The organism is Aureimonas fodinaquatilis, from assembly GCF_008369445.1.
GTDB lineage: Bacteria > Pseudomonadota > Alphaproteobacteria > Rhizobiales > Rhizobiaceae > Aureimonas > Aureimonas fodinaquatilis.
The window spans coordinates 856,570-966,437 of sequence record NZ_VTWH01000002.1 but is presented as its reverse complement, the minus strand read 5'-3'; the positions used below and the strand labels follow the sequence as shown (position 1 = coordinate 966,437).

122 protein-coding genes and 2 tRNA genes (1 of these 124 running past the window's edge) are annotated in these 109,868 nt (G+C 55.9%); 64 read left to right on the top strand and 60 right to left on the bottom strand.

Annotation, left to right across the window (positions count from 1 at the left end; genetic code table 11):
* Positions 1-244, bottom strand: partial view of a LysR substrate-binding domain-containing protein gene (locus tag FPY71_RS10755; protein WP_149300245.1) — the start only. The gene continues 755 nt to the left of window position 1, outside the view; 244 of the gene's 999 nt are visible here — the first part of the coding sequence; its start codon is at positions 242-244; its stop codon lies off the left edge, out of view.
* A 276-nt stretch (positions 245-520) separates the two neighbouring features.
* On the opposite strand from FPY71_RS10755, the gene FPY71_RS10750 reads away from it, so the two are divergent.
* Genes FPY71_RS10750 through FPY71_RS10740 form a run of 3 tightly spaced genes read left to right on the top strand, consistent with a single transcriptional unit; the run spans position 521 to position 3,165 of the window.
* The gene (locus tag FPY71_RS10750; RefSeq protein ID WP_188052303.1) at positions 521-1,465 is read left to right on the top strand and encodes an ABC transporter substrate-binding protein; all 945 of its coding nucleotides are present in this window, start codon (positions 521-523) and stop codon (positions 1,463-1,465) included.
* Positions 1,466-1,473: 8 nt separating this feature from the next.
* Positions 1,474-2,343, top strand: coding sequence for an amino acid ABC transporter permease (locus FPY71_RS10745; RefSeq protein ID WP_149300243.1), 870 nt, complete (start codon positions 1,474-1,476; stop codon positions 2,341-2,343).
* 51 nt (positions 2,344-2,394) lie between these two features.
* Entirely contained in the window at positions 2,395-3,165 is a 771-nt protein-coding gene (locus FPY71_RS10740; protein ID WP_149300242.1) for an amino acid ABC transporter ATP-binding protein, read from the top strand.
* Between the two features lie 5 nt (positions 3,166-3,170).
* Here FPY71_RS10740 and FPY71_RS10735 read toward each other — a convergent pair whose 3' ends face one another.
* Positions 3,171-4,052 (bottom strand): LysR family transcriptional regulator ArgP, encoded by an 882-nt coding sequence (locus FPY71_RS10735; protein WP_149300241.1) that lies wholly within the window; start codon positions 4,050-4,052, stop codon positions 3,171-3,173.
* 86 nt (positions 4,053-4,138) lie between these two features.
* On the opposite strand from FPY71_RS10735, the gene FPY71_RS10730 reads away from it, so the two are divergent.
* Positions 4,139-4,750: a LysE/ArgO family amino acid transporter gene (locus FPY71_RS10730; protein ID WP_149300240.1), complete on the top strand. Its 612-nt coding sequence runs from the start codon at positions 4,139-4,141 to the stop codon at positions 4,748-4,750.
* Here the strand turns inward: FPY71_RS10730 and FPY71_RS10725 are convergent.
* Entirely contained in the window at positions 4,734-5,720 is a 987-nt protein-coding gene (locus FPY71_RS10725; protein WP_149300239.1) for an NAD(P)H-dependent flavin oxidoreductase, read from the bottom strand. The two genes, FPY71_RS10730 and FPY71_RS10725, sit on opposite strands and share 17 nt — an antisense overlap.
* Positions 5,721-5,905: 185 nt before the next feature.
* On the opposite strand from FPY71_RS10725, the gene FPY71_RS18505 reads away from it, so the two are divergent.
* The 4 genes from FPY71_RS18505 (at position 5,906) to FPY71_RS10705 (ending at position 8,962) form a co-directional block, all read left to right on the top strand.
* Entirely contained in the window at positions 5,906-6,910 is a 1,005-nt protein-coding gene (locus FPY71_RS18505; protein WP_188052302.1) for a hypothetical protein, read from the top strand.
* Positions 6,911-6,952: 42 nt separating this feature from the next.
* Positions 6,953-7,780 carry a putative quorum-sensing-regulated virulence factor gene (locus tag FPY71_RS10715; protein WP_149300238.1) on the top strand — a complete coding sequence of 276 codons (828 nt, stop codon included), beginning with the start codon at positions 6,953-6,955 and terminating at the stop codon, positions 7,778-7,780.
* Between the two features lie 67 nt (positions 7,781-7,847).
* A complete protein-coding gene (locus tag FPY71_RS10710) occupies positions 7,848-8,117 on the top strand; it encodes a DUF6460 domain-containing protein (RefSeq protein ID WP_149300237.1) in 270 nt (89 codons plus the stop codon).
* The gene (locus FPY71_RS10705; RefSeq protein WP_149300236.1) at positions 8,117-8,962 is read left to right on the top strand and encodes a DMT family transporter; all 846 of its coding nucleotides are present in this window, start codon (positions 8,117-8,119) and stop codon (positions 8,960-8,962) included. Before FPY71_RS10710 ends, FPY71_RS10705 begins: the two co-directional genes overlap by 1 nt.
* Before the next feature lie 93 nt (positions 8,963-9,055).
* On the opposite strand, the gene FPY71_RS10700 is transcribed toward FPY71_RS10705, so the two are convergent.
* Both FPY71_RS10700 and FPY71_RS10695 read right to left on the bottom strand, forming a co-directional pair.
* Complete coding sequence (locus tag FPY71_RS10700) at positions 9,056-10,159, bottom strand: quinone-dependent dihydroorotate dehydrogenase (RefSeq protein ID WP_149300235.1); 1,104 nt, start codon at positions 10,157-10,159, stop codon at positions 9,056-9,058.
* Positions 10,156-10,509 carry a DUF952 domain-containing protein gene (locus FPY71_RS10695; protein ID WP_149300234.1) on the bottom strand — a complete coding sequence of 118 codons (354 nt, stop codon included), beginning with the start codon at positions 10,507-10,509 and terminating at the stop codon, positions 10,156-10,158. Before FPY71_RS10695 ends, FPY71_RS10700 begins: the two co-directional genes overlap by 4 nt.
* 206 nt (positions 10,510-10,715) lie before the next feature.
* Between FPY71_RS10695 and mscL the strand changes: the two genes are divergently transcribed.
* From mscL to FPY71_RS10680, 3 genes are all read left to right on the top strand, one after another.
* Entirely contained in the window at positions 10,716-11,186 is a 471-nt protein-coding gene (gene mscL / locus FPY71_RS10690; RefSeq protein ID WP_149300233.1) for a large conductance mechanosensitive channel protein MscL, read from the top strand.
* An 83-nt stretch (positions 11,187-11,269) separates the two neighbouring features.
* Positions 11,270-12,439: a pyridoxal phosphate-dependent aminotransferase gene (locus FPY71_RS10685; protein ID WP_149300232.1), complete on the top strand. Its 1,170-nt coding sequence runs from the start codon at positions 11,270-11,272 to the stop codon at positions 12,437-12,439.
* A complete protein-coding gene (locus tag FPY71_RS10680) occupies positions 12,436-13,587 on the top strand; it encodes an AbrB family transcriptional regulator (protein WP_246160347.1) in 1,152 nt (383 codons plus the stop codon). The genes FPY71_RS10685 and FPY71_RS10680 overlap by 4 nt, the downstream gene beginning before the upstream one ends.
* 111 nt (positions 13,588-13,698) lie before the next feature.
* On the opposite strand, the gene hemA is transcribed toward FPY71_RS10680, so the two are convergent.
* The 3 genes from hemA to FPY71_RS10665 all read right to left on the bottom strand — a co-directional run bounded on the left by hemA (position 13,699) and on the right by FPY71_RS10665 (position 16,227).
* A complete protein-coding gene (gene hemA, locus FPY71_RS10675) occupies positions 13,699-14,979 on the bottom strand; it encodes a 5-aminolevulinate synthase (protein ID WP_149300230.1) in 1,281 nt (426 codons plus the stop codon).
* A gap of 113 nt (positions 14,980-15,092) precedes the next feature.
* A complete protein-coding gene (locus tag FPY71_RS10670) occupies positions 15,093-15,281 on the bottom strand; it encodes a hypothetical protein (protein ID WP_149300229.1) in 189 nt (62 codons plus the stop codon).
* Positions 15,268-16,227, bottom strand: a complete 960-nt coding sequence (locus FPY71_RS10665) for an NAD-dependent epimerase/dehydratase family protein (RefSeq protein ID WP_149300228.1) — start codon at positions 16,225-16,227, stop codon at positions 15,268-15,270. Before FPY71_RS10665 ends, FPY71_RS10670 begins: the two co-directional genes overlap by 14 nt.
* Before the next feature lie 85 nt (positions 16,228-16,312).
* Here FPY71_RS10665 and FPY71_RS10660 point away from each other — a divergent pair, with 85 nt between their 5' ends.
* Positions 16,313-16,864 (top strand): sugar transferase, encoded by a 552-nt coding sequence (locus FPY71_RS10660; protein ID WP_149300227.1) that lies wholly within the window; start codon positions 16,313-16,315, stop codon positions 16,862-16,864.
* A 57-nt stretch (positions 16,865-16,921) separates the two neighbouring features.
* On the top strand, positions 16,922-18,244 hold the full coding sequence (locus FPY71_RS10655) for an NAD(P)H-dependent oxidoreductase (RefSeq protein WP_149300226.1): 1,323 nt from the start codon (positions 16,922-16,924) through the stop codon (positions 18,242-18,244).
* Between the two features lie 9 nt (positions 18,245-18,253).
* On the opposite strand, the gene FPY71_RS10650 is transcribed toward FPY71_RS10655, so the two are convergent.
* Genes FPY71_RS10650 through FPY71_RS10640 form a run of 3 tightly spaced genes read right to left on the bottom strand, consistent with a single transcriptional unit; the run spans position 18,254 to position 21,474 of the window.
* A complete protein-coding gene (locus FPY71_RS10650; protein ID WP_149300225.1) occupies positions 18,254-19,054 on the bottom strand; it encodes an ABC transporter permease in 801 nt (266 codons plus the stop codon).
* On the bottom strand, positions 19,051-19,986 hold the full coding sequence (locus FPY71_RS10645) for an ABC transporter permease (protein WP_149300224.1): 936 nt from the start codon (positions 19,984-19,986) through the stop codon (positions 19,051-19,053). The genes FPY71_RS10650 and FPY71_RS10645 overlap by 4 nt, the downstream gene beginning before the upstream one ends.
* Positions 19,987-21,474 (bottom strand): ABC transporter substrate-binding protein, encoded by a 1,488-nt coding sequence (locus FPY71_RS10640; RefSeq protein WP_149300223.1) that lies wholly within the window; start codon positions 21,472-21,474, stop codon positions 19,987-19,989.
* A gap of 183 nt (positions 21,475-21,657) precedes the next feature.
* Here FPY71_RS10640 and FPY71_RS10635 point away from each other — a divergent pair, with 183 nt between their 5' ends.
* Positions 21,658-22,746 (top strand): siderophore-interacting protein, encoded by a 1,089-nt coding sequence (locus FPY71_RS10635; protein ID WP_149300222.1) that lies wholly within the window; start codon positions 21,658-21,660, stop codon positions 22,744-22,746.
* On the opposite strand, the gene FPY71_RS10630 is transcribed toward FPY71_RS10635, so the two are convergent.
* The 6 genes from FPY71_RS10630 to FPY71_RS10600 all read right to left on the bottom strand — a co-directional run bounded on the left by FPY71_RS10630 (position 22,743) and on the right by FPY71_RS10600 (position 29,442).
* On the bottom strand, positions 22,743-23,084 hold the full coding sequence (locus FPY71_RS10630; protein ID WP_149300221.1) for a DUF779 domain-containing protein: 342 nt from the start codon (positions 23,082-23,084) through the stop codon (positions 22,743-22,745). The two genes, FPY71_RS10635 and FPY71_RS10630, sit on opposite strands and share 4 nt — an antisense overlap.
* A 72-nt stretch (positions 23,085-23,156) precedes the next feature.
* The gene (gene adh, locus FPY71_RS10625; RefSeq protein ID WP_149300220.1) at positions 23,157-24,674 is read right to left on the bottom strand and encodes an aldehyde dehydrogenase; all 1,518 of its coding nucleotides are present in this window, start codon (positions 24,672-24,674) and stop codon (positions 23,157-23,159) included.
* Positions 24,675-24,912: 238 nt separating this feature from the next.
* Positions 24,913-25,869: a GAF domain-containing protein gene (locus FPY71_RS10620; RefSeq protein WP_149300219.1), complete on the bottom strand. Its 957-nt coding sequence runs from the start codon at positions 25,867-25,869 to the stop codon at positions 24,913-24,915.
* Between the two features lie 989 nt (positions 25,870-26,858).
* On the bottom strand, positions 26,859-27,458 hold the full coding sequence (locus tag FPY71_RS10610) for an inorganic diphosphatase (protein ID WP_149300217.1): 600 nt from the start codon (positions 27,456-27,458) through the stop codon (positions 26,859-26,861).
* Positions 27,459-27,549: 91 nt separating this feature from the next.
* Positions 27,550-28,305, bottom strand: a complete 756-nt coding sequence (locus FPY71_RS10605) for an SDR family NAD(P)-dependent oxidoreductase (protein ID WP_149300216.1) — start codon at positions 28,303-28,305, stop codon at positions 27,550-27,552.
* Between the two features lie 48 nt (positions 28,306-28,353).
* Complete coding sequence (locus tag FPY71_RS10600; RefSeq protein ID WP_149300215.1) at positions 28,354-29,442, bottom strand: ABC transporter substrate-binding protein; 1,089 nt, start codon at positions 29,440-29,442, stop codon at positions 28,354-28,356.
* 340 nt (positions 29,443-29,782) lie between these two features.
* On the opposite strand from FPY71_RS10600, the gene FPY71_RS10595 reads away from it, so the two are divergent.
* The 11 genes from FPY71_RS10595 to FPY71_RS10545 all read left to right on the top strand — a co-directional run bounded on the left by FPY71_RS10595 (position 29,783) and on the right by FPY71_RS10545 (position 40,633).
* Positions 29,783-30,640, top strand: coding sequence for an ABC transporter ATP-binding protein (locus FPY71_RS10595; protein WP_149300214.1), 858 nt, complete (start codon positions 29,783-29,785; stop codon positions 30,638-30,640).
* A 12-nt stretch (positions 30,641-30,652) separates the two neighbouring features.
* On the top strand, positions 30,653-31,477 hold the full coding sequence (locus tag FPY71_RS10590) for an ABC transporter permease (protein WP_149300213.1): 825 nt from the start codon (positions 30,653-30,655) through the stop codon (positions 31,475-31,477).
* 1 nt (position 31,478) lies between these two features.
* Complete coding sequence (locus tag FPY71_RS10585) at positions 31,479-32,222, top strand: GntR family transcriptional regulator (RefSeq protein WP_149300212.1); 744 nt, start codon at positions 31,479-31,481, stop codon at positions 32,220-32,222.
* Positions 32,223-32,378: 156 nt separating this feature from the next.
* On the top strand, positions 32,379-33,983 hold the full coding sequence (locus FPY71_RS10580) for an FAD-dependent oxidoreductase (protein ID WP_149300211.1): 1,605 nt from the start codon (positions 32,379-32,381) through the stop codon (positions 33,981-33,983).
* Positions 33,980-34,366 carry a 4Fe-4S dicluster domain-containing protein gene (locus FPY71_RS10575; RefSeq protein ID WP_149300210.1) on the top strand — a complete coding sequence of 129 codons (387 nt, stop codon included), beginning with the start codon at positions 33,980-33,982 and terminating at the stop codon, positions 34,364-34,366. The genes FPY71_RS10580 and FPY71_RS10575 overlap by 4 nt, the downstream gene beginning before the upstream one ends.
* Positions 34,367-34,432: 66 nt before the next feature.
* The gene (locus tag FPY71_RS10570) at positions 34,433-35,425 is read left to right on the top strand and encodes an ABC transporter substrate-binding protein (RefSeq protein ID WP_149300209.1); all 993 of its coding nucleotides are present in this window, start codon (positions 34,433-34,435) and stop codon (positions 35,423-35,425) included.
* Between the two features lie 4 nt (positions 35,426-35,429).
* Positions 35,430-36,962 (top strand): FAD-dependent oxidoreductase, encoded by a 1,533-nt coding sequence (locus FPY71_RS10565; protein WP_149300208.1) that lies wholly within the window; start codon positions 35,430-35,432, stop codon positions 36,960-36,962.
* Positions 36,963-36,988: 26 nt separating this feature from the next.
* On the top strand, positions 36,989-37,903 hold the full coding sequence (locus FPY71_RS10560; protein WP_210246275.1) for an ABC transporter ATP-binding protein: 915 nt from the start codon (positions 36,989-36,991) through the stop codon (positions 37,901-37,903).
* A complete protein-coding gene (locus FPY71_RS10555) occupies positions 37,900-38,712 on the top strand; it encodes an ABC transporter permease (RefSeq protein WP_149300207.1) in 813 nt (270 codons plus the stop codon). The genes FPY71_RS10560 and FPY71_RS10555 overlap by 4 nt, the downstream gene beginning before the upstream one ends.
* Positions 38,709-40,298 (top strand): FAD-dependent oxidoreductase, encoded by a 1,590-nt coding sequence (locus tag FPY71_RS10550; protein WP_149300206.1) that lies wholly within the window; start codon positions 38,709-38,711, stop codon positions 40,296-40,298. The genes FPY71_RS10555 and FPY71_RS10550 overlap by 4 nt, the downstream gene beginning before the upstream one ends.
* Positions 40,295-40,633, top strand: coding sequence for a 4Fe-4S dicluster domain-containing protein (locus tag FPY71_RS10545; protein WP_149300205.1), 339 nt, complete (start codon positions 40,295-40,297; stop codon positions 40,631-40,633). The genes FPY71_RS10550 and FPY71_RS10545 overlap by 4 nt, the downstream gene beginning before the upstream one ends.
* A 107-nt stretch (positions 40,634-40,740) precedes the next feature.
* Here the strand turns inward: FPY71_RS10545 and FPY71_RS10540 are convergent, their stop codons facing one another.
* Positions 40,741-42,147, bottom strand: a complete 1,407-nt coding sequence (locus FPY71_RS10540; protein ID WP_149300579.1) for a DUF1254 domain-containing protein — start codon at positions 42,145-42,147, stop codon at positions 40,741-40,743.
* A 225-nt stretch (positions 42,148-42,372) separates the two neighbouring features.
* On the opposite strand from FPY71_RS10540, the gene FPY71_RS10535 reads away from it, so the two are divergent.
* Positions 42,373-42,732, top strand: coding sequence for a PRC-barrel domain-containing protein (locus FPY71_RS10535; protein ID WP_149300204.1), 360 nt, complete (start codon positions 42,373-42,375; stop codon positions 42,730-42,732).
* Positions 42,733-42,783: 51 nt separating this feature from the next.
* Here FPY71_RS10535 and FPY71_RS10530 read toward each other — a convergent pair whose 3' ends face one another.
* On the bottom strand, positions 42,784-43,248 hold the full coding sequence (locus tag FPY71_RS10530; protein ID WP_149300203.1) for an AAC(3)-I family aminoglycoside N-acetyltransferase: 465 nt from the start codon (positions 43,246-43,248) through the stop codon (positions 42,784-42,786).
* A 203-nt stretch (positions 43,249-43,451) separates the two neighbouring features.
* On the opposite strand from FPY71_RS10530, the gene FPY71_RS10525 reads away from it, so the two are divergent.
* A complete protein-coding gene (locus FPY71_RS10525) occupies positions 43,452-44,837 on the top strand; it encodes a sensor domain-containing diguanylate cyclase (protein WP_188052301.1) in 1,386 nt (461 codons plus the stop codon).
* A 3-nt stretch (positions 44,838-44,840) separates the two neighbouring features.
* On the opposite strand, the gene FPY71_RS10520 is transcribed toward FPY71_RS10525, so the two are convergent.
* From FPY71_RS10520 to FPY71_RS10450, 15 genes are all read right to left on the bottom strand, one after another.
* Complete coding sequence (locus FPY71_RS10520; RefSeq protein WP_149300201.1) at positions 44,841-46,208, bottom strand: MFS transporter; 1,368 nt, start codon at positions 46,206-46,208, stop codon at positions 44,841-44,843.
* The gene (locus tag FPY71_RS10515) at positions 46,201-46,971 is read right to left on the bottom strand and encodes an ABC transporter ATP-binding protein (protein WP_149300200.1); all 771 of its coding nucleotides are present in this window, start codon (positions 46,969-46,971) and stop codon (positions 46,201-46,203) included. Before FPY71_RS10515 ends, FPY71_RS10520 begins: the two co-directional genes overlap by 8 nt.
* Positions 46,968-47,792: an ABC transporter permease gene (locus FPY71_RS10510; RefSeq protein ID WP_188052300.1), complete on the bottom strand. Its 825-nt coding sequence runs from the start codon at positions 47,790-47,792 to the stop codon at positions 46,968-46,970. The genes FPY71_RS10515 and FPY71_RS10510 overlap by 4 nt, the downstream gene beginning before the upstream one ends.
* Positions 47,785-48,588 carry an ABC transporter permease gene (locus FPY71_RS10505; protein ID WP_149300198.1) on the bottom strand — a complete coding sequence of 268 codons (804 nt, stop codon included), beginning with the start codon at positions 48,586-48,588 and terminating at the stop codon, positions 47,785-47,787. Before FPY71_RS10505 ends, FPY71_RS10510 begins: the two co-directional genes overlap by 8 nt.
* 4 nt (positions 48,589-48,592) lie before the next feature.
* On the bottom strand, positions 48,593-49,396 hold the full coding sequence (locus FPY71_RS10500) for a sulfurtransferase (protein ID WP_149300197.1): 804 nt from the start codon (positions 49,394-49,396) through the stop codon (positions 48,593-48,595).
* Positions 49,397-49,414: 18 nt separating this feature from the next.
* Entirely contained in the window at positions 49,415-50,491 is a 1,077-nt protein-coding gene (locus FPY71_RS10495) for an ABC transporter substrate-binding protein (protein ID WP_149300196.1), read from the bottom strand.
* Between the two features lie 30 nt (positions 50,492-50,521).
* Positions 50,522-51,823 carry an FAD-dependent oxidoreductase gene (locus tag FPY71_RS10490; protein WP_149300195.1) on the bottom strand — a complete coding sequence of 434 codons (1,302 nt, stop codon included), beginning with the start codon at positions 51,821-51,823 and terminating at the stop codon, positions 50,522-50,524.
* 38 nt (positions 51,824-51,861) lie between these two features.
* Positions 51,862-52,935 carry an LLM class flavin-dependent oxidoreductase gene (locus FPY71_RS10485; RefSeq protein WP_149300194.1) on the bottom strand — a complete coding sequence of 358 codons (1,074 nt, stop codon included), beginning with the start codon at positions 52,933-52,935 and terminating at the stop codon, positions 51,862-51,864.
* 235 nt (positions 52,936-53,170) lie between these two features.
* Positions 53,171-54,427: a porin gene (locus tag FPY71_RS10480; RefSeq protein ID WP_149300193.1), complete on the bottom strand. Its 1,257-nt coding sequence runs from the start codon at positions 54,425-54,427 to the stop codon at positions 53,171-53,173.
* 536 nt (positions 54,428-54,963) lie between these two features.
* A complete protein-coding gene (locus FPY71_RS10475; RefSeq protein ID WP_149300192.1) occupies positions 54,964-55,608 on the bottom strand; it encodes a polysaccharide deacetylase family protein in 645 nt (214 codons plus the stop codon).
* Positions 55,605-56,390 carry an ABC transporter permease gene (locus FPY71_RS10470; protein WP_149300191.1) on the bottom strand — a complete coding sequence of 262 codons (786 nt, stop codon included), beginning with the start codon at positions 56,388-56,390 and terminating at the stop codon, positions 55,605-55,607. Before FPY71_RS10470 ends, FPY71_RS10475 begins: the two co-directional genes overlap by 4 nt.
* 1 nt (position 56,391) lies before the next feature.
* Positions 56,392-57,165 (bottom strand): ABC transporter ATP-binding protein, encoded by a 774-nt coding sequence (locus FPY71_RS10465; protein ID WP_149300190.1) that lies wholly within the window; start codon positions 57,163-57,165, stop codon positions 56,392-56,394.
* A gap of 2 nt (positions 57,166-57,167) precedes the next feature.
* On the bottom strand, positions 57,168-57,923 hold the full coding sequence (locus tag FPY71_RS10460; RefSeq protein ID WP_149300578.1) for an ABC transporter permease: 756 nt from the start codon (positions 57,921-57,923) through the stop codon (positions 57,168-57,170).
* A gap of 14 nt (positions 57,924-57,937) precedes the next feature.
* Positions 57,938-58,906, bottom strand: a complete 969-nt coding sequence (locus FPY71_RS10455) for an ABC transporter substrate-binding protein (protein WP_246160324.1) — start codon at positions 58,904-58,906, stop codon at positions 57,938-57,940.
* 30 nt (positions 58,907-58,936) lie between these two features.
* Positions 58,937-59,569: an isochorismatase family protein gene (locus FPY71_RS10450; RefSeq protein WP_149300189.1), complete on the bottom strand. Its 633-nt coding sequence runs from the start codon at positions 59,567-59,569 to the stop codon at positions 58,937-58,939.
* 102 nt (positions 59,570-59,671) lie between these two features.
* On the opposite strand from FPY71_RS10450, the gene FPY71_RS10445 reads away from it, so the two are divergent.
* On the top strand, positions 59,672-60,589 hold the full coding sequence (locus FPY71_RS10445; RefSeq protein WP_188052299.1) for a LysR family transcriptional regulator: 918 nt from the start codon (positions 59,672-59,674) through the stop codon (positions 60,587-60,589).
* Between the two features lie 30 nt (positions 60,590-60,619).
* On the opposite strand, the gene FPY71_RS10440 is transcribed toward FPY71_RS10445, so the two are convergent.
* Both FPY71_RS10440 and FPY71_RS10435 read right to left on the bottom strand, forming a co-directional pair.
* Positions 60,620-61,300 (bottom strand): thermonuclease family protein, encoded by a 681-nt coding sequence (locus FPY71_RS10440; protein WP_149300187.1) that lies wholly within the window; start codon positions 61,298-61,300, stop codon positions 60,620-60,622.
* Between the two features lie 254 nt (positions 61,301-61,554).
* Complete coding sequence (locus tag FPY71_RS10435) at positions 61,555-63,108, bottom strand: TerC family protein (RefSeq protein WP_149300186.1); 1,554 nt, start codon at positions 63,106-63,108, stop codon at positions 61,555-61,557.
* A 411-nt stretch (positions 63,109-63,519) separates the two neighbouring features.
* Between FPY71_RS10435 and modA the strand changes: the two genes are divergently transcribed.
* From modA to FPY71_RS10410, 5 genes are all read left to right on the top strand, one after another.
* Positions 63,520-64,260, top strand: coding sequence for a molybdate ABC transporter substrate-binding protein (gene modA, locus FPY71_RS10430; protein ID WP_149300185.1), 741 nt, complete (start codon positions 63,520-63,522; stop codon positions 64,258-64,260).
* Positions 64,261-64,342: 82 nt separating this feature from the next.
* Positions 64,343-64,978 carry a molybdate ABC transporter permease subunit gene (gene modB, locus FPY71_RS10425; RefSeq protein WP_246160317.1) on the top strand — a complete coding sequence of 212 codons (636 nt, stop codon included), beginning with the start codon at positions 64,343-64,345 and terminating at the stop codon, positions 64,976-64,978.
* Positions 64,978-66,057, top strand: a complete 1,080-nt coding sequence (modC, locus tag FPY71_RS10420) for a molybdenum ABC transporter ATP-binding protein (protein ID WP_149300184.1) — start codon at positions 64,978-64,980, stop codon at positions 66,055-66,057. Before modB ends, modC begins: the two co-directional genes overlap by 1 nt.
* Positions 66,058-66,109: 52 nt before the next feature.
* A complete protein-coding gene (locus FPY71_RS10415; protein WP_149300183.1) occupies positions 66,110-66,442 on the top strand; it encodes a winged helix-turn-helix domain-containing protein in 333 nt (110 codons plus the stop codon).
* 347 nt (positions 66,443-66,789) lie between these two features.
* Complete coding sequence (locus FPY71_RS10410) at positions 66,790-66,999, top strand: cold-shock protein (protein WP_149300182.1); 210 nt, start codon at positions 66,790-66,792, stop codon at positions 66,997-66,999.
* A gap of 234 nt (positions 67,000-67,233) precedes the next feature.
* Here FPY71_RS10410 and FPY71_RS18500 read toward each other — a convergent pair whose 3' ends face one another.
* Complete coding sequence (locus FPY71_RS18500; RefSeq protein WP_188052298.1) at positions 67,234-67,707, bottom strand: hypothetical protein; 474 nt, start codon at positions 67,705-67,707, stop codon at positions 67,234-67,236.
* A gap of 648 nt (positions 67,708-68,355) precedes the next feature.
* Positions 68,356-68,574 carry a hypothetical protein gene (locus FPY71_RS10400; RefSeq protein WP_149300180.1) on the bottom strand — a complete coding sequence of 73 codons (219 nt, stop codon included), beginning with the start codon at positions 68,572-68,574 and terminating at the stop codon, positions 68,356-68,358.
* Between the two features lie 545 nt (positions 68,575-69,119).
* Here FPY71_RS10400 and rpsU point away from each other — a divergent pair.
* The 3 genes from rpsU (at position 69,120) to FPY71_RS10385 (ending at position 72,174) form a co-directional block, all read left to right on the top strand.
* The gene (rpsU, locus tag FPY71_RS10395; protein ID WP_149300179.1) at positions 69,120-69,377 is read left to right on the top strand and encodes a 30S ribosomal protein S21; all 258 of its coding nucleotides are present in this window, start codon (positions 69,120-69,122) and stop codon (positions 69,375-69,377) included.
* A gap of 343 nt (positions 69,378-69,720) precedes the next feature.
* Complete coding sequence (locus FPY71_RS10390) at positions 69,721-70,509, top strand: outer membrane protein (protein WP_149300178.1); 789 nt, start codon at positions 69,721-69,723, stop codon at positions 70,507-70,509.
* 615 nt (positions 70,510-71,124) lie between these two features.
* Entirely contained in the window at positions 71,125-72,174 is a 1,050-nt protein-coding gene (locus FPY71_RS10385; RefSeq protein ID WP_149300177.1) for a Kelch repeat-containing protein, read from the top strand.
* A gap of 497 nt (positions 72,175-72,671) precedes the next feature.
* Here the strand turns inward: FPY71_RS10385 and FPY71_RS10380 are convergent.
* Together FPY71_RS10380 and cpdR are read right to left on the bottom strand one after the other, a co-directional pair.
* Positions 72,672-72,746: transfer RNA gene (locus FPY71_RS10380), tRNA-Val, on the bottom strand.
* Positions 72,747-72,829: 83 nt separating this feature from the next.
* A complete protein-coding gene (gene cpdR, locus FPY71_RS10375) occupies positions 72,830-73,195 on the bottom strand; it encodes a cell cycle two-component system response regulator CpdR (RefSeq protein WP_149300176.1) in 366 nt (121 codons plus the stop codon).
* A gap of 368 nt (positions 73,196-73,563) precedes the next feature.
* On the opposite strand from cpdR, the gene FPY71_RS10370 reads away from it, so the two are divergent.
* Positions 73,564-74,463: an N-formylglutamate amidohydrolase gene (locus FPY71_RS10370; protein ID WP_425457880.1), complete on the top strand. Its 900-nt coding sequence runs from the start codon at positions 73,564-73,566 to the stop codon at positions 74,461-74,463.
* A gap of 39 nt (positions 74,464-74,502) precedes the next feature.
* Complete coding sequence (hisN, locus tag FPY71_RS10365; protein WP_149300175.1) at positions 74,503-75,279, top strand: histidinol-phosphatase; 777 nt, start codon at positions 74,503-74,505, stop codon at positions 75,277-75,279.
* A 14-nt stretch (positions 75,280-75,293) separates the two neighbouring features.
* Here hisN and FPY71_RS10360 read toward each other — a convergent pair whose 3' ends face one another.
* A complete protein-coding gene (locus tag FPY71_RS10360; protein ID WP_149300174.1) occupies positions 75,294-76,304 on the bottom strand; it encodes an alpha/beta fold hydrolase in 1,011 nt (336 codons plus the stop codon).
* 425 nt (positions 76,305-76,729) lie between these two features.
* On the opposite strand from FPY71_RS10360, the gene FPY71_RS10355 reads away from it, so the two are divergent.
* The 8 genes from FPY71_RS10355 to FPY71_RS10320 all read left to right on the top strand — a co-directional run bounded on the left by FPY71_RS10355 (position 76,730) and on the right by FPY71_RS10320 (position 84,534).
* Positions 76,730-77,191 (top strand): Hsp20 family protein, encoded by a 462-nt coding sequence (locus FPY71_RS10355; RefSeq protein ID WP_149300173.1) that lies wholly within the window; start codon positions 76,730-76,732, stop codon positions 77,189-77,191.
* A 135-nt stretch (positions 77,192-77,326) separates the two neighbouring features.
* Positions 77,327-78,394, top strand: a complete 1,068-nt coding sequence (locus FPY71_RS10350; RefSeq protein ID WP_149300172.1) for an NAD-dependent epimerase/dehydratase family protein — start codon at positions 77,327-77,329, stop codon at positions 78,392-78,394.
* A gap of 548 nt (positions 78,395-78,942) precedes the next feature.
* Positions 78,943-80,331 carry a Do family serine endopeptidase gene (locus FPY71_RS10345; RefSeq protein ID WP_149300574.1) on the top strand — a complete coding sequence of 463 codons (1,389 nt, stop codon included), beginning with the start codon at positions 78,943-78,945 and terminating at the stop codon, positions 80,329-80,331.
* A gap of 26 nt (positions 80,332-80,357) precedes the next feature.
* Positions 80,358-81,698 (top strand): replication-associated recombination protein A, encoded by a 1,341-nt coding sequence (locus FPY71_RS10340; RefSeq protein WP_149300171.1) that lies wholly within the window; start codon positions 80,358-80,360, stop codon positions 81,696-81,698.
* Positions 81,699-81,701: 3 nt separating this feature from the next.
* Positions 81,702-82,079 (top strand): fluoride efflux transporter CrcB, encoded by a 378-nt coding sequence (gene crcB / locus FPY71_RS10335; protein ID WP_149300170.1) that lies wholly within the window; start codon positions 81,702-81,704, stop codon positions 82,077-82,079.
* Positions 82,080-82,127: 48 nt separating this feature from the next.
* Complete coding sequence (locus tag FPY71_RS10330; protein ID WP_149300169.1) at positions 82,128-83,114, top strand: RluA family pseudouridine synthase; 987 nt, start codon at positions 82,128-82,130, stop codon at positions 83,112-83,114.
* On the top strand, positions 83,114-83,806 hold the full coding sequence (locus tag FPY71_RS10325) for an HAD-IA family hydrolase (RefSeq protein ID WP_149300168.1): 693 nt from the start codon (positions 83,114-83,116) through the stop codon (positions 83,804-83,806). The genes FPY71_RS10330 and FPY71_RS10325 overlap by 1 nt, the downstream gene beginning before the upstream one ends.
* Positions 83,803-84,534 (top strand): ATP12 family chaperone protein, encoded by a 732-nt coding sequence (locus FPY71_RS10320; protein WP_149300167.1) that lies wholly within the window; start codon positions 83,803-83,805, stop codon positions 84,532-84,534. The genes FPY71_RS10325 and FPY71_RS10320 overlap by 4 nt, the downstream gene beginning before the upstream one ends.
* Positions 84,535-84,544: 10 nt before the next feature.
* On the opposite strand, the gene FPY71_RS10315 is transcribed toward FPY71_RS10320, so the two are convergent.
* The 4 genes from FPY71_RS10315 to lipB are packed head-to-tail and all read right to left on the bottom strand — an operon-like array spanning position 84,545 to position 87,325.
* On the bottom strand, positions 84,545-85,327 hold the full coding sequence (locus tag FPY71_RS10315) for a molybdopterin-binding protein (RefSeq protein WP_149300166.1): 783 nt from the start codon (positions 85,325-85,327) through the stop codon (positions 84,545-84,547).
* Positions 85,324-86,130: a cytochrome b/b6 domain-containing protein gene (locus tag FPY71_RS10310; RefSeq protein WP_149300165.1), complete on the bottom strand. Its 807-nt coding sequence runs from the start codon at positions 86,128-86,130 to the stop codon at positions 85,324-85,326. The genes FPY71_RS10315 and FPY71_RS10310 overlap by 4 nt, the downstream gene beginning before the upstream one ends.
* A 5-nt stretch (positions 86,131-86,135) precedes the next feature.
* Complete coding sequence (locus FPY71_RS10305; protein ID WP_149300164.1) at positions 86,136-86,579, bottom strand: YaiI/YqxD family protein; 444 nt, start codon at positions 86,577-86,579, stop codon at positions 86,136-86,138.
* On the bottom strand, positions 86,576-87,325 hold the full coding sequence (gene lipB, locus FPY71_RS10300; protein WP_149300163.1) for a lipoyl(octanoyl) transferase LipB: 750 nt from the start codon (positions 87,323-87,325) through the stop codon (positions 86,576-86,578). Before lipB ends, FPY71_RS10305 begins: the two co-directional genes overlap by 4 nt.
* 165 nt (positions 87,326-87,490) lie before the next feature.
* Here lipB and FPY71_RS10295 point away from each other — a divergent pair.
* Positions 87,491-87,575 (top strand) — tRNA-Leu (locus tag FPY71_RS10295).
* Positions 87,576-87,663: 88 nt separating this feature from the next.
* Here FPY71_RS10295 and FPY71_RS10290 read toward each other — a convergent pair.
* From FPY71_RS10290 to FPY71_RS18495, 12 genes are all read right to left on the bottom strand, one after another.
* Positions 87,664-88,662, bottom strand: coding sequence for a tyrosine-type recombinase/integrase (locus FPY71_RS10290; protein ID WP_246160308.1), 999 nt, complete (start codon positions 88,660-88,662; stop codon positions 87,664-87,666).
* A gap of 34 nt (positions 88,663-88,696) precedes the next feature.
* Positions 88,697-88,882, bottom strand: a complete 186-nt coding sequence (locus FPY71_RS10285; RefSeq protein ID WP_149300161.1) for a hypothetical protein — start codon at positions 88,880-88,882, stop codon at positions 88,697-88,699.
* 73 nt (positions 88,883-88,955) lie between these two features.
* Positions 88,956-89,642 (bottom strand): hypothetical protein, encoded by a 687-nt coding sequence (locus FPY71_RS10280; RefSeq protein WP_149300160.1) that lies wholly within the window; start codon positions 89,640-89,642, stop codon positions 88,956-88,958.
* The gene (locus FPY71_RS10275; RefSeq protein WP_149300159.1) at positions 89,639-90,250 is read right to left on the bottom strand and encodes a hypothetical protein; all 612 of its coding nucleotides are present in this window, start codon (positions 90,248-90,250) and stop codon (positions 89,639-89,641) included. The genes FPY71_RS10280 and FPY71_RS10275 overlap by 4 nt, the downstream gene beginning before the upstream one ends.
* The gene (locus FPY71_RS10270) at positions 90,247-90,558 is read right to left on the bottom strand and encodes a hypothetical protein (protein WP_149300158.1); all 312 of its coding nucleotides are present in this window, start codon (positions 90,556-90,558) and stop codon (positions 90,247-90,249) included. Before FPY71_RS10270 ends, FPY71_RS10275 begins: the two co-directional genes overlap by 4 nt.
* Before the next feature lie 103 nt (positions 90,559-90,661).
* Complete coding sequence (locus FPY71_RS10265; protein WP_246160293.1) at positions 90,662-91,045, bottom strand: HNH endonuclease; 384 nt, start codon at positions 91,043-91,045, stop codon at positions 90,662-90,664.
* The gene (locus tag FPY71_RS10260; RefSeq protein WP_149300157.1) at positions 91,045-91,455 is read right to left on the bottom strand and encodes a recombination protein NinB; all 411 of its coding nucleotides are present in this window, start codon (positions 91,453-91,455) and stop codon (positions 91,045-91,047) included. The genes FPY71_RS10265 and FPY71_RS10260 overlap by 1 nt, the downstream gene beginning before the upstream one ends.
* Positions 91,452-92,306 (bottom strand): recombinase RecT, encoded by an 855-nt coding sequence (locus FPY71_RS10255; protein ID WP_210246273.1) that lies wholly within the window; start codon positions 92,304-92,306, stop codon positions 91,452-91,454. The genes FPY71_RS10260 and FPY71_RS10255 overlap by 4 nt, the downstream gene beginning before the upstream one ends.
* Complete coding sequence (locus tag FPY71_RS10250; RefSeq protein ID WP_246160291.1) at positions 92,303-92,962, bottom strand: hypothetical protein; 660 nt, start codon at positions 92,960-92,962, stop codon at positions 92,303-92,305. The genes FPY71_RS10255 and FPY71_RS10250 overlap by 4 nt, the downstream gene beginning before the upstream one ends.
* 387 nt (positions 92,963-93,349) lie before the next feature.
* Positions 93,350-93,607 carry a hypothetical protein gene (locus FPY71_RS10245; protein WP_149300156.1) on the bottom strand — a complete coding sequence of 86 codons (258 nt, stop codon included), beginning with the start codon at positions 93,605-93,607 and terminating at the stop codon, positions 93,350-93,352.
* 94 nt (positions 93,608-93,701) lie between these two features.
* On the bottom strand, positions 93,702-94,262 hold the full coding sequence (locus FPY71_RS10240) for a hypothetical protein (protein ID WP_149300155.1): 561 nt from the start codon (positions 94,260-94,262) through the stop codon (positions 93,702-93,704).
* Entirely contained in the window at positions 94,262-94,435 is a 174-nt protein-coding gene (locus FPY71_RS18495; RefSeq protein WP_188052297.1) for a hypothetical protein, read from the bottom strand. The genes FPY71_RS10240 and FPY71_RS18495 overlap by 1 nt, the downstream gene beginning before the upstream one ends.
* 111 nt (positions 94,436-94,546) lie before the next feature.
* Here FPY71_RS18495 and FPY71_RS18840 point away from each other — a divergent pair, with 111 nt between their 5' ends.
* Positions 94,547-94,858, top strand: a complete 312-nt coding sequence (locus FPY71_RS18840; RefSeq protein WP_149300154.1) for a helix-turn-helix domain-containing protein — start codon at positions 94,547-94,549, stop codon at positions 94,856-94,858.
* 312 nt (positions 94,859-95,170) lie between these two features.
* On the opposite strand, the gene FPY71_RS10230 is transcribed toward FPY71_RS18840, so the two are convergent.
* Together FPY71_RS10230 and FPY71_RS10225 are read right to left on the bottom strand one after the other, a co-directional pair.
* Complete coding sequence (locus FPY71_RS10230; RefSeq protein WP_149300153.1) at positions 95,171-95,743, bottom strand: hypothetical protein; 573 nt, start codon at positions 95,741-95,743, stop codon at positions 95,171-95,173.
* A 28-nt stretch (positions 95,744-95,771) separates the two neighbouring features.
* A complete protein-coding gene (locus tag FPY71_RS10225) occupies positions 95,772-96,446 on the bottom strand; it encodes an XRE family transcriptional regulator (RefSeq protein ID WP_149300152.1) in 675 nt (224 codons plus the stop codon).
* Positions 96,447-96,497: 51 nt separating this feature from the next.
* Between FPY71_RS10225 and FPY71_RS10220 the strand changes: the two genes are divergently transcribed.
* The 13 genes from FPY71_RS10220 (at position 96,498) to FPY71_RS10160 (ending at position 104,976) form a co-directional block, all read left to right on the top strand.
* On the top strand, positions 96,498-96,737 hold the full coding sequence (locus tag FPY71_RS10220) for a helix-turn-helix domain-containing protein (protein WP_149300151.1): 240 nt from the start codon (positions 96,498-96,500) through the stop codon (positions 96,735-96,737).
* Positions 96,734-97,642 (top strand): Rha family transcriptional regulator, encoded by a 909-nt coding sequence (locus FPY71_RS10215; RefSeq protein ID WP_149300150.1) that lies wholly within the window; start codon positions 96,734-96,736, stop codon positions 97,640-97,642. Before FPY71_RS10220 ends, FPY71_RS10215 begins: the two co-directional genes overlap by 4 nt.
* A gap of 247 nt (positions 97,643-97,889) precedes the next feature.
* The gene (locus FPY71_RS10210; RefSeq protein ID WP_149300149.1) at positions 97,890-98,405 is read left to right on the top strand and encodes a helix-turn-helix domain-containing protein; all 516 of its coding nucleotides are present in this window, start codon (positions 97,890-97,892) and stop codon (positions 98,403-98,405) included.
* A complete protein-coding gene (locus tag FPY71_RS10205; RefSeq protein WP_149300148.1) occupies positions 98,402-98,977 on the top strand; it encodes a hypothetical protein in 576 nt (191 codons plus the stop codon). Before FPY71_RS10210 ends, FPY71_RS10205 begins: the two co-directional genes overlap by 4 nt.
* Positions 98,974-99,372, top strand: a complete 399-nt coding sequence (locus FPY71_RS10200) for a LexA family protein (protein ID WP_149300147.1) — start codon at positions 98,974-98,976, stop codon at positions 99,370-99,372. The genes FPY71_RS10205 and FPY71_RS10200 overlap by 4 nt, the downstream gene beginning before the upstream one ends.
* Positions 99,372-99,944, top strand: a complete 573-nt coding sequence (locus FPY71_RS10195) for a hypothetical protein (RefSeq protein WP_149300146.1) — start codon at positions 99,372-99,374, stop codon at positions 99,942-99,944. The genes FPY71_RS10200 and FPY71_RS10195 overlap by 1 nt, the downstream gene beginning before the upstream one ends.
* 274 nt (positions 99,945-100,218) lie before the next feature.
* The gene (locus FPY71_RS10190) at positions 100,219-100,797 is read left to right on the top strand and encodes a RuvC family protein (RefSeq protein ID WP_149300145.1); all 579 of its coding nucleotides are present in this window, start codon (positions 100,219-100,221) and stop codon (positions 100,795-100,797) included.
* A 56-nt stretch (positions 100,798-100,853) separates the two neighbouring features.
* Positions 100,854-101,660: a hypothetical protein gene (locus FPY71_RS10185; protein WP_210246272.1), complete on the top strand. Its 807-nt coding sequence runs from the start codon at positions 100,854-100,856 to the stop codon at positions 101,658-101,660.
* Positions 101,657-103,180, top strand: a complete 1,524-nt coding sequence (locus FPY71_RS10180; RefSeq protein WP_149300143.1) for a replicative DNA helicase — start codon at positions 101,657-101,659, stop codon at positions 103,178-103,180. The genes FPY71_RS10185 and FPY71_RS10180 overlap by 4 nt, the downstream gene beginning before the upstream one ends.
* Positions 103,180-103,539: a hypothetical protein gene (locus FPY71_RS10175; RefSeq protein ID WP_149300142.1), complete on the top strand. Its 360-nt coding sequence runs from the start codon at positions 103,180-103,182 to the stop codon at positions 103,537-103,539. The genes FPY71_RS10180 and FPY71_RS10175 overlap by 1 nt, the downstream gene beginning before the upstream one ends.
* Positions 103,536-103,868 carry a TSCPD domain-containing protein gene (locus FPY71_RS10170; protein WP_149300141.1) on the top strand — a complete coding sequence of 111 codons (333 nt, stop codon included), beginning with the start codon at positions 103,536-103,538 and terminating at the stop codon, positions 103,866-103,868. The genes FPY71_RS10175 and FPY71_RS10170 overlap by 4 nt, the downstream gene beginning before the upstream one ends.
* Entirely contained in the window at positions 103,865-104,308 is a 444-nt protein-coding gene (locus FPY71_RS10165; RefSeq protein WP_149300140.1) for a hypothetical protein, read from the top strand. The genes FPY71_RS10170 and FPY71_RS10165 overlap by 4 nt, the downstream gene beginning before the upstream one ends.
* Positions 104,305-104,976 (top strand): hypothetical protein, encoded by a 672-nt coding sequence (locus FPY71_RS10160; protein ID WP_149300139.1) that lies wholly within the window; start codon positions 104,305-104,307, stop codon positions 104,974-104,976. The genes FPY71_RS10165 and FPY71_RS10160 overlap by 4 nt, the downstream gene beginning before the upstream one ends.
* Before the next feature lie 20 nt (positions 104,977-104,996).
* Here FPY71_RS10160 and FPY71_RS10155 read toward each other — a convergent pair whose 3' ends face one another.
* Positions 104,997-105,851 (bottom strand): hypothetical protein, encoded by an 855-nt coding sequence (locus FPY71_RS10155; protein ID WP_149300138.1) that lies wholly within the window; start codon positions 105,849-105,851, stop codon positions 104,997-104,999.
* Between the two features lie 232 nt (positions 105,852-106,083).
* Between FPY71_RS10155 and FPY71_RS10150 the strand changes: the two genes are divergently transcribed.
* The 3 genes from FPY71_RS10150 to FPY71_RS10140 are packed head-to-tail and all read left to right on the top strand — an operon-like array spanning position 106,084 to position 109,591.
* Positions 106,084-106,521 (top strand): terminase small subunit, encoded by a 438-nt coding sequence (locus FPY71_RS10150; protein ID WP_149300137.1) that lies wholly within the window; start codon positions 106,084-106,086, stop codon positions 106,519-106,521.
* Positions 106,439-107,776: a DNA-packaging protein gene (locus FPY71_RS10145; protein WP_149300136.1), complete on the top strand. Its 1,338-nt coding sequence runs from the start codon at positions 106,439-106,441 to the stop codon at positions 107,774-107,776. Before FPY71_RS10150 ends, FPY71_RS10145 begins: the two co-directional genes overlap by 83 nt.
* Positions 107,777-107,791: 15 nt before the next feature.
* Positions 107,792-109,591, top strand: coding sequence for an anti-CBASS protein Acb1 family protein (locus FPY71_RS10140; RefSeq protein WP_149300135.1), 1,800 nt, complete (start codon positions 107,792-107,794; stop codon positions 109,589-109,591).
* Positions 109,592-109,868 lie beyond the last annotated feature (277 nt).

Here is a 109,868-nt window from a genome sequence, read left to right as displayed (position 1 = left end):
CAGCAATTGTTTCAAATGCTGCTGAAATAGCCGGAAGCAATTCCGCCCCATGAGCTGTCAGCCGAAGGCGATGTGAGCTCCTGTCCAGAAGCTGAACCTGCATCGTGGCTTCTAAAGCCTTGATTTGGTGGCTGATAGCGCCGTGGGTCACGTTCAGTTCGTGGGCCGCACGCGTGAGCGAATGGTTGCGTCCAGCGGCTTCAAACGCGCGGAGGGGATTCAATGGAGGAAGGCGTTTGGCCACAGGTGACTCGAATATGTGAGAAAAAATCACATTCAGAGCTACAACAATCTCAATTGAATTTTCAATCCCCTTGTCGCAACATGGTCATGAAACGGCTGTTTCCTGTAGGTTTCAGGGGATTGGAAGAGTGCAGTGCCGGGCAGACGAAGTGTGGATGCCTGTGATAAGGGCATTGACGCAAATTCATCCTGACCGCCGTGAAGCTCTGGTTCCTCTGGCATGCAGGCGATGAAATTTCCCATGGAAGAGCAACCACTTGCTGACAGGAGCTGCAGCGTGACCGTACTGAATTTGACATGGCAGGGATTTTTGACGGCGACCCGTACCACCGGTGTTGCGGCGGTTCTGGCTTTGGGCGTTGCAAGCGGCGCAATCGTTTCGTCGGCGCTTGCAACACAGGCTGATGAACCGTGGATGGCAAAGGTCACAGTGGATGAGGAGGCTGTCAGCCTGCTTCCAGAAAATATTCAGAACAGCAAAAAGCTGGTGAACGGCCTGAATGCAGCGTTTCCGCCATTTGAGTATTTCGATGAGGATGGCACGACCATCATCGGCATGGATGTTGATCTGGCCAAGGCAATGGCCGCCACGCTGGGTGTAGACATGGAAATCGTCCATGCCAGCTTTCCCACGCTGATCCCTGGTCTGACCTCGGGCCGCTACGACATTCTGTTTTCATCTTTCGGCAACACGGTCGAGCGTGAGAAGGTGATGGACTTTGTCAATTACCGCACCACTGGCACGTATCTGATCTCAAAAAAGGGCAACCCTTCAGGTTTGAAGTCAGCCGAACTGTGCGGCGAGAAAATTGCTGTTGTGGGTGGCAGCACGCAGATGGAACTGGTGGTTCCCAAGCTGGATGAACAATGCGCGGCAGATGGTAAACCGGCGATCGACATTGTGCGCTTCCCCGAATCTTCCGACGCACCTGCCGCAGTGAATTCCGGCCGGGCCGATGGCGCGCTGATTCCATCACCACAGGCATTGTATCTGGTTTCCATGCAGCCAGATGCGTTTGAAATTCCGGACAGCGAGCAGATAGGGCAGAGCTATTCCGGCATTACTGTGCCAAAAGGCAGCCCACTGGTTGCTCCGCTTGAGCGCGCCTTGAACACTTTGATTGAGAACGGCGTCTATGGTGACATTCTGGAAAAGTGGAATATGACGTCCCTTGCGGTGCCGGAGGCTGTCATCAATGGCGCCGCAGAGCGCGCTAAATAGGCATCAACATGGCCATGCATGAAACAGGTGGCGGCTTCGTTCCGCTTGCGGCGGAACGAATAGCAGTCCGCAAACTACGGCGGCCAGGACGCTGGATTTTCGGCATCCTGATTGCCGTTGGCCTGGTGCTGCTTGCCCAGTCTCTGGTCACCAATCCGGGTTACCAATGGGATGTCGTCGCAAAATATTTCACGGCTCCCAGCATTCTGCGTGGCCTTGCGCTGACATTGACGTTAACCGCTGTTGCAATGGTTCTGGGCATTTTGCTGGGCATCCTGCTGGCGGTCATGCGGCTGTCGGACAACCCGCTGGCGCGCGGAGCCAGCACCGCCTTCATAACGGTCATTCGTGGCACGCCACTTCTGGTCCAATTGTTCCTTTGCTACAATATCGCTGCCTTGTACCCTGTGTTTTCACTGGGCATTCCGTTCGGGCCGCAATTGTTTGAAGTCAGCATGAACAGCGTCATGACGCCGGTTGTAGCGGCAATCCTTGCGCTGAGCCTGAATGAGGGTGCCTATATGGCAGAAATCATTCGGGCAGGGCTGCAATCGGTCGACAAGGGGCAGATCGAGGCTGCCAAGGCCATTGGCCTTTCGCCCCGGAAGACGTTTTACCGCATCGTCATGCCACAGGTGATGAAGCTGGTTATTCCGCCAACCGGCAACCAGTTGATCGGCATGCTCAAGATGACGTCCATTGTCAGCATTATCGGCTTGTCAGACCTGTTGTACTCTTCACAGACAATCTATCTGCGAACCTATGAGGTTATACCGCTGCTGCTTGTTGCCAGTATCTGGTACTTCATCGTCACGTCCATTCTGTCGCTGATCCAATCGCGGATAGAAAAGAAGCTGGGCAAGGGTGTAGCTGCCTGAAGGCGATATTTCGTCGTGTTCCGGCTTTTCAACTGCCACCAAAGGTAAAACATGCCGAATGATGTTCTGGTCGAAATCAAAGGCCTGCAAAAACATTTCCAGTCATTTCTTGCGCTGGCCGGAGTTGACCTGACCATCCGAAAAGGTGAGGTTTTGTGCGTTATCGGGCCTTCCGGTTCCGGAAAATCCACGCTTCTGCGTTGCATCAATAATCTGGAAACCTATGATGGCGGGCGGCTATATGTTGAAGGCGACCTGATAGGCTACCGGGAGAAGAACGGTGCCTTATGGGAAATGCCGGAAGGGGCGATTGCCAGACAGCGACGCAGCATTGGCATGGTTTTTCAGCGGTTCAACCTGTTCCGCCATAAAACAGCGCTTCAGAATATCACCGAAGGGCCAATTCATGTGAATGGCATTTCTCCGAAAAAGGCACGGGAAGAGGCGCTGCTTCTGCTGCGGCGTGTGGGGCTGGAGGATCGGGCGGACTCATATCCTGATAATATGTCCACCGGACAGCAGCAGCGTGTGGCGATCGCCAGGGCTTTGGCAATGAAGCCGAAGCTGATGCTGTTTGACGAACCAACCTCGGCGCTGGACCCGGAACTGGTGGGAGAGGTTTTGCAGGTGATGCGTGATCTGGCGGCAGAGGGCATGACCATGGTGGTGGTGACGCATGAAATCGGCTTTGCGCAGGAAGTGGCAGACCGCATCGCCTTTATGGATGGCGGGCGGATTGTTGAATGCGACACGCCTGAATCGCTTTTAAAAAATCCGAAAACCGAGCGGACGAGAAATTTCCTCCAGAATGTCTGGAAGTGAACGATCTATTGCACCAGAGCGGCACGCGCCGTCTCTGTCACCGCCTTCGTAAGGGGTGCAAGGGTTTTCCCGATCACGCGTGAATATTGCCAGTATAGAGGCGTGTCGAGCGGCGTGCCGGGCGGAAGTTTTTGCAGCGTCTGCGCAGCCAGATGCTCAGAGATCAACAATTCCGGGTTCATACCCCATCCAAGCCCCGCCAGGGCTCCGTCAATGAATGCATGCGATGACGGCATCCAGTGCACAGGCAGGGAAAAATGCTTGCCGGTCTGTTGCTTGATCCAACGTGACTGGAGTTCATCCTTTTTATCAAAGCAGATGGAAGGGGCGTTTTGCAATGTGCCTTCGTTGACACCGTCGGCAAACCATGTGGCAACGAATTGCGGGGTGGCGGTAGCGAAGTAACGCAGTGACCCCAAAGGCAGTATGTCACAGCCGCGCACAGCAACAGGACTTGCGGTCACGGCGGCGGCAACTTCGCCTTTGCGCAGCCAATCCGCGCTGTGGTCCTGATCATCAACTATGAGCTCGAACAACAACTCATTCGTCTGCGCCAAAGCCTTTATGAACCACGTTGCAAGGCTGTCAGCATTCACTGCTATGCGAATGGTCGGCCAAGGGCCCGCCGGTACCAGCGCGCCCAGATCGGCGCGCAAATTGTTTTCCAGAAGTCCAACATCTTCCAGATGGCGACACAGGCGGTTTCCCGCCGGTGTGGCGGTGCAGGGTTGCCCGCGAACCACCAATGACGTGCCCAGCTTCTCCTCCAGCAGTTTCACACGCTGGGAAACCGCGGAAGCTGTGATGTTCAGGCTTTGCGCGGCTTTCTCGAAACTGCCTGTGCGCACAACGGCAGCCACGGCGCTGAGATTTGCATAGTCGATCATAATTAAAAATTTTAAACTTGAATTAGAATTATGAATTTTTCTAATCATCGGTTTAGGGCTAGTCAACGGGCAATCAGGAGAGTTCGATGATTGCTGCATACACGTCCGGCCTGTTTCTCGGCTTCAGCCTTATTGTTGCGATTGGCGCACAGAATGCCTTTGTTTTGCAGCAGGGGCTTCGAGGCCATCACGTATTTGCCGTGTGCCTGACATGCGCCATATCCGATGCGCTGTTAATAGCCGCCGGCGTTTCTGGCTTTGGTCTCATTTCAACCCGCGCGCCGTGGCTGGAGCCGGTCATGCGTTATGCAGGTGCGGCATTTCTGTTTGCCTACGCGCTGCGAAACATCATTGCCGTGGTGCAGGGGCAGGGCAGTCTGAAGCCAGCAGATCAGCCAGCAGATCAGCCAGCAGCATCATTGGCGGCAACATTGGCAATCTGTCTGATGCTGACCTGGGCAAACCCGCATGTCTATCTGGATACGGTGGTGCTGCTCGGTTCAATATCCACGCAATATACCGGTTACGAGAAAGGCTTTGCACTTGGTGCCATGACCGCTTCGTTTCTGTTCTTTTTCTCACTTGGATATGGCGCACGCTTTTTGCGGCCACTGTTTGCACGGCCCATCGCCTGGCGTGTTCTGGATGTTTTGATAGCGGCAGTCATGGTGGCAATAGGCATCAGCCTGCTGGTGTGAAGGGCTGATTGCACAAATCCTGCCGCGCCTGTCTGTATTCGCTGGCTAGCCGATCAATAAAATCCGCCGCTGGTACAATGTGGTCAACAGCACCAATGCCTTGCCCTGCACCCCAGATATCTTTCCACGCTTTTGCCTGTCCCGGAGCGGTTGTTGCTGAAAAATCCATTTTGGATTTGTCAGCGTCTGGCAAATGGTCCGGGTCCATTCCGGCAGCAATTATGGAAGCGCGCAGATAATTGCCTGAAACGCCGGTGAAATAGCTGCTGTTGACAATGTCGGCGGCATGGCCGTCAACAATGGCCTGCTTATGTGCTTCCGTTGCCTGCGCCTCATCCGTAGCAATGAAGGGCGATCCGATATAGGCGCCATCCGCACCCATGGCCTGTGCTGCCAGAATGGCTTTGCCGGTGGCAATGGCACCTGAAAGAAACAGTGGCCCGGCAAACCACTCACGTATTTCCTGCACCAGTGCAAAAGGCGAAATCTGGCCAGCATGCCCGCCGGCGCCTGCGGCAACCGCTATCAGCCCATCGGCTCCCTTTTCAATAGCCTTATGCGCAAAGCGGTTATTGATCACATCATGAAGAACAATACCGCCATAGGAATGAACCGCGTCATTCACTTCCTGCACTGCCCCAAGCGACGTAATGACAATTGGCACTTTGTGCTGCACGCACATCTGCAGGTCTGCTTCCAGACGATTGTTGGAACGGTGGACAATCTGGTTGACAGCAAATGGCGCGGCCGGGCGGTCGGGGTTGCGCTGGTCGTGGCTGGCAATGCCTTCCTGCAATTCGTCCAGCCAGTCGGCCAATTGTTCGGCTGGCCGGGCGTTCAGTGCCGGAAACGCTCCGACAATGCCGGATGTGACTTGCGCAAGCACCAGAGCCGGATTGGAAATGATAAACAGCGGTGCGCCGATGACGGGGAGTCTGACGCGGCTTTTCATAATGTCTGGAAGCGGCATTATGCCATCCTTCAACTAATTTGACGTAAAGGTAAATTACAGGGGTAACAGATCGAATCTGTTTGACAAGGACAACACTCCGCCTTCATCGACGGGTGATATGCACCGCCGCAGGTTCTGGAGCCGTTGAAACGATTCCGTTGCAACGGGACATGCTGTGGCCGCCGGAAAAGGAAACAACGCAAATGCAGAATGTTCAGTCGAAACTCCGTATGCTTCCACGGCTCGGTTGCGGCGTTGCGCTCTCGCTGGCTTTGGCAATGCCTGTAAAAGCCGCAGCGCCGGAGGCCTGGGAACAGTTTCGACAAGACGTGCAGTCAGCCTGCCTTGCCGCAGGTCAGCAGCAACTGCAGGATCCGGCCATTGTGGTGGACCCGTTCGGCAGTGAAAAATACGGCCTGGCGCTGCTGACAGGGGTGGAGCAACAGGGCACGGAGCTGCGCTCGATCATTTGTGTTTATGACAAGGCTGCCAAAAGCGTTGAGCTTGGCAACCCGTTGAATACGGCAACCACCGCTGCATCTGGCCGCGAAACGGCAGAACCGGAAGTCAGCGACGGCACGGTTGGGCCGGGTGGTCCTTTTGGCGGACAATGCGGCGAAGAGTGCGAAGCGACGCTGGCACTTCTGGCAGAGGAAGACCGGGAGAAGCTGACCGATCTGCCCGAGATTATTGCGCGCACCATTGTTGAAAACCCGGAGCCGACTGGCGAGGCGAAGGTCGATAATGTACGGGAAATGGCGCTGTCACTCAGCGAGCGGGTTTCCGGTGTGCCATCCGAACAACTGCAGCGGCCGCAGGGCGCGCTTGGCGGCAAGGTTGCCTGCTCGGTTTACTTCTATGGCTTTCTGGATGAGCCGGCGAAACTGGTTGGCAATCACACATGCTCTGTAACCGAGCTTGAGGGCGGTGCGCTGCTGGTGGAGAAAAACACGGGCGAACGCTTGCGTGCCGAAATTCACCCGCTGACAGACGGGTTTTCAGCATTCATTGGCCGCAACTTTCTGGCAGATCAGAGCGAACGGGACTATGACGCCAGCAATCCTGTCAATGCGGGTAATGAAAACTTTGGCAATTCCGTTGGTTTGGCAACACAGATGGGCGGGCAGATGTATCTCTTGTCCAGCGAACAGCGCGGCCATGAAAAACCCGACGAGAGTTTCTTTTGGGTATTGGCAATTGGCGGCTGATTGCTCTTGCGTTTGCCGTGGTGAAGATTGATCTTGCGGCTGATGGACAATTTTTTCCCGCCACTGGTCGGCACGTTGCCGCTGTTTGTCGAGCCTGTTTCAACCGTCATCCGGGTTATTGACACGGAAACGGCTGGCCAGCCGCGACCGGAAGACGATGCGGTCATTGAAATCGGGTCGGTGGATCTTGATCTGGCAACGGGCCGTATATTCAACCCGATGCAGACTCTGGTGGATCCGGGTGGAATAGAGATCAGCCCGCATGCCCGCAAAATCCACCGTATCAGCGACGAAATGCTGCTGAACGCGCCGCCGTTCAAGGATGCGGCAGCGCCGTTCATTGAAGCGGCCGAAAGCTTTGCGGCTCAACGCGCAAGCTTCGACCGCTCACGGCTTCGGTTCAGCGGCCGGTGGCTTTGCACCTACAAGCTTGCCTTGCGTGCGTTTCCAAATGTGCGCTCGCATGGCCTGCAATCATTGGTCAAAAACGTGCCGCTCGACCTTTCGCATGTATCGCCATTGATGAAAAACCTGCACCCGCACCGCGCTTTGTACGATGCGCTGTGCACAGCGGTTCTATTGGCACGCATTGCAGATGTTCTGATGCCGGCCTGCTATGATGTTCAGGATTTCATCGAACGCTCGTCGCGGGTTTCAGACGAGCCGGCGCTTCTGGCGAAATTGCGGTTCGGCAAATACAAGGGAATTGCCCTTTGTGACGTGCCTATGGACTATCTTGAATGGTTGACCGGCCAGCCCAATATGGATGCGGATGTTGTTTTCACCGCCCATCACCATTTGCGCCGTCGCAGGCGGGAAATGCTGGAGCGAATGGCACGCGGCCCTGTTACTGCCCCTTTGGGGGCATAGTTGCGGTTTAGACAGTTTTGCTGAAATTTCGTAATATATGGCCGTTGAACCGGTGGGAGTTTTGTTGATGTCGGATTCCGTGTCCAATTTCCTTGGCGGTTCGCCGCTGTCCATCATCATACGTCTGGTGATCTTGTCACTGCTGGTCGGCATTCTGCTGAGCTGGCTTGATCTGAGCCCATTGGACCTGGTGGATTGGGTGGTCAATTTTGTCCAGTATCTCTGGGTGTCTGTGTTTGGTTCGCTCAATCGGGCAGTGAACTATTTTCTGATAGGCGCAATGGTCGTCGTGCCGATTTTCCTGCTGTCGCGGCTTTCGCGGATGGGCAAACGCTAATGTCGCTTTTGGTGTTCAGCGCTGTCATTCTGGCAGCGCTGTTGCACGCATTGTGGAATGCGCTGTTAAAGGCGCAGCCGGACAAATATGCTGGTGCCTTCGCGGTTTCGCTGGGCGGCGTGCCGCTGGGGCTTGCCTGTCTGGCTTATGCCGGTCTGCCTGCGGTCGAAAGCTGGCCCTATGTGGTGTCGTCGGCAATTATTCACACATTCTATTTCCTGTGCCTCCTGAACGCTTATCGCGCCGCAGATTTTACCCAGGTCTATCCGATTGCTCGGGGTGCAGCGCCGGTGTTCACAGCGTTGGCCAGCGGAGCCCTGCTGGGCGAGGTGCTTTCACCGCTTCAGGCAACCGCTGTCGCAATTATCGCCTGCGGCGTCATGAGCCTGGTTTTTGCCGGGCGCGGTGGCAAAAGCCTCAGTGCATCAGGTCTGTGCTGGGCGTTGGCCACCAGCGCAATTATTGCAACCTATTCGTTGAATGATGGGGCAGGTGCGCGGCTGGCGGGCAATAGTTTCGCGTTTTACGGCGCATCCGCCACACTGAACGCAATTCTCATGGCGATTTACTTCGCGCTCCGGCAGCCCGCAGCCTTGCGCAACTGCTTCACCGTTGGCAGGCGTTCGCTGCTGATCGGCGGGCCGGTGTCATTCATTGCCTATGCATTGGTAACATGGGCGTTTGCCCATGCTCCAATAGCCATGGTTTCCGCGCTGCGCGAGGTGTCCATCGTGTTCGCCGTGCTGATCGGGACGTTTGTCCTGCACGAAAAAATGGACTGGCGGCGTATTCTATCAAGCTTTGTAACGCTCACCGGTGTGGTGCTGATGCGGGTGGCGCGTTAAAGCATGATATGTGCAGGCGGCAGCCTTTGCCGTATCGTGCTTTACTGCGGTTAATCCGTTCGCTTTAACGAGCAACGTTCGACGCCGATCAGGTCACTCGGCGGGCGGTGGCCCGCGTTCCAGAATTTCGTCCACACGTGTATCGCGAATGCGCTGCAGGTTTGGCGCGCCGCAGCGATCAAGATAATGGATCATGCCATTCAGAATGCGCAGCGGTAACCTCGGGCCGTTGTAAACCAGTGAAGTGTAAAGCTGCACCAGATCAGCGCCAGCTTCCATTTTGGCCAGTGCAGTGCGCGCGCTTTCCACCCCGCCAGCACCAATCAACGGAAAGTCTGGTCCCATTTCCTTGCGAAATGCCGCAAGCGCAAAGCTGGAACCGGTGATGAGCGGGCGACCGGAAAGGCCGCCAGCTTCCAGTGCGTGCTCACGCCCCTCAACACCGCGCCGTGACAAAGTGGTGTTGGAAACAATCAGACCGTCCAGTTTGTATTTTTTCAACGCGCCGGAAATTGCGCTGATTTCGTCAAGTGAAAGATCCGGCGCAACTTTCAGGAAAATCGGGCAAGGCTTCAGTGCGTTCAAGGCTGCTGCACCATCGCGTGCGGCCATAACCGCGCTCAGAAGCTCCAGCAACTCATCACCCTTTTGCAGCGAGCGCAGGCCCGGGGTATTGGGTGAGGATATGTTGACGGTCATGTAGCTGGCAATCGCTGCAAAACAGTGAACGCCGGCAACGTAGTCATCAATCCGGTTGGCGCTGTCTTTGTTGGCGCCAATATTAACACCCACAATTCCGCCCTTGTGCTTTCGGCGGGTCAGTCTGGCCAGAGCTTCGGCGTGGCCTTCATTGTTGAAACCGAGACGATTGATAATCGCGCCCGATTCCGGCAGGCGAAAAATGCGTGGCTTCGGATTGCCATCCTGCGGCAACGGGGTAACCGTACCAACTTCCACAAAACCAAAGCCCAACCGCAACATGGCGTCTGGAACCTGCGCATTTTTGTCATAGCCGGCAGCCAGACCCAAAGGGTTGGGAAAGCAGATCCCTGCCAGCCTGGTTTTCAGGCGGTTGTCGAGCGGTGGTTCTGCACCGGGTACAAGGCCGGTTTGCAAAGCGCGAATGGACAAGGAGTGAGCCCGCTCCGGATCCATGCGAAACAGAAATGGTCTGGCCCAACGATAGGCAATGTTCATCGGATCGACTCCGGAATGATGTGGCGTCCGTCCGGTGTCATTGGCAGATCACTGGCGAAGATAACTGCGCCAAGATGCAACGGACCGTACAGATGAGGAAAAAGTGCGCCGCCCCTGGAAGGTTCCCACTGCAGTTTCTCTCCCAGCATACGGGGATCCACTGCCACAAGCAAAAGATCGGACTGCCCCTGAAAGTGCTTTTCGGCAGTTTCCCGAAGCTGCTGGCTGGTGGAAAAATGGATGAAGCCATCCTGAACATCGACAGGGGAGCCATCAAACTGCCCGGCTGCCTCGGCTTGCAGCCAAAGCGCGGCGGGAACAATTTTATAAATGGGGTCGTGTCGGTTCATCTTGTGTCCCGGTGGAAAGGGCGAGTGGACGCACTGTTTAGCTGCGAACAAACCCGCGTTCTATCTCATCTTTTCTATGGTTCAAAGAGACGAAGATGCAATGCTGCTATACACAATTTGCCGTTGCGGTCAGAGTTGTGGCAGAACAAAGATCTTGAAAATCAAAAGCCGGTGAACGCTGGCGCCTTGTTTGAAAAGGTGTTGTGATGTTGAAAGAGTTTCGGGAATTTGCCCTCAAGGGCAATATGGTGGATCTGGCCATCGGTATCATTATTGGCGCTGCCTTCTCCGGGCTGGTCAATTCGGTCGTGGCAGACATCATCATGCCAATCATCGGTGTCATGACCGGTGGTGGGGTCGATTTTTCCAATCTTTTCATACCGCTTAGCAGCAATGTTACCGCCGCCGGCCTGACATTGGCACGCGAGCAGGGGCCAGTTCTGGCTTACGGTAACTTTCTGACTTTGTTCATAAATTTCATGATTGTTGCTTTTGTGCTGTTCATGGTTGTCAAAGCAATGAACAGGTTGAAGCGGCAGGAAGAAGCAAAGCCAGTTGAGGTTGCGGAAGTTCCACGGGAAGAAAAGCTTCTGGAAGAAATCCGCGACATTCTGGCAGTCAGCAATTCGCCGCGTCCAGGCAGTGGACCGGGACGCATTCCTGGCACAGAGTTCTGATTGGATCATGTGCGCAGTGTTGCGATTCGGGCGGCGCAGGCAGATTTGACATCCTGCGCCGCCTTTTTTGTGAGTTTGGAAGAATGAGTCTGAAATCCCATCTGCGCCCGGGTGCATTGGCGGCACCGGAAAGCGGCATTGTGTCGCTGGTCAATTATGCCAGAAACAAGCCTGGCCTGATTCCACTCTGGGTGGGTGAAGGCGACATGCCAACCCCGGCCTTTATTGCGCAAGCCGCCACGCAAAGTCTTGCGGCGGGTGAAACATTCTACACATGGCAACGCGGCCTGCCCGAACTTCGGCAGGCATTGGCAACCTATACGCAAAATCTCTACGGATTTGCCCAGACGCCGGACCGGTTTTTTGTAACGGGGTCAGGCATGCACGCCATTCATACCGTGGTGACGGCTTTGGCTGGGCAATGTGATGAGCTGGTTTATATTGGCCCACTCTGGCCCAACTTTGCCGCAGCGGCCAATCTGTCTCAGGCGCAGGCAATCGAGGTGCTGCTGGACCAGCAGGATGGCGCGTGGCACCTGGACCTTGACCGGTTGAAAGCTGCAATCAGCCCGCGCACCAAGGCAATTTTCGTCAATACGCCCAACAATCCAACTGGCTGGACAGCGGATGTGGAAACTCTGCGCGGCATTCTGGATATTGCCCGTGAGGCGGGGGTGTTCATCATTGCCGATGAAATTTATTCCCGGTTTTATTATGCGGGCGGGCGGGCGCCATCATTTCACGACGTCATGACGGTGGATGACGCTGTCATATTTGTAAATTCCTTCTCGAAAAACTGGGCGATGACCGGTTGGCGGGTGGGGTGGATCGAGGCGCCCGCGGAATTTGGCGACTTGATTGAAAATCTGGTGCAATATTCAACGTCCGGCGTTGCCGCTTTCATGCAGCGCGCCGCCACGGCTGCTTTGGAGGAAGGTGAAGTCTTTCTGAAATCGCAGATTGAACGTGCGACGAAAGCCAGAGCAATTTTCTGCGAGGCACTGCTGGCGACCAATCGCGTGCAACTGGCAATGCCCTCCGGCGCGTTTTATGCCTTTTTCGCAATTGACGGGGTTCAGAATGCGCGCGCGGCTGCGATGCGCATTGTGGATGAGGCAAATGTTGGCCTTGCACCGGGTGGCGCATTTGGCAACAGCGCGCCCAACTATATGCGGGCATGTTTTCATCGCCGCCTGGACGAGGTGGAAGAGGCAGCAGACCGTCTGACAGGCTGGATCAGGCGCGCATTGTGACTTCATTGCTGCATATCAACAAACTGACCCTGGCGCGGGCGAGGCAAGTCGCTTTGACCATGCTGATCGGGGCATGTGGCGGTCTGATTGTAGATTATCTCGGACTGCCGGCAAGCTGGTTGCTTGGTTCGCTTCTGGCTACGCTTCTGGCTTTTGCGCTTGGTTTCAGGCCGCGCGTGCCCAACTGGCTTCGCGATACAACCTTTTTCATTCTGGGCATTCAGGCCGGGTCCGGGGTTACGCCAGAGGCTGTCAGCCAGATTGGTCTCTGGCCGCTTTCTTTCGCCATTCAAATGGGTGGCGTGGTTCTCGTTGTCATTGCCACCAAACTGTTTCTGGAAAAAGTTCTTGGCTGGGATCGGGAAACGGCCTTGTTCTCGTCACTGCCCGGAGCCCTGTCATTTGTGCTGGCAGCCGCATCGGAAACCCGGGCTGATATAACCCGTGTCACCATTCTTCAGACCGTCAGGCTGTTTTTTCTGATTGCCGTTCTGGTTCCTCTGCTGGGTTGGCTGGAGGGCGAAACGCCTGCCGGAGAGGGGTGGGTGGTGCACACCGGCACCCCGCTGGATTATGTGATGATGGCAGGCATCTGCGCCATTTGCTCGTTCATCGGCATTAAATCCCGCGTGCCCGGTGGTTTGATACTGGGTGCGCTGTTCGGCAGCGCCGTATTGCACGGCTCTGATTTGATCAATGTCGGAGTGCCGGCCTTTCTCGCCGTACCTAGCCTGGTCTGTATCGGCGCGCTGATTGGCTCACGCCTGAAGATGGAAGACAGATCTGCACTTGTGCAACTGCTTCCGGCGGCGGTGGGAGCTTTCGTCATCGGGCTGGCAATGTCAGCACTCGCCGGACTTGTGGCCGTCTGGGCCTTGGAACTGGATGTCGGCCGTGTTGCTCTGGCCTATGCACCCGGCGCGCTGGAGGCGCTGACTGTGCTGGCGTTCCAGTTCAATATTGATCCGGCCTATGTGGCTTCGCACCACATGGTGCGGTTTATCGCCATTGCGCTTCTGGTGCCGATTTTGGCAAAACGGCTGCCGCGCCGCGATACCACAGAGCAGGATACTGCGCAGTTAAATGCTGCGCAGTCGGATATGCCGTTTGATACTGAAGCAACTGGCCGGGACGACACACGGAACTGACTGTTCTGGACAATCCCTGATTGCCCAAACGGTCTGGCTCTCTGTCTGGTCACATGTTCTTCCGCTGAAACGAAACCGTTTCAACGAGAAGCCAGTCCGCGCTATGCAGGCTCAGCCGCCCGCTTTGGAAACGACCAGCGGCGTAGCAAAATTGCTTTCGGCACTGGTTTCCTGCCGCGTGCTTGCAAAGGCAATACCCACACTCTGCCAGGTTTCAACCAGCGCATCGCGCAGGCGCTCAATCAACGCATCGTCATGCAGTGGTGTCGGCGTTATACGCAGACGTTCCGTACCGCGCGGCACCGTCGGGTAATTGATTGGTTGAATGTAGATGCCATGCTTTTCCAGAAGGTGGTCAGACGCTCTTTTGCAGAGGTCAGCGTCGCCCACCAGCACAGGAACGATGTGCGTTTCAGAGGCCATGACCGGCAGATCAGCCTGTGCCAGAACCGCTTTGGTTTGCGCTGCTTGCCGCTGCTGGCCCTGCCGTTCAACCTGGGATTGCTTGAGGTGGCGGATGGAAGCCGTGGCTGCTGCGGCCAATGCAGGCGGCAATGCAGTGGTGAATATAAAGCCGGGTGCATAGGACCGCACTGCGTCGATAACTGCGCGTGATCCGGTAATGTAACCACCCAGCACGCCAATGGCTTTTGCCAGTGTGCCTTCAATCACGTCAACCCGGTGTGCAAGACCCTCCCGCTCGCAAATTCCGCCCCCTCGCGGGCCGTACATGCCAACGGAATGCACTTCATCAATATAGGTCATGGCGTTGTAGCGTTCAGCCAGATCGCAGATTGCCGCTACCGGGGCAATGTCGCCGTCCATGGAATAGACGCTTTCAAACACAATCAGCTTGGGACGGGCAGGGTCGGCAGCTTTTAAAAGTTCTTCCAGATGCGCCACGTCATTATGCCGGAAAATCTGTTTCCGGCCACCAGCCTTGCGCACACCTTCAATCATTGAAGCGTGGTTCAGTTCATCAGACAGGATAAGGCAGTCTGGCAAAAGGCGCGCGATGGTGGAAATCGACGCCTCATTGGAAACATAGCCGGAGGTGAAAACCAGCGCCGCTTCCTTGCCATGCAGATCTGCCAGCTCCTGCTCCAGTTCCACCAGCGGATGTGTGGTGCCGGAAATGTTGCGTGTGCCACCTGCGCCGGTGCCCATGGATGTCGCCGTCTGCTGCATTGCGGCCACAACTTTTTCGTGCTGGCCCATGCCCAGATAGTCATTGGAGCACCAGACGGTAATCTCCACCGCACTGCCGTCATGCCGCCATATGGCTTGCGGAAACCGGCCGGCTATGCGCTCAAGGTCGGCAAACACCCGGTAACGCTTCTCTGTGTGGAGAGCGTCAATCGCGGAAGTGAAGTGGCTCTGATAGTCGAACATCCGAAACTCCTTCGTAAGAAGGGTTCTAAGATTGTCGAGACGCCAAGTCCATGCGTTGAATCAATGAATTTTCCGAAAAATGCTTTTTTTGATGCAAGTTGGCTGATTCGTGATCAGCCGTTCTCCTCGGGCGAATCCTGAGGTTCGCCCTCTGGCGCGTCTTCGCCATCATCAGTCTGGTCCATCAGGGATTTTCGGGCTTTTGACTGAACTTTGCGGCGTTTCAGATTGTCTTTGAGCACCTGCTCCAGACGCTTCTGACGCTGCACTTTGGCGGGGTATATCGGCTTATGATCGCTCATTGTTGCTCGCTCCCGGCTTGTTGTATTGCATCAGTGCCTCAGCGGTGGAAAGCCGTGGTCGCCAACCAATGCGCGAGCGTATACGCGATGTGTCGATGACAAAGGTGGAAAAAAGCCGGTCTGCCGTTGCGCCACGCCCGATCATTCGAGCCATCAGCTTCAACAACGCCACCGGCATGGAAAACATGCCCGGGCCTCGGCCACGTGCCGCGCGAACAGGGGCCACCAGTTCCGCAAGTGTCACCGGATCTCTGTCGGCGACAAGAAATGTGCGGCCCGCTGCGCCGGGATGAGTCAGGCAGCTGACAAACGCGTCCACTGCATTGTCCAGCGCCAGCACGCTGCGGCGGTTGGTGGCGCTGCGAAACGGCAAGGGCATTCGGCTTTTGGCCAGCCGTTCCAGCATGGAAATGGCGCCCCGGCCACCTGGCCCGTAAACTGCCGGTAGCCGCAAAATGGTAAATTCGGTGCTGCTGTCTTCCAGCTCTGCGCGCAAACGTCGCTCGGCTTCCAGCTTGGATGCGGCATAGAAATCCACCGGTGCGGGCTTGTCATCCTCAATGATCGGCTTGCCGTCAAACATCGAGTGAATATTGGCAGAGCTGGCAAATATCAGCCGACGAGCGCCTTTGCCGGCAGATATGCGGGCAAGGGCGGCGGTTCCTTCCGCATTGGCGCGCATCAGTGCCAGCGAATCATCCATGGCCGGGTCGCCCCGCTCCGGGTTCAGGCCGCCAAGATGCACCACGGCGTCCACTCGGGCCGGCCAGTCGTCGCGACGCTTCAAGGTTGAAAGGTCGCGCGGCACGCGCAACACATCAACGCGTGGGTCGGCGTCCGCGCTGTCTTCCCGCAGAAGAACAATCACGTCATGCCCGTCGTCCAGCAGCCGCTGCACGAGTTTGCGTCCTATAAAGCCAGTCGATCCGGAAACGAGGATACGCATAAGATTATCTGCACAATTCTAGAATCTGTAGAACGATTTTATTCTTCCTTGCCCAATTCGCAGCTTTGCGGCAATCGCTAGCAGTATGAAACGTATTTTTGACATCGTATCGAGCTTTTTCGGTCTCATGGCGTTCGGCTGGCTCATTCTGCTGCTGACTGTTGCTATTGCGCGCGACAGTCCGGGGCCGGGCCTGTTCGCTCAGAAGCGGGTTGGCAAGGGTGAGCGCGTGTTTGTTTGCTACAAGCTGCGCACAATGGCCAGTGACACGGTGTCAGCCGCTTCGCATGAAACGCCGCGATCAGCCGTCACCCGGCTGGGTGCGGTGCTTCGGCGCTGGAAACTGGATGAACTGCCACAGCTCTGGAATGTGCTGAAGGGCGACATGAGCTTTGTTGGCCCCAGGCCCTGCCTGCCAATGCAGGAAATGTTGATTGAAGAGCGGCGCAAACGCGGCGTCTTTGCACTCAGGCCGGGGATAACCGGGCTGGCGCAGGTGCAGGGGGTGGATATGTCGGAACCGGAGCGTCTGGCGACAATAGATGCCGCCTATGCTGCGCGCCGCACTATCTGGCTCGACCTCAAGTTGATTTTGCAAACAATGACAGGGCGTGGTCGCGGTGATCGGGTGGCCTAGATAAACCCTATAGTCTTTGCGCCATTTTCGAATCGCACCATTCATCAGGACATGCATATGACACGCATTGACCACATCGGGTTCGCTGCCGAGCTTGCCGCCTTTGCACAGCTGCATGGCCCGATAACCATTGGCCTTGCCGGGGCCGGGCAGATGGGCACTGATATTGTGGTGCAGGCTGCGCTGATGGCCGGGGTGCGTATTGGTGCCATTGGCGCAAGCCGCCCGACCCGCCCGTTCGAAGCTATTGAGATGGCGCGCCACCCGCGGGATACGGGCGTAGTTGCAAATAATGAAACGGCAATCGACCGGGCGATCGAGGCGGGGCGCATCGCCATCACCGATGATTTGACGGCGCTGACCCGGGCCGGACGAATTGACGTCGTGGTGGATGCTACGGGCAGTCCGGAAATCGGCACTTTGCTGGCGCTGGAATCCATTCGTAATGGCAAGCACATTGTGATGCTCAATGTCGAAGCCGACATTACGGTGGGCCGCTATCTGGCAGCGGAAGCCCGCGGGGCAGGGGTGGTCTACACCGGTTCGGCGGGGGATGAACCGGCGGCGACACTGGAGTTGATTTCCTTTGCGCAATCCCTGGGCATGGAAGTTGTTTCAGCCGGCAAAGGCAAAAACAATGCGCTCGATTTCAACGCTGTGCCTGCTGATTTCGAAGCGGAAGCCAATGCGCGCAATATGAATGCGCGAATTCTGGTCGAATTTGTCGACGGCTCCAAAACCATGGTGGAAATGACCGCCATTGCCAATTGCACCGGCCTGGTTCCCGATGTTCCCGGCATGCATGGTCCCGCGGCCACGCTGGATAATCTGGCGCAGATACTCTGCACGCAGGAAGATGGCGGTCTTCTGTCTGCTTCCGGCAGGGTGGATTATACGATTGGCAAGGGCGTGGCGCCGGGAGTGTTCTGCATTGTCAAACCACGGCATGAGCGAGCGGTAGAGCGGATGGCTGACTTGAAGGTTGGGCCCGGACCATGTTTTGCACTGACCCGGCCATTTCACCTGACGAGTCTTGAAACGCCCCTTTCCGCAGTGCGCGCGGTTATGCACCGCAAGCCGGATATGCTGCCGTTGGACAGGCCAGTGGCTGAATGCGGCGCAGTTGCCAAACGCAATCTGGCAGTGGGCGAAATTCTGGGCCGTATTGGTACGGAAGACTATCGCGGCTTTGCCATGACATGGCATGAGGGGCGGGCAAAACACGCCTTGCCACTGGGCCTTGCAGAAGGGTCCAGGGTGGTAAAGCCCGTGCGCGCCGGGGACCTGCTGACGCATGACAATTGCGCGCCAGATCAAAGGTTGAATGTGACACGCATTCGCGCGCGGCTGGATGCAGCAGACGCAGTATTTCTGACGTAGTTTTTCGGGCTAGCTTTTGCGCGGGTCCAGCTTGCGGCGCAGCCCATCGCCAAACAGATTGGCAGCCAGCACAGTGGTGGCAATTGCCAGCCCCGGCGCCAGCGCCAGCCATGGCGCGGACAGAAGATAGGTTTGGGATTCGGCCAGCATGCGCCCCCATGACGGGGCGGGCGGTGCCGCGCCAAAGCCCAGAAAGCCCAGTCCGGCTTCTGTCAGAATGGCCAGTCCGAACTGAATTGAAACCTGCACGCTTAACAGGCCAATGATGTTGGGCAGAACATGCCGCGTCATGATCTGGCGCTGGCTGGCGCCAAGCGCGCGTGCCGCCCTGGCATAGTCGCTGGCCAAAGCGGTGCGGGCGCTGGCGCGTGTTAATCTGGCGAACACCGGAATGATAAACAGAGCAATGGCCAGGATGGCATTCACTCTGCCAAAGCCAAGCGCCAGCGCCAGCATCATGGCGGACAGCAAAGGCGGAAAGGCAAAGAGCACGTCAAGACAGCGCATGAGACATGCCTGCACCACACCGGAGCTTGCGGCGCTGTAAAGCCCGGCAACAATTCCCGCAAAGGCGCCGAGCGCCGTGGCCAGAACGGCAACAAACAGCGAGTTTCCAGCGCCTAGCATCACGAGGGACGCAACATCGCGCCCCAATTGGTCAGTGCCTAAAATCGCTATGGATGAGGGTGGTGTCAGCCGCATCGCAATGTTCATGCGCAGCGGCTCACTCACGGGCGTCCAGAAAAACGACAGGACCGCCAATGCAGCAATCAGCGCCAGTAAAACACTGCCAAAGGTCAGCCGTGTCATTGGCGCAGCCGTGGATCAATGAGCAAGGCTGCCAGATCGACAAGAAAATTGACGAGAATGACAAGGCTGGCAAATATCAGAATACAGGCTTGCAGCACTGGAATGTCGCGCTGCGCCAGCGCTTGAAAAGCCAGTTGTCCCAATCCGGGCAAAACAAAAACATTTTCCACCAGAATGGCCCCGGCCACCAGAAACGAAAACTGCAGCCCGATGATGGTCAGAACAGGCACCAGAGCATGGCCCGCAGCATGGCGCACCAGAATTGCTGTTTCACCCAACCCCTTGGCTCGCGCTGTGCGAATATAGTCTCCGGCAAGAATTTCCAGAAAAGCCGCTCTGGTAACGCGCACCAGAACAGCGGCCTGCGGCAGGGCCAGCGCGGTTGCGGGTAAAATCAGTGCAGCAAAGGCAGAATAGAGCCCGGCCTCCCAGCCGGGAAATCCACCGGAGGGCAGGCCACCAGTGCGGGTAAACAGCAATATGAGCAGAAGGCCAATGAAGAAATTCGGCAGTGCGATGCCCAATTGCGCCAGCAGTGTTGCGCCGCCTTCTGCGAGCCGGCTGCCCCGCGCGGCCAGCATGCCGAGCGGCAGCGCAATGGCCATGGCAATCACCAGCGACAGACAGGCCAGAGGCAGGGTTACGGCAAGGCGCGCAGCGACCATTTGGCCAACCGGGGTATGATAGGTGATGGAGGTGCCGAAATCTCCGGTCAGCACCCCTGTCAGCCAATGGCCAAAACGCAGCCATACCGGTTGGTCCAGCCCCATTTCCTTCTGCAGCGCCACCAGTGTGTCGGGCCGCAGGGATGTGCCAAGCGCAATGGCTGCCGGGTCACCCGGCAAAACAGACAGGGCATAAAACACAAATGCGCTAACCGCCAGAAGGGTCGCAGCCATGCCCGCGATGCGCCCTACCAGCAATTTCTGCATTCAGTCGCTCCACTGAACGGCGGTCAGATCGTTGGAGGGTATTGGCTCATTATCCCACAAACCTTGCAGGCCGTTTTTCCACACGCCGAGTTTAGGCATGACAAAGAGGTAAAGGGCAGGAACATCGTTGGCCAGCTTGCGCTGCGCTTGCCCGTAAAGCTCCAGCCGGGTGGCTTCGTCGGTGGTGGTTTCCGCCTTGTTGATGATCCCGGCAAAGTCGGCATTCTCATATCCGAAGTAATAATCCGGCCGGGCATAAATGCCGATGTCCATCGGTTCGGCATGGGCAACAATGGTCATGTCAAAATCATGCCCTTGCAAAACCTCGCTCACCCATACGGCCGGAAACTCGGTCGGCACAATGGTCAGCTGAACGCCGACATCTGCCAGAAAGGCCTGCAAAATCTCTGCCGACCGGCGGGCATATGCCATTTGCGGCGTCTTGATGGTGGCATTGAACCCTTCCGGATAGCCAGCCTCTGCCAGCAAGGCGCGGGCTTTTTCCTGATCATGGCTCAACACATCTTCCAGCGATATGTAGCCAGGGTCATTGGGCGTATAGTGGCTGCCGATTGCCTGCCCGTAGCCAGACCACGCACCGGTGATCAACTCTCCCCGGTTGACCGCCAGCATCAGCGCCTGACGCACCCGCACATCGTTGAAAGGTGGATTGCGGTTGTTCATGCCCGCAACAACCTTCAGCTCGGTGTTGCCGACGGATGTTTCGAAATTCGGGTCGGTTTCCAGTTCGTAAAACAGTTCTGGCGCGGCAAATTCGGGAAAGGCATCCACCTGACCGGATTTCAGAGCTGCCAATTGTGCCTGTGGGTCATTGATGAACCGGAACGTTGCCTTTGCCAATGCCGGGTGCGTGCCCCAATATCCGTCAAATCGCTCCAGCGTTGCCCGATCCCCCTGCCGCCATTCGCCAAAGCTAAATGGGCCTGTGCCAATCGGGTTCGTCCGGTTGGCGTCAGCCGAACCCGGTTCCACCATCACCGATGCAGGCCATGCAAGCCAGTAGAGCAGATTGCCAGCCGGTTCCGACAGGCGCACGAGCAGCGTATTGTCGTCGGGCGTTTCCACCGCCTCAATGGCGGCAAAAAACTGCTTCTGCGGATTGGTGGACTGGTCGCCCCTTGCCCTATCCAACGAAAACTTGGCAGTTTGCGCATTGAAAGCCGCGCCATTGTGAAATTGAACATTGTCCTGCAGATGGAAGGTATATTGCAGCCCGTCGGCCGATATTTCCCAGCTTTTTGCCAGTTGCGGCTCGACTGCTCCCTTTTCGTCAATCCGCGTCAACCCTTGAAACAGGTTCTGCCAGACCACCTGACCAATGGCCACTGGTGCTGCGGCGGTCGGGTCCATACCAGTCGGCTCAATCGTCATGCCGATGGTAACATCGTCTCGCGGTGCGGCCAAAGCCGTGGCTGAAAGACCGACCGCCAAAGCGGCAGCCAACACAAAAGGCGCCAAACGTTGCATCGTATTTCCCCCGCAAGATTTACATTCAAGGCACCGCATCAACCTTAAATGGGTGGGCATGTTTAAACTTGTCTGCTTGACGACTTCAAGCCGGAGAAATACTTGAACGGTTGATCAGAATGATAGAAATTTTTGCGTGGTTTTTGAAGCCTTTTCCATAAGCCATGCCGTGGAAGACATATTTTGGCTGAAACGCTTGTTGAGGAAGCCCGCGTGCTGGAAAGCGCGGCACATCTTTTTTCCAAGGCCGTGGTGCGGCGGGTGGATTCCGGGCGCTTCCTGAATCACCTCTGGCGGCACTATCCGGAAAGTTTTGATCCAACTGACGGTTGCTTCGTGCTGGGCGAGGCGGTTGCCCGGATAAGCTTTATCAAAAATTCAATGATCATCACCGTCATGGCAAGTGATGATGCATCACTGCGCAATCTCAAGGGTATTCTTGCCTACCAGTTGCAGAACTGGCCGGGCACCGACTTCGCCTCCATAGTGTGGATGGGGGATGGCGCAGGCCCGGTGGATCTGCCGCATTTTCGGCAGATGCGGCTGGTGAACGTGCAGAATATAACTCCTGGTTTCTGCCGGCTGGAGCTTGCAGGCGAAGACCTGCACCGTTTTGCACAGGGCGGGTTTCATGTTCGCCTGCTTCTGCCGCCGCGCGGCAGAACCCCGGTCTGGCCCCATGCAGGGCCGGGTGGCTTGCCCATCTGGCCGCGAGATCGCGACCGTTTGATCCTGCGCACTTACACGCTGCGGCAGGTCTTGCCGGATCAGGGCCTGGTCAGCATCGACATCTTTCGGCATCAGCCAGAGGGCGCAGTTCAGAACTGGCTGGACCATGCCGTGGCTGGCGACCTTCTGGGAATAATGGGGCCGGGCGGCGGTGGCGTTCCAAAGGCCGATTGGGTTTGCCTTGCGGGCGATGAAACGGCGCTGCCCGCAATTGCGCGTATTCTGGAAAATCTTCCGCCCGCAACTTGTGGCTTTGCGCTTCTGGAAGTGGACAATGCGCGCGAGATGCAGGACCTGCAAGCGCCGGAAGGCGTCGAAATTGTCTGGCTGTTGCGAAACGGAGTGGCGCCCGGGCGGTCTTCCCTGCTGGTTGAGGCCGTGCGCAATTTGCCTTGGCCCGGCAGTGGCAGCGTGTTTGCTTTTGCCGGAGCCGAATTTGAAACCTACAAATTGCTGCGGCATGAATATCGCAAGGTCAGGGGGCTTCGGCGCAACCAGCATCAGGCCGTGGCCTACTGGTGGCTGGGTCGGCCGGAAGCCTAAGGGCCAGTTGGAACCGCGCAGACTGTGGACCGGGTCAGAAATCTCTGCTCGCGGCCGTTGTCCAGAGAAAACATGCCCCCGCGGCCCGGCACGGCATCAATAATCAGGTCAGTGTGCTTCCACGCCTCGTTTTGCGAAGCGCTGATGTAGAACGGCGCACCGCCGATTTCACCCAGTTTCACATCCTGATCGCCAATCAAAAACTCGTTCTGCGGGTAACACATTGGCGAAGAGCCGTCACAACAACCGCCTGACTGGTGAAACAGCACAGGGCCGTGGTCGGCGATGATCTGCTCAAGCAGTTGCAGGGCGGCAGGCGTTGCAGAAACGGTGCTCATGATATCCAGCCTTTGTGCCGGAGCGCTTCACAAGGGTCGCTCCGGCGATTGTGGGAAAAATCTCGTCAGGTCTTAGAAAAAGCCAAGCTTTTTCGGGCTGTAGCTGACGAGAAGGTTCTTCGTTTGCTGGTAGTGATCCAACATCATCTTGTGATTTTCACGGCCGATGCCAGATTGTTTGTAGCCACCAAAGGCCGCATGGGCAGGATAGGCATGGTAGCAGTTCGTCCAGACGCGACCCGCCTGAATGTTGCGGCCAAAACGATAAGCCCGATTGCCATCGCGTGTCCAGACACCCGCGCCAAGGCCATAAAGCGTGTCATTGGCAATGGAGAGCGCTTCATCCTCATCTTTGAAAGTGGTGACAGAAACCACTGGGCCAAAGATTTCCTCCTGGAAAACCCGCATCTTGTTGTGGCCTTTGAACACGGTTGGCTTGATGTAGTAGCCGCCGTTCAGGTCGCCACCCAACTCGTTTCGCTCTCCGCCCGCCAGCACTTCCGCGCCTTCCTGACGGCCAATGTCGAAATAGGAGAGGATTTTTTCTAGCTGCTCGCTGGAGGCCTGCGCGCCGACCATCGTGGCCGGATCCAGTGGGTCACCCTGCACGATTGCCGCCACCCGCTGCAAAGCGCGTTCCATGAACTGATCATAGATTGATTCATGGATCAGCGCACGGCTTGGGCAGGTGCAGACTTCACCCTGATTGAAGGCAAACAGCACAAAACCTTCGATCGCCTTGTCGAAAAAATCATCATCCTCGGCTGTAACATCCTTGAAAAAGATGTTGGGTGATTTGCCGCCAAGCTCCAGTGTTACAGGAATGAGATTCTGGCTGGCATATTGGCTGATCAGGCGGCCGGTCGTTGTTTCGCCCGTAAAGGCGATTTTTGCGATTCGCGGTGATGACGCCAGTGGCTTTCCCGCCTCCAGTCCAAAGCCATTGACAATGTTCAGGACGCCGGGCGGCAGAAGATCGGCAATCAGTTCAATCCAGACAAGGATTGAAGCCGGTGTCTGCTCTGCCGGTTTGATGACAACGCAGTTTCCTGCGGCCAATGCGGGCGCCAGCTTCCAGCAAGCCATGAGCAGCGGAAAATTCCATGGGATGATCTGCCCGACAACGCCCAGAGGCTCATGGAAGTGATAGGCGACAGTGTCATGATCAATTTCTGACAGCGCGCCTTCCTGTGAGCGAATGGCACCGGCAAAGTAGCGGAAATGGTCAATTGCCAGCGGCACGTCCGCAGCGGTTGTTTCGCGAATAGGCTTACCGTTATCCCAGGTTTCCGCCAAAGCCAGTGTGTCGAGGTTTTCTTCCATTCTGTCGGCGATGCGGTTCAACAGCAGCGCTCTTTCAGTCACGCTGGAACGACCCCAGGCTTCCTTGGCCGCATGGGCGGCATCCAGTGCGGCTTCCACATCATCGGCATTGGAACGCGCCACCTTGCACAGCAACTGGCCATTCACCGGAGAGGTGTTGTCAAAATACTGGCCAGAGCGTGGCTCAACAAATTTGCCGCCGATAAAATTGCCGTAGCTGCTTTTGAACGGCGATTTGCGTGTGTGTGAAAATTCGGCCTTGTTCATTCTTTCCTCCCGAAAAAATTTGGCAATTCAGGTCAGAGCGTTCCGCGGACTTCTTCACCACCAGAAACGCTCTGACTCCGTGTTCTCTCGCATCGTCTTCGCGTCGAAACGAAGTCGTTTCAACGGGAAATGCTTTGGTCAGATTGAAAGCCTGACGGAAACAAAAGCATTTGTCAGGATACGCAAAACAGGCTGGCGCACGGTCTGTCGCATTCGTGCGACAGGTCTTCCGGTAAAACTACTGCACGCGGCGAATGTTCAGCCGGTTCAACTTGCGATGGAGTGTTGCGCGGCTGATACCAAGGTCTCGCGCAGCAGATGAAACCTGCCCGCCACAACGCGCCAATGCTCGCAACAATGTTGCCCGCTCGGCACTTTCAAGACTGTCTGCGGGAAGCCCAAGCACTTGTGAAGCAGGGATGCGACGGGCCAGCGCCTCATCAGAGAGCGCAAATTGCTGCCTTGCCGCCCGGCTTGCACCCACAACAAGGTCGTCCGCATCCACGGCAACCAACCCGCCCGGACCGGAGCCCGTTGAAGGAGCAAGAAAAATGCGGGCGTCGCTGAATGCCTGCCGGAAGTAATCCGCCTCAATACGGCGCGCCGCATCCGCAACCGAAAGCGCGATAAGCTGAGCAAATTCCAATGTCAGGTCTTTGCGGCAGGAAGAGACATCCAACGCCGCCAGCAACCTGCCGTGCTGGTCAAAGATCGGGGCGGTTGTGCAGCTTAAAAGCGTGTTGCGAGAAAAGAAATGCTGGTCCCGATGAATCGTAACCCCGCGCTCTTCCACAAGGCAAGTGCCAATGCCGTTTGTGCCCTCGTAGCGCTCACTCCAGACGGTGCCTGTCCACAGACCCCAGTTCTCAAACGTTGCATCGTCGGCTGCCGCGCCGCGCCTTTCCATTGGAATGCCATTGGTATCTGCCAGCAAAACACAACAGCCTATGCCTCCAACCGCTAGATACAAGCGATCAAGAGTTTCCTCAGCTACAGCAAGCAGTGGCTCAAGCGGCACTTTTGCATGCTTCAACTCAGCATCGCTCAACCGCTCGGGCGGCCGCTGCTCCGAAGGATCAAGGTGATGAAGTTTGGAAGAGCGCTGCCAGGAGGCCGCAAGCGCCGACCTCGCGGCATCGCCAGCCGCAAGTGAGGCTTCCACCAGATGGGCATGCTGGCCGTTTTTACCGGACAACTCCTTCCTCCCAAAAGAAGCAGGCAGAACTCAAATCAGATAGAGCATATCAACGGCTCGGAAAAAGCTGAAAATATGGTCTATCTGGTAAAAGGGACGGATATTGCCGGAGGTCCGTTCAATACCCGTCTCGAATGCGTTTGCCGACCTGACGATCAATGTCAGCGCGGCGCTGTTGATTGCCCTGCAGGTTAGACAGAATTATCAAATGCGTCCATGCCCAACCTATGCTGCAATGCACGGGCAGGCGGTCAGGCAACAGCTCTCCATGGTTCCAGACCATTGGCCAGCGCGGCGCAAGCCAGTGCTACCGGCCGGGGAATTATAACTGGGCGCCCATCCTCCCGCCTGTACCCCAGCTCGTAATTATAAATAGAAGGAATAGACAGTCCCAGGGCCATGGCGGCCTCTTTTTTAGAAAGGCTAAGCGCGGAGCGCCATGCCTTGAATTCTTGCGACGTCATGCGGATGCGATTCCCCGATTATCCGGAAAAACGACTTTCTCCCTTGGCGGATCCGCAGGCATCAAAAAGACCTCTTACCTATGGTTGAGCAAGCTCAGCCATGGGCGGAACACGCAACCGGGCACACAGTCCCTTTCGCCGATTATTTACAAACCATTGGATTAATCCAATGAGCTAACCTAACATATAAATATATATAATTTCTACAGCGAAGTTTGTTTTATGGGTGAAGTTCAGGCCGTTTGACGCAATTTTCAGCTCCGGCGCGCCAAATGCAAATTCTGGTATGCAGGTGGTTTTTCCGGGTTTATCCCGTAACAATCCGGGCATGGCGGTTGCGTGGTTCAGTAATATTTATGCAACTTCTGGCCGTCAACAACCCATAGGGCAATGCGCGCCGACGATCTTGACACTTGGATTGCTTGCTTACTGTTTGCTGAAACTTTGGATACTAAATAAAAAGGCAGCCATTTTCGAAATGGCCGCCTTTTCATCATACAATTGTAACGGGAGTGTAAAGCGAAATCAGTTTGCTTTGTCGCGATAGGCTTTGATGGCGGTGTCTACCAGCGCCTGAGCTTCGTTTACTCCGCTGAAGCCGTTGAGCTCGACAACTTTGCGGCCCTCGGGCAGCTGCTTGTAAACCCGGAAGAACGCCTCGATGCGCTGGCGTTCAATGGCAGGCAGGTCGTCAATATTGCGAATTTCATCATATTGCGGGTCGATGTCGGATGCAGGTACGGCAATAATCTTGTCGTCTTCCTCGCCGCCATCAATCATGTGCAATACGCCAATGGCGCGCACTTTGATCACTGCGCCCGGAACAATGGGTTCGCGGGTGAAAACCAGGCCGTCCAGCGGGTCGCCATCGCCACCAAGGGAAGAGGGGATAGAGCCGTAATTGGCTGGATATACGACAGGCATTGACTGATAACGGTCCACCAGCACATAGCCGTGTTCTGCGTCGATCTCGTATTTGGTGAAGCTGCCTGCCGGAATTTCGATGACCGTAAAAAATTCCGATGAATCTTCCGGTTGTGGGTAAGCAAATGGATGCTTGTAATCCGCCAAAGCGGCGGTCGCCGAAAATGCCAGAACCATTGCGGCCAAAATACGGGATTTCATGAAGTTCGCTCCAAACCTTTATTGGTGAGAAGTGCACCTCTAGTGGTTGCATATGACAGGCAAATGATAGTCTGAAAGATTGAATGGAATGTCAGGCTGCCATCACCGCACCGCCCGCCGGGCATAATGTCTGGCCGGTATAGAACGCGGAATCGTCGCTTGCCAGAAAAACAGCAGTGGGGACAATATCGCTGACCGTGCCGGCGCGCCGCAAAGGGTAGGTCGCAACCGTTGCGGCAATGGCATCATTGCTCATCCCCGTGGCAAGATCAGTTTCCACAATGGCCGGAGCAATGGCGTTAACACGAATATTGTCTGGGCCTACCTCGCGGGCAAGAGCCTGGGTAAAGCCGATCATGCCTGCCTTTGCAGCAGAAAGATGGGTGAAGCTGGCAGCTCCGCTGACGCCAAAACTTCCGGACATATTGATGATGGTGCCACGGCCTCCAGCCTGCATATGCGGTACGGCAAATCGGCAGCACAAAAACATTCCGCGCATATGCACGGCAATCATGTCGTCCCAGATTTCTGGTGACATGTCGGTCAACAAGCAGGCGTTCAGCAGTCCGGCATTGTTGACCAGAATATCCACAGTGCCAAATCGCTGCACGGTGGCTGCCACCATGTCCACAACATCGGCAGTGCTTGTCACATCGGTTGCGAAGGCTGCTGCGACGCCGCCTTCCGCCTCAATGGCTTGCGCGGTGGCCTGGGCGCCTGAAAAGTTGCGGTCGGCAATCATCAGACTCGCGCCTTCTGCGGCATAGGCCTGTGCAATCGCCCGCCCAATTCCTTTGGCGCCACCGGTGACAATGGCCGTTCTGCCATTCAAACGTCCATTGCTCACCGATCGTCTCCATTGTCATGCGCAGGCAGATTGAAAGCTGGTAAAAGTCTACAGGAGGAATTTCTTGAACTCTTGCGAGCGTGCTTCAGCGGCTGCCAGTTCCTCTGGTGTAAACTTGACCTTGCCAGCAAACCGGTTGGTGATAAGGGCTTCAAGATCCGGGCGGGATGCGCCTTCTCCAGCGCCATACTCCATCACAAAATCGGCCATGGCTTCCACCTTGGCAGGGTCTGCATAGCCAAAGCCGTGGTCAATCAATTCCGGAACCAGATTTGTCAGGTTCACAAGGCCCAGACCGATGCGGGCATATTCCTCGCCTGTTCCGGAAATCGCCACTTCAGAATTGGCTTTCAGGAAAATATCAATGGATTCATCAAAATCCGTCTGCGTGAACTTGACGGCTTCCATTGCACCCTGAACCAGTGCTTCGCACAGTTCCGGATCATTCTGCAGACGGTCTGGCTGGGTTGTCAGCGCCTGGCCGTAAAAATCTATGCCGGCATTCTTGAACAGCATGAACCGGACATCGGTGCCGAGCGGTGCAAGCGAAGGCACGGTGCTGGTGGCAAAAGCGGACACAGCATCGACCTGGCCTTCCGCGAGCGAACGTTCACGCACCTTGCCGTCAAGCTGCACAATCTCAACCGTTTCAAGGTCAAAGCCCGCCTTGGCCGCATAGAGCGGCAGGAACGGAAACTCGCCAGAAGTAACGCTGGCACCAAGGCGCTTGCCTTCAAGATCCTTGGGTTCCTTGATCGGGGAGTCGGCCAGCATGCCGATGCCCATCAGAACTTCATAATTGACCTGGCCGATGCAGGTGATGGGAAGGCCGCGCGCTGCCTGAATGATAACGGTTGGGGTAGGGGCCATGCCGAAGTCGAATGTGCCGGCACTGACAGCCTGCGCGGCGGCGTTGGAGCCGGAGCCGCGGGCGACGCTGACATCCAGGCCTGCATTTTTCCAGAAGCCCTTATCGCGCGCGACATAGGCAAACAGGTTTGGCCCTTCCGGCAACCACGATGTCGTAAAGGTGACCTTGCTTGCCCCACGGGCAATATTTGGCATTGAAAGCGGCAGTGCTGCGGTAACAGCTCCGATACCGAGTGCCTTAAGCGCTGTGCGTCGAGAAAATATCATTAACCCGTTTCCCTTTTGGAGCGTAAGTGCGGCTATCGACCTAGCTTCACCTCATATTTTGATTATCACAAGTTATTTTATGCAAAAAAATTCATTTAGCATGCATTTTGATCAATTGCCCATGAACTCTGTTCTAATTTTAGGCAGAGTGGGTCTTTGTGAACGTCGATTTATCGAATATTGCTGAGATCAACAGCCGTTTTCCACACCTGACGGGGATAATTCAGGAAATTGAATGCAAAAAATCTATTTTTGTATAATTATCTTGAATTGAGCTCTGTTCGCAAAGATGCTGGCACATGATGCCGCAATTTGTCGGCAAACACGCATTGGAGGTCTAATGACGATCCGGAATTTGCAGGAAGTCGCAGCGATACCCAAGTCTGAACCACCGCTTGTTTCAGTGAAGGATGTCGGCAAAACCTATTTTACCGGCCAGTCTGCAGTGCACGCTGTCGCTTCTGCCTCGCTGGATGTTCGGCGCGGCGAATTCGTCTCACTTCTTGGTCCATCCGGTTGCGGCAAAAGCACGCTTCTGATGATGATCGCCGGTCTGGAAAAACCAACTGCCGGCAGTATCGATCTCCTGGGTTCACCGGTGCTTGCGCCCCGCAGAGACATCGGCATTATTTTTCAGGATGCCACATTGCTCCCGTGGAAAAGCGCAATGGACAATGTTCTTTTCCCGATCCGCATTCTCAAGCTTCCCGTTCACAAATACCGGCAGCGGGCGCAAGAGCTGCTGGATATGGTTGGCTTGACAGGCTTTGAACATAAAAAGCCTGGCGAGCTTTCCGGTGGCATGCGTCAGCGCGTGGCCATATGCCGGTCGTTGATCCATGATCCGGACATTTTGCTGATGGACGAGCCGTTCAGCGCGCTCGACGCCATCACCCGCGACCAGATGAATGTTGCTCTTTCCGAAATTCTGGAAACCTACCGCAAGACCGTGATTTTCGTAACGCACTCCATTCGCGAGGCGGCGTTCCTTTCCGATCGCGTGGTGGTTATGGGCGGCCGGCCTTCCGGCATCATGCTGGATATGCCGATGCCGTTTGCCAGACCCCGGCGCTTTGAAGTCGAGGAAACGGTCGAGTTCACGCAGGTCTGCCGTGAGCTGCGCCTGACAATTGAAGCTGCACACGGTCATGCTTCATCCAACCATGCTGCCCCCAAGGGCGCGGCAGTAATTGAGTAGAGGGGGCGTATCATGGCTGCAACCATAGGAACAGAAACCGGCGCTGTGCTGGTTAACCCGGCTGCCAAAAGCCGCACCGCTGCCGGCATGCGCAGCATTCTGCTGCCGCTGGGGCTGGCATTTTTTGTCCTGGCCGTCTGGCAGATCTACGTTACCGTTGCCGACATTCCTTCGGTCATTCTGCCTTCGCCAATTTCGATCGCGTATTACATTGTCGACCGGCATGATATTCTTCTGATGCATGCAATACCAACCACGGTTGAATCGGCAGTTGGCTTTCTGCTGGCGCTGGCGCTTGGGGTGTCCATTGCCATTCTGATAACCTACTCGCCAGTGGCGCGCGAAGCCCTTTACCCCAACCTTGTGTTTTTCCAGCTCATTCCCAAAATCGCTCTGGCGCCTCTGTTCATCATCTGGCTGGGTATCGGGCCGCAATCGCGAATTGCGTTTTCCATATTCATCGCATTCTTTCCCGTGGTCATCGCCACGACAGCCGGGCTGTTGAGCGTGGACAAAAGCATTCTTCGCCTGTGCCGTTCGCTGACAGCCACTGAATGGCAGATATTCACCAGCGTTCGCTTCCCTGCCGCGCTTCCGCATATTTTCAGCGGCATGAAAATCGCAATTACTCTGTCGATTATCGGCGTCATCATCGGCGAGTTCATCACTGCGCAGGCCGGCCTCGGCTACCTGATCATCTTCGCAACGGCGCGGGCAGACACTGAAGTTTCAATGGCGGCGATAGTTGTTCTGTGTATCTGCGGTCTGTTGCTGTACGGCATGGTTGCCGTGGCGGAAGCCATCGCCAACCGCTTTTATTCGGCAGATAGCCGCTAATATGCGCCAAGCGACTGAAAGAACCCGCAATGTCGGGAGTGTCGAAGGGGCGGAGTCCCTTTCGGCAGAGGTGGTTGTGCGTCTTGAGGAAGAAATTCTGAACGGGCTGCGCATGCCGGGAGATCGGCTGGATGAACGCCAGCTTGCCGAGCACTTCGGCATGTCACGCACTCCTGTGCGGGAAGCGCTGCATCGGCTGGCGGCCAGTGGTCTGGCGGTCTCGCGTGGCAGGCAGGGGTTGCAGGTCGCCCATCTGTCACTCGCTGATCTGCTGGATGCGTTCAGCGCGGTTGCAGAGTTGGAGGCACTTGCGGCCCGGCAGGCGGCAAGGCGTATTACCGCGGATCAGCGCAGACTTCTGTTGAAAGCGCATGAGCTGTGCGAGGCGGCGAATGCCAGTGGCGATGCGCCGCTTTTCTGCCAAGCCAACCGAGAGTTCCACACAACCATAGCGGCAGCCAGCCATAATATAACCTTGCAGGAAGAGTTGCGCCGGTTGACTCTCAAAGTCGCGCCCTATCGCCGTGCGTTGACCGATCAACCGGGCCGTATGGCAAGCTCTGTCCCGGAACATTGTGCGGTGATGGATGCAATCTTTGCCGGAGACGGCGGGCAAGCCAGCAGCATCATGCGCCAGCATGTCACCCTGCTGGGTGGCCGTTTGTCCGATCTTCTGCACTTTCTGCGTTTTTCCCAACATCAGCTCGTTCCCGATTTTGCCGCGGAACACAGCCTGACTGCCTGAGCACATGCGCGGTCTGAAGCATTCGTCATGGTGTGGACGTTAGAAACAGAGTAAAATATTCTGACCTCTGCCATACCTTCGCAATATGCTTCCTTCTGAAGGCCGATCTATAAATCTACTAATTAGATAGATGAAATAGATTTATGGTGGCCAGACATGAAATCACTGGATTTGGATCTTGCCGTAGATGTGCTGGTGGTCGGCGGTGGCCCGGCTGGATTGTGGGCCGCTATTTCCGCAGCCCAAACCGGCGCCAGAGTGGCAATTGTCGAAAAGGGCTATGTCGGGACGTCAGGCCCGTTCAGCAGTGCCAATACCGGCATCTATTACATCAAGCCGGATGACCCCGTGCACCGCGATGGCACGGTAGAGGCCAGGCTGCCATTGGCGTTTGGTCTGGCAGACAAGCTCTGGATAGAGCGCACCTTTGACCAGAGTTATGCAAATCTCGATGCAATGGCGCGCTGGGGTTACAAATGGCCGCGAAACGAGAATGACCAGGAGTATCGCGGTCGGTTGCGTGGGCCAGATGTTCTGATTTTTCTGCGGCGCAGGCTGCAGAAACTGGGAGTGCGGATACTGGATCACTGCCCGGCGCTGGAATTGCTGTCCAGCCGCGGACTGGTTGCCGGAGCGGCGGGCATTCAGCGCCAGAAGGGTGGCCACTGGCGAGTGGAAGCGGGGGCAACCGTTCTGGCCACCGGCGGAACTGCATTTCTGTCTCCCATCGCAGGCGGACGCGGAAACACTGGCGATGGCTACCTGATGGCAGCAGAGGCCGGAGCACGCTTTTCCGGCATGGAATTCAGCAGCCAATATGCACCAACCGCGCTTGGCGGTGTGCTGAGCCGCGGCGCGCATCTGGACTACGGATCGCTGTTTGACAATGATGGCCAGCCCATCATGCGAGGCCGGCAGACGGTCGAAGCCATTATCCGCACCGGGGGTGCCTGGGCAATTCTGGATAAGGCGCGGGATGCCGAAACGCGCGACATGGTGCGCAAGACCCATGCTCACATCATCCTTCATCTGGAGCGGCTGGGGATAGATCCCTTCACCCAGCGTTTCCCGATCGATTTTCGCTCAGAGGGAACCATTCGCGCAGCGGGCGGTGTGCTGTTTGACCACGACCTGTCGACGGATACGCCCGGTTTGTTTGTGGCGGGTGATCTGGCCACGCGTGAGCGGGTTACCGGTGCCGGTCCTCCGGGGGGAGGACCGGCTGCGTCCTGGGCCTTTGCATCTGGCAGTTGGGCAGGGCGGTCAGCCGCTGTTTTTGCGCGGCAGGTGGGAACAGGCGGGCGCAAGCTGGAGCCGCTTGGTCAGGCTGGTCTGCGGCCAGGAACGTCGCGCCAGCAGGTGCTTTCAAATGCGGATATTCTGGCCAGCGTTCAGTCGGAGATGCTGCCATTCGACCGGAACTACTGGCGCAACGGTCCGGCACTGGCGTCCTCTCTCAGCCGTTTTGCCGATGAATGGAATGAAGTGCGCAACAGTTTTGCCGCATCGCAAGACACGGGCCTGAACGGGTTGCGGCAGACACTGCGCACGCGTGAGGCGGCAGCCATGCTGGTCACGGCGCGCTTTATCAATGCCAGCGCACTGCAACGCCCGGAAACGCGTGGGCTTCACCGCCGCAGTGATTTTCCAGACCTTGATCCGGCACAAACCCATCATCTGATCTCCGGCGGTTTGGACAACCCCTGGGTAGAGCGTCAGCCAGTGGGCATGGCCCTGCGTGAGGAGCGCGCAGCATCATGATCGAGGCCGTGATTGAAGATCTGTGCATTGGTTGCAACCGATGCGTGGTTGTTTGCCCCACTGACGTTTTTGATGCAACGGAAACGGGCGTGCCCATCATCGCCCGGCAGGAAGATTGCCACACCTGCATGTCCTGCGAACTGCACTGCCCGGTGGACGCATTGTATGTTGCGCCGCAGGGCTCACCCACCCAGATCAACGAGGCGGAACTGATCGCCTCCGGAATACTGGGCAGCTATCAGCGTGCTCTGGGGTGGAACAGGGCGCGGCCCGGCGGCTCGGAAGATGATCCGGGCGTTCTTCTGAAGTTCCAGCGCAAACCAGATCCCAACGACAAGGTGCGTGTGAAACTGCACGACCTGTCCATCCGCAAATACATCTAGGCTCGTCTGTTTCAACCCGGTCTGCGCCTGCAGCCGGCCTGACAGCGGCTTTTAAGGAGCCAATCCATGACATTGTTTTCAAAAGACTTATCGCGGCGAAGCCTGGGCAAATCCGCGCTGGCGTTCATGCTTCTGGCAAGCGGTGTTTCGCTTGCTCAGGCACAGGACAAAATCCCTGTGCGCTTTGGAATTCTGGCGCCGTCTTCCAGCAATATCTACTTCTTCCTGGGTGTGGAAAAAGGCATTTACGAAGCCCACGGACTGGATGTGCAGCCAACGACCTTTCTGCGCGGCGGGCCGGAAGTCATTGCTGCGGCGGCAAGCGGTCAGGTGGACATAGGCACGCTTGGCACGCCGATCATCATCGGTATCAGCAGGCAGGTTCCCATCAAGGTTGTGGGTTCACCCGCGCTCAAGGGCCAGGAGTTTCTGCTTGTCGGCACCAACGATACGGAAAAGGTTGAAGATCTGGCCGGCGCGACAGTGGCCGTGGCGTCTGTGGGTGGCGGCCAGTCTCAGGCTCTGCGGTATATTCTGGCTGCGCACAATGTGGATGCCCAGTCCGTCAACGAGATCGCCTATGGCGGTGGCGGAAACGGCTATGCCGCTTTCGCGTCTGGACAGATCAAAGCAGCAATATTTTCAGAACCTTACGCAACAAGGTTGATTCAGGAAGGCAACGGCAAGCTGCTGGCCGAGGCAAAAGATTACTACGGTCGATACCAGCACAGCTACATCTTCGCATCAGATGCCTTCATTGCCAGCAATCCGGAAGCCATTCGCAAATTCTTTGAGGCGAGCGCGGAAGCCATTCGCTACGCGCGCGATAATCGGGAAGAGCTGCTCGATTTCTCGGAAAAGACACTGAACCTCGACCGTGACCTTCTGAATACGATTTACGACAAATACCTGCCGGAATGGGACGACACGCAGGTTGTCGATGAAGAAGGCCTCGTCAATGCGGTGCGAATTCTGAAGGAAGTGGGCGACATCGACCAGAGCTTTGAGCCCGAACTGAGCACCATTGTGAACACAAGCTTTGTTGGCGCGGGGAGTTGAGGTCATGACAGGCAGATTTGATTGGTATCTGACAGCCGATGTTGTTGTCGTTGGTGCGGGCGGGGCGGGACTGGTCAGCGCCATCAACGCATATGACGCCGGAAGCAGCGTGCTCGTGCTGGAAAAAATGAGCAATCCCGGCGGCATCACCATTCTGGCGGGTGGCGGCGTCAAGGCCGCAAGAGATGTGGAAGGTGCGGTATCCTATCTCACGCACACCCAGGGTGGCCGTGTTTCGGAACAATTGATCCGCACATTTGCGGAAGGATTGGTGGAACTGCCGGACTATCTGCGGGGACTTGCAGAGGTCAACGGTGCCACGGTTACCGAACGCAATGAGACCCATGAGGGAATATACCCATTTCCGGGGGCAGAGTCGCTCTATTCACTGACCGTGACGGATCTGGATGATTTTGACGGTTATCACTGGGCATATACCGGCAAGAATCTTGCAGGGCAGCGCTTTTTCAAAATTCTGCTGGACAATGTGCGCAAGCGTGACATCGAAATCCGCACCGACAGTCCGGCAAGCGAACTGATCATCGACAATGGCGAAGTGGTGGGCCTGTGGGCCTTGATCGATGGCGAAAAGCGGGCTGTGCGCGCCAATCGCGGCGTTATCCTCGCCTCTGGTGGTTTCGAGTTCAATGAAAAGCTGAAAAAGGAATTCTTCGAGGCGACGCCGGTCTATGCCGTTGGCAATCCGGGAAATACCGGCGACGGCATTTTAATGGCGCAGAAAGCCGGGGCGGCTCTCTGGCACATGTGGCACTTTCACGGCTCATACGGTTTCAAATTCGACGATTTTGATACGGCCTTCAGAATAGCCCCGGGCGGTGCGCGCAATTCCAACCGCCCGGTTTCGTGGATTGTTGTCGACAGTTCCGGCAAACGTTTCATGAATGAATTGCACCCGGCCACGCAGGACACCGCCGCCCGGCCTCTGGGGGTCTATGACCCTGATGTGCCGGCTTATACCCGCATTCCGGCCTATCTGATCTTTGATGAAGAGGGGCGGAAAATTGGCCGCATAGCCAATCCTCTGACCACACATCCTGACCATCGCTATGTCTGGAGTGAGGACAATTTGGCTGAAATTGAGCGGGGTTGGATAAAGCGGTTTGACAGTTTGGAAGAGCTTGCCACTGCCCATGGATGGAGCGTGGAGACGCTGCACGAAACGGTGGAGAACTGGAACAGGATTGTGCGCAGTGGCGGAGAAGATGAGTTTCACCGGCCTGCCGGCACACGAGTGTCAATAGATACCGGGCCATTTTATGCCGTGCCGGTATGGCCGTTGCTGACCAACACCCAGGGCGGGCCGGAGCACGATGAAAAACAGCGTGTTCTGGATGCATTTGGTGCGCCAATTCCACGTCTCTTCGCCGTCGGAGAGCTCGGCTCCTTCTTCGCCCACCTCTACCTTCTGGGCGGCAATCTGAGCGAGTTGATCATCAGTGGCCGAATTGCCGGTCACGAAGCTGCTCAACTGAAATCCAGTGCTGAAACAGCACGAGGCTTGCACGCGGTGGCGTGACAGCTCTGACATAACAGGAGGTTTCAATGCCGAGTTCGATAACACTGCGTGAAATGTCAGGGCGGGGCGTGCCGACGACAAAACTGGCTGCAAACATCAATGCCTATGCAAGGCAGGAAGCGGAAGTCGCCCGGCGGGTTCCTGATCCAGCAAAATCTGGCTGGGCGCTGGATGCTCAAGGGGTTTCCATTGCCTATCACAACTCTCGCACGGGGGAGGTAACGAAAGCCGTCGATGACATCAGCCTGAAAATTGCACCAGGCGAATTTGTAACGGTTGTTGGCCTCAGCGGCTGCGGCAAATCCAGTTTTCTGAATGCTATTGCGGGTCTGGTGCCGATTACCGGCGGAGCGCTGAAGGCGGGTGGTGTTCTGGTCAGCAAGCCTGGCCCGGACCGCGCGGTGGTCTTTCAGCGGCCATCGCTTCTGCCCTGGCGCAGTGTCATCGACAACATCATCTATGGGCTTGAGCTGCAGGGAGTTTCCCGGAAGAAGGCGCGGGAAAGGGCGCGGGATTATATTGAGCTGGTGCAGCTGACCGGCGTTGAGCATTTTCTGCCGGGCGCATTGTCGGGCGGCATGCAGCAGAGGGTCAACCTGGCGCGGGCGCTGGTTTGTGATCCTGATATATTGCTGCTGGATGAGCCATTCGGCGCGCTGGATGCCATAACGCGCGAAACCATGCAGGAAGAGTTGCTGCGCATTTGGGAAAAGACGCGCAAGACCGTGCTTATGGTCACTCACCAGATCGACGAAGCCGTGCTTTTGTCAGATCGGGTTCTGGTCTTTTCCGATCGGCCTGCCCGCATCATGCAGGAAGTCGCCATCAACATTCCTCGTCCGCGGTCACCTGAAGTCAAAAGTTCAAGCTATTTCGCCGAGCTGGAAAACGGCATCTGGGATCAAATTCACAAGACCGCGCGGCGGAGGGAGCGACCATGACAGTTGTGGCTCAGTCGCTGCCAGCGGATCCTACGGCCGGGGTTCGGTTGTTCCGCTGGCTGTCCCGCAACGGAACCGGAATAGGCGTCATTCTCGGCCTTATCCTGCTGTGGGAACTTGCCGTGCAGACCGGCATTGCCAATCCGATGTTTTCCAGTTCGCCCTCACGCATCTGGCTTGCCGGTGTTGAACTGGCGCGCGATGGCACCTTGTGGCGAAACACTGTAGCAAGCGGGCAGGTTTTTCTGGCTGGTTTCGGGCTGGCCATTCTGGTTGGCGTTCCAATCGGCGTTGTGATTGGCTGGTATGATTGGGCCAATCGGGCGTTCAGCCCGCTTGTGTCAGCATTTTACACAACACCGCGCATTGCCATGATGCCGCTCTTCATCATCTGGTTCGGGCTGGGCTTCGGGTCCAAGCTTGCGCTTGTTTTCCTCAGTGCAATTTTCCCACTTATCGTCAACATGCAGGTGGCGATGCAGAACACCGATGCGGACCTGAAGCGTGTGGGCCAGGCTTATGGCGCAACGCAGTGGCAGCTCTTTCGCACAATTGCCCTGCCGGCGTCGGTTCCTTTTCTGCTGACAGGGCTTCGGCTGGCCATGGGGCGTGCGCTTCTGGGCGTGGTTGCGGCCGAGGTCTTCGGCGGCGGGCAGGGCATTGGCTTCATGATTGAATATGCCGGGGCTACCTTCCGCATTGACGTGGTGTTTGTGGGTGTTTTCATCATCGCCGCGTTCGGCATTATCATGGACAGGTCGATTTACGCTCTCAGCCGCAGGCTGGACGCATGGCGCGGTGTGGCATGACGGTAGCAAGCACGGTGAGAAGCAGCTTTGCGCCGACCCGTAACGAAGTGCAGAACCGGAAAACCGATGTTCTGGTTATTGGGGGCGGGCCGGCCGGATGCTGGGCCGCGCTGACCGCACTTGAGGCGGGGGCGAGCGTGATGCTGATTGAGAAAGGCTATGTGGGAACCAGCGGCGCCACAGCCGCGGGCAACACGACAATGATTTATTCCGCGCGCGGAACAGCCGAACGCGGAATGTCGGTTGACCAGCGGGTGCGGCTTGGTGCCGGTCTGGCAGATGGCGGCTTTGTCGAGCGTGTACTGGATGAAGCGCGGTTCAACCTCGATCGCCTGGCGGATTGGGGATATGACTTTCCGTCATTCGAGGACGGACGCCCATATCGCGGCATGCTCAGAGGCGCTGACTATCTGCGTTTCATGCGGCAAAGGCTGATCAAAGGCGGAGCTGTTGTCTGCGACCACATGCCCGCAGACCATCTGCTGGTGGCAGATGGCGTCGTTTCCGGAGCAGCCGGTTATGAGCGTCGCGGGGGCGCGCGTTGGCAGGTGGTGGCAGGGGCAACAATAATCGCGACAGGGGGCTGCGCCTATATGAGCGGCGCGCTCGGCACCAACAACCTGACCGGAGATGGGTATCTGCTTGGCGCAGAAGCAGGTGCTGTGCTTTCAGGTATGGAATTTTCCGCGCAGTACGGTATTGCCCCTGCCTTTTCCAGCGTTACCAAAGGAATTATTTATTTCTGGGCGACCTTTTCAGACAGCGATGGCGCGGTTATCGACACAAGCGGCGATCGGCATGCAGTGGCGAAGTATCTGTTGCGCGGGCCGGTCTATGCCGTGCTGGATAAGGTGGAGCCGCGTTTGCAGGAAGGGTTCCGACGCGGACAGCCCAATATCTTTGTGCCGTTTGACCGAATGGGCATCGACCCCTTTACGCAGCGCTTCCCTGTTACTTTGCGCCACGAAGGCACGGTGCGCGGCACCGGTGGCCTGTTGATAGACAATCAGGCGGCAACCAGTGTGCCCGGGCTGTTCGCCGCGGGTGATGCGAGCTCGCGGGAGCTGATGTCGGGGGCGGTCAGCGGTGGTGGCGGGCCCAATGCCAGCTATGCAATAGCAACCGGGCGGTGGGCGGGCGCCGCTGCAGTGGCTTTTGCCCGCAGGAATGGCGTGCCCTCCCGTGTCCGGCCGGCCGCTGAAGTGGCAGATTTGACGCCTGCTGAACATACGATCGAGGAATTGCGGCCTTTGATCAACACGGTTCAGGATCGGATGCTTCCGCTGGATCGCGGCTTTTTTCGTGATGCGCAGTCGCTGCAGGAAAGCGAGGCCGTGCTTGGTCAGATGTGGCGGGAAACCGGTTGGCGAAAGCTGGGGCGCATGCGCGAGGTTGAAGCAATGCTGGCAACAGCGCGGTGGGCAACTGCCGGCAGCCTGGCGCGAAAGGAAAGTCGGGGCGTCCATCGCCGCACCGATTTTCCGCTCACAGATCCGCTTTCTGCGAGGTCGCTGCAGATCCAGGGGCTTGACCATATTCGAGTTGGCGGAGCCGAAGAACCGGTGGAACGGAGACTGGCGGGATGATTGAGCTGGTAAGTGAGGACCGGTGCATTCTCTGCAATCTGTGTGTTGCTGCCTGCCCGGACAATGTATTTGATGCAGTGCCGGATGCACCGCCTGTTATTGCACGTCAGGAAGACTGCCAGACGTGTTTTTTGTGCGAGCTTTATTGCCCGGCCGACGCTTTGTATGTTTCTCCACTTTCAGAGGAGTTGCAGCAATTGAGTGAAGCGGACCTGCTGGCCCAAGGTCTTCTTGGCAGTTTTCGCCGCGAAATGGGCTGGAAAAACGCCAAGCCGCGCGGAACGGGATCCGACCTGAGCTATCGAATTTTCGAGGGTGGTTCAATCGTGCCATAAAGCTGCCGTTCGAAAGGCCGGACAGCGGGTGCAACTGCCGGGCATCAGAGAAACCCGGCAGCCGACACGCTTTCACCATAAGTGTTGCTGTTGCAGCTTATGGTTCATCATGGCTGGTGGCGTACCGGTGGTGGTGCCCAGCCTCCAGTCAGCACTTCCGGCTTTGGCGAATAGAGGCGCATGGTCATGCCCAGAACGCCTGAATCGGGCGCGGGCAGCCAGTTGCTTTCCTTGTCCGCGCCGGGATTGTCATGCTGGATATACAGATCAAGGGATCCGTCGGCGTTGAACGTGAGTGCGTCCCGGTCACCTATGGCAAAGCGGTTGATGGAGTTGGCAACTTGAAAGCCTTCAGCATCATACATCGTCAGTGACCAGAAGGCATTGACCGGCGGAATTTCGTCTTTGGCAAAGTGCAGCACATAGTTGTTTTCCCCGGTCAGGGGCTTGCCATCGGCGTCGGTCAGGTTGTTAGGATAGATTGCATCTTCGGGTTGATTGGCGCCCAATCCAACCATGGCAACGATTGCACGTTTCAAATAGAAGTTGCCATAGACCCCCATCGTGTTGGTGCTCATCTGCCAGCCATTGACAATGGGGGTTATTGTCGGGGCATTCTGGCGCAATTGCTGCAATCCATCCTTGGCGGCTTTGCTCAATGCGTCCTGTATGGCCGGGTCAAGCTTTTCCGGCGAAAAGCTCTGCCCGGGTTCGATGCCGATGCGTTTCAACCGTGCAATGGTTGACCAGTCCGTGACATGCGGCGGGTTCACCTTCATCAACTCGGCTGCATATTTGAAATAGTCCAGCGGCGGCATGTTGTTAACCTGCTCCAGCGGCGGCGTTTTCATATCAACGCTGGGGTCAACTGCGGCCTCCACGGGCTGAGGAGGTTTTCCCCACTGCGACAGGGGAGTGATCAGATAGCCATCCTGAATTTGGTGAACGGCGGAGTAGTCTTTGGGACCATTGGTCTGAGTGCGCCCGATGATCCAGACATGCGGCGTCGGTGCATCAATGCGCGAGACGCCTTCGGGAAGTTGCCCGACCCAGCCGGGCGGTACTACGGCCCAATGCCCGGCTTCTGTACCCGAAGTGCGCTTTCCGGGCACTGCGAAGACATCCGACCACATATCCAGCATCGGTAACAGGTAGTATCGGCCCGCAGTGTCGGGGGCGGAAAGAACCATTGGCTCTTTCGTCAGGTCCAACCATGCTGAAGAATAGAGCGTGTCGAAGTTGACCCTGACGACGATCTTCGTGTCTGCGTCCGGATATTCCCGGAAATTGGAGAATTGATTCATCGGACCAAATCCGGGGATTTGATCCGGTGCGACATTTGTCGATATCCGGCGCGTAACATCAGTTGTCACAAGCGGATAGAAGTAAACATAAGCTTCAACGCCGATTTCATAGGCTTCCTGCGCTGCAGGTTCCGTTTGCGCATTGGCGGCGGCTGTTGAAGTTATCAGAAGGGTCAGCACGCCCCATCGGCTGATTGTTTGACGACCCATAAGTGAAATGCCAAGTCCGAATGTCGCCATTTCTTCCTCCCACTCAGGATTGCGACGATTGGTTTTCGATCTTGCCCACAAGCCGGCTTATACCACATCCGAAAATGTCCGAATATCGAGTGACGCAGTTTCAGCTGCATTGCAGTTGCTGTGGCAATCTGACCGGGAACCGTCATTGCCTGCGCGAGTTAGCTCTACTCAACTCTATGAAACAGGAGAGATCACATGAGTCAGAACCCAGACATCCATGAAACTCACGATATGATTGCAAGCGACATGGTTGTGGGAACCGATGTCTACGGAGCAGGTGATGAGCATGTCGGTAAAATTGAACGGCTCATTCTGGAAAAACGTGGCGGTCGCGTCGCTTATGCAGTGATGAGCTTTGGCGGCTTTCTAGGCATCGGTCACGATCATTATCCCCTGCCATGGCAGAAGCTGACATATGATGAGAGGCTCGGCGGATACCGTACAGATGTGACGCGTGAGCAGGTGGAGGGCGCACCACATTACAGCGCTGAAGAAAAATTTGACTGGTCTGCCGATAAGGGCAGGCGGGTACAGGATTACTACGGCGTCTGGTGAACCGTCATCACCTACAAAGCCCCCACGCTTGGTGTGGGGGCTTTGTCCCAGTCAATCCATTGTCTCAATGGCGATGTCAAAATGCATGACGTCCTCACGCACGCCCAGACTGGTGTAGAGAGCAACGGCTGGGCCGTCTCCATAATCTGCCTGAACATAGATGACCCACACATTTTTCAGCCGGGCAATTTCCTTTAAAAAATTGATGAGATTTCGGGCTATCCCTTGGCGCCGGTGCGTCTGGGAAACAGCCAGATCATAAATATAGATTTCGCGGCGCTCGCTCTCGAACTTCTCCAGTTCATATGCGACCAGCCCACCAACAACTTCCCCCTCATGTTCCGTAACAAGAACAATGACATGGTCTTTTGCCAAAAGCCGGGCCACATAGTCACTGTCCGGCGGGGTGCCAGTGTAGGTCTGCGGATCGTCAAAAGCCTGGCCGAACAGCTCATTCAAGCGCCTGAGGTCACGCCCGTCCTGTTGAGTGAGACGACGGGTCGATAATTGTGACATCTGAACCTCCGTATTTCGGCGTGAAACGGTTGCTGCCCGGCTAAGGAGAGTTATAGAAGGGGGCAATAGAGACATAATTACAGGTTGTGACATGCCGGGTATTGTGCAGCGCGGCAATGCCGGTATTCTGTTGTATGCATTCATTGGCACCTGGACAGCGGGCCAAAGCCTTTCGGCTTTGTTCGGCGCAGAGCGGAGAGGCGATGAATAACACTGCGCTTCGGGCACAGACCACCCGGGCTGCCGCCCTTTTTATAATTATATTTCTGGCCTGTCTGGCCGGCATAGTGTCAAGGCCGGCAGGTTTGCTTGCGGCCTTCTGGCCCGCAAACGCTTTGCTGGTCGGGTTGTTTACGCGTGACCGGTCCTTAGGCTCGCCTCTGGACATGCTGGCAGTGGTGGCCGCCTATATTCTACCCGACCTGTTGACTGGCAGCAGTGTTGTTGCAGCGGTTTCGCTTTCTGCGGCCAACATTGTTGGCGGGGTTGCCGGAATAGCCGTGTTCAGAACACTTTCCCCAAGGGATTTCAAACTGGGCAGGCCGTTTTCTGTTATCAAAATGGCAGCGGCAAGCTGTGTGCCTGCAACCGTCACCTCGTTTTTCGGTGCAATTGCCGCCAATCTGGTTTTTGGTGCCAGCTTTGAAAAAGAGTTTGCTCTGTGGCTGTCGTCAGAGCTGACAAGCTATGTCACCATTCTGCCCTTTATAGCGACAATGCCGCATCGCTGGCGAAATCTGCGGCGGGTGACCACGCCATCGCAAAGGTCGTTTGCGCGGATGGGGCCGCCTGCAGTGGCCTTTGCAATGTGCTGTGCCTTCGGTGTTCTGGTTGGCGGGCCGGGCGCAACCCTGTTTCCATTGCCGGCGCTGTTGTGGTTTGCAATGGCAATGCACCTGTTTGCCAGCACAGTCTTTCTGCTGGTCTATGTCGTGTTGGCGCAACTTGTTCTTTCCGCGGGCTATATCGATCTGCGCCTGGATCTGACTGATCCACGAACCATTGTTTCGCTTAGATTTGCCATCAGCCTCATTGTGCTGGGTCCTCTTGCTGTTGCGGCCATCACAGCCAGGCAGCGCTCGCTCGTGCGTCAGCTTCGCCGCGCGCTGGCAACGGATACACTGACGGGTGCCTTGTCTCGCGGCGAATTCGTGCGCCTGTCCACACATTCCATGGCAGAGCAGAATTGCGCCGTGCTGATTATCGATATCGACCATTTCAAGGAAATCAACGACACTTATGGCCATGCGGCCGGTGATCTGGCTCTGACCAGATTTGCCGAAGTTGTGCGCAGTGCGCTTGGGCGCGAGGGACATTTCGGGCGCCTGGGCGGTGAGGAGTTCGCTCTGGTGCTGCCCGGTGTTGCGGTTCGGGAGGCAGTGCATTTCGCCAATCTGTTGCGGGAGCGGGTTGCCGACACGCCGATAACGCGGTCAGGCCGCACAGCCTTCAACATGACTGTCAGCATCGGCATCAGCTCGGCGGCATTGGGCAGCACTCATCTGGATCAGGCCCTCCAGCGGGCCGACAAGCTGCTTTATGCCGCGAAAGCTGGGGGGCGAAACCGGGTCATGGCCGAAATCTGGTGATCATCAGCGTTGTTCACTTGCCAGTATTGCCAGCAGAGATGTGAGGCAGCCCAGGGATATGACCTTGTAAGCCACCACTCCGGGGTCGCCACTGGCAAGCAGCATTCCGGCCAGTGATGCACCGAACGACATGGCCATTGTGCGCGTGCAAGCCAGAATTGCGGCAGCGGTGCCACTGTGCTCACGCGGTACAGCAGACAGCATTTCCAGATTGTTTGGAGATTGGTACAGGCCAAATCCAAGCCCGCAGAGGCCAACGCGCCATGCGAGGTCGATTGCTGAAAAATCACTCGGCAGCATGGCTACCAGTCCGGCCCCTATGGCAAACAGGCCAAGGCCTGTACTGCTGATGCGTCCGGGCGCGAAGCGCCCGGTCAGCCTGCCTGATATCGGGGCAGTGACTGCCGTACCTATCGGCCACAGACAAAGAATGAGCGATGTTTCCAGCGCACTCATGCCGCGGCCAACTTCAACCAGGAACACGCAGCCAATCAGCGTCATGGTTGCCGCGGCAAAAGACAGAAATGATGTCGTGACGGCCCAGGAAAACCGGCGGTTTTCAAAAGCTTTGATATAAAGTGCTGGAAAGAAGGCAGTTTTTTGCCGGCGAATGAACAAGACGCCAGACGTTGCAAAAACTGCCATGCCCACAATTGCCCATTGCGGGGACGTGCTGACCCTGTCGACGGAAAGCATGAATGCCGCCATTGCCATGGCGGAAAACAGAAACCCCGGCAGATCCAGCGTTTCATCGCGGTGGCGGCGGTTTTGCGGCCCGGCCAGCATCAATGTTGCGCTGATCAATGCCGGCAGAATTGCAATTGCGAAAATCCAGCGCCAGCCCAAAGTGGCCAGAAGCACACCACCAAACACCGGGGCGGCGGCATTGCTGACGGCAACAGACATGGCATACCAACCCAGCATGACAGCCAGTTGCGGGCCGGAATAGCTGCTGCGCACCAATGCCATGCCAAGCGCCACAATAGCGGCTGTGCCAGCGCCCTGAATGGCCCGCGCCAGCAGCAATGCGGCAAAATTCGGCGCGAGCAGGCATCCAACCGCGCCAAGAAGAACCAGAAACAGACCTGCCAGATAGGTGTCGCGCTGACCAAATCGGCGGCCGATTCCTGCAGCCGGAATGATCAGCATTGCCGTAACAAGTTGATGTGCAATGACAATCCACACAGCTCGGCCGGGGTCGATGTCGTATTGTCGTGCAAGGGTCGGCAAAGCAATATTCACAAGGCCGCTATCAAGCACAACAACCGAGGTGCCGATCAGAACGGAGATGAGACTGAGCTTTGATCGGGTACCAGAGAGAGGGGCCTGCGCCTCAACTTTTCCTTGTGCCGGGTTGCCAGGATTATTCAAGTTCGTCCACTATTCTCTTGCGCAAGGCAACAAAGGCAGCGCTGTCGCGTTGGCGCAGATGCGGCAGGTCAATTGGCACTCTGGCGCGAATGCGCCCCGGCCGGGAGCCCATGACAACAACTTCATTGCTCAGATAGACCGCTTCTTCCACATCATGGGTTACCATGAGAAAGGTGATCTTTTCCGTTCGCCAGATTTTAAGCAGTTCGTTCTGCATGTGGGTGCGGTTCAGCGAGTCCAGCGCACCCAACGGCTCGTCCAGCAGCAGCAGGCTTGGGCGTGTTACCAGTGCACGAGCGATGGCCGCCCTTTGTGCCATGCCACCGGAAAGCTGGGCCGGATATGCTTTTTCAAATCCGGTCAGGCCAACCAGCGCGATGTGCTCACGCACGGCCTTTCGGCGCTCTTCCGCGGGTGGGTTCGTGGCGTCAAGGCCAAGGTCGATATTCTGTTCCACTGTCAGCCAGGGAAACAGCCGATGGTCCTGGAAAGCCATGCCTCTGCCTGAACCAAGGCCACGCACCGGGGCGCCTTCGAAAGCGATTGTACCTTCAAAACCGGTGTCCAGCCCGACTATCAGCCGAAGCAGGCTGGATTTTCCACAGCCCGACGGGCCAACAATACTGACAAAAGTGCCGTTGCTGATATCGAGATCAATATTGCGCAGCACCTGAAATGGTTTGCCGTCTATCTGGTGGCTGAGCGACAGGTCGTGCAATGACAAAAGCGGCGGCTGACTGGTTGGCAAGGCAACGGAACTCATTTAGATAAACCATGGTGACGTAACAAATAACTGCGCGTGCGGCTGGCCGCTGCACCAATGCCATAGCCAACGAGCGTCAGAGCAGTGACGCCCAGAAGAACAATATCCATACGGAACTGCTGCCGGCCCAGAACAATCAGTCCTCCAAGGCCATCGCTGATGCCGATCGCATATTCCGAGCTGATTGTGCCCAGCCATGCACCAACAAGGCCAATCTGCAGGCCGGTGCAAATGCCGGGCAGGGCGGCAGGCAACACAAGGCGGCGCAGGCGCGTCAGCGGCTTGAGGCGCAACACACTTGCCGCCTCCAGCCACGCAAGGGGAATGCGGCGAAACGCGTCATGCGCACACAGTGCCACGGGGAAAAACGCAGTGAGCGCAATATAGATCTGGCGCGTCACTTCCCCATTGCCAAACCAGCCTGTCAGCAGTGGAATCCACGCAAACAGCGTGATCTGGCGAAGCGCTGCCAAAGTGGGTGATAAGGATCGATCCGCAAGGGAGGCCAGTCCTGTCAGCAAACCAACTGCAAGACCGGCGCTCGCTCCAATGGCGAAACCGGATGCCAGGCGTGCAAGGCTCTGCACAGCGGAGAGCCATACGCTGCTGCCTGCCGGGTCAGTGAATGCCGCCAGAAACACGGTTTGCGGTGATACCAGCAACTGCGGCGAGCCAAGCTCGAAATAGGCCGCCAGCCACCACAGAAGCAATATGATAACGGGAAGCAGAAGCGTCAGCGGTGCCCACCTTGCAAGACCGCGGTGAATGCGTGGCGCGGAAGCAGCGACGGGTATGAAGGTGCCAGCGGAAACATCAGCCATGTCCGTGCACTCCATGGCTGACACGCCGTTCCAGAAGCGCCATCACCCTGTCCAGCGAAAGCCCGGCAAGGCCGATAATGATCATTCCAACCACAACCACATCAAGCTGGAACACGGTTCGGCCCCAGACCATGAGATATCCGATCCCAGCCGTTGAGGCCAACATTTCAACAATCACCAGTGCAATCCAGGCCGCACCCAGCGCCAGACGAAAGCCGGTGACGATGGAGGGCAGAACAGCGGGAATCCAGAATTTTGTCAGCTGCGTCATCGGCCGAAGCCGCAGCACCCGCATCGCATCCACCTGATCACGAGGAACATTGCGAATGGCATCGGCAGTTGCAATCAGCACAAGCAGAAAGCTGGCCTTGGCGATGATGATGTATTTTACAGCCTCGCTCAGCCCCAGAACCAATATCAGAATGGGCATCCACCCGATCGTCGGCACCTGAGCCAGGGTTCGCAATGTCGGGCCGAAAATCCTGTCGAACGTGTCGGACAAACCCATGGCCATGCCGACGATAAGGCCGCCGGCTGCACCAGCGGCAAAGCCGACCGCAATTCGAAACAGGCTGATCATGAATGCTTCGGCGATCTGCCCGTTCTGCCAGAGCTCGACAAAAGTCTGCCAGATGCGCAGAGGCGGCGGCAGGATCAGCGGCGAAACCCAGTTGCGGACAACGGCTAACTGCCACAAAAGCAGCAAAGCGAGAGGCAGCACAAACGGCAATGCCAGCGCAAAGCTGCGTGGAAACGGTCCACGCAGCGTGAATAGGGAGGTTGCCGCGCCCCTCATTGCATCAACGCTCTACAGGCACGGACAAATCAGGCGACCAATCGGCGAAACTCGAGTAGTAGGCACCCGGTTCGGGGTAGCCAAGCGAGGTGGCGACCAGAACAGCAAGAGCGGCCCGGCCACCTCCTTCGCAATAGGCAATAATGGGCTTGCCTGGCAGAAAACCCGCGTCCTCCAGCAGTTTTGAAAGGACGTCCGGCTGTTCCAGCCGTCCGGTTGCCGAATTGGTCAAAGCAACGTGGTTGAGAAGTTTCGCGCCGGGAATTCGCCCCGGGCGCGGATTGCGACGCGCATCGTCTCCGGCATATTCTGCCGGAGTCCGCGCATCCCAGATCTGAACGTCATCGCCCAGAACGTCTGCCAGCGCTGCCCGGTCGTAATAGGTTGCGTAGACAGCCGGTTCTGGCTGAAAGGTTGCACTGGCTGGCGGTGATGCCGGGCCAGTTTCAACAGTGAGCTCCTGTTTCGTCAGCACAGGCCAGCCGCCATCAACCACGCGTGCATCGACACCAAAATGCTGCAGGAAGAACCAGATGCGCGCCGCGTCGGTCAGCTTGCCATCGTCAATCACAACAACGGTTTTGCTGCCGTCAATTCCAAGGCCGCCGATCAGTTTGGCCCAGTAATCCAAGTTTGCCGGGCCGGTTTCAGTCGCTTTTGCTGCCTGGTCCCACGCTTTGGCGGAAACCGGCACAGCGCCGGGCAGATGGCCCGCCTCGAAGGCGGCGGGTTCACGCGCATCCAGAATGTGGTGGTGCTGCCAGGACGCAAAGGCCTCCGGCTCAAGAATTGGGCTTTGGTTGGTCATATCTGCTGTCCCTGTACCTTACTTGACGCGGCCGTCAGCCGTGCGGTCCGGCCAGAAATTTTCATAGCCAAGTTCTACAATCGCCTTCTGGTAGAAGCGGTCGTCATAAAAGTCTTCAGGGTTTACGTCGCCGCGCAACAGCTTTTCCTGCTGGGCAAAATCAACGGCGGCAGCAACCCGGCCCCGGTAAAATTCATCCAGCCGAGGATTGATCAGTGACTTGAGGTCCACACCGTCCAACTCTGCTGCCAGAATGGAAGGGCTGACACCGCTCTTTGCCCAGATCTCGAAATTTTCTTCACGGTTTTCCGGCTGGGCCAGCCAGTACCCGGCTTTCAAAAGGCCGTTCACAACCCTTTGCGTCGCCTCCGGATATTGTTCGATGAAGTCTTTGTCCGCCACGTAATTGCCCTGACCGGCGGTCAGCGGGTTTCCATTGCGGGATGAAAAGACGACTTTGGCCAAACCTTGTTCTTCCAGTGTCAGCAACTCGCTGGCGCTGAACACTGCATCGACCTGGCCCGACGTCACAGCGGGCAGCAGATCAAGTCCCTGCAGGCCGACGATTGTCACCTCATCGGGCGCAATTCCTTCCTGGGCCAGTGCTTCCAGCAATGCCCAGTGCATCATCGTGGTCAACATCGTGCCAATGCGTTTGCCTTTCAGGTCCTTCAGGCTTTGCACGGGCGAATCTTTCGGCACAACGGCAAAGGTGCTGACCCCGCCATAGGCAAGCACGGCTTTGGTCGGCAAACCTCGCGAATGGCCGAGCAGCGAGGGAAGAATGCCATATTGGCCAAACTCAACCTGTTTGTTGGCAAAAGCTTCGTTGATGGCTGGTCCGGCGCCGGTGAGATAAACCCACTCGACCTTAACGGGCGTGTCTTTGAACTCGGCTTCGACGAATTCCTTGACATGGGCAACACCGGTCAGCCCGGTTGCAAATGCCTTGCCTGAAGCCGAAGGCACCGCGCCGATGCGGATAACCTCTGGCCACTCCTGGGCATTGGCTGCGCCCGGCGCAAACATGGGCAACGCCACGGCAGCGGCAAAAGCCAAAAGGGCAGCGCGGCGGTTGATGGTAAACAGCGACATTTCAGAAGGCTCCGGTGGACTGATGGTTTGTTAGCTGATGTGAGCGGGTATCAGTTGGGGCGGCTCAAGAGGGACCGCGCCAGCTTGAAACTCGGGTTGGTGAAACTCGGGCTGGCGGAAATCCAGTGCCCGTTCACAGGCATCCATGGATTCGCGCACGGCCCTGAAGCCCGTCATTCGCATTTCATGTTCATATGCGGCCAAGGCTTCGCGCACTTGCCGGCGGCCAGAGGCGATGGCGCTGATGGCGCGGGTGAGGAGCCGTGCATCATGCAGCGCGGTGGTCGCGCCCTGGCCGCGGAAATACGTCATTGAGTGGACGGCATCGCCAAGCAGTGTGACCGCGCCGGTTTCCCAGGCTTCGAACGGCACGGAGGAGCGAATGCGAATAAGGCCAACCGTTGAACGGTCGGTTCTTTCAACCAGTGTTTGAATAGCTGGATGCCAGTTCGCAACGGCACTTTCTGCTATCGAAAACAGGCCGCGGCGATCCAGTGTCTCCAGAACATCGGCAGGCGGCAATTCGTCGGCACGCGCACTGAAGGCCCACATGACATAGCTGGAGCTGTTGTCAAACAGCAGCCCGGGCTGGCGTTCAAAGGCACTGTCATTGCCGCCAAAACTGCCAAGGCCTTTTGTATCCTGGTGCCGGTGGTTATAGGCGGATATGAACAGGTTGTTGCCGCGGGAGCCTTTGGCAATGATGGTGCGCTCCAGAAAAAGCGGATCCAGAACCTTGCGGTTTTCATCCGTCAGCCGAACCTTGGCTGCGATGCGGCGTGCACCGGTATCAATCGTGCGAACATGCGGCAGAAGTTGCGCCCGCACCCGCGAGGCAACACCATCTGCGCCAACGAGGATGTCGCAGATTTCAGTTGAGCCGTCGGAAAACTCAAGGTCTATCCTGCCATCCGGGCGCTCACGATAGGCCTGAAAAATGCGTCCCGTTTGCAGCCGGTCGCCAATATTTGCCAGCAGAATCTGGCGCAGAGTGATGCGGCTGACCGCACGTGCAAAAGTGAAATCGTCCCGGGTGGGTGCTCCCTGCGATGGGGTTAAAAGATTGAGGTCCCGATCGTAAAAGCCTGCGCCATCACTCGTTTCGCCGGACGTTGCCAGAAATGCCGCGTAAAGCTCCGGGTTTAGCAGTTCCTGAAGCGCATCGACGCCAATATCGCGCAGGCTCAGGCGAAAGGCCTGCATGAAATCCTCGCGGTGCAGGTCGCGATCGTAAATCCTGTAGGTGATGCCGGCCTTGCCCAGACCCTGGGCAAGGGCAAGGCCGCCGGGGCCGGCGCCAATGATTGCGACGGAAAGTGATTGCTGAGGCATGGTACAGTTCCTGCGGGACGGTCAGGGGAGATGAAAATTCAGGCAGCCTGCGCAACGGCATCTGGTTGAGCACGCAACAGCGGTATCAACTCGGCGCCGAAAATTTCTGCATCCCGATGCGGGTCGAGGCCGCGAAACCAGAATGACTCAATGCCGATCTGGCGGTAATCCCACATGGCTTGGGCAACCTGTTCGCCCGTGCCGACAAGAGCAGTTACGCTGCCCGGCGCTCCTGTGGCGCGGGCCAGTCCGGTGTAAAGCCGGCTGTCCAGGACCTCCCCTTTGTCCACCAGACCCAGCAGACGTTTCGTCCCGGTGTTTTCCACGGGCGAATTGTAGCCCCGCTTTGCCCAAAGCCCGATTTCCTCAACCTTCTCAACCGCGTGTCGGGCATTGCGCCAGGCTTCTTCCTCCGTGCCACCCAGAATGATGCGCAAAGACAAACCAAAGCGTGGTGGTTGCTGGTTGGCAGGAACCGATGCGCGCACTGCGCTGATCATCTCACTGACGCCGCCCAGCGTTTCGGCCCATATGGGATAGGCATCCGCGTGGCGGGCAGCCACAGCGATGGCAGCGGGGGACGCGCCGCCGATTGAAACCGGCAACTGACCGTTGACCGGGCGAACATCACTCAATCCGCGCTCAAAGCGATAATATTTGCCCACATGATCAATCGGATGTTCACTCGTCCATAACTGACGCAGGATGGTCAGATACTCTTCCATCCGCTCAAAGCGTGCGTCATGGTCGAGATAGTCGCCATCCCGGCGCTGTTCGAAATTGCGGCTGCCGGCTATCAGATGCAGGGCCAGCCGCCCGCCAGTCAATTGATCCAGCGTTGCCAGCATGCGCGCGGCCAGTGTTGGCGCAACAAAGCCAGGCCGATGTGAAATCAGAAAGCGCAGCTTTTGAGTCGCTGCTGCTACCGCGGCTATCGTCAGGAAATTGTCGGGGGCGGTGGAGGAAAACGGAACCAGAACCCCATCAAAGCCAGCCGCTTCGTGAGACGTCGCCACGCGGGCGATATGTTCCACATCGAACGGCTTGGACGATGCCGCAATCGTTTCGGAAAAATAGCCGGAATGAAGAGAGCCGAACAGATCCAGTGCCATTTAACCGAGCCTCGTAACCACAATCAGGTCACGATAGTTCAAATGTACATCAAATCAGTAGACTAAAAATTTCAATTTTTTGCCGGTTGAAGCAAATTTTGACTGTGTTGTCGCCACTGGCAAGGCAGCTTGATTTTCGGCTGGGGGTCGCTCTCACAAGTGGTCTCACCAGACCTGCAAAAGCAAAAGGGCCGGTCTTTCGACCAGCCCTTTTTCATTCAAATCGGATAACCGATTAGAAGTTGCGCTGAATGCGGACAAAGCCCTTGGTCTGGTCGATTTCGCCAACAGCCGATCCGAAGTCGACATTGGTGTACTGAACTTCAGCCAGCAGGTTGAGGTTGTCCGTCAGGTCATAGCCAACGTTACCAACGAGCGAGTAGTAGTCACCCGTTGCTGTGGTGTAGAGCGGCACAGCAGTTGGCGAGAAGCCTGTGAGGAATGCTGTGTCGAATGTGTGGCCGTACTGACCGGCAACACCAACTGCCAGCTTGCCGAAGCCCTGCGTGTAACCAGCGCCAACTGCCCATTCAAGAACCAGCGGAATTGCGCCTGGTGTCGCGTTGACAATGGTGCCCGTGCCCGATGAGCTGATCGAGAAAGCATTGCCGACGCCGTCGATCTCTGCATAGACCGTTGGGTCAAATGCGTAGTGACCTTCGATCTTGAACTGCGAGTCTGCAACCAGCAGATCTTCCAGCAACAGGCCGGCCTTCAATGCAAACGCATCGTTGCTTCCATCTACACCAATTTCAGGCAGGAAGGGGAAGCCGTAGGCCAGATACTCGGTGCCGCCGAACTCAACATAACGGTTGATGTCGCCAGCATTGTAGGTCTCGTCGTAAACACCTGACAGGTAAACGCCGCCCCATGCGCCAGTGTAAGAAATCTTACCATGAACGTCTGGTGCAATGTCGCCTGTGCGGTCGTCTTCAAGACCAAGAGTTGCCGCAAAGCCGCCCGAAGCAAATGTGTAGGAAATCTGGTTGGTGCGGAAATCGCCAACAACAAGATCGCTGTCGGTCAGGAGGCCATCTTCGATGCCGCCAATGTCGTTTGACCACAGCGTGTCACGGTAACCAGCAAGAAAGCCGCCCAACTGAAGGTAGGCATGTTCCATGCGAATGCCGTCGCCAGCGTCAATACCGTTGGTTGCCTGAAGGCGAATGTAGCCGCGCAGGGTGCCAAGGTCGGTCTCTTCACGAACGTCGAAGTTCAGACGAGCACGAACCGATGAACCGGCCTGGTAGTCGTCACCTTCGAGGTTTGTCGCAGGAGAACCGGCAACGTTATATTGGAAGCGTACATAGCCGCTGGTCTTGATGCAGGTCTCAGTGCCCGGAATGTAGTAGAAACCCGTGCCGTATACGTCGCAGACGCGAACATATTCAACCGGTTCCGGCTCTACAATAACAATAGCATCCGCAGCACGTGCGCCAGAAACTGCTACAAGGGCCGCAGCCGAGCCAAGAAGAATGCTCTTAATATTCATTTGCTGACCTCCAGTCAATTTATAGTATGCATTGTACGGCAGAACTTGGGATTGGGAGTTTCCAAAAAGTAATTCTGTCGTGTCCCCATACTTTCTATCCACACATTAGCCGCGGATTTTTCGGGCGCAATCAGAAATTGAGGTGCTGAATGAAGTGGCAGGAGCATTGTTGCGATTAAGATACATGCCGTTAACACACATTAAAAGTTGTTAAAGCAATCGCATCACATGGAACATACTCCTATGATATCGCGAGTATGAGATTTTGATGCCTGAAAGTCACTTAAACTATCGGTTGCGCCTGCTGAGGGGCCTCAGAATGCGGCTGGATCCGCTGTCTGCTGAATGACAAAATGTCGCATATTTAGAGTTGTGTTGAATTTATATTGGAGAAGATGAAGTGAATGGCTTCTGTATTTCACAAAGGCGCATTTTACTTTCACGGCGTATAAAATCAGTGTTGTTCAGGCTGCCTGCAATGAACAAAGGGGCCTGAAGGCCCCAATATTCGGCGTTTTGGTGAAGCTGGATTTTACTTAACTGGCAACGATCCCGCTGACATCGCGCCGCAAATTGCCATCAACTATCGGCAGGCAGTCCGGTGAAAACTCCTGGACGAATGTCATGCCGGCCGCTTCGGCCATTTCGATAAATTCGTCCAGGCGTTTCATTGCTCCGGTGGTCAGGTCGTGAACGACCACGAGCGGCCAATCAACATCGGCGCACATTTGCATGGCAGTCTGGTGCCAGTTGTCCGGCGTTTCCCAATCCCGTGGCACAACATTCCACAGAACACAGGTGTATTGTCCGTCTTGAAGAAACTCCAACGCTTCGCGGTCCAGAAGGCTGGTGTTGATGTGGCCGCCGCCGCCGAATGGGCGAAACAGTTTTTTGTCTCCTGCAAGGTCACCCATCAGCTCCTGCGTGCGACCGATTTCAAATGTTGAAGCGCCAACATGTTTGCTCAGGCCAAGTGGAACCAGATGGTTGAAGGTGTGATTGCCTATCCAGTGCCCCTCTGCCTGAGCGCGCTGGCAAAGTGCATGCCGTTCGGGATCACGCAGTTTATCGCCAACAACAAAGAAGGTGGATTTGATGCCGTGCCTGGCCAGAATATCCAGCACCAGCGGCGTGGTCTCCGGGTCTGGGCCATTGTCAAAGCTGAGAGTTATTTTCTTCATTTTGCGCCTTCAGATTGGGGGTCCGCTACCGTGCCGCTGCTTCCTCTCTGGCTGAAGCGTCGTTCTGCCGCCTGAACCAGAAGGTCGAAGGCGATTGCCAGTGCCAGTACGAGAAGAATGGCGGCGAAGACCTTTGGGCTGTCCAGCAAGGTGCGATAACGCGAGATGAGGAAGCCGATGCCGGCCGTGGACATCAGCATTTCCGCGACAACAACACCGACAATAACAAGCGCACCGCCAATGCGCAGAGAGGTAAGCACTGTAGGCATGGTTGCGGGAAGCAGGACATGAACGATTTGCTGCATGCGCGTTGCGCCCATGCTTTTTGCAGTAACAAGCATTCCACGATCAATGGTCTGCGCGCCTGCGGCCGCTCCTAGCAACGTGGGCAGAAAACCATAGACGCTGGCAAACACAATCTTGGACGGCTCGCCAATGCCAAACCACGCCGTGAAAAGCGGGTAAAGCACCACCAGAGGAATGGCGTAAGCGGAGGATACGATGGGCAGCAGCAAGCGCCGAAGGGCTGGCGATGTGCCAAGTGCTATGCCCGCGGCTATGCCCCCGCCACATGCAAACAGCAGCGCAACGCCAACCTCTCTGAGGGTAACCCACAAATGACTTATATATTCCGGCCCATTCGCCCAAAGCGCGTAAGCTGTTGTGGAAAGGGGAGGCAGAAACAGTGGCGGAATAACGCCAAATCTGGGCAGGGTTTCCCAAAGCACCAGAAGAGTGGCAATGATCAGCCATCTGGTCTCGCGTGATGTCGGTGCTCTCATCTCACGCCGACCTGATCTGCTCCCAGATCCGGTTGCGGATCCGGGTAAACTCGGGCGAGGATGTCATTTCGAAGGTTCTGGGACGCGGCAGATCAATGTCGATCCGGTCTACGATGCGTCCGGGTCGGGCCGACATGACGATCACGTGGTCGGAAAGGTAAATCGCTTCGGTCAGGCTGTGCGTGACGAACATCACGGTTTTGCCTGTTCGCTCCCAGATGTTCAAAAGCTCGTCACCCATGACCATCCGTGTTTGCTCATCCAGCGCGGCAAACGGCTCGTCCATCATCAGAACATCCGGGTCCTGCACAATGCCGCGGGCAATCGAGACGCGCTGCTTCATGCCACCGGAAAGCTCATGCGGGTAACGGTCGGCAAACTCCCGCAGACCAACGAGTTCCAGCGCCTTCAGCGCCATGTCGGCCCGCTTGTCCGTTGAAATGCCTTTGAGCATCAGCGGAAACTCGACGTTTTTGCGCGCGCTGAGCCATGGATAAAGATTGGCCTCCTGGAAAACCACGCCTATCCGGTCCGGGTCCGGGCCTTTGATCGGCGCACCCGCAACCGACAGCGTGCCGGATGTCTGTTCGGCCAGCCCCACCAGCATCATGAGAAGTGACGATTTTCCGCAGCCGCTTGGGCCGACCACCGAGACAAATTTGCCAGCCGGAATGGTGAAGGAAATATCGTCAATAGCGTGGGTCTTGCGTCCGTTGGACTCATGAATTTGCGTAAGGTGGCTGACGACGACCTCGCCGCGGTGAAGAGTGTTCATCTTCATGTTCTCCAGTGGCCGACATGCGTTTCCACCGCCCGGACGCATTCGTTGAAAACGATGGCAAGAACCGAGACAATGAGAATTCCGGCAAGCAGGCGATCTATCATGAAGCTCTGGCCCCAGAGCCCGATCTGGTTGCCGATGCCCTTGCGCGACGCGTACATTTCGGCGAGCAGAATGCCGGTGAAGTTAAAAATCATGGCCAGGCGGACCGCTTCCAGCAAAACCGGTGCCATACTTGGCAGATAAACCCGCCGGACGACCTGCGGAAGCTTTGCACCCATTGCCCTGGCCACAAGCAGATGCTCGCGTTTGACTGAATCAACTGCGGCAAAGGCTGTCATCATCATGATGAAAATGGCCGAGAACACACCAAATGCGACCTTCTGCCCAAACCCGATGCCGAAGGCCAGGATGAACATCGGCAGAAAAATCGACTTTGGAATGCTGAAGACGAAGAAGACCAGAGGCTTGAGAACCTCACTCACATAACGATTTTCCGCAATGATCAGGCCGAGGATCGCACCGACTGGAACGGCAATGATGAAGGCCACCATTGTCTGCGCCAATGTTGTGCCAAGATGCCCCCAGAAAACCGGTGTGGATAAGAGATTGGCCGCGGCAACAAAAACAGTGCTGGCCGGAGGCAGCAATCTTGGATCGACAAGGCCCGTGCGTGAGGCGATTTCCCATGCCGCAAACAGGCCGACGATGATGGCCGTTCGCAGGTAGCGGTCAGCCGAAGCTGACCGCATTCCGGATGAAGCACTCAAGGCTGTGTCGGTACCGGAGGGAACCGCTCCTCGACAATGTCTGCTGCCGGAGCAAGGTCGGTCATGCCGCCGATAACCGCCAGATCAAGAGCAGCCTGCGCGCCTTCGACTGTCGGAACGCCTTCGGCTGAAAGCTTGGTGAATTGTTCGGCATAATCGCGTGCGGCAACTTCGCGGTCGATCTGGTTCAGTTCAACAAGCAGATCAATGGCTTCATCTTCATTGGCCTGAAGCCACGCCACGCCACCATAAAGGGCATTGAGTGTCTTCTGCAAAACAGGGCCGTTGTTTTCGATGAAAGTGTCGCTGGCTGCCCAACCGGAATTCAGATGTTCGGGTATGGCCCCGCCGTAATCCAGAATGCTGCGTCCGTCGCCCGATTCAATGATTTGAAAGCTTAGTGGAGAAAAGACGACAGCCGCATCCACATTGCCGGATATCAGGTTCGGCACCAGCCCGGCACCGCCAAGGGGAATGCTGGTGAAAGTGACATCGTGTTCCTTGACGGTCCAGAGCGCCAGAAAATCCGACAGACTTCCCGATGCCGTAATGCCGACATTCTTGCCATCAAGGTCGGCGACACTCTGAATATCGCTGTCGGTGGGAACAATAAGATTCCAGCCGTAATTGGCAGTGGAGCCAAGGCCAACGATTTTTGATGCAACACCCTTGTTGCGGCCGGTTGCCACGATGGAGGGCTGAATTGAAATGACGTCGGCTGCACCCGCCGCCAGAGCCGTGAATGTTTCGCCGCCGCTCTGATACACGGTCAGTTCGGCTGAAAGACCTTCTTTTTCAAAAAGGCCCTGTCGGGACGCCACTTCGGCAACAACCGTCGGCCACCACGCCTGGGTTGCCAGTCCGATGCGAACGGATTCCTGCGCTATGGATGTGGATGGCATCGCCAGGGCCAACAGGCCAAAGGATGCCGCGGCATAGAGCCGAGTTTTTATGGATGCGTTCATGATCGCTCCTCCCTTAAAGCGGTTTTCAGTTCATTTCGTCTTCAGGCTGTCGGCAACCTCTTTGCCACTCAGTACATCGCCGTATTTGAGGTCAATATCCACCAGCGCCTGTTCGTGCGCAGTGCGATCGCGGTCGGCAACCGCTTCCCGGCAGACAATGGTTTTGAAACCAAGCTGGCAGGCATCAACTGCCGTTGCTCTGACGCATCCGCTGGTGCTGCAGCCGGCAAGCACGACGGTGTCGACGGCCAGGCTGTTCAACAGTTCCTCAAGATCGGTGCGAAAAAATGCACTGGCAAATTGCTTGTTGATGATGGGGTCCGTTGGCTCACGGGCCAGCCGATCATCCTGCACGGTGTCCGGGCTGCCGCTATACAGGCTGACAATTCCCTCTATCTTCAAACGCCAGTTCGAAGCGGCGGCCTGAGCTGCTGTGCCATACTCGATTGCAGTGAAGATGACAGGCAGACCTTTTGACCTGAACTGTGCAATAACGTCGTTGGTTGCCGCGATCTCGCGCTGCGCGTCAGAACCCAGGCGATGCTGGGGGTCCGTGAACGCTCTGGTGAAATCTATGACGATCAAAGCTGGTCGAGCGCCAACGCCGGAGCGTCCTGCAAAACCCTTGCGTTGCAAATCGGCTGAACCGAGTGCAAATGACATGATGTTCCTCCCAAAACTTCATCTGATGCAATTTTGAATAGGGTTGACGACATGCACAATATACCCAATCAAGAAAGGATTGTTTCCAATCAGGAAAATATGGTGACAGATCGCCAGCGCTTTCCGCTTGATGAAACACCGTTGTCCGCATTGCGCATTTTTCGCGCAGTTGTGGATGCGGAAGGCTATTCTGCAGCAGCACGGCACATGAAGGTTTCGGTTTCGTCCGTCAGCAAAACCGTGTCGGCTTTGGAAAGGGCGCTGGGTGCGGCACTGCTTTTTCGCACGACGCGCAAGGTCAGCGTAACAGAAGCTGGCTTACGCTTTTACGAGCATTGCCTGACGATTCTCAAAGAAGTCGACAGTGTTGCTGTGGCGCAGGCCGACGGCATGAGGGGGCATCTTCGCATCAGCGCTCCGCCATCCGTTGCGTCCGAGTTGCTGGGGCCGGGCCTTCGCAGTTTTCTGGCCGCTCACCCGCATTTGAAGGTGGATCTGTTCGTGACAAGCGCATTGCCGGACATTGTCAAGGACCGCATTGATGTCGCTTTGGTTCTGCGCGGCTGGCCAGAGGTCAAGATGGCCAACCGACTGGTGGCGCGGCTTTCCCGGGTCCTTTGCGCATCTCCCGGCTACCTCGAGGAAAAAGGCGCCCCGGCAACTGCATCGGATCTTCTGCAACACACATGTCTGGTCAGTCTGATCGGCGGCAAGGCAGACCCGTGGGTGCTGGGCCGAGGCGGCAGGCGAACGGCGGTGCCGATTGACCCTGTGCTGTCGTGCGACAATGGCGACATGCTGCGGTCTGCCTGCGTTGCGGGGATGGGCATCGCCAATCTTTACGAATTTTACGCGCGACGAGACCTTGTTTCAGGAACGTTGGTGCGGGTTTTACCGCAGGATCAGCAAGATCCGGTCGGGCTGTACGCGATCCTGCCTCACCGCGAAATTGTACGCTCTCCAGCCAGTGCCCTGCTGGACCATCTGGAAAGCCTGGTCTCGGAACATGAAAGGGTGTGAGGCTGAACACTCTGGAGCTGGTGTCCCTCATTAACCGCGAACGGCTCTCCAGCCGGCATCCAATGCTTCGCGCTCGGTACAGAACCATTTTTCGCCGCGTTCCAGATCAATCTTCACCCCGGCATATGCGCGGCTCCCGGGCAAGTGATAAATCTTGCCGCTCTTGCTGATGTTTCCCTTGATCTGGCAATCACCCAATCCGTTGCCTGCTGTCGGTTCGGATTGCAGGCGCTCACCCCGGCGCCACTCTTCCGGCAACAGGAAGTTGCCACTCCACATGCCGCGCTTATTTTCACGCCCATCATTCTGTGCGCGGCCATATCGACCGTCGCTGTATCTCTCGTAATGCACAGCCCAGCCGGCGCGCACCATTTCATTGTTGAGATTTTTGCCGCCTGAGGTTCTGCACTCGGCAACAATCCGGCCATACCTGTCGCGCGTGTGCTCCACACAGGACACGCGACCATTTCGACCAATCAGATCTGTCAGAAATTGTGCTGAACTGTTTCCGCACAGATAAATTTTGCCTGAAGATGTCTCACAAGTCTGCTGACCTTCTGGCGCATCTATGCCGTAGAGGCGAATGCGTTCGCTTGTGCCCGCAACGGATATTGTATCCCCATCAATCACTTCAGCCCGACCGTTGATTTCCAACGCTTGAGCAGGGGCGGACAGATACAGAACAGCGGCGAGTGCATAGAATGGAATCATTCCCCAGCGGTAGCATAGGGAGTTCCTTGCTTACAATTTGCAGTTGTTGGCACGAGGCTCAAAAAGCCTCGAGGGCAGGGGCGGCACTGCGCCGCCCGAATAACAATGCGGCTTTAGATCAAGCCTGCAACAGTCATGCCCAGTCCCAGTGCGATGCTGATATAGACAGTGTTGGTGAAAGCCATCGTTTCGTCCCCTTACCAAGTTTCATTATTAATTGCCTGGTAAGGAATTTGTTCCCGCTGCCTTATTTGTTATGCGGGAACCAGCATTTCAGATATGCGCACCTTGCCGATGCTGCGCTTGTCAACAGAGATGACTTCGAGCCGCAAACCTTCCGCCTCCACACAGTCACCCTCTCGCGGCAGATGTCCCATCTGCGTCAGGATATAGCCGGCCAGCGTGGAATAGCGGTTGGCCTCGTCCACCAGATCATGGCCAATCGCGCCTCTGAGCTGGCGGATGTCGATAAAACCGTCTGCAATCCATCCGCCTTCTTCTTGCGCTTCAAGCGATGCGGCTTCCTCGCCGATGTCAGGAAATTCGCCTGCTATGGCCTCCAGAACGTCAGTCGGGGTGGCAATGCCTTCCAGCGCTCCATGCTCGTCGACAATCATGGCCATCTGCACCGGCGAGCGCCGCAACTGTTCCATTACCTTCAGAACGTCGGTGGATTCATGAACGATGGCCGGCTGGCGTGCCACGCGCGTCCAGTCGATTGTCTTGCCGTCAATCAGCGTGTTCAGCAGTTCCTTGGTGATCGCAACACCGACAAAATCGTCAACATTATCGCGGGCAAGAATGACGCGCGTGTGCGTCAATTTGCGAATTGCCTCGTGCAACTCTTCAGGACTGTCATCCAGATCAAGCCATTCCAGTTCATTCCCGGGTGTCATGATCGAACTGACAGGCCGTTCGCCCAGGTCCAGCACTCCGCGGATCATCTCTTTTTCCTCGGGCTTGAACAGTTCGCCCTGCAATGAGCGCTCGGCAATGACATCCATCGTCTCGCCAAGCGGTTGCTCACCCACGCGCCCGCCCAAAAGCCGCAGAACGGCTTCTGAAGTGCGCTCTCTCAGATCGCCGGTGGTGATGCGTTTTTCCCGATTGTGCCTGCCAATCTGATTGGCCGCCTCAATCAACACCGAGAAGCCAATCGCTGCGTAGAGGTAACCCTTCGGAATGTGGAAACCGAAGCCTTCGACAACCAGGCTGAAACCGATCATCAAAAGGAAGCCGAGGCAGAGGATAACAACGGTCGGATGTTTGGAAACAAAGGCCATCAGCGGTTTGGACGCAGCTATCATGACAGCCATTGCCACACAGACGGCGGTGATCATGACCCAGAGATTGTTGACCATGCCCACGGCGGTGATCACGCTGTCGAGGGAAAACACCGCGTCAAGCACGACGATCTGAACAATCACCTGCCAGAAAACGGCGTGAACAACCTTGCCCTCTTTCGGCTTGAGCGCGCCTTCCAGTCGCTCATGCAGTTCCATCGTGCCCTTCGCCAGCAGAAACACACCACCCAGAATCAGGATGATGTCTCTTCCCGAAAAATCGAACCCGGCAATGGAAAACAGCGGCTGTGTCAGTGTTACGATCCATGAGATCGAGAAGAGCAAGGCGACCCGCATGCCAAGAGCCAGCGACAGGCCGATGATGCGTGCCTTGTTTCGCTGATGCGGAGGCAGTTTGTCCGCAAGAATGGCAATGAACACCAGATTGTCGATGCCGAGAACGACTTCGAGAATGATGAGGGTTATGAGGCCGATCCAGATATTGGGATCTGCGAGGAAGTCCATGACTGAGCCTTTTAGAGAGTGTAGCGCAAACGCAAAAAGCCCCGGATGGAACATCCGAGGCGGTCAATCGCCATATGAGAATAAAAGCTGATAAAACGAGGCTGGCCTTCACTATGGAAGACCAGCCTCATTCGGTATCGACTTTCGCCTGTACTGTCGCCTTCGTCCGGCATTGTGGCGCTTTATATCCGTGTAAGTTGGACACTTGTTGGTCATCTACCTACCACAGCCACGGGAGACTTGAAAAGACTGCTATCTGCAATTGCAGCTACACGTCTCGACTGACAGCAAGCGAAGCTTCGGATCGCTCCGTTCATATTGAAGGCGGCTCATCAACGAGCCTCTTGTCTGGCGTGCGGCCTGTCGCTAACAATAAGCAATATTTCCGAATGGCTATATCGAGGGGGACAAATGAAACATCTGATTCCAACTTTTTTGGCGAGTGCATTGATTGCGTCAGCAGCACAGGCAGAAACGGTAAATGTGGCTGTTGCTGCCAATTTCACGGATGCTGCGAATGAGATTGCGCAGGCGTTTGCGGCTGCCACAGATCACGAGGCGCAACTTTCATTCGGTGCCACCGGGCAGTTCTACACGCAGATAACCCAGGGCGCTCCGTTTCAAGTCTTTCTGGCCGCTGATGACGAAAGGCCGTCATTGGCCGTGACGGAAGGGTATGGCGTCGATGGGTCTGTGTTCACTTACGCCGTCGGCCAGCTCGTGCTCTACTCCGCCCAGCCGGACAGGATTACGGGGCCTGAGACGCTGGAGAAAGGCGAGTTCCAAAAGATTGCCATCGCCAACCCGGAAACAGCGCCCTACGGTGTTGCGGCCGTTGAAACCATGAAGGCGCTGAACGTTTACGATGCTCTTAGTGGTAAGCTGGTACAGGGGCAGAATATCGGCCAGACCTATCAATTTGTAGAAACCGGAAATGCCGAATTGGGTTTTGTCGCTCTCGGGCAGGTGTCGCAGACAGACGCCGGTTCAAGGTGGGTTGTTCCACAGGATCTGTATCAGCCGATCAAACAGGATGCAGTGCTTCTGAAATCGGGTGAGAGCAATCCCGCTGCTGTCGCATTTCTGGAGTTTCTGAAGGGTGACGAAGCGACCACTATCATCGAAAAATATGGCTACGCGCTCGATCGCTGAAGTGGTCCACCGGCTTCGTTGATGATTGGGGGATTTAGTTCTGTCTAGCGATTTATGGACGCCGATCAGACTGACAATCGAGTTGGCAACAATTTCGACGTTGATCCTGCTGGTGGTCGGCACGCCAATTGCCTGGTGGCTTGCCTGGTCAACGTCCAGATGGCGGGAAGTCGTTGCCACCATTGTTGCTCTGCCACTGGTTCTGCCGCCAACGGTTTTGGGCTTTTATCTTCTGGTTGCTTTGGGTCCAAGCGGCCTCGGCGGCTGGTTCGGAGGCCTAGTGGGCCTTCGAACCTTTGCGTTCACGTTCGAGGGTCTGGTGTTCGGCTCGGTCATCTATTCCATGCCATTCGTGGTTCAACCGGTGCGAAATGCCTTTGAAGCCATTGGACCGCGCCCCCTTGAGGTCGCTGCAACTTTGGGGGCATCACCGTGGGATCGCTTTTTCACCGTCGCCCTGCCGCTGGCCATTCCGGGATTTTTGACGGCGGCAGTTCTCGGCTTCGCGCACACGGTGGGAGAGTTCGGTGTTATTCTGATGATCGGCGGCAATATCCCCGGTGAAACCAAAGTGCTTTCGGTCGCAATTTATGACTTTGTTGAAACTCTGCGGTGGCGGGAGGCGCATATTCTGTCAGCAGGCATGCTGGTGTTTGCATTCATCGTTATTCTTTCGGTGTCTCTGATCGCTCGGCGTTCAGGGCAGAAAGCCTACTGATGGAAGATACAATACATGTCAGCCTTGCCGGAATGGTCGGCGGTTTCAAGCTTGATGTTGATTTTGCAATTCCAATGCATGGCATCTCCGCATTGTTCGGTCCGTCCGGGTGCGGAAAAACAACAATCCTGCGCTCTATAGCCGGATTGAACACCGTTCCCGGCACTGTTCAGGTGGGCACTGATGTCTGGCAGAACAGCCGCTTTTTTCTTCCCACGCACAAAAGATCGATTGGCTACGTTTTTCAGGAAGCCAGCCTGTTTCCGCATCTCTCGGTTCAGAAAAACCTTCTCTATGGCGCTCATCGCTCAAAGGCCAGTCAAACAAACATCGAGTTTGACGAGGTCGTTGATCTGCTTGGCCTGAGCCGTCTGATCAATCGCTTGCCAACGCATCTTTCAGGTGGCGAGCGGCAACGGGTGTCCCTCGGCAGAGCGCTGCTGCGGCAACCCCGCCTTCTGTTGATGGACGAACCTCTGTCCGCCCTCGACAGAATGGCGAAGGATGAAATCCTGCCTTATTTTGAAGCCCTGCACGCCAGGCTGAAAATTCCGATGATCCTGGTAACCCACGATATTTCAGAGGTTGAACGGCTCGCCGATCATCTGGTTCTTCTCCAGAACGGCAGAGTGATTGCCTCTGGCCGTCTTGATGATGTGCTCTCCGCGCCAGGATCATCCCTGTCGGCGCGAAAGGATTTTGCCACGGTTCTGGCCGGAACGGTCTGTCTGGTGGAAAATGACGGTATCGCAACGCTTGAGGTGGCGGGAACGAAGATCAGAACCGTAGCTCATAGCTTGAATGTGGGCGACGTTGTGCGCGTCCGTATCGCGGCCAGCGATGTATCGATAACCAGAAGCGCTGCACCCGATACCAGTATCCTGAATGTGCTGCCATCAACGGTTATCGATGTTGAAGATGTCGGTGAGCACGAACGCAGCATTCGGCTGAAGTTGGGGGCGGGGCCCGCTCATATTCGATCCCGTATCAGCGCAAGATCCGTAACAAGGCTTGGCCTGAAAGTCGCAGATAACGTCTACGCTCAGGTAAAAAGCGTATCGGTTGTCGCGTCACGCTAACGGTGTGATAAGGGTTCAGCGGGTTGTTGAAGGGTATTGGCGAGGCTGTCGGATGCAGAGAATAAGCTTGCGCATCTATTTCGACGATAAGGCACTTGGTCCGGGCAAAGTGGAGCTGCTGGAAGGGATCAGCAAATACGGCTCCATCGCCGCGGCCGGTCGAGCGATGGGCATGTCTTACAAGCGTGCATGGCTGCTGGTTGCCGAGACTGACGAACTGTTTGGCAAGCCAACGGTTGAAAAGCAGCACGGCGGCAAGCAGGGTGGGGGAGCGCGGCTTTCCAAACTCGGCGAAACCATCGTCAGAGAATACCGCATTGCACAGCAACTGACGGAAAATGCCGTCGCTTTGCCAATGAGCCGGATTCAGAACGAAGCGAAATAACCGCCTGCGGACGTTCAATTAGAACAGTCCCTGTCGACCCACCGCCTCAATGAGCCATAGCGGGCGGCAGAAAAATCTCCATCGCGAAGTGCAAAACCGTTCACATGCGAATTAATTTCGGCAAATTTACTAATTTTTTTTAAAAGGTTCCAAGTCGAAAAAACGTGATTACAGTTTGCCCATTGCAAAAAATTACCATTACCCCTATATATCGTTTATCGATTTTGTTTTTTTGTACTTTTGGCGCGTATCGACCGCCTCGTTTCTTTCTTTCAATCTCGACAATTTAGCGGGTCAGCACGTGTTGGTCCGAATGTTCAACTATGTCTTATTGAAAGGCTGAGAAAATGGTTATTGGTACCGTAAAATTCTTCAATACAATCAAGGGTTTTGGCTTTATCGCCCCGGATGAGGGTGGCCCTGATGTATTCGTGCACGCAACGGCAGTTGAGTCTGCTGGAATGCAGCCGCTCCGCGAAGGTCAGAAGATCGGCTACACCCTGGTAACTGAGCCGCGGAATGGCAAACAGGCCGCGTCAGACCTGCAGGCTGCTTGAAGTTAACTCACGCCGTGACCACGGATGTACTGGCACGGTGTGAATCAGAAGGCTGGGCAATTGCCCGGCCTTTTTACTTGGAGGCATCAATGACATCTGGAGTTTCAAAGGTTTTCCCTCGTAAGGTCGGTGACGAGCATCCGAAGGGTTCGGCTTTGGCGTTGATCGCGGACGAAAAGTCTGCGCGCGTTGCAAAGTCTGATCGGCTGCGCGCGCAAAGGCTCACAGCCGAGGTTAACCTTGCAGAAGCGCCTGCAGCAGTCGTGAAAAAGAAACGCGCTGTTGGACGGAAATAGGATTGCCGGGCCGGAGAATTCGGCTGGGTTGAGGTTTCGCCGCCCATGGGAGGATGCAGGATATGGCTACTGAGAAAAGACGTGGAACGAAAGAAGTGCGCAAACCCAAAAAAGTCAAAGAGAAGGTTGTTGCGGCTGCACCCAGCTTGAAGGGCGGCGTTTCATCTTTGAACATTTCAAAGAAGTAGTCTGCGCAACAGATTTGATGGCGCAGGATCCCGGCGAGCACTTGCCAACGCCGGATGTTAACCTGTCGCCATTTATCTCCGTTTTGCTCAACGCTTGATGGCCAGGCGGGCAAATGACATTGGCAGACTTGCCATGCTGCTTTAACAACAGTTCTTTCAGAGGCTGCTGACGTCCCTGGCTCGCGACGATCCGGCTCTTGCGGGCAAGCCTTAGCTTGCATCATCTGAAGTTCCCCAATGGCTCACTTTTCGGTATCACCGAGGCCAGCCAGGCGACATCACCTAAATCGTTGAGAATACTGCATTCGATTTGGTTGGATATGGTATCGCATTATCCAGGTCTTCCTGTTCCATACGCAATCTTCGCAAGTGAATTGATTGCGCCGGTGCGTTCAAATGTTTTTCAAGGCCGCCACGTTCATGTGAAGCTTGAGCGACGACGCGAAGATGTTGAGCGGTTGGGGTCATCACAGCGAACTCATCATTGGTTTCCTTGATGGAATGAGCGACTGAATTGCAAACCCGGCAGAGGTTGTGCCAGCCATCCGGGTGTGGAGTCTCTTAAACTGCTGATGACTGCGGCTTCTACCAGCGGTCACGCATCATTTTGCAGCTGCAACATTTGCGCTGACGGGCAGGGTGATTGTATTGCGCCGAAATGGCCAGTGTGAGTGAGTGTCAGTGATGTCCGATCGGCGAAGTGGTCACTCACTCGATCTCTATGGCAGGCGCCATTCAGCCTTGACGGAATGATGTTTCGATGGCCAGGCAGGCGACTATTACACCCCGCACATTGCCTCAAGGTCCGATATTTGAAGGTGCAGGTTGCAGGGCTTGGCAAGGCAGACTTGCTCTGTCGCCTTCGCAATCGTCTATGCGCGCGTCGCTGCAGGATCTTTCTGTTGCAAATCCAACGTGCCAATCGCCGAAAGGCGCTCGTTTTCCCGAGCAGCCTCCGCATCAGCCATTGCAGCCCACGCGTTTCGCGATTGAATGATCTTTTCCTTGATATTGGCGAGTGTCACGCTTTCAAGCTGCGCGTCACATTCGGCAACACGTTGCCGATAGAACCCGATCTTCGCAAGTGCCATGGCAATTTTCCTATAGGCTGCTGGTTGTTTTTAAAAGAGCAGATGAGCGAGCAAGCAGGCGCTCAAAAATCCTGCGAGTGATATTGAGCGTATCCAGTCCTCCGACCAGTTCTGGGAAACACTCATGTTTCACACTTGACGTAAGCTGGTCCGGCATCTCTTGCGAGGCGAAGTGCTTTCAACCTGACGCTTTTGGCGCGGGCTTGGCCCGCGTCAGACTGGCAAGCGACAGCGCTGGAACCACTGGAACTGACAACAGGCAAAAATAAACGCTCAGCGTCAGCTCGGAGTTGATTAATATTTTTCATGTAAACTTTCAGGCCGGGCGATTGATCTAGTCACGCAAGTGGCGTGGAAAACCCGGATGTGATAATTATCACTACTTGCATATATGGAATTTTTTGTGAAATTACAATGAGAAATATTTATTTATATTTTTATTGCCGTTCTTGCCGTGCTATAATTTCTTTATTGCGTCATCTACGTCCCTTCGCCGTATTGAAGCATCGATATGCCGATCGGGTACACCACGAACAGGAGATATTTTGCAGGTTCTAGTCAGAGACAATAACGTTGATCAGGCCCTCCGAGTGTTGAAAAAGAAAATGCAACGCGAAGGGATTTTTCGAGAGTTGAAAGCGCGCCGTGCTTACGAGAAACCTTCGGAAAAACGCGTCAGGCAAAAGGGCGAGGCTATACGCCGGGCAAGAAAGCTGATGCGCAAGCATGCGCAGAGGGAAGGCCTGATCGCGGCCCCGAAGTCTATGGCTACCGCTTCTTCGGCGCGGAGAGGTTCAGCATGATTCAACATTTTTTCAAGGCTTGAGTTTTCGTCGAATTGATTTGAACGAGCGGCCACCTGGCGGCAGTTGCGCGGTCCATGGTCAGGGATGAAATGTCCGCTGCTCAGTAACTTCGCTGTCGAAACTGGTTATGAGAGCGTTCAGATCGCCGCCGCTCACAATGCGTGATTTTCCTTCGAGGTTCATTGGGTGGAACTGAAACTCTTAAAATCAAGTGTACTCAGTAAGCACGATGTTTTGATGAATGTGTACAATTTTAGCGTGTTTTTTCCTTGTTGTGTAACGCTGAAACTTGCGACGACATGAGAATATCAAAAATGATATGTGATCTCATGGAGTTAACATGAAGAAATTTCTCGCGGCAGGCTTTGTTGCTGCCATGACATTTCCTGCTGCAGCGGCTGACGTCATTTACAACGAGCCGATCGTAACCCCGATTGCAGCGCTTGAAGTACCGTCATGGACGGGCTTCTATCTCGGCGTTCAGGGCGGCGGCGGTTTCAACCCGTCAAGCCCGGATAATTTCAGCATCGTGCCAAGCTTTCCTGGCGCATTTCCTGCCAGTGCATTCGGCAGCAACTACGAGTCGAGCTTCGGTTCCGGCTTCGTCGGCGGCGGTCACGTCGGTTACGACTACCAGATCAACAACTGGGTTCTCGGCGCCGTACTCGATATCAACGCTGCAAATCTCAGCCAGAGCCAGAGCGCTTTCTCAAGCACGCCTGCCTTTTACACGGCTGAGCGCGAGCTTGATTACTTCGCCACGGGTCGTCTGCGTGCAGGTTACCTCGTAACACCAACCACCCTGTTCTACGCAACAGGTGGTGTGGCTTACGGTGATGTCAGCTACCGTTTCTCTGCCAACTCGGCACCGTTCGCAACAGCGTCGGCATTTCCGGACAGCAGCGACCGTTGGGGCTATACCGTCGGTGGCGGCATGGACTTCCTCGTAACCGACAACATCTCGTTCGGCGTAGAATATCTCTACACCAACCTCGGCGATGATGATTCCTACACACGCTTCGTTTCGGGCGCATTTGGTGGCGGCGTTGGTGGCTTCACCGACTTCACCGGTTCAAGCGATTTCGACTTCCACACCATCACTGCCAAGATTTCCTATCGCTTTAACTAAGCGAAACTCAAATCGAGCAGGCGGGCGCCCCTTAACCGGGGCGGCCGCTGGCAAAGCCGGTTTCTCATGGTCACCGGAACAGGGAACCAGTCCCGTTGATGAAGTGAGACTGCCACAGTTTTTTGCAGGGGCAGGTTGAATAAGCCTGCCGAGCAATATGTGCTCGAGTTTCAATTTATTGTTTAAATGGTAGGCGTGACAGGGATTGAGCCTGCGTACCAGCGATGTCATTGAACTGTCGGGCATCGGTCAGCCCCAAACCCAGAATCATCAGATCATGATCATCTGCACCCGCTGCCCAGAGGGCATCGGCGATGCTTCCCATTCAGGAAACAGCATACCGCCCTCGCATTAGGCGGTTCGCACTTTTGTCCCCGACCGTGTTGTCGTCTTCGACGAGCAAGCCTCTCATTGCACTCTCCAGCGCCAGATATCGGTGATTGCGATTCACTGCAATTCAGCCGGACGCCAATCCGAACGTTCTGGCCTTCAGGTGGACTTCAGCTTCAACCTTCAGTCAGCACTGCATCGAATCCACATGCCGTGGCCCGAGGCAATTGTCGCGGTATGCGCTCCCGATCTGTGAGCGCAAAGGCAAACATTTTGGAGTCTGAAATGAAGATTGATTTTCCTCGCTATGTTCCAGGCGTACATTTCAGGAGCCTCGCGATCCTGTGCGCGAGCCTGCTTGTAACGACTGCAGCGGCGAGCGCCGAAGTAACCTGGGAGCCGCGCACACCTGCCGATGTGAAGCGATCGCAAGTGGGTGTCGCCAGCGACAACGAACGCATTTACGCCCTCGCGGGCACCATGGAAGTAGAGGGAGCCGACCCTCAATGGGCATCGACCTTGAACATGAGCTACAATCCTGAAACCGACAGTTGGACTGAGCTTACGCCTCTACCTCAACCCCTTACGCATGTGGGTGCAGCCTACCTCGATGGGAGGATCTATGCCGTTGGCGGCTTCACCAACATCATTCACATGAACCCAACCAATGCCGCCTTCGTCTACGATATCGCGACGGACACCTGGTTCGGTATTCCAGCAATTTCTCACCCTCGCGGTTCGGTTTCGGTGGTCGCTGCCGGCGGCAAAATCCATGCTATCGCTGGCAGGCACTCGCGGGAAACTGCCGAGCTTCCTCTGCCCTTTGCCGAAACGCCAATGCTGCAGGGTATCGGGACGGACTCCTCACATCAGATATTCGACCCGGCCACCGGCCAGTGGGCCAGCGCTGGTAACCTTCCTGGTCCGGCTAGGGACCACTTGGCTGCAGTTGAGCTCGATGGCAAAATTCACGTCATCGGCGGGCGGCTGGATGGGTATGATGAGAATGTCGACCGCCACGACGTATATGATCCAGCAACGCAGCTGTGGGCCGAAGCTGCACCACTTCCTGCACCGCGCTCTGCAGGGGCTGCAACCGTTGTCGATGGCAAGATCATCTATGCCGGCGGCGAATGCGGTGCTGACAACCTCGCTTTTGCCGACGCCTACATTTACGACGCCGAGTCGGATGAATGGACGACTGTTACCAGCCTACCAGAGGCCCGTCATGGCAATGGAGCTGCCACCGTCGCCGGCGAGGCCTATTTCATGGCTGGTGGTCCCCAGTGCGGCGACAGTATCTCAAACGAAATCCTCGCGGTGTCCATAGAATAGAGCGATCCACTGTTCGCTTAACGACCGGCGTTGCCCGCTGCCACATCGGGAAACGCTCCCGACCGGCCTGAACGAGACCGCGCCGCCTTCCGAAGTCTGACAATCGAATAGTTCCGGCAAGGGGCTTTTTCAGCAGCCACAAAACGGGATGTATTTCGTCGTCCAATCAGCATCGCCAATCTTGCTGACAAGCTCGATCGAAAAAGCGTCAAAAACCCCTATGGGAAATTGTCCAGCTTCTCGGATGCAAGATTGCGCAGCAATTGCAAAAGCTGATCATCAAAGAACGGTGTGCAACTTTGCAGCACCTCTTGATCGCTCAGTGGCTTATTGGTCCTGTCACGAGCGCTGAAGCATATCGATTGGATGGGTTTGGCATTTCATCCTCCGGGCCAATTCAGGAGGGTTCAGATCAAACTTAGAAGCAAATTCGGAGGTCTCAGGTTCATCGAACCTGTGGAGAACTTCGCAGTCAGACGCTAAGTTGTTGATTTGAATGGTGGGCGTGACAGGGATTGAACCTGTGACCCCTACGATGTCAACGTAGTGCTCTCCCGCTGAGCTACACGCCCATTCAACGAGGCGGGATAGACCACACGAGCGTTAGACGGTCAAGTGATTCCGTGCCTCAAATTCTCATATCCAAAAAATTAGTTCAGGCTGCGTCCTGCAGCATTTTGCCCACTTCTTCTACAAGTTCGCGCAGGTGAAACGGTTTGGATAAAATCCGTGCATCCTTGGGTGCTTTCGAGTCCGGATTCAGCGCCACAGCAGCAAAACCGGTGATGAACATGACCTTTAAATCCGGGTCCAGCTCGGTTGCCCGACGCGCCAGTTCAATGCCATCCATTTCAGGCATGACGATATCCGTCAGAAGCAACGAAAACGGCTCTTCACGCAGGCGCTCGTAAGCGCTGCTGCCATTGTCAAACGCAGTTACTTCGTAACCCGCTTTTTCCAGCGCCTTGGCCAAAAACCGGCGCATGTCGTTGTCGTCTTCGGCCAAAAGAATTTTCGACATCGTATCTACCTACTGCACCGGTCTCGAATGCCGGCCAAGCTGCAACTTTGCATAAAACAGTTTCCAGTGCGTTAGGGCGGCGTCGCTTTTCCAGGAAATTGCCTCGCACCCTAACTCATTGGTTTAATGCAATTCCAGATGCAAAGCCGTTTCGCACTATCGCACCAAGACTGCTCAGGAGCCTTTATGCGATTCGAAGAAACGCGAAAATGCCACCGGCCATTAATTCGGCGGCACAGATTGAACGTAAATGTGCTCTAGCAGATAAGCCCGCTTGATTTGAAGTGCATTATTGGCTTTGCAGGTTGCACATTCTATAAACTGACAAAAAGCATGCGCGGGTGAAACGGGGAGAACGGGTCGGTTTGCTGCAGGACATTCCAACATTTGAAACCTCAGATGGCCCATGTCCGGCATTTGAAGTTTTTGAGCCTGAGCTCCAGACCCTGCCGATTGTCTTTTGCTCACCTCACAGCGGGCGGGCCTATCCGCTGGATTTCATCACATCCTCCAGACTGAAGGGGGATGCTGTTCGACGTTCGGAAGATCTGTTTGTCGATCGCCTTTTTGACTTTGTGCCGGGCATGGGCGCGCCTTTGCTGATGGCACGCTTTCCACGAGCCTTTCTGGACCTGAACCGCGAGCCTTATGAGCTTGACCCGGGGATGTTCGAGGGCGAGCTGCCGCCGAACATCAATACGGCCTCGGTGCGGGTTGCTGGTGGTCTGGGCACTATTCCACGTATTGTGGCTGAAAAGCAGGAAATTTACCGCGACAGGATTCCCGTCGCCGATGCCATGCAGCGCATCGAGACGATCTATTTTCCGTTTCATGCTGCCTTGCGCGCGTTGATTGACCGCACACTCAAGCATTTTGGCATTGCAATTCTGATTGATTGTCACTCCATGCCTTCGGCAGTGCGCGCCATGCCGGGAAACTCCAAGCCGGACTTTGTGCTCGGCGATCGTTTCGGCACCAGCTCTTCAGGTCAGCTTGTCACTGCGATGCAGTCCTGCCTGTCAGGTCTGGGCTACAATATCTCGCGCAATAAGCCTTACGCCGGTGGCTATATCACCGAGCATTACGGGCAGCCGCACCACAATGTTCATGCAGTCCAGATCGAGATCAATCGCGCGCTTTACGCGGATGAATCCGCATTTATTCCAACTCCGCGCTTTTCCATGCTGCGTTATGACCTGCAATTGTTCGTAGCGGCATTCGCGGAAGAGGCGCTTGCCAGCATTCCCCGGCGAGCCGCGGCTGAATGATCTCCAATCCAGAAGCGAAGTGAAAGTGAGCGCCAGCCAATGAGCCAGATACCCACGCGGGAATTTCTGTTCCGACTTGCTGCCGCTGCCGCGGCTGAAACCCTGCCGAGGTTTCGGCAGAAGCTGGTGGTTGATAACAAGATTGCAGCAGATTTTGACCCGGTTACCGAAGCTGACCGGGAGGCGGAACGCGCCATTGTAAGTTTGATACAGACCGAGTTTCCCCAGCATGCGATTTTGGGTGAAGAGTTTGGCGAGCATGGAAATGACCGTGCGCGCTGGGTGATAGATCCGATTGATGGGACCCGACTGTTCATTTCCGGTGTTCCAGCCTGGGGCACGCTGATTGGCATGACCTATGATGGCGTGGCGCAAGCCGGGATCATGAGCCAGCCCTATATTGGTGAAAATTTCTGGACCGTAGGCGAGGGTGCTTTTCTGGAAGGGCCGGGGGGCCAGTCAAAGCTTGCCGTTCGAGACGTCGGCTCGTTGGCGGGTGCAACATTAACCACCACCAATCCCCGAATGTTTGCCGGTAAAGCAAAAGAGCGGTTTGAAGCGCTGGAGGCAGAGGTGCAGCTCACCCGTTTCGGGCTGGATTGCTATGCCTTTGCCATGCTGGCTGCCGGGCATGTGGACATTTGCTTTGAGGCCGGGCTCAAGCCCTACGACATTGTGGCCTTGATTCCGCTGATTGAGCAGGCGGGGGGCATTATAACCACTCTGTCTGGCGAGCGTGCGGAAAACGGTGGTGATGTCCTGGCAGCCGCAACACCGAAACTGCATTCACAAGTTCTCGAAATCCTCAATCGGTGAGATTTGCTGCCGGACTAAACTGTGGGCTCGGGCAGGTTTTCTGGCTCCAGACCGGCTGTTTCATATGAAATGAGCGGCATGGAGCTTTCGACGAAACCTTCATATGCGGCAAGAAGCTGTTCGCGATACTCGTCTTTTTCCTGCAAAAGCTCATGCCGGGCATAGGGTATGGTCAATGAATGACCGGAGCGCATGCGCCAGGCAAGTTTCTCCGCCGCCGCCGTGTCAACAACGGTGTCTGCACCGGCCAGCACAAAAAGTGTTGGCAAATGCATTGTGGCAATAACATCGGAATTCCGCAGTTTCCGCATGGCGCGGAAGGAGGCATGCAACCACCCTGCTGTCAGCATGGAAACGCCCAGATGTGGCGCTTGCAGGCTCATCTGCCGGTTGCGCTCAAATCGGTGTGGATCGCTGGTCAGCGGATTGGTGGCAACATTCCAGTCAGCGCCGGTTCTGTTAAGCCGGCGGAATGGCAGGCGCCCCAGGCCTGAATAGCGCAGACTTGCAACAAGAAATGCCAGAAGGCCCTGACGACGAGGGCTGCCCGGAATGGCTATCAGCGGAGCGGAGCAAACAAGCCTTTCAACCCGGCTTACCAGACGTGGCATGAACCGCAACGCCACCAGGCCACCCAGGGAATGCGCAAGAATGGAGTAGGGGCGCGGGCAATCCGGCAAGGCGACGTTTTTGAAAATCATTTCAAAATCAGCGAAATACTCATCCAGCTTGCCAATGTGCCCTTTGGCCGGGTTGCGGAGAATACGGTCGGATCCACCCTGACCGCGCCAGTCAAAAATTAATGCCGTGAAGCCACGCTTGTTCAGATCAGCCATCGTCTCGAAATATTTTTCAAGATATTCGTTGCGGCCGGGAAAAATGATGGTTGTGCCCCGGCTTTGGCCAACGGGCCGCGATATTGCATACCGCAATCGACGGCGATTGGGCGTAGCGACAAACCCTCCCGAAAGCCGTTCGGGATGCGGGTTCATGTCACTTAAAAAGAAAATGCCGCTATCAGCCATGCAACTTCAGATCTTCATCACAGGTTCGGTCGGCTTCTAGATCATTTCCGCCCTTGAGAACAGCGAGGAATATTCTGTTGGCTCGTTCTGACGCAATTGCGAAGTGTTGTGTTCGCAAATTGGGGTGCTTCAGGTGATCGAAAAAAACCACCTGAAGCACTTTGACGATCGCGTCGGAAGGGACGGGACGGCGCGATCGTATTGCAGTTGAAGTCCACCATATCGGCCGCAGGATGAACGCTCTCGGACGGCGGCATTCATCCAGGGTTCATCTTTGCAACAGGGGGCTTGAACCGTTGAAAATGGCTCCCCATCTGAATGTCACGGCCGCCGTCAAGGGGCCGTTGAACAGGTCGAACCCGCCAAATCCGGGGGTTCTAATGGCGATGTTCAGTTACAAACGTTGCTCTAAGAGGACACACACAATGCGTCATGTAGATTTTGCTCCGCTCTATCGCTCCACCGTTGGTTTTGACCGGCTTTTTTCCAAGCTCGACAGCGTCAGCGGTGTTGAAAATGCCCAAAGCTATCCGCCTTACAACATCGAACGCACTGGCGAGCACGCCTACCGCATTACCATGGCAGTTGCCGGTTTTGACGGAAACGAACTCAACATCGAGTTGCGCGAAAATGTATTGACGGTAAAGGGTGAGCGGTCTGAAACAGAAAACTCCAACGCCCAGTATCTGCATCGCGGCATAGCTGCCCGGACATTTGAGCGCCGCTTCCAACTGGCTGAACATGTCGAGGTTAAAGGCGCGAACCTGAAAAATGGTTTGCTGCACATTGATCTGGAGCGTGTCATTCCGGAAGCCATGAAACCGCGCCGTATTGAAATTGCCACCGCTGGTAACGCCAATAAGGTTCTGGACACTGCTGCGGCCTGATGGGCCATAAACAGAGCGCTGTAAGAAGCGGCGCTCTCATGAAATGAAATCACCGCCATTTTAACCGGAAGAACAGAAGTCTGTTGCAGGCTCCTGCCGGTTGAAGTGGCGGTTTTGCGTTGATGGAGACTGAGCATGCAGGAAGTGGATGATGGCAGGGTACTGGTAAGCGGTGCTTCCGGCTTCATAGCCAAGCACATCGTTGCGGGGCTTCTTGGCGCGGGACATACCGTGCGTGGCACGGTCCGCAATGCTGAAAAGGCTCGTCAGTTGCGGCAGACCATGCAGGACCATGCAGTACCGGTTAATCGGCTGGAAACCGTGGAAGCCGACCTTTTACAGGATGAGGGATGGGCGCAGGCCGCAAAAGATTGCAGATATGTCATGCACACGGCATCGCCATTTCCGCAGTCGCAGCCCAATGACAGGGAGGCGCTGGTACCAGCAGCGGTTGGTGGCACTTTGCGTGTGGTGGAGGCTGCCAAGGCAGCGGGAGTTGAACGTATTGTTCTGACTTCGTCGGTTGCATCAGTCTTCTACGGCCATGAACGCAAACGCGCGACGGCATATGGCGAAGCAGATTTTTCAAACACGCAAAGCCCGCACATTTCTGCATATGCCATATCCAAAACCAGGGCAGAACAGGCGGCGTGGGCTTCTGTGCAGGGCAGCACCACCCAGTTGACGACAATCAATCCCTCTCTGGTTTTCGGCCCGGTGCTGGACTCTGTTACCGGTACATCTGCGAAACTGGTTGCAATGCTGATGAACGGGCGGCTTCCGGCTTTGCCAAATATGCGGTTCGGAATGGTGGATGTGCGCGATGTGGCAGAGGCTCATATTCGCGCTATGGGAAACAAGAACGCGGCGGGCCGGCGCTTCATTGTCAGTTCGCAGACTTTGCCTCTGCAGGCTTTGGCGCCAATCATTGTGGCGCAATATCCGGAGCTGAAAAAGCGGATGCCACGTTTGACGATTCCTGACTGGACAATTCGCATGGCTGCGCTTTTCTCCAGCAAAGCGGCCATGCTGGCAGACGAAGTCGCATCGGATCGTATTCTGGACACCCAGCCCGCAGAATCGATTCTCGGTCTTCATTTTCGCTCGGCGCAGGAAGGCGTGCTGGCTCTGGCAGACAGTTTGATACGTTATGGTCTGGTCGAACTTCCTGAGCAGAAGCACCGGAAAAATCACAACCTATAATTGTAATTTCGAGAATGTGAGACTGTTGCAAACGGGTGATAGCTAAGTCTCGAACTTCGTGCGATAGGGCGGACGGACCAAGTATATTTCCGGAACACAGCAACCAAGGCACAGCGTTCCGCATTGTAGTGGTAATTTCAACTTTAGCTGCGGCAAAGTTTTTTGCCGCGCTGTTTACCCGGATTAAACGACTGTCATGGACAATGGGACCCCACACCCAACCGCAAGCGAGTTCTCGATGCGTCGCACTATTTTTATTCTTCTCGGGGCTGTCGCTGCATTTGCCATTTTAACGGCCAGCTATGCGACCACATCGGAATTGCCAACCAGAACGGTTGAACTTGAAGTTGCAGTCGGTTCTGCTGACAGCCAGTAGGCAAATTTTGCATCTTTCAGCAATTTAAGGGCCGTTTGGCCCTTTTTTTGTGCCACTGTGCGCCGATAAGACAATCCTCGCCATATGGCGGTTTTCTGTTTCTTGATGTGTTGCAATTCGGGTGTCGCCAGTGATTTCAAAACTGTTGTCTTTTGTCGTTGCGTCGGGTGTTGTGATTGGTGGTGCGGGTCTGCCTGCTTCAGCACAAAATGCTCCGGTGCCTGTGCCTTCCCAGCGTGAAAATGTTCAGGTTCCGCAAAACAATTCGGAAATCACCCTCAGCTTTGCCCCGCTGGTTCGAAATGCGGCGCCGGCGGTGGTCAATGTTTATGCTGCACGCCAGGTGGCCGAGCGTTCGCCATTTGCCGGTGATCCGTTTTTCGGGCAGTTTTTTGGCAACAGCCTGTCCGGGCGCAGCCGTATGCAGTCCTCGCTGGGCTCCGGCGTTCTGGTTGATTCGTCTGGTCTGGTTGTCACCAACAATCATGTGGTGGATGGGGCAGATGAGGTGAAAATCGCTCTGAGTGACGGGCGAGAATTCACCTCCACCATCCTGATGAAGGACGCGCGGGCCGATCTTGCGGTGTTGCGCATCGATGCGGACGAAGCGTTTCCGACCGTGCCGATTGCGGATTCTGACTCCATTGAAACGGGCGATCTGGTGCTTGCCATCGGCAATCCGTTTGCAATCGGCCAGACGGTGACCAGTGGCATTGTGTCGGCTCTGGCCAGAACGCATGTCGGCGTTGCCGATTTCGGCTACTTCATCCAGACCGACGCAGCCATCAATCCGGGAAATTCCGGTGGCGCGCTCATCGATATGCAGGGCAGGCTGATCGGCATCAACACAGCCATATTTTCTCGTTCGGGCGGGTCCAATGGCATAGGGTTTGCCATTCCTTCCAACATGGTTCGGGTGTTCGTCGAAGCAGCCAAACGTGGTGGCAGATTTGAACGGCCATACATTGGTGCATCCTTTGCGCAGGTGACGGGCGATGTTGCTGAAGCACTGGGTATGACGCGGCCGTCTGGTGCGCTGGTGCAATCGGTTGCCGCGGGTGCCGCGGCCGACCGCGCCGGGTTGCGGCCGGGCGATGTTGTTCTGCAAATGGACGGTTTCGCCATTGATAGCCCGGATTCTCTGGGCTACCGGCTGGCAACCGCAGGCATTGACCGCACCTCGCGGATGAAAATCCTGACGCAGGATGAAGAGCGCGATGTTGCTATACAGCTTGTTGCAGCGCCAGAACTGCCACCGCGTGAGGAGCAGTTTATTGAAGGCAACAATCCGTTTTCCGGTGTAACAGTGGCCAATATTTCGCCGCGTGTAGCGGACGAGCTGGAACTGCAGACGCTGACAACCGGCGTGGTCGTAACCGATGTCAAAAGCGGCTCGATTGCTTCGCGTTTGCGTTTGCAGGTGGGCGATATCATTCTGGAGGTCAATGGCGCCCAGATTGAGGACACGAGCGAATTTGTAGAGATAGCGCAAGCGCGTGCGCGTGGCTGGAACTATGCAATTGAACGGGACGGCAAGCGGTTGACGCAGTCAATCCGGTAAGCTGCCGGCTGGAGCTTGAGACTGTTATGGCCGATTTGTTTGGAACTCCGGCACCTTCATCCAGGCCTGCGGGCCAGGACGCGAGTGCCCCGCAGACTGCGCGGCCGCTTGCTGACAGGCTGCGACCAAAGACACTTGCCGAGGTGGTGGGGCAGGACCATTTGACCGGGCCGGATGGCGTGCTGACCCGCATGCTGGAAACCGGCACTCTGGGCTCGGTTATATTCTGGGGTCCGCCGGGCACGGGCAAAACCACCGTGGCGCGGCTGATGGCCAAAGAAGTTGATTTTGGCTTCGAGCAGATATCTGCAATTTTTTCCGGTGTGGCAGATCTGAAAAAAGTGTTTGAGAGCGCAAGGCTGCGTCGTGCAAACGGCCGGCAGACGCTTTTGTTTGTTGATGAAATTCACCGGTTCAACCGCGCACAGCAGGATTCGTTTCTGCCGGTGATGGAAGACGGCACGGTGGTTCTGATTGGTGCCACCACGGAAAATCCGTCCTTTGAGTTGAATGCCGCTTTGTTGTCCCGGGCGCGGGTGCTGACCTTTCAATCGCACGATCATGCCAGCCTTTTGCAGCTTCTGGAGCGGGCAGAGGCAATTGAAGGCAGGCCGCTGCCGGTGGATGAAGGTGCGCGTGAGATTTTGCTGCGCATGGCGGATGGTGACGGCCGGGCAATTCTAACGCTGTCGGAGGAAATCTGGCGTTCTGCCCGCAAAGGCGAGGTCTTCACCGCGGAAGAGCTGGTCCAGGTTGTACAGCGGCGTGCGCCGATTTACGACAAAGGGCAGGACGGGCACTACAATCTGATCTCTGCGCTGCATAAATCAGTGCGGGGGTCTGATCCGGACGCCACTTTGTATTATTTGTGCCGAATGCTCGATGCGGGCGAAGATCCGCTTTATCTTGGCCGAAGACTGGTGCGGATGGCAGTGGAGGATATCGGCCTTGCCGACCCGCAGGCGCTGGTTGTCGCCAATGCCGCCAAAGATGCTTATGACTATCTGGGCAGCCCTGAAGGCGAACTGGCATTGGCACAGGCTGCCGTTTATCTGGCAACAGCACCCAAATCCAATGCGGTCTACACAGCTTATAAAGCGGCGATGCGCACCGCGCGAGAGGCCGGGTCCCTGTTGCCGCCGCGCCATATTCTCAATGCGCCCACCCGGTTGATGCAGGATGAGGGCTATGGCCGCGATTATCAGTATGACCATGACCAACCAGAGGCATTTTCCGGGCAGGACTACTTTCCGGAAGCTCTGGGCCGACAAAGTTTTTATCGCCCGGTGGCCCGAGGGGCAGAAATAGCCATTGGTGAAAGAATGCAGCGCTGGGCCCAATTGCGGCGCGGCAAGCCGGAGCGCTGATACATGCTGAACATTATTCTGGTGGCTGTTGGCGGCGCTGCCGGTTCGGTTCTGCGATATGGCGTCGGAGTTTTGGCGGGGCGGTGGCTTGGCTTCGGGTTTCCCTTTGGCACGCTGTTTGTCAATGTCACCGGCTCGTTTCTGATGGGCGTTCTGGTCGAGGTTCTGGCCCGCCGCGCCGGAGTGTCCAATGAGTTGCGGCTGCTGCTGGCAACAGGCCTTTTGGGCGGCTACACAACATTTTCGTCCTTTTCCCTGGATGTCGCATTTCTATGGGAGCGGGGGCAGGCGGCTGCGGCGCTGCTCTACATATCATGCACGCTGATTGCTGGCCTGCTCAGCATGGCGGCTGGTATTTGGCTGGTAAGAAGCCTCGCTTAAATATCGGCTTTCGGTTATCGGAGTGCAAACAGTTATAAGGAATGCATCATGTCGGCCGTCGAACAGGTCACAGTAGAGGCGGACGAGTCTGGCTTGCGGCTCGACCGCTGGTTCAAGCTTCACTATCCCGGCCTTGGATTTGGCCATTTGCAAAAGTTGCTCCGCTCTGGCCAGGTGCGGGTGGATGGCGGCCGGGCAAAAACCGATACGCGACTGGAAGCAGGGCAGGTGGTTCGCGTGCCGCCGATGGGCGGCGATTCCGCCCGCCTCAAGGTGGCTCCGCTGACGGCCAACACCATTCGCGATCAGCATGACGTCGATGTTCTGTCGCAAATGCTGATTTACGAGGATGACAAACTGTTCGTCTTCAACAAGCCCGCTGGACTTGCCGTTCAGGGCGGCTCTGGCGTTGCCCGCCACGTGGATGGCATGCTGGAATCCTGGCGCAGCAAGCGGGGCGAAAAGCCGCGTCTGGTTCACCGGATTGACCGTGACACCACCGGAATTCTGGTCGTTGCCCGCACAAGAGGCGCAGCCGTGGCGCTGACAAAGGCGTTTCGTGAACGGGAAACACGCAAAACATATTGGGCGCTGGTCAAGGGCGTGCCCGCACCGCGAGAGGGCCGGATTTCCACCTATCTGGTGAAAGAGCAGACCCTGGATGGCGACCGTATGCGGGTGGCGCGTCATGGTGAAACCGGGGCTGACCATGCGCTCAGCCACTATCGGGTTATCGATCAGGTGGCGCAGAATTTCGCATGGCTGGAAATGGAGCCGCACACTGGCCGCACTCACCAGTTGCGGGTGCACGCCTTGCACATCGGCCATCCGATTCTGGGTGATCCGAAATATTTTGAGCATGACACCAATTGGGATTTTCCGGGCGGGGTGCAGAAGAAACTGCATTTGCATGCGCGGCGCATCATCATTCCTCATCCTTCCGGTGGTTTTGTCGACCAGATTGCGCCATTGCCGCCGCATATGGTTCAAACCTGGAATCTGTTCGGCTTTGACGAAGCGGCGGAGCAGGACTGATGCGGCTGGTTCTGTTTGATTGTGATGGAACAATTGCCGATAGTTTTGCCGTTATCTGCAGCACCATGCGGGATGCCTTGGTCAGGCAGGGCGTTGCGCCGCCGTCTGATGAGGCAATTCACCGAATAATCGGCCTGTCATTGCCGGAAGCAATGCATCGGCTGGTGGGCGGTATCAGTATGACACAGGCGCAGGAACTGGCTGAACGTTACCGTGAAAGCTTTCGCGCCGCCCGGCAGGCCGGGCTGGTGGACGAGCCTTTGTATGACGGGATGGCCGACCTTGTAAGGCAATTGGCGCAGCAGCATGATGTTGTGATCGGCATGGTGACCGGCAAATCTCGTATTGGTGCTCGCAATGTGCTGGAAGCTCACGGGCTGGAAGATTTGTTTCAGGTTGTGCGCACGGCGGATGACTGCCCGTCAAAGCCCGATCCGGCCATGGTACTGGAATGCTGCGAAGCGGTGGCTGTGGCACCGGCGCGCACCGTGGTTGTTGGTGATGCGAGTTTTGACATGGCTATGGCAAGCGCGGCAGGCGCAATGGGCCTTGGTGTTGCGTGGGGTGCGTGCACGCCGGAGCAACTGCTGCAGGCGGGTGCGGCCCACGTCGCAGAAGATGTTGCCCATCTTGAACTGCTTTTGCACAATTGGGCTGGCGCGCCAGCCTCTCGGACTGGAACTTTCTCATGAGTCAAACGGCCCCTGCCGCACCTGAACTTCCCAAGCGATTTTACAAGACAGCGTCTTTTGTGATCGCTGAGCCAGGCCGGTTCAATATTCTGCTGGATGAGCGCCCTGTTCGTACACCGGCGCGCAATGTTCTGCATGTGACCAATGCCCGTGTTGCGGAAAAGATTGTGCAGGAATGGAATGCACAGGAAGAGCGGATAAACCCGCAAACCATGCCGCTGACGCGTCTTGCCAACACGGTTATTGACGGGGTGATGGCCAATCCGGAACCGGTGAAGCAGGATCTGGCGAATTACATTGAAACCGACCTTCTGTTCTATAGAGCAGAGGGGCCCGAACGCCTGATTGAAAAGCAGAAATCCGGCTGGGATCCTGTCGTGAAATGGGCGTCTGACAGAGTTGGGAACGAATTTCGATCAACCGCCGGCGTCATGCATATCAGCCAGTCTGATGAGGCGCTGGCGGGCTTTTGGCAAATTGCAGACAGGCTGGATGACCCGTTTGTCATCGCTGCCTTACATCAACTGGTAACGATAACCGGTTCAGCAATTCTTGGATTTGCCGTTCTGGAGGGTCGCCTATCAGCGGAGGCAGCTTTTGAACTTTCGCAGATTGATGAAGATTGGAACATCGAATTGTGGGGCGAAGACGAGGAGGCAGCGGACCGTCGGCGGCGCCGCCACGCGGACGCTGCGGCGGCTGGAATTGTCCTGACTGCGGAAGAATAGACTGCCCCGGTCAAATGCCGGCAAACCATTCATAGCCGTGGTCTTCCCAATATCCGCCATTGCCGCGGCCAAACGGTTGCAGGGAGTCCGCCAGCGTTATGGTGTGAATATACTTGGCCATTTTATAGCCAAGCTGCCGCTCCACCCGAACCCGAAGAGGCGCGCCATTGGCAACCGGCAACCGCTGTCCATTCATTGCATAGGCCAATATCGTCTGTGGGTGGCGAGCATCCAGCATATCTATGGACTCGTAATAACGCACAGGACCGGAAAGCCCGGATTCCATCGTGTCGAAGCATGAAAATACCACATAACGCGCATTGTCAGCCGGTTGCGCCATGTCCAGAATTGCCGCCAGCGGGGTGCCGGTCCACATGGCAATGCAACTCCAGCCCTCCACACAATCATGCCGCGTAATCTGGGTGCGGCTTGGCATTCCCTGCAATTGCTCAAGTGAAAGGCTGAGCGGTTGGGCAACCATGCCACCCACTGTCAGCCGGTAATTGCTGAAATCGCTTGCTACCTGTGTCAGGTACTCGCTGTCCTGCGGGTTGGTGACGCCGTTCGGTCGCATGGGTTGACGTATTTCACTGGCGGAAAATTCTTGCGCCAGCGAATTCGTTCCCAAAAGCAAACGCTGCACGCGATATGTCAGATCGTTGGCGGATTCCAGAATAGTGCGTGTGGTGCTATCCCGCTGTACCGACGCGTCAAAACAGCCGCTGAGTGGCATTGCGCCGAAAAACGCCGCTCCACCCGTTAAAAATCGGCGTCGGGCTGGTTTGTGCTTCATGGCTTTTCCTGCTCCACCGAGGACCACCCGGTTATCATCGCGCGCAGTGAACTGATTGGGCCAGACAGCAAAACCATGATGATGTGAATGGCAAAAAAGCCGACCAGAAAAAGCATGATGACAAAGTGCAATGTGCGTGCAGTCTGCCGCCCGCCGAACAGATCTGCCAGAAATGGCAGGGCCGCATTCATGCCGGGCGACATTGTCAGCCCGGTAGCCACCATCAGCGGCATTGCAACGAACAGCACACCGAAATACGTCATTTTCTGCAACGGGCCATAGCTTGACCGTTTGTGGAAATTCAACCGAGCATGATCCACTACATCCTGGCCAAGCGATCGGAAATCATCACCGCGCGGCACCAGATCGCGCGAAATATGGCGGTTGAAAACACTGGCGACAAACCACAGCAACAATGTTGCCACCAGCAGCCATGCAAAGAAAAAGTGCACCACTCGGCCAGTCGCAAGGTCGCGATAGGATGGGATGGTCAGCCAGCCGGGGAAGGTCTTGGCAACAAGCCGGCCTTGCTCTTCCACCGCGCCCAGCCATCCCGTTGTGTCGAACTGCATTCCCCCGAAACTGAGAATGCCTTTCATCTCGCTGCCCTGATAAAAGGCGCCGATGGAAAACACCGAATTGTTGAAGGAGAAACCCGACTGGTTTCCGATGTAAAGGGTTGGATGTGCCGTAAAAATCTGAAGGCCGGACAGCAAAAGGAAAAACAGGCAGGCAGCCCACAACCAATGAGCCATCCGCGTCGTAAATGCGTGGCGATAGACAGACCTTCTCTCAGCAGCCATTCGCTCTATCGATTCTGTGGCATCACCAGTCGGTTCAGTTCCTGTTTAAATCGGGCGCGATCGGCTGAAGTAAAGGCCGCATTGAACCCCTTGCTTTCTCCAGTTTCGCGCAAATGCTGGTTGAATGCACGGATAGACAGGGCCGCTCCGATGGATTCATTGGTGAAGGGGCGGCCGTTCGGCCCCAACACATGGGCGGATTGTTCCAGTGCCCGAGCGGCCAACGGAATGTCGCCTGTGACAACAACATCGCCCGCCGCAACATTCTCCACAATCCAGTCATCGGCCGCATCGGCTCCGTCGGAAACAACCACAATGCGCGCTCCGGGATAGCGGGAAGGGCGAATGCCGCCATTGGAAACCATGACCAGATCGCGCTCATACCGATTGGCTATTTCCAGCACCTCGTCTTTTACGGGGCATGCGTCGGCATCAATGTAAATGATCATTCCGTGCTTGTTTCCGTTGCGCCAAATATCGCCTCAAAGTTCCGGCGCAAGGCAATGTCCACCTCTGCGGTAGAGGCAAGAATTCCAAGATCGGTCAGGCTGGTAACTCCGAAGTCGCGTACGCCGCAGGGGATGATGCCGGAAAAATGCGAGAGGTCCGGATCAATGTTCAGGCTTATGCCGTGGAAGGTCACCCAGCGCCGCAGTCTTATGCCAATCGCGGCAACCTTATCCTCCGCCGGCATTCCGTTTGCCGTTGCGGGGCGTTCCGGCCGTGAAACCCACACTCCAACTCTTTCTTCCCGGCGCTCTCCACGTATCTGAAAGTCGGCCAGCGTGCGGATGATCCATTGTTCCAACGCACTGACAAAGGCACGAATATCCGGGTTGCGGCGTTTCAGATCCAGCATGACATAGGCAACCCGCTGGCCCGGGCCGTGATAGGTGTATTCACCGCCACGTCCTGCCTCATAAACCGGAAAGCGGTTAGGCTCCGTCAAATCGGCAGCGTGGGCGCTGGTGCCCGAGGTATAGAGGGGCGGATGCTCCAGAAGCAGAACCGTTTCGGGCGCAGTCCCGGCAGCAATCTCCGCCACCGTCTTTTCCATGAAAGCCAGTGAGTCCTGATACTGCGTCAGGCCATCACGAATCAACCATCGAACAGGGGCTGATTCCTGCAGCGGCAAAAACGTAACCGGCAGGGTGTTCAACCGGGCTGAATGCAATGAAGTCTGGTGATCGTCCATGCCGGATATCTAATGCGATTGTGCGATTTTCGGAAGTGTTCCAACGTTATTTATAGAAAAGATCAAGGGAAGGGCAGAGAGGGGCTTGTGCCAATGCCGTGGCTTTGTTACATGCCCGCCACCGGTCGAAAGACTGGCGCCGGCAAAGCTGCCGGAACACGGCGTGCGGTCGTGGCGGAATTGGTAGACGCGCAGCGTTGAGGTCGCTGTGGGGCAACCCGTGGAAGTTCGAGTCTTCTCGACCGCACCATTCGTGTTTTTCTCCCTCATAAGCTATTGATTTATCAGCGCTTTTTTAAAGGTGCGGGGAAGATCATAAAAGGTGCGGGGATAGGATTTCAGTTCGTGCCTCTATCGAGCTTGTTAATCGCCCCTTTTGCGAGCCTTCTTCGATCTGCTGATCGTGTGTAGAGGGAAGCCATCGCACCACCCTGCCAACCAAATAATGCCTCCAGTTCGGCAACAGTTGCCCCGGCATTAGCCGCTCGTGTTGCGCCGATTTTACGGACACCATGTGCAGACTTCTGTACGCCTGCTTTTCTGCAGGCCTCCCGAAAGACGTTGCCAAATGATTCCTTGGTCAAAGGCTGCCCTTTGTCTCCGCAAATGAAAGCCAGATCACCGGTTGGACCTGCATCAAGGGTTGCTTGAAGCGTCGACAAAATCGGTATCGTAACTTCTATCGTGTACCGACTTTTTTCCGTTTTGATTGAAGCGACACCGTCACGCACATGCTGCTTGCCTATTCGGACCGCGTCGCCGCGTCTCAACCCTGTGTAGAGGATCACATCAAGCCAGACACGCTCCTTCGTGCCAATGGGCCAGCGCTGCTCATACTGCGCGACCTCATCCTCCGTCCACACTTCGAAGCCTTCACCTTTCACTCTGGCTATATTTTTCACTCCAGCGGTCGGATCAACTTCGATCATTCCTGCGTCGAGAGCCCATCGGAAAACCCCGCGCATGGCATCTAGAAAATTACGTGCCTGTGCTGGGGTTGACGCTCGTCTTTCACGTCCGGCGACCATGTGGCTTCTGGTGATATCTGCGAAGCGCTCATGGCCTGATTTATCAATGACGTGCTTGAAGATGTTTTCCCGCTGTCTACGGGTGGCAGCAGCCAGGGTCAGCCAAGCGCTCGTTTCTCTGTAGCGGGTGATCAGCCACTCTAACGTATCAGATTGTGCCTTCTTCGATGCGGGGCTTTGTCCAGAGATTGCAGCGTGATAAGCTTCGGTGAATTCGCCAGAACCGTATTCACCCGGAATTCTTATACGCGGCCCGTCGCCCTTGCGGACATACCACACCACTTTGCCGTGACGCGTTCTTTCACGCATTAGGTAAGGCGGTCGGGGGCGGGTCATTTGTAACCTACAGCACGATCTCCCGCTTGTGCTCAATCTTCTCAGACTGGCTAAGCGGGACTGTGCTCTTGTCGAGGTGAACCAAGAGTGTGCCATCAGGGCGGACTTCCACATTGACCGCGCCAGCCTGCTTTGCAGCGCGAATTGTCCGCGCCACATCGGCCTGAGTGACGATTGCAGGACGCCTACTCATTCCCCAGCCTCCAGAATAGAGAAAGACCGCTTCAGTTCCGCGTCACTCACAGCCAATGGCTTTGTGTCTGTGGTCATGCTGCGATTTCCTCAATTGCTGGCCCGGCCCATTGCTGTGCGGCTGCGTTCATCATTCCGGGGAAGCTTCGGCTTCTAAGCCGTGCTCGCTCCGGTCCTGGTGGCATCCGGTGCACCCGGTTCCATTGTTTCCATTCGTCCGAGTTACGTTCCGGCTCGCCCAGTTGATCTGTTGCGGTAAGTTCAGGCAGGCCGCGCAGATACCAGCCGGTTGCCTTGTATTCGGGTTGCCCGAACCAGAACGGCTGGACCATCTGGGGCGCTGGCAGGTCTGCCGGCATGCGATCTTTCGCAAGGTCGTTCATCTCCGGGTTTTCGATGGCAACGCGATCAATCGGTGCATTCCAGCAGGTGACGAAGATATCGACGCCGGTTTCGAATTCGTCCCGCATGCTTTCCCATGTCCTGCCTGCCGGTAGCTTGCCGGGTGGCGTCCACTTGCCGGGGCCACTCATCCAGCGTCTGCCGGACCGGCAAAGCCGGGTGCAGGGCGGATGCATGACTGCCAGCAAATCCCATCCGTCATTCAGAATGCCGCCTCGGATATCGCAGACGATATGCCGGTTGCTGCCGTCTTCTGCGGGCTCCAGATCACATGACCAGACATCATGCCCCAGTGCTGAAAACGCGCGTCGGGCAATGCCAGAGGTTTCGCAGCCGATAAGGATGCGGAGCGAACTCATTTGCAGCCACATGCAGGCTTGGCTTTCGCCTTGCGCACCTTCTTTTTCGCAGGGGCTCTCTTGACGGCAACCGGCTTCAATGACGCTTCGTAAGCGGCCAGCTCCTGATAACGTCCAGCTCTCGCAAGATCGCAGCGGACGCCTTTGAGCATAAGCGTTGCGTGTGCTTCTCGGATGCTGCATTGTGTGTAGAGCAGGGCGCGGTCGTTGCCGATGGCAATGATGTTTCCTGCGGCCTGGCCTGATCGATATCCGACTGTTGGCAGGGCAAATCCGAGCGCGCCGAACGGTGTTCCGACCGATACCGCATTCGTGTCGCCATTGCCGCTGATGGACGGCGCGACAACCGTGACGTTTTTCGACGTGACATTTACGCCTCCGTTGTTGGCTGATGCGGCAGCATTGCCTCCGGTCGCATTGGCCGACGCGCTCTGCTGCTGGGCCTGACCCTGACTTTGAATCTGCGCCTGGTGCTGAGACTGTTGGTTCTTGCTGAACCACTTCTGCACCAGTGTCTGCTTGGGCTGCTCGACAGGCTTGGGCGGATAGTTCTCGGCCAAAGCCGGGGATGCCAGCACGATGCCGGTAAGGATGATCGCGAGCCTCATGGCCGGCCCTCCGCTTTTGCGATAGCTGCGCGGGCTTCCTCTGCCACGGTTTGAAACGCGGCCAGCCTATCTTTCCCCGGCTCCATCCTCGCAGCGTATTCAAGCCTTTTTGCTACGGCTAGCAACTCAAGCGCAGCGCTTGCCAACGTGATGTTTACCAACGCTTCGGCCATTAGTGGATAATGTTCTCTAACATGACCGTGCCACGATGTTTTCATGACGTGGACGCCATCCGCCCCAACAATCGTAAAGCTGACATTAGTTGCGATGATTTTCCATGGCCCCGGCGTGTGCTTTGCTTGTGTCATGGCTTTGCTCCTGTGCGAGCTGGACGGTTGTTGAAGCCAGCCAGACCGCAGAGAAATGCGACGGCGGCGACGTATGGCGGGATGAGCAGGAGGCATGCGGTAATCATGGTTGCGTCTCCCTTGATGATTGGAATGGTCGGATGGGGATTGGGCGGCGGGACTTTGGCCACTCGCCACGGTGCTTGCGGCCTTTGCGATCAGCATCGGCCCGCAGTTTGTTTTCGGCTGAGGTCTTCTCTCGGTGGGCAGGGCGATAGACCGGCCTGAGATTGCTCTCGCGGTGCTCGCCACCGTCTGCCAAGGCCTTCTCGTGGTCGATGTCGTATTCGCCTTTTCGCAGCTTCCAGCCTGTGAGCGCGCAACAGCCACCAAACCGAAGGAGAACACGGTCACGCACGTATTGCGGGATCTGCGCATTCGGACTGGATCCGATCCATTCCTTCACGTCCCTGCCGCCGTGCGGGTTGTTGATCATGGGCGTTTTCATCAGCCGGTGACCTCCGGCTGGTTGATATCGTCCTCGGCGCTGAGGTTGACGCCACGCTCGGCTGCGAACGCATTTATAAGTTCAATCAGGTCGCTGAACTCTGCGGAATCCATATCGCTTGTGCGCATGCCAAGTGGGACGAAGCTGCCGTTATCGATGCCAGGCACCACGCGAGCCTTCCGTAGCGATGCTGTGAACATGTCTTTCCAGTCTTCGGTCGACAACTTTTTGCCGTACCATTCGACCTGTTCGGACACTTTCGTCAGCATTACCCAAAGCTTGGCGTTCTGATCGTTCGACCGGCGCGGGCCACTGAAGTCGACACGAGAGCCGTCAGCTATCTTCCAGGCCAGCTCTGCGATGCGTTCTCTATCTACAGGATGACGAACGACGAAAGATCTCCTGCTCATTGGAAATCTCTCAGTCTGCGATCTTTGATTTTTTGCGCGATTGTCAGACTGTCGTCGTCGCCGTCGAAGGTGCCGCCAGGATCAAACTCATTCCAGGCTTCCTCAACGTCTTCGATGCTTTTCGCCCCGGCAAGTGCAAGTTCCAAGTCTTCGAAAAACTGAGTTGCATTCACCTGATCATTGACGTCCGTTTGAGGCTGCTCACTGGTAATGGTTGGCGACGGCGGCTGCGTTGCAATCGTGGTTCGCTCTGCCGATGGCGGCGATGGTGGTGTCGGACCCGATACAGGCTCCGCTCTGCCGTCGTCCACTTCCTCGCGAACATAAAGACCGCCAAGAACGTCGGCGAAGACATCTCGCAGGGCAAAGGCACGTGCACGCATCTGCAACATTCGCTCAGGATATTGTTGCCATGGGCCTTGCTTGCCCCACAGTCCTGCCTTTTTGGCATCGGCGACAGAGAAGGTTCGCGTAACTTCATCGGGCTCATTGCGACGCTTCACTACACAACCGGCGACACGCGCATCGCCTTCACCGCGAACGGTTTCGCGAACGTATTCACACAGCCCTGATGCCCGGACCAAGGCCATTGCTCCATCGCCCCATATCGTTGGCCGCCCGTTGACCACCGCAATCCGCTGGAGTGACTGCATTGGCGTCAATCCGACCTCCATGCCTTGCATGATTGCGATCATGCACTTCTCTGGAGTGTCCATTCCTTTCGGCGCCATGCCAGCAACACAGACCGCCTTGCCCAGACGATAAGCGTCCTCCATTGATTGCGGGACAATTGCCGACACCCGGCCACCTGACTGTAATGCAGGCGGGCTCATTGAGGTTACGTTGCTCATGCCGCGCGCCTTTCCTCGACGATCTTCATGCCAGGAAGATCCACGCCAGATTTGGCAGCGCGATTGGCCAGGCTCTGGACAAGCTCCTTTACCTCTGCCCGGCCTTTGAGAGCGGCCAGCAGCGCATCGAAATCAGTGATCTGGGCTGAAACGAACGTCCGCAGTGCAACTTTGGCGCCTGTTCGCCCTGCTGACGAGTTACGTGCAGCAGCTTCTTTCTCGGCTTCATAGGCTGCTTTTTTGGCTGCAGCTGCGGCTTCATCCGCCTTCGCACGTTCGGCTTCGTTTTCGATAGCGCTCGCAGCTTTGGCAGCTTCTTCAGCTTCCCGACGTGTGCGTTCAGCATCTTCAGCTGCCTTGCGCTGCCGTTCACGCTCAAGCCGATCCTGCTCTCGCAGGAACTCATCCATATGCCGCTTCAAAGCGGTGGATAGATCCTTCGCCCCGTCTTTTAGATCGCGCCAGCGTTCGTCCACGCGACGGCCTTCGTCCAGAGATGGTTGCTTTTCAACCCTGTGCTGATCGGTGGCCTTCTTCGCGATCGTCGCCAAACGCTTAGACCAAACGGCAGCCTTGTCAGCGTCGTCTTGGGTCTTGATTGGCGACTTCAAAAACTCTTTTGCCATCTCGGCTTCGCCAAGATATTCGATCTTCAACGCTTCATGCGGGTCAGAAGCATTGATGTTGTGGCCCGCCATAGGATCGACATCAGATTGCGGCGCAGGTGGCTCGTCATTCCAACCTTCTCCAGCGCGGGCCTTCCGATAGGCTTCTTCCGTCACAGGCGTACGGCAGCACCATGTCCATACGTCATGTGGATCAACCATTTTGTCTCCGACGGCTGCAACCAATGTGCCGTCTTGAAGCCAGATTGCGACTGGGTCTAACGGGCCGTCCTTTCCACGCCGCTTCCGATAGAACCCCGGCTGTGGCTCGCTTTCATGCACAGGTATGTTGGGGGCGCGACCGATACCCGAAGGGTTTGCCAGGGCCGCGAAGTACCAATCGTAATCGCTCATGCGCATATTCCTTTGAAAATCTGATTAGGTCGCTGCTCGTAGGCATGCTTCTGCTTCGGCCCGGTGCCTGTCCCGCGTTAGCGGCTTGGCTACCGATTTCCATTTCCGCTCCACTTCACGCGGGTCGTTTGTCTGGGTGACAATGCCGTAGATTGCCTTGGCACCGGCTTCGATCGTTTCGTCTCTGGTCTGGTTGGAACGAGTGCCTTGCCCTCTATCCGGATCAAAAGGCGCTGTGAGTTTGCGCTGCGCTTGGAGGGCAAGATCGCGATCAATCACCATCCGCCTGGACCCTTTTGTGGTCGAAAGGCCAAGAAGCCAGCTGCAACAACAGCGATCACTGCCCATGCAGCCATTGCGCATGTGAGAAAATCGGTCATTCCGCTGCCACCAGTTCTTCACGGGCCGTGGCATAGCGAGCATCAGCCGAGCAAGCTTCACGATCCAGCTTGTGCTGCTCCTGCGTCATCCAGGAATTGCGAAGGCTTTCCACTTCTTCGTCGAGAAGATCGCAGACGAGGGCAGGGATGAATGCATCAGGACCTTTTGCCTTGACGACCTGCAAGGCCTCACGGGCGATTTCAAGCGTGACCTCTTCGAATAGAGCGCCTTGCTGCCTGAAAACCTGATAGGCATTGACCCCGCCGGTGGCGATCTCGTTTACAACATCGGACCGAGGTGAACCGCGCGGCGCTTCGAAGAAAGTCCCGTCAGCATCAACAGCGAAGTATGTCGCCGTAGCTGCTTCATCGACTTTGACGGGCTTGTATCCGAGTTGCGCCGAGAGCATCTGGAAGTTCTCTTCCATCGTCTCCGATATGTGCTTTGCGTTCGCAGGGTTGTCAGTCCAGTACAGAACCTCGGAAGCCAGCACGATTTCGAGAGCGCGGATTCGGACACTCACGAGGTCAACATTACCTGCTGAATATTGGGCCATCAGAATACACCTCCAATGCGGAAGGCGGCGATGGTGACTGCAAAGCCCAGGCAGGCGCCGAACAAGGCTGACACATACACAAGCTTCAACATCATGCGGTTGGCAGCAATCGCGTCATCAAGATCGCCGCGGGCCTCATGCAACGCATCTTCCAGTGTCTGTCGGTTTTGCATCTCTGACTCCATCGCCGGTGTTCGATGATGGATTTTTGCCACGTGGCAATTAATGTGTCAATAGGCAAATTGCCGATTGGCAAAAAATAGACGGTGCTATATAGCTTCGCAATGCTCAAGCGAAACGACACCGGCCAAGTGGCTTTAGAATTTTACGAAAAGCGTAGGATGTGGGCGGAATACTGCTCGACGCATGCTGGCGTAACTGATCGCGCTTTCCGTGTGGGCTTCTGGCTCTCGCGTAGAATGAACGGCGATGATCAATGTTGCTGGTATTCAGTCCCTAGAATTGCCAAAGAAATGAACCGCAGCGTTCGCCAGGTGCAGTACGCTATACGAGAATTGGAGACTGCGGGCGTGATGATGGTGGTCCCATCAAAGGGAAAGGCCAACAGCTATCACCTTCGTGCACCATTCATCTAACCCATGCGGAATCGTGCACCACTACCCCTGCACGATCTTGCACCCGAATATATAAAGGCAAATTCGTAAAAGGTTATTTGATTGATATAAGGCTCTGAGTTGAATCCATATACAACCGAGCGATAATTGCCTGCTGAAGTGGGTGCACATTGGGAGGCCTTGCTCGTTGAAATGTCTTTCGAACTCAACTCGACCATACATTTTGGTTCCAAGTTCTCAATGTCTCGCCATGGAAAAAGGAGAATGTCATGACGGTCGATAAGTCATCCATCATAGCCGATGGCATCACCGCGGAAATGGTTTGCGCAGGGACTAAAGTTCTTGATGAGATTGAAGGGGAAGTTTCTCAATCAACTCTGGCAACAATGGTTTTTGAGGCAATGCTGCGCGCTCAGGATCAGCAACAACCAAGTCGACAGAGGAAAGATATTGGATAAGGCTCTTGATGCTGTCAGACACCGATCGAATTGTTTCTAAATCGTCCGGAATGGGTTGAGATCCAGTGGACTTTTTATCCGCTTTGGCCATCTGCAAGCCACGTCTTTCGCCGGTAGTTATGCCGATAGCATGAACGTAACGGTTCCGATTTATTCGACAGCGGTCAAACATCAGTGAGGCATGATCCAAATGACCGAGCACCTCCTCATTGATGCCGCGTTTCTTGGCAAAATATTTGATTTTATCCCATATTGAAGCTGAGCTCATATCGTATGTGAGGGCCCTTGCATCGTTTTCTGATACACCTAAAACATCGCAAAATATCGCATTGGTCCAATATTCACAGACATTCCATTTAAAGACGATGTTACCCAACGCGTGCATTACCAATGGCGGTAATGCAGAGTTTTCGCGCACCCACTGGTCTAAATTCTCAGGCTCTAACATGGAAGCTTTCTCCCGCCACAGTCGCCATTCACCCGCGCCATTGGAACCATGCGACTACCCGACCGTAAACACGGACATCTCCCCGGGAAAGTTCGTCTGCGCCGTAGGCAGGATTGTCAGAGATGATCTGGATTTTATCTGAGCGCGGAATAAGTTTTACTCGTTTAATCACCAATCCATCACCGTAGTCCAAGGCATATAAGTCAGCAGGACTAGGAACGACGTGTGTGGTGTCGATAAAAACGAACGATCCACTTGCAAGTGTCGGCTCCATGCTATCACCGATTACCGGCAGTGCATGGATGCTCTTCATATGCCTCCACCCCGCTTTCACAGCCGGCGGGAAGCTCCAGAAGCCATCGATATGCTCAGAATAAATTTCGCCCTGATCATTCGCGGTGACTGTCAGCGTACTACCAAGACCCATACCGCCATAAATCGTGAGATTAGGAATGTCGCCCTTTTCTGTGTCTGCTACCGGAAAAGAGGCGGCATGCTCCAAATCTTCTTCATGGAAATCGTTAGAGACCTCCAAAGGCTCCACTTTCAGAACCTTGGCAATTTTAACAAGGTTCTCCAAGCTGAGACCACGATCTCCCTTCTCAATACGCGATAGGAAGCTGGTCGAGATCCCGGTCAATTCCGAGAGCCTCTCCAGTGTCATTTCCCGGTCTTTCCGGAGTTTTCGAACTTGGTTTGCCATAGAAAATAGCCTTTAGCCAATTGGCAAAAAATAACCACCGCCAAATGGCAAATGCCAATTGACAATATTATTGCCACATGGCAAATATTGACCATGAGGCTCGAACATTACCTTTCCCAGAACGACATCAAGCCATCGGCTTTTGCGGCTGAAATTGGCGTTGCACCGTCGACTATCACACGATTGATCAAGGGGGAGCGTTCGCCCCGCCTCGATCTTATCCGGCTAATCCGAGAGAAAACTGGTGGCTTAGTCACGGCTGATGATTTCATGGACGAGGTGGCGGCATGACCGAAGCCTTCGATCCGAACCCAAACGTTTTTGCTGTTGTTCGCGTGAAGGACGGGCAGACATTCGCGAACAGCCGTGACGTCGCTGCCTTCTTTCATAAGGAGCACAAGAACGTGCTTCAGAAATACTATGGGCTCGACTGCTCGGAGGATTTCAACCGGCTGAATTTTCAGCCCGTCGAATACATTGATGAAAAAGGAGAGACCCGCCGCTCCGTGGATATGACGCGCGACGGGTTCGTGTTCATCGCTTTTGGCTTCACCGGGAAGAGAGCTGCGAAGTTCAAGGAAGATTATATCGCCGCCTTCAATCAGATGGAGGAAAAGATCGCTCGCCGGGCGCAAATTCAATCTGGCCCCGCTCAAGGTTCTCTCGCTCTGGCGCTCGATACGAACGATAGCCTTTCGAACATTGAACGTCACCTTCATTCCATCAGCACCGGCCTCGGCGCAAAGATTGATACCGTCACTGGGGCAATCATAGGATCGATAATAAAGCACATCGGTCGACCGATCCTGTCGAGGCTGGAAGAGAACCAGCGCTGGAATGAGATGCGGTTTCAAGCAATCCATCAACGCGACAAGCTTTTGATAGAATCTCTTGCCGCTAAGCACGACGCCGAGGAATGCGTTTCGATATACGTGGCTCAGACCATGATGGGCGTTCCGACAAAGCATAGATCGCCTCGTCTTTCGCAAAACTTGTCCGCCAATGCCATCCGGTGGTTTGCAAGCCATGGTTTCACTCATCGCCCGGATAGAGCGCACGCCGCTGGGCCGTGGGTTTTTCAGAAGGCAAAGATCCATCAGTGGTGGGACGAGGCGGGCAAAGAGATATTCGAAAGAGCAAAGAATACTCGATCGGCATCAGTGATCCCCTTCGATAGGCGAGGTTCGTCGTCGTGAGATCAGCGTTCATATCCAACATAAGCAGATCCGAAGCGACAACTTCTCCTCCCTGTCGCGTATTGCGGTTTCCCGGCGCCGCATCGGTACAAGCCGGGAACTCTTTCAACCTCGCAAGAACACGATCAACGGCAGCGCCGATCGTCATGTCTTCTTCGGTGAGGTCATCTTTTTCCATGCCTGACTGAATGCCGCATGGCGGCAGGGAAGTCAGCGAAATTCGAAACAATAAGATTTCGGGGTATCCATGTCCGAGACACCAGATAAGTGGAAGCCCACACATGAGCAGGAGGCGTTTAAGAACGCTTTCGGCAGGGCAATAATTCTCGTCGGCAGTAACCGCAGAATGGCGGAGTTGCTCGGGATCAGCGAAGGGCAAGTCTCTCGCTGGAAGCACTTGCATCACAACGAGCATGTGCCGGCGGGTCTGCATTCTAAGGTTGACGCGGCGGCAGGCTACCCATGCATGCTGGAAACCTCTGCAGCGCTCTGCGGATACAGCATACGGCGCGAGGATGTCACGAGCTGTGATCTTTCTCTGATCCAACTGGCCGGCCTGGTTGCGGAGGATAGCGGACGTGCTGTTCGCACAGTCCTTGATGCAAAATCCGACATGATAATCACAGGCCGAGAGATGAATCTCATCGAGGCTGAGGCAAAGACTGCTGTCAGCAACATAAATCGAATGGTTGAGGCAGCCCGAGCCAAGCATGAGAGCGGCCAGATTGGCACCGTGGTGCGAATGACGGGAGAGGCGCGATGACTGTTGGCGCTTCTAACTATGCCCGTCAGCAGAATGACCTCTACCAGACAGAGCCCTGGGCAACGCGTGCGCTGATCAAACACTTTCCTGTGGCTGGCAAGACAGTGTGGGAGGCAGCAGCCGGCAATCATTTGATGGCCGATGTGCTGCGAGACGCCGGTGCTGATGTCGTTACGTCGGACGTTGAAACATACGATCGGCGCCATGATGCGATAATGGATTTTCTTGAGCCGCGTTTCAGCTACCGACTACCAAAGCACAACTCCATCATCACCAACCCGCCATATGGGCGGGGAAACCGTATCGCGGTGAAGTTCTGCAACTTGGCATTGGAGCGCTGCGACGGACTTGTTGCAATGCTGCTGACGGCCAAGTTCGATTTTGGGAAAACTCGCCTGCACCTGACACGGGATAACCCACGGTTCGCGGCGAAGATCGCACTGGTGGATCGTATCCAGTGGTTCCCTGGAGACAGTACCGGTACTGAGGATCACGCTTGGTATGTTTGGCGTGGGGCGGGCGATGCCACTTCACCTCCCGTGATGCTTTATGCCGGGAAGGAGGATGCATGACCCCTCCAACACACGCAAATGACGCCGATACCGTTGCTCCGTTTCAGCGCCTCGGCAGCGTCGTAAACCGGATCATTTCCGATCTCGACATGGATTTGGTTCATCAGATGCTGCTGCACAAAGCCGAGTTGCGGGAAGCGGCATTCAGGCTCCAGCAGCAGGAAGCACATGAAGGGTTAACCCAGCGCCAAGCCGACGCACTTCAGTTCATTCACGATCATGAAACCCGCACAGGCAGCGCCCCAACCTATCGCCAGATCGCAGAAGCCCTCTGCCTGAAATCTACCTCAGGCGTCCACCGCATCATCACCGGCCTTGAGGATCGCGGCGCAATCACCCGCGTCCAAGGCAAAGCCAGAACCGTTCGTGTTCAATATTTCAAGGGAGCCCAATAATGGCCAGAAGTGCAGCCGCATTCAATGACAGCCCAGGCATCGGGCATAACTCCGGCCTATCCCCAGATCAGCGTCATGCTCTGGCGCTTATGCATCGTCGCAAGTTCAAGGAAATCGATGCCCGCGAGAAGCTGATCAAGGCGGAGAAGCGTAACCTCGGCAAGGTAGTGAAGGTCGATCTCGGCGACACGGGTATGCTTCAGATCAAAACCATGATCCGGGCTGAAACCGAGGAAGGCCGGGAAGCTCTGGAAGCAGAGTTACGCGCTACAGCAGAAGCCAAATCGTGGGCATCTGGAGAAGATGGGCAGCTTGATATGTTTAGCGGCCAACCGAAACCAGATGAAACCCGAGCCTTTCATGAGGGCAAGATTGCCGGAATGGACGATGAGCCGCTCCGCAATCCGTATGGCGCAGGGACCGTGGACCATGAAGATTACGCTCGTGGCTGGCAGCGCGGCCATCAAGTCATGGAAGAAATACACGAAATGAAAGCTGAGCAGGAAGACTCGCTCATTGAAGGTCCAGGCCACGACGACGGCGGAGACTTAGACGAAGGGGATGAGGAATGAGCCAATCCCCCGATATAGCAAAGGCCGAAGATCCCAAGGCGGGAGCTTTCAGACCACTTCCGGGATGCACCCCAGTGCCTGTGCACCAAGCTGACGGCTGCCGGTGGCCGGTTCATCCTCACGGCAACCCGTTGAAGGAAGCAGCCACTTATTTCTGCGGTGCTGCGCGACCAAACAGGAAGCAAGCATACTGCCCTGAACATCAGGAATTGTCCCGAGGCATCGGCACACCGTCCGAGCGTGGAGCGCTTCATGTGGCGAGGGGGCTGAGCAAATGATCGTAATCGGCCTCGATATCGCAAAAACGACCGGATGGGCTCTTTACGACACCGATCGCAGTATCTCGGCCATTCAGGCTGGAGTCCTGAAGGCTGTAGGCGAGGATTTTGAAGATCGATCTGAATCGTTGGGCCGACAGTTCGGATTGCTCTTGAAGCAAGTCGGTCGCCCAGACCTCGTCGCGATAGAAACACCGCTTCGAACGCTTCCTCAGGGCAAACGTACAACGAAGATGATGGGTGAGAAGGAGATAATCGTCACGAGTGGCGGCGGCACCAACGCTATGATCTCTTCAAACCAGTTAGTCGGCGCGATTTCAGCTCTATGCGGTTGGAAGGCATTGCCCCGCGTCTGCATCCCGGCAGCTACCTGGCGTAAAGCATTTCTTGGATTTGCTCGCCATCCTGGCTGGGAGCGCAAGGATTGGAAGAAGGCCGTCCGAGAACAGTGTGCTCGGGAGAGGATCGTTGTCACCAATGACGACATGGCCGATGCCGTTGGAATAGCAATTGCCGCCAAGAACACACCCGAATTCAAACAGATCGCCTACGAACAAAGCAGGAGGGCAGCATGAACCTCCATGAGATAAGAGATAGAGCTGTCCGGCATCAGGTACATGCACAGGAGCAGATGCAGTTCCATCGCGAGCAGCAACTGGAGTGCGAAAAGACGGGCCAAAGCCTTGTGCCTGCGATTCAGGCAATTGACGCCCTTCTGTCTGCCCAGGCGCAGTTTGCTGAGACGATCCAAAACCTTCCCGCCCCTTTGCTGCATGCAATTGGCGCCACAACAGAGGCGGCACCTGAACCATCGAGACTGGAAGTGTTGGAAGACGCACCAAGGCCGGTGAAGAGCGTTGACCAATATCAAAGCAATCCAGAGCTGATAACGGCACCAGCCAAGCCTGCACTCACAGAGCCAGCCACAGACAATGACGTCCTTCTTATCATGCGGGCGAACCGTAGCTCAGATGGGCTATGCCTGTTGCGACCATCCCAAATCGCCAAAGAACTGGGCATGCATGTGGGTGCCTTGAACGTTGGCTCTCTGCGCCGCCTTGCAGCCACAGGCCATATCAAAAACCTCGGCGCTGGCCGCTTTCTCGTGCACGACAAGCTACAGCCAGAAGTTCAAGCACCAGAGCCGGAACCTGAGCAGCCAGCAATTGCTGTTCCTGTCGATAAGCCCGATCTCACGCCCGCTGCCCAGGCGAAGGCAAACCGCATTCTAGCGGTCTTCGAGAAAGAGCGAACGGGCTTGATTTCATCTGTCGAACGCGAGCGTCTCTACAGGCTGGCCGGATCTGCGCACCTGCTGAAAAAGATCACAAAGGATATGGAAGCGCGCGGCATTTTTCGCATGGCCCGCAATCAGGGCGGCGAAGCCAAGGATTTCATCAGCGTGGTATTCCCGCGGGCAACTGAGGCGGCAGAATGAACGCTTATCACCCAGATATGGCCGACAATCCAAGCGTTCCCTACGACATGCACAATGTGCGTGATGGGGAAGTCGACGCCGGCATCAACGTTGAGGCAGAGCAAGCGCTTCTCGGAGCAATAATGCTCAACAATGATGTGCTTGATCATGTGAGCTTCATCGAGCCACAGCATTTCAGCGAACAGATCCACCAGCAGATATTTGCCTGCATTCGTGGAAAGTTGGCTCAGGGATTAAGGGCCGATCCCATCACTATGCTGAGTGACCTTCGCACCATGCAAGTAGGCGAGATTAATGGTGTCGCATATGTCGCTCGCCTCGCAGGCGCAGCTTCAACCGTGGCAAATGCTCGCGACTATGCAATTGAGGTCGTGTCAGGCTTTGTAGTTCGCAACGGCCTCTCCCTCGCCCGCGACATGTGGAAGATGTTTGCGGAGAAGGGATACGACACCTCGATTTTGTCGATCATCAGCGACCTTGAGGAGAGAGTTGCAGAGCTTCGGGCCTTGGCACCGCAGGCGCCCGCCGACACCGACGTAGACAGTGCGCTCGATCGATTGCTCAGAAACATCGGTGAAGAGCCCCAGGTTAAACAGCGGGCTATCCCATTCCCATTGCCTGAGATTGGCACGGTCCTGCAGGAGCCAGGGTTTCAGGTTGGCAATCTGTATGGATTGCTTGGTGCTTCAGGTGAAGGGAAGACCTCGCTCGTGCTCCAAGTAGTCCGGTCGGCTCTAGATGCAGGTCATCCAGTTCTGTTGATGAGCTACGATCAGACGGATGAGCAGGTGCTGCGTCAGATGATCAGCCAGGCCACCGGCATATCCGTCTCGCAGATGATTCAGCGCCGCATCAACGACCACGAATTTCAGATGGTCGCCGATGAAGGCTTGAGGATCAAAAAGCTGGCGCCATTCCATGTGCGCTCTCTGTCAGATCACAAGATTGGAGCAATCGTGTCATTGACCAAACGCTGGGCAAAGACACTGAAAAAGATGGCACGACCCGACGGCTCTCATTGGGGCGCACCGCTCATCATTCTGGATCACAACCGCAAGGTGAGGGCCGAAGATCCAAGAGCAGACGCAGGTTCAAAGGCGGCTATCGTCAATGGTGCGGGCAAGGCCCTGGCTCGCGACCTTGAGGCAGTGGTGCTGTTCCTCAACCAGAGAAACGGCAAGGGAATGGAGCGGTATGTCCCAAGGCCGATTGCTGAGGATTTGTTCGGCGGTGAGCAGGCCAAAGAGGACTACGATTCCATTCTCTACATCTACCGGCCAGAGCGCTGGCGGGATGAGCAGTTGAGTGTAGCCCGTGATGCTGCTGAGGCCGGCAAGATCACTCAACGCTTCATGCTCAGAAAGAACTGGGAGGATACACCGCGCGACCCTGCTGGAATGGCTGAAATCGGTGCGATTAAAACCCGATACGGCGCAGGCGGCGTGAAAGAGTTCGTCAAATTCGAAGGCCGCTACACTCGGTATGTGTCAGAGCGCCCGACGACGCCGGAGTTGTTCTGATGCATTATGAGGTCGGAAAATCTTTCGCTTGGTTTGTCGCGTTTGGCCGCGGCTATGCTGCCGAGTACGCATTCCCAGGCAATCGCAGAACGAGGATGCTCAGCAAAGACGGCAAGATCGTTGTTTTCCCCACCTATGCCGAGGCGATAGCCGCCGCGCAGCTCAAGGTTAGGAAGCACTGCGAGCCAGATATCCGGGTAGATCGAGGCGAACAACCTGAAGAACATGTGCCAGCATTCCTAAATCCAGAGACATGGGCAAAAGAGCGCGCCATGAACCAGTCGATTGAACGCCGCACTGTTTTCCGCGGTCTGGGCAAAGGCTCAATTACTGTTGAAACCAGGAGGCGAGGAATATGAGCCGGAAACATCTTCCAAATCGCCGCCCGGCTGAGAATTGCGATATCTGGTTCCAGGGTATGGAGGTTCAGGTTTCCTTCGGCTGGACCGACGATGAACGGATCACAGAAGTTTTTGCTTCCACGAGGAAGGTGGGAACCAGCGTAGATACGATGGTCCGAGACACGGCGGTGCTGATCTCGATCTCTCTTCAATATGGCGTCACACCGCCCATTCTCGAACGCTCTTTGACCATGGACGAAACTGGCCAAGCGGAAGGCTTCGCTGGCGTCATCCTGAAGATGATCAGAGAGCGTGAGGCCGAAGTGAGGAGCGGCGTTGCTGCATGATCGATCCACGCGTTGCCTCAATCTGCGCCGAGTATGGCGTTGAGATCGTGGACAAGCACCGCGATCCAGAGCCGGGGCAGACGCGTGCCGGGAAAACACTTGAACGCATCCTCCGGCGATATGGCGAAGACCATTTCCGAATGCTCATGACAACGGTGGCCGAGACTGACAACACCAAGCGATATCTGGACGAGCCGGGTTTGTGGGCTGCCTCCGATCTTATCAGGGCATGCCGTGGCATCGTCGATACCCGAACAGCAGAATGGCTTGAACTCTGGGACAGGGCACCGGTGAGCGATTTGCAGAGGATAACCAGAGACTTATCTGGCATTATCCCGCAGCGATACGCTCTTGGTGGTATGATGTACGAAAGGATTGTCCGGGTTTTTGGTCCCGGTGCCGCGCAGCCTGATCTTTTCGACGACAGAAGGACGCCATGACAGAAGCTGAAGTCGCAGAGATGTTCATCCGAGCCGCACAGACAGAGCTCAAATTGCCCCGTACCGGCACACGGCCAAAGGGCTATGGCTCCTATGCCTTGCCTTATGTCCACACTCAGTCCGACATGAACGGCTGGGGGTCGCGGCCTGGGGAACGCGACCAGTTGAAGCCCGAAGATCGCGAACGGCATTCCGCACACAGGGCCGAGTTCTGGGAAGGTAAAGGCGCACGTGCGTCCACCAGTGAAGTGACAGAATGGCAATGCTGCCTCGACCTGACCGGAACGATACAAGATGAAAGTCAGCGCCGCGCGCTCTGGGCATGGGCATTCTCAAAGGCCGGGAAGGGCTCATTCAAGAACTGGTGCTTCAACGAGGAAGGCATTCATCCAGAAACAGGCAGACGACGAAAAGATCGCGCTGTTGCACAGATTTCGATCAACCTGTCCGGCACGACCGTCCTGCCGGACAATATGCGGGCTTTTGGGGTGTTGGCTGACCATGCCGAAAAAGCATACATTGAGTATACAATCGAGGATGATGCGTTAAAGAGCCGACGAGACTTTTCATGGCGCGCTGATCCATCGCTCAGACCACTATTCGACAACAGCTTACGAGACACATCATGGGCCGATCGGCGCAACGAACGGCGCCGCGTTCGGACTTGATTTGTAGATATTGGGGATTTTCAACTAGGGGTTTCACCTTCTGTTTGGTCGAACGTAACAAGCCATCTGATAAACCCGCTGACTTGAGATACCATAAAAACGGCCAGTTCTAGCGGAGGCTGCGCGGGGTCTTCTGTTCCAGGCTCATGCCTGTAAAAATGAGCGCCGTCGATCCAGTCTATGAAAGATGAAATTTGTTTTCGTGCAAGATTTTTAGCAGCCTCTTGTTCAGAGTATTTTACATCTGATTGAGGTCGAACATATTTGTTCACCTCTGAGCCGTTTAGCTGCAAAGCTTTCGGGAACATTAAACGAAAGAGTGCCTCGATCGCAAAGAATGAGTGCCGAATTGCACCTTTGCCGTCTGGTGGCAAACTGTCTAAGCAGATGAATGCTTCTTCATACAGTTGCCTTACTGAATTGTATCGAGGATTGCCCAGTATGGTGATCGTCGCAATGCGAGACCTTTCAAACTCTGAATCTTGTGTAAAATGGACTCCAGCACTGTCGTCGATCCTATAACGCACCTGCTCTTCCACGAATACCCTGCGAACTTGCGCGATGAACCTTTTTCGGTCTGCTTCTCGACGATCGGGATAAACGCTGCTTATGGAGTTCCACCGAATAGTAATGGAATCTAAAACGTCGCGTAATTGAAGTTGTCTCAGTATTACCGGCCAACTCGACGTATAGCTATGGTCTCTACTTAGCATAACGCCAAGTTCGCTTTCTAATTTATTGCCAAATAATGTGCGATCCTCAAAAATTCCGTAAATAATCCCAAGCCTATTTCGAAGTCTTTCACTGTCCGGAAGAAAATTGGGCTCCCTCAAATACACTTGGCTGAATCGTTGGCCTATTGGTTCGCTCGTCATACCGAATCTCATTTACTAAAGTTATAGAAGATCAAAAGTGGAGCGCGACGGCAAGCTTGTTGCGGCCACCGGACAACGAGCGGTGCTTTCATGACCTGCGCTCCCTGCCAAGCCCGCCGCCAAATGCTGGTTGATGCGAAGCGAACCGGTGGCTTGAAAGCTGTTGTCAAAGTCCTGCCGGCGGTTGGCCGGCACATTGTCAAACACCCGCCAAAACTGAAGCGAGAGACAAATGGCACTGACCGCCCGCCAACAGCGGTTCGTTGAGGAATACCTGATCGACCTCAATGCAACGCAGGCTGCAATACGGGCGGGATACAGTGCGAAGAACGCGGACGTAACCGGTCCGCGGATGTTGGGAAATGTTGGGATCGCAGCCGAGATCGCAGAGCGGAAAAACAAACACGCCTCAGAGCTCGATCTGTCGGCAGGTAGAGTGCTTCGCGGACTTCTTGAGGAGGCGACTCGCACCGGCGAAGGGTCGTCTCACGGGGCTCGTGTGAGCGCTTGGGGGCTCCTCGGCAAATACCACAAATTGTTCACAGACAGGATTGAGGCGGAAGTCTCAGGAGACATCACGATCACCGATGCCCGCTCCAAGCTTCAATCTCTCCTCGCTCGCCAAGCTCCCACCGGCGCAGCAAAGCGCGATACTGGCGGGGCTGACTGATAGGGAGTGCCAGGCGCTTCTTCATGATTGGCGATTTCTGGCACGGTCGAGCCAACTGCCACCGGATGGTGACTGGCAAAACTGGCTAATTCTTGCGGGCCGTGGGTTTGGCAAGACACGCACGGGGGCAGAGTGGGCGCGAGAGGAACTGAAAGCCGGGGCTACCCGTCTGGGGCTGATTGCTCCAACTGCCTCTGATGCTCGTGACGTTATGGTTGAAGGTGAAAGCGGTCTGCTTGCAGTGTGCTGGGCTGGGGACCGGACACATACAGGCGAAGCGTTGGGGCGACCTCAATATGAGCCGTCCAAACGGCGGCTGACCTGGGCGAACGGTGCCATTGCAACATTGTTCTCAGCTGAGGAGCCGGAGCGTCTTCGTGGTCCGCAGCATGACCGGCTGTGGTGCGATGAGCTGGCGGCATGGAAATACCTGCGTGAGACGTGGGACATGGCAATGTTCGGTCTGCGCCTTGGTGATAGACCGCGAACGTGCATCACAACGACGCCAAAGCCGAACCAGGTGCTGCGGGAAATTATACGGGACGCTCGCACGATCATCACGCGAGGCTCGACCTTCGATAATGCTGGCAATTTGGCGCCGACATTTCTGCAGGCAATCAAGGACAAATACGAGGGCACAAGGCTTGGCCGGCAAGAACTGAACGCAGAGCTTCTGGATGATGTGCCGGGCGCTCTCTGGACGCGGGATATGATCGATAGTGCCAAGGACGGCAGTTCGTTGCCAGACATGCAGCGCATTGTCGTTTCGATTGATCCATCTGGCACCGCGGGCGATTCAGACGACGGCGATAGCGTTGGAATCGTTGTTGCTGGCAAGGGTGTGGACGGGGCGGGCTACATATTGGCCGATCGCACCTGCAAGCTATCTCCTGATGGATGGGGACGGCGGGCAGTGGCTGCATATCACGAGTTCAATGCAGACCGGATTGTCGCTGAGCGCAACTTTGGCGGCGCGATGGTTGAGCACGTCATTCGCACGGTCGATGCGCAGGTTTCGTATACTGAGGTGGTGGCCAGCCGCGGCAAAGTCGTGAGGGCTGAGCCTATCGCTGCTCTTTATGAGCAGGACCGCATCAAACATGTGGGCGGGCTTGAGCATCTGGAAGATCAAATGTGCGCCATGACCGGCGATGGATACATGGGTGATGGTTCACCTGACCGGGTTGATGCCGCCGTGTGGGCGCTGACCGATCTCATGCTGACGGGATCACAATATACGTTGAATAATCTGTAAGGCTGGATCGAAGACATGAATGCTCTCAAGTTCTTCGACAGCCTGACGAATCTCATCACAGGTATGGGAACACTGAAGTCCAAGGGGCAGGCTTCGGTTTTTACATTTGTCCCGATGACCCCGGCGGAACTTGAGGCGGCTTATCGAGGCTCATGGATGGCCCGCAAGGCTGTTGATGTGCCAGCCATGGATATGTGCCGTGCATGGCGGCTCTGGCAGGCAGACAAGAGCCAGATTGAGCTGATAGAGCAGGAAGAGCGTCGGCTTGGTGTACAGCTGGCCACGCTCAAAGCGAAGACAATGGCCCGGCTGTATGGCGGCGCTGCAATCCTGATCAGCGACGGCAGCGTCAACCTTGATCAGGAGCTACGGCCTGAGCGTATCAAAAAAGGCGGGCTGAAGTTCCTGACTGTGGTCACCAACCAGGGGCTATCTGCTGGTGAGCTGGAGACAGATCCTCAATCCCACTGGTACGGCCTGCCGAAATTCTATCGCATGCAGACGACGAACGGAGAGGTTGTTATCCACCCATCGCGGATGGTGCGCCATATCGGATCGCCAAAGCCGGACGGGTTTGTTTCATCAGTCAATGACGGCTGGGGCGACAGCATTCTTGATGCGGTGAACCGTGCGTTGAAAGACGCAGAAGGCTCAGCTACCAACATCTCGGATATGACGCACGAGGCAAAGATTGATGTTGTCAGAGTGCCGGGCCTGATGTCGCTGGTATCGCAGGCGGATTATGAGTCGCGCTTTCTCAAGCGCACGCAACTGGCTTCGATGGCCAAGAGCATGCACAACACGCTGCTCCTGGATAAAGAAGAAGAATGGGATTCAAAGCAGCTTAGCTTTGCGACCTTGCCTGACGTGCTTGATCGCTTCCTGCAGATTGCGTCTGGCGCTGCGGATATCCCTGCAACCCGCTTTCTGGGCCAGTCTCCTGCCGGTCAGAACAGCACTGGCGAAAGCGATTTGATCAACTATTACGACCGGATAAGTTCAGGGCAAGAGCTGGAGCTTCGTCCGGCCATGTCCATCCTGGACGAATGCATCATTCGCTCAGCGCTTGGATCGCGACCGCCGGAGATACACTATCGCTGGGCGCCACTCTGGCAGCATAGCGAGAAGGACCGGGCAGAGATCAACCTCAAGAATGCCCAGGCATTCAACATCGACAGCCAGTCCGGTGCATTCGATAGCCAAGTGCTGGCCAAGGCTCGCTTTAACCAATGCGTTGAGGCCGGGACCTATCCTGGACTTGAAGCTGCACAGGCTGAAAGTGGCAGGGAAATCGGCGAGATCGATTTTGAACAGCCAGTTCCTGTCGATCGGGAGGTGGGCGATGCCGCCCGCCCTTTTGATGATGCTTATAACCCGCGCCAGCCGCGGGGAGGTGATGGGCGGTGGGTATCGTCCGGGTCACGTATTGCAATTCTTGCGGGCATGGCCGGGACGAACCAAGCCTCGCATGTCGAGTTTGCCTCAGTGCGTCGTCCTGCCGAATTGTCCAAACTTGTCGGCATTGACGTAAAGGGGTTCAAGCATTCGGTCAGCAATCAGGCCATCCAACACTCTTTGAGCAAGCATGGCGGCAAGTCTGAATTGTCACGAGGCCAGAAGCCGGTATCGATGGGTGACTTCGCTAAGCTTCCAGCAGTCATAAAGGGCGGAGCGTACGCACCTGCAAAGCAACGAGCATTCGGCCCGCCACGCGTGCAGATAAATGCTACGATTGATGGTGACCGTTACACATACGTGGCTGAGGTGCGGCGCGGAAAGCGTCGGATCGACATGGTAACGATGTGGAAGAAATAGACCGCGCTGCTCGATGCCGAAGCCTGAGCTGACACGTCCGAAACGACGCGCGGCTTACAATGAATATAGCGGGTATCGGACGAACCTTCAACCTTGCAATATAGCAGCAACTTGGTCGGGTTCTAGCTGAACACCATAACGCAAACTGGTTTGGTTCTGAGCATATCCGTTAACGACTATAAAAGAACCGGCACGTCCTTGGCTTTCAACAGCAATAACGTGGTCGGGATTTATGTAAGCCACTCCGCCAGACGTCTCAAGTCGGACCAAACGCATA

Bases quoted from the DNA above. Each gene is read 5' to 3' on its own strand.
- FPY71_RS10745 (WP_149300243.1), top strand. From the start codon at position 1,474: ATGGCCATGCATGAAACAGGTGGCGGCTTCGTTCCGCTTGCGGCGGAA.
- FPY71_RS10740 (WP_149300242.1), top strand. From the start codon at position 2,395: ATGCCGAATGATGTTCTGGTCGAAATCAAAGGCCTGCAAAAACATTTC.
- FPY71_RS10735 (WP_149300241.1), bottom strand. From the start codon at position 4,052: ATGATCGACTATGCAAATCTCAGCGCCGTGGCTGCCGTTGTGCGCACA.
- FPY71_RS10730 (WP_149300240.1), top strand. From the start codon at position 4,139: ATGATTGCTGCATACACGTCCGGCCTGTTTCTCGGCTTCAGCCTTATT.
- FPY71_RS10725 (WP_149300239.1), bottom strand. From the start codon at position 5,720: ATGCCGCTTCCAGACATTATGAAAAGCCGCGTCAGACTCCCCGTCATC.
- FPY71_RS18505 (WP_188052302.1), top strand. From the start codon at position 5,906: ATGCAGAATGTTCAGTCGAAACTCCGTATGCTTCCACGGCTCGGTTGC.
- FPY71_RS10715 (WP_149300238.1), top strand. From the start codon at position 6,953: ATGGACAATTTTTTCCCGCCACTGGTCGGCACGTTGCCGCTGTTTGTC.
- FPY71_RS10710 (WP_149300237.1), top strand. From the start codon at position 7,848: ATGTCGGATTCCGTGTCCAATTTCCTTGGCGGTTCGCCGCTGTCCATC.
- FPY71_RS10705 (WP_149300236.1), top strand. From the start codon at position 8,117: ATGTCGCTTTTGGTGTTCAGCGCTGTCATTCTGGCAGCGCTGTTGCAC.
- FPY71_RS10700 (WP_149300235.1), bottom strand. From the start codon at position 10,159: ATGAACATTGCCTATCGTTGGGCCAGACCATTTCTGTTTCGCATGGAT.
- FPY71_RS10695 (WP_149300234.1), bottom strand. From the start codon at position 10,509: ATGAACCGACACGACCCCATTTATAAAATTGTTCCCGCCGCGCTTTGG.
- mscL (WP_149300233.1), top strand. From the start codon at position 10,716: ATGTTGAAAGAGTTTCGGGAATTTGCCCTCAAGGGCAATATGGTGGAT.
- FPY71_RS10685 (WP_149300232.1), top strand. From the start codon at position 11,270: ATGAGTCTGAAATCCCATCTGCGCCCGGGTGCATTGGCGGCACCGGAA.
- hemA (WP_149300230.1), bottom strand. From the start codon at position 14,979: ATGTTCGACTATCAGAGCCACTTCACTTCCGCGATTGACGCTCTCCAC.
- FPY71_RS10670 (WP_149300229.1), bottom strand. From the start codon at position 15,281: ATGAGCGATCATAAGCCGATATACCCCGCCAAAGTGCAGCGTCAGAAG.
- FPY71_RS10665 (WP_149300228.1), bottom strand. From the start codon at position 16,227: ATGCGTATCCTCGTTTCCGGATCGACTGGCTTTATAGGACGCAAACTC.
- FPY71_RS10660 (WP_149300227.1), top strand. From the start codon at position 16,313: ATGAAACGTATTTTTGACATCGTATCGAGCTTTTTCGGTCTCATGGCG.
- FPY71_RS10655 (WP_149300226.1), top strand. From the start codon at position 16,922: ATGACACGCATTGACCACATCGGGTTCGCTGCCGAGCTTGCCGCCTTT.
- FPY71_RS10650 (WP_149300225.1), bottom strand. From the start codon at position 19,054: ATGACACGGCTGACCTTTGGCAGTGTTTTACTGGCGCTGATTGCTGCA.
- FPY71_RS10645 (WP_149300224.1), bottom strand. From the start codon at position 19,986: ATGCAGAAATTGCTGGTAGGGCGCATCGCGGGCATGGCTGCGACCCTT.
- FPY71_RS10640 (WP_149300223.1), bottom strand. From the start codon at position 21,474: ATGCAACGTTTGGCGCCTTTTGTGTTGGCTGCCGCTTTGGCGGTCGGT.
- FPY71_RS10630 (WP_149300221.1), bottom strand. From the start codon at position 23,084: ATGAGCACCGTTTCTGCAACGCCTGCCGCCCTGCAACTGCTTGAGCAG.
- adh (WP_149300220.1), bottom strand. From the start codon at position 24,674: ATGAACAAGGCCGAATTTTCACACACACGCAAATCGCCGTTCAAAAGC.
- FPY71_RS10610 (WP_149300217.1), bottom strand. From the start codon at position 27,458: ATGAAATCCCGTATTTTGGCCGCAATGGTTCTGGCATTTTCGGCGACC.
- FPY71_RS10600 (WP_149300215.1), bottom strand. From the start codon at position 29,442: ATGATATTTTCTCGACGCACAGCGCTTAAGGCACTCGGTATCGGAGCT.
- FPY71_RS10595 (WP_149300214.1), top strand. From the start codon at position 29,783: ATGACGATCCGGAATTTGCAGGAAGTCGCAGCGATACCCAAGTCTGAA.
- FPY71_RS10590 (WP_149300213.1), top strand. From the start codon at position 30,653: ATGGCTGCAACCATAGGAACAGAAACCGGCGCTGTGCTGGTTAACCCG.
- FPY71_RS10585 (WP_149300212.1), top strand. From the start codon at position 31,479: ATGCGCCAAGCGACTGAAAGAACCCGCAATGTCGGGAGTGTCGAAGGG.
- FPY71_RS10580 (WP_149300211.1), top strand. From the start codon at position 32,379: ATGAAATCACTGGATTTGGATCTTGCCGTAGATGTGCTGGTGGTCGGC.
- FPY71_RS10575 (WP_149300210.1), top strand. From the start codon at position 33,980: ATGATCGAGGCCGTGATTGAAGATCTGTGCATTGGTTGCAACCGATGC.
- FPY71_RS10570 (WP_149300209.1), top strand. From the start codon at position 34,433: ATGACATTGTTTTCAAAAGACTTATCGCGGCGAAGCCTGGGCAAATCC.
- FPY71_RS10565 (WP_149300208.1), top strand. From the start codon at position 35,430: ATGACAGGCAGATTTGATTGGTATCTGACAGCCGATGTTGTTGTCGTT.
- FPY71_RS10560 (WP_210246275.1), top strand. From the start codon at position 36,989: ATGCCGAGTTCGATAACACTGCGTGAAATGTCAGGGCGGGGCGTGCCG.
- FPY71_RS10555 (WP_149300207.1), top strand. From the start codon at position 37,900: ATGACAGTTGTGGCTCAGTCGCTGCCAGCGGATCCTACGGCCGGGGTT.
- FPY71_RS10550 (WP_149300206.1), top strand. From the start codon at position 38,709: ATGACGGTAGCAAGCACGGTGAGAAGCAGCTTTGCGCCGACCCGTAAC.
- FPY71_RS10545 (WP_149300205.1), top strand. From the start codon at position 40,295: ATGATTGAGCTGGTAAGTGAGGACCGGTGCATTCTCTGCAATCTGTGT.
- FPY71_RS10540 (WP_149300579.1), bottom strand. From the start codon at position 42,147: ATGGGTCGTCAAACAATCAGCCGATGGGGCGTGCTGACCCTTCTGATA.
- FPY71_RS10535 (WP_149300204.1), top strand. From the start codon at position 42,373: ATGAGTCAGAACCCAGACATCCATGAAACTCACGATATGATTGCAAGC.
- FPY71_RS10530 (WP_149300203.1), bottom strand. From the start codon at position 43,248: ATGTCACAATTATCGACCCGTCGTCTCACTCAACAGGACGGGCGTGAC.
- FPY71_RS10525 (WP_188052301.1), top strand. From the start codon at position 43,452: ATGAATAACACTGCGCTTCGGGCACAGACCACCCGGGCTGCCGCCCTT.
- FPY71_RS10515 (WP_149300200.1), bottom strand. From the start codon at position 46,971: ATGAGTTCCGTTGCCTTGCCAACCAGTCAGCCGCCGCTTTTGTCATTG.
- FPY71_RS10510 (WP_188052300.1), bottom strand. From the start codon at position 47,792: ATGGCTGATGTTTCCGCTGGCACCTTCATACCCGTCGCTGCTTCCGCG.
- FPY71_RS10505 (WP_149300198.1), bottom strand. From the start codon at position 48,588: ATGAGGGGCGCGGCAACCTCCCTATTCACGCTGCGTGGACCGTTTCCA.
- FPY71_RS10500 (WP_149300197.1), bottom strand. From the start codon at position 49,396: ATGACCAACCAAAGCCCAATTCTTGAGCCGGAGGCCTTTGCGTCCTGG.
- FPY71_RS10495 (WP_149300196.1), bottom strand. From the start codon at position 50,491: ATGTCGCTGTTTACCATCAACCGCCGCGCTGCCCTTTTGGCTTTTGCC.
- FPY71_RS10490 (WP_149300195.1), bottom strand. From the start codon at position 51,823: ATGCCTCAGCAATCACTTTCCGTCGCAATCATTGGCGCCGGCCCCGGC.
- FPY71_RS10485 (WP_149300194.1), bottom strand. From the start codon at position 52,935: ATGGCACTGGATCTGTTCGGCTCTCTTCATTCCGGCTATTTTTCCGAA.
- FPY71_RS10480 (WP_149300193.1), bottom strand. From the start codon at position 54,427: ATGAATATTAAGAGCATTCTTCTTGGCTCGGCTGCGGCCCTTGTAGCA.
- FPY71_RS10475 (WP_149300192.1), bottom strand. From the start codon at position 55,608: ATGAAGAAAATAACTCTCAGCTTTGACAATGGCCCAGACCCGGAGACC.
- FPY71_RS10470 (WP_149300191.1), bottom strand. From the start codon at position 56,390: ATGAGAGCACCGACATCACGCGAGACCAGATGGCTGATCATTGCCACT.
- FPY71_RS10465 (WP_149300190.1), bottom strand. From the start codon at position 57,165: ATGAACACTCTTCACCGCGGCGAGGTCGTCGTCAGCCACCTTACGCAA.
- FPY71_RS10460 (WP_149300578.1), bottom strand. From the start codon at position 57,923: ATGCGGTCAGCTTCGGCTGACCGCTACCTGCGAACGGCCATCATCGTC.
- FPY71_RS10455 (WP_246160324.1), bottom strand. From the start codon at position 58,906: ATGAACGCATCCATAAAAACTCGGCTCTATGCCGCGGCATCCTTTGGC.
- FPY71_RS10450 (WP_149300189.1), bottom strand. From the start codon at position 59,569: ATGTCATTTGCACTCGGTTCAGCCGATTTGCAACGCAAGGGTTTTGCA.
- FPY71_RS10440 (WP_149300187.1), bottom strand. From the start codon at position 61,300: ATGATTCCATTCTATGCACTCGCCGCTGTTCTGTATCTGTCCGCCCCT.
- FPY71_RS10435 (WP_149300186.1), bottom strand. From the start codon at position 63,108: ATGGACTTCCTCGCAGATCCCAATATCTGGATCGGCCTCATAACCCTC.
- modA (WP_149300185.1), top strand. From the start codon at position 63,520: ATGAAACATCTGATTCCAACTTTTTTGGCGAGTGCATTGATTGCGTCA.
- modC (WP_149300184.1), top strand. From the start codon at position 64,978: ATGGAAGATACAATACATGTCAGCCTTGCCGGAATGGTCGGCGGTTTC.
- FPY71_RS10415 (WP_149300183.1), top strand. From the start codon at position 66,110: ATGCAGAGAATAAGCTTGCGCATCTATTTCGACGATAAGGCACTTGGT.
- FPY71_RS10410 (WP_149300182.1), top strand. From the start codon at position 66,790: ATGGTTATTGGTACCGTAAAATTCTTCAATACAATCAAGGGTTTTGGC.
- FPY71_RS18500 (WP_188052298.1), bottom strand. From the start codon at position 67,707: ATGATGCAAGCTAAGGCTTGCCCGCAAGAGCCGGATCGTCGCGAGCCA.
- FPY71_RS10400 (WP_149300180.1), bottom strand. From the start codon at position 68,574: ATGGCACTTGCGAAGATCGGGTTCTATCGGCAACGTGTTGCCGAATGT.
- FPY71_RS10390 (WP_149300178.1), top strand. From the start codon at position 69,721: ATGAAGAAATTTCTCGCGGCAGGCTTTGTTGCTGCCATGACATTTCCT.
- FPY71_RS10385 (WP_149300177.1), top strand. From the start codon at position 71,125: ATGAAGATTGATTTTCCTCGCTATGTTCCAGGCGTACATTTCAGGAGC.
- cpdR (WP_149300176.1), bottom strand. From the start codon at position 73,195: ATGTCGAAAATTCTTTTGGCCGAAGACGACAACGACATGCGCCGGTTT.
- hisN (WP_149300175.1), top strand. From the start codon at position 74,503: ATGAGCCAGATACCCACGCGGGAATTTCTGTTCCGACTTGCTGCCGCT.
- FPY71_RS10360 (WP_149300174.1), bottom strand. From the start codon at position 76,304: ATGGCTGATAGCGGCATTTTCTTTTTAAGTGACATGAACCCGCATCCC.
- FPY71_RS10355 (WP_149300173.1), top strand. From the start codon at position 76,730: ATGCGTCATGTAGATTTTGCTCCGCTCTATCGCTCCACCGTTGGTTTT.
- FPY71_RS10350 (WP_149300172.1), top strand. From the start codon at position 77,327: ATGCAGGAAGTGGATGATGGCAGGGTACTGGTAAGCGGTGCTTCCGGC.
- FPY71_RS10340 (WP_149300171.1), top strand. From the start codon at position 80,358: ATGGCCGATTTGTTTGGAACTCCGGCACCTTCATCCAGGCCTGCGGGC.
- crcB (WP_149300170.1), top strand. From the start codon at position 81,702: ATGCTGAACATTATTCTGGTGGCTGTTGGCGGCGCTGCCGGTTCGGTT.
- FPY71_RS10330 (WP_149300169.1), top strand. From the start codon at position 82,128: ATGTCGGCCGTCGAACAGGTCACAGTAGAGGCGGACGAGTCTGGCTTG.
- FPY71_RS10325 (WP_149300168.1), top strand. From the start codon at position 83,114: ATGCGGCTGGTTCTGTTTGATTGTGATGGAACAATTGCCGATAGTTTT.
- FPY71_RS10320 (WP_149300167.1), top strand. From the start codon at position 83,803: ATGAGTCAAACGGCCCCTGCCGCACCTGAACTTCCCAAGCGATTTTAC.
- FPY71_RS10315 (WP_149300166.1), bottom strand. From the start codon at position 85,327: ATGAAGCACAAACCAGCCCGACGCCGATTTTTAACGGGTGGAGCGGCG.
- FPY71_RS10310 (WP_149300165.1), bottom strand. From the start codon at position 86,130: ATGGCTGCTGAGAGAAGGTCTGTCTATCGCCACGCATTTACGACGCGG.
- FPY71_RS10305 (WP_149300164.1), bottom strand. From the start codon at position 86,579: ATGATCATTTACATTGATGCCGACGCATGCCCCGTAAAAGACGAGGTG.
- lipB (WP_149300163.1), bottom strand. From the start codon at position 87,325: ATGGACGATCACCAGACTTCATTGCATTCAGCCCGGTTGAACACCCTG.
- FPY71_RS10290 (WP_246160308.1), bottom strand. From the start codon at position 88,662: ATGCGTGAAAGAACGCGTCACGGCAAAGTGGTGTGGTATGTCCGCAAG.
- FPY71_RS10285 (WP_149300161.1), bottom strand. From the start codon at position 88,882: ATGAGTAGGCGTCCTGCAATCGTCACTCAGGCCGATGTGGCGCGGACA.
- FPY71_RS10280 (WP_149300160.1), bottom strand. From the start codon at position 89,642: ATGAGTTCGCTCCGCATCCTTATCGGCTGCGAAACCTCTGGCATTGCC.
- FPY71_RS10275 (WP_149300159.1), bottom strand. From the start codon at position 90,250: ATGAGGCTCGCGATCATCCTTACCGGCATCGTGCTGGCATCCCCGGCT.
- FPY71_RS10270 (WP_149300158.1), bottom strand. From the start codon at position 90,558: ATGACACAAGCAAAGCACACGCCGGGGCCATGGAAAATCATCGCAACT.
- FPY71_RS10265 (WP_246160293.1), bottom strand. From the start codon at position 91,045: ATGAAAACGCCCATGATCAACAACCCGCACGGCGGCAGGGACGTGAAG.
- FPY71_RS10260 (WP_149300157.1), bottom strand. From the start codon at position 91,455: ATGAGCAGGAGATCTTTCGTCGTTCGTCATCCTGTAGATAGAGAACGC.
- FPY71_RS10255 (WP_210246273.1), bottom strand. From the start codon at position 92,306: ATGAGCAACGTAACCTCAATGAGCCCGCCTGCATTACAGTCAGGTGGC.
- FPY71_RS10245 (WP_149300156.1), bottom strand. From the start codon at position 93,607: ATGGTGATTGATCGCGATCTTGCCCTCCAAGCGCAGCGCAAACTCACA.
- FPY71_RS10240 (WP_149300155.1), bottom strand. From the start codon at position 94,262: ATGGCCCAATATTCAGCAGGTAATGTTGACCTCGTGAGTGTCCGAATC.
- FPY71_RS18495 (WP_188052297.1), bottom strand. From the start codon at position 94,435: ATGCAAAACCGACAGACACTGGAAGATGCGTTGCATGAGGCCCGCGGC.
- FPY71_RS18840 (WP_149300154.1), top strand. From the start codon at position 94,547: ATGCTCAAGCGAAACGACACCGGCCAAGTGGCTTTAGAATTTTACGAA.
- FPY71_RS10230 (WP_149300153.1), bottom strand. From the start codon at position 95,743: ATGTTAGAGCCTGAGAATTTAGACCAGTGGGTGCGCGAAAACTCTGCA.
- FPY71_RS10225 (WP_149300152.1), bottom strand. From the start codon at position 96,446: ATGGCAAACCAAGTTCGAAAACTCCGGAAAGACCGGGAAATGACACTG.
- FPY71_RS10220 (WP_149300151.1), top strand. From the start codon at position 96,498: ATGCCAATTGACAATATTATTGCCACATGGCAAATATTGACCATGAGG.
- FPY71_RS10215 (WP_149300150.1), top strand. From the start codon at position 96,734: ATGACCGAAGCCTTCGATCCGAACCCAAACGTTTTTGCTGTTGTTCGC.
- FPY71_RS10210 (WP_149300149.1), top strand. From the start codon at position 97,890: ATGTCCGAGACACCAGATAAGTGGAAGCCCACACATGAGCAGGAGGCG.
- FPY71_RS10205 (WP_149300148.1), top strand. From the start codon at position 98,402: ATGACTGTTGGCGCTTCTAACTATGCCCGTCAGCAGAATGACCTCTAC.
- FPY71_RS10200 (WP_149300147.1), top strand. From the start codon at position 98,974: ATGACCCCTCCAACACACGCAAATGACGCCGATACCGTTGCTCCGTTT.
- FPY71_RS10195 (WP_149300146.1), top strand. From the start codon at position 99,372: ATGGCCAGAAGTGCAGCCGCATTCAATGACAGCCCAGGCATCGGGCAT.
- FPY71_RS10190 (WP_149300145.1), top strand. From the start codon at position 100,219: ATGATCGTAATCGGCCTCGATATCGCAAAAACGACCGGATGGGCTCTT.
- FPY71_RS10185 (WP_210246272.1), top strand. From the start codon at position 100,854: ATGCAGTTCCATCGCGAGCAGCAACTGGAGTGCGAAAAGACGGGCCAA.
- FPY71_RS10180 (WP_149300143.1), top strand. From the start codon at position 101,657: ATGAACGCTTATCACCCAGATATGGCCGACAATCCAAGCGTTCCCTAC.
- FPY71_RS10175 (WP_149300142.1), top strand. From the start codon at position 103,180: ATGCATTATGAGGTCGGAAAATCTTTCGCTTGGTTTGTCGCGTTTGGC.
- FPY71_RS10170 (WP_149300141.1), top strand. From the start codon at position 103,536: ATGAGCCGGAAACATCTTCCAAATCGCCGCCCGGCTGAGAATTGCGAT.
- FPY71_RS10165 (WP_149300140.1), top strand. From the start codon at position 103,865: ATGATCGATCCACGCGTTGCCTCAATCTGCGCCGAGTATGGCGTTGAG.
- FPY71_RS10160 (WP_149300139.1), top strand. From the start codon at position 104,305: ATGACAGAAGCTGAAGTCGCAGAGATGTTCATCCGAGCCGCACAGACA.
- FPY71_RS10155 (WP_149300138.1), bottom strand. From the start codon at position 105,851: ATGACGAGCGAACCAATAGGCCAACGATTCAGCCAAGTGTATTTGAGG.
- FPY71_RS10150 (WP_149300137.1), top strand. From the start codon at position 106,084: ATGGCACTGACCGCCCGCCAACAGCGGTTCGTTGAGGAATACCTGATC.
- FPY71_RS10145 (WP_149300136.1), top strand. From the start codon at position 106,439: ATGCCCGCTCCAAGCTTCAATCTCTCCTCGCTCGCCAAGCTCCCACCG.
- FPY71_RS10140 (WP_149300135.1), top strand. From the start codon at position 107,792: ATGAATGCTCTCAAGTTCTTCGACAGCCTGACGAATCTCATCACAGGT.